The following is a 115,343-nucleotide window of genomic DNA, read 5'->3' as shown; positions in this document are numbered from 1 at the left end:
CTGAACACTTATCATTGGCGCGCGGTCGATGTGGATCACGTCGTTGTCTGGCGCGGCTGGTACACCATCGACGGTGTCGACAGTGAAGTGGTGCGCCGTCTTGCCGTGCAGGACCGCTCAACCACGGTCGAAGAAGACATCTACCTGGTGGAATCGGTACAGCGCGGACTGAGAAGCCGCGGATACAAGCCCGGTCCGCTGGTGCTGGACCCAGCCTGCGGAGTGCATTCTGAACATTCGGTACAGGCGCTGCAAAGCTGGATGCGCGAAGCATGACGAGCGAACCAGCGCCCAAGGCTTCCTGGCACATGCCGGACGTCTGGACGGCTGATCAGAAGCTGTTTCCGCATCAGGTCGGGTTTACCTGTCCACCTCGTGACTGGGATGCTGCCCCATCAGATTTCTTGCGCATCGCGCCCCCCTCAGTTGGAGTACACGGATGGATGCTCCATGCGCCCGACTACGGGCACCAACTCGACCAGCGAAAGCAGAACTTTGCGATGCTGGAGGAATTTGCCGCGCTGATGGCAAACAATGGTGCGGACGTGTGCGGTCAGGTGGGTTCCAACTGGGTGCACGCCTCCGGCCTGGGCGTTGAGGGTATCTCAGACTTCTGCAAAAAGATGAGCGATAGACATGGTCTCGCGTTTCACATGGCTGGCTATGCGATGGTTGAAGCCTTGCGTGCCATGAACGTTGAAAAGGTGGCCTTGAACGCAGTCTATCACTGGCCAAAGTGGTGGCAGGGCACGGTCGGGTTCTTGAAAGAAGCCGGGTTCGATGTGCTTTGGGCAGGCAATTTCGTGGACCAGGGCTGGTTTTCCACTCAGGACGACATCAACAAACAACGCTGGATCTTTGAAGGTGATCTTGCAGCAAAAAGCTTCGATTACGTTGCCAAAAAGGCCCCGCAGGCAGATGCCTACCTTGCCAACGGGATGGTCAATTTCCGCACAGGTCCCAACCAGCAACCGCAACGGATGCTGCACCTCACAAGTATGCTTGAAGACCGCCTCGGCAAACCGGTGATCGCGCATGACACGGCACTTTACTGGCGGATTTTCAAATCGCTGGGGCTGGCTCCGGCTGGCGAGAACGGGCAACTCTTGAGGTCTCTGAATGCATAAGATTATCGCGCTATGGGCTGTGCCACGCTCGACCTCCACTGCCTTTGAATGGATGATGCGCCAAAGAGGAGATCTGGAGTGTCTCCACGAACCCTTTGGCGAGGCCTGGTATCAGGGAGAAGACCCGTTTTGGCCGAGGTGGACACCTGGCAACAAGACAACGGCGGGGCTTACTCTGCAAAGTGTTTGGCAGGACATTCAACAGCGCGCTGCCAAAGGCCCGGTATTCATCAAGGACTTCCCCCATTATGTGAACCATATGTGGGATGCAGAGTTTCTTTCCAACTTCACCCATGCCTTCCTGATCCGCGATCCAGCCCTCACCATCACCTCGATGTATGACAAGTGGCCGGATTTCGATGCCGCCGAAGTCGGGTTTCCAGAACAACGGGCCCTCTACGATCTGCTCACGGCCTTGAACGGCACACCTCCGCCGGTGATTGACAGCAATGACTTGCTTGAAACGCCGGAGAAAACGATCGAAGCCTTTTGTGAAGCCGTCGGCATTCCGTTCATAAAGGAAGCGTTGTCTTGGGAGCCTGGTGCCGACACCGGACAATACAGCTGGTGGGATGGCGGGTCGTTTCATGAAAACCTGAAGCGGTCCACGGGCCTGACACCCCAAAAGCGGAAATACGTGGACATTGCAGACGCTCCTGCAAGGGTCCAGCACGTCCACAAACGTATGAAGCCGCATTACGATCGGCTCTATGCCAACAGGATTATACCCTCGTGACCCAAGTACCAGCTTACTGGCAAAATTTCATCGACGGCGCGTTTGTGGACGGTGGCGGAGGACGTCTCGACGTGCTCGATCCGGGCACCGGAGAGAAACTTGCCGAGCAGGCGCTGGCGGATGCCGCTGATGTAGACCGCGCGGTCAAGGCTGCCAAACGGGTCAGCGATAGCCGCACGTGGATGGATCTTCGCCCTGTAGAGCGGGGCCGGATTGTCCGCAAAATGGGTGATTACCTTCTGGATCGCATCGATGAAATCGCCCCAATCCTGACCCGGGAAGCAGGAAAGCCACTCTGGGAAGCGAAGCTCGAAATCGAGGGCGCAGCCCGGTATTTCGAATACTACGGCAACCAAGCCGAAACTATGGAAGGCCGGTCGATCCCTTTGGGCGGCGGGTATTTCGACTTTACCGTCCACGAGCCTTTTGCCGTTTCCGCCCAGATCATTCCGTGGAACTATCCGATGGAGATGACGGCTCGCTCGGTCTCGGCCGCGCTTGCGGTGGGATGTGCTGTCGTTGTCAAGACGCCGGAACTTGACCCGCTCACGAATAAATACTTCGCGGATGCGGCCCGCGCCTGCGGCCTGCCGGCAGGCGTATTGAACATCCTCTGCGGTCTTGGCAAGGAGGCAGGAGCAGCTTTGTCCGCCCATCCCGACGTCAATCAGATCGTCTTTACCGGGTCTGTTGCTACAGGCTCGGCAATCGCAACGTCAGCGGCCCGGAACGTCGTGCCCTGTGTACTTGAACTTGGAGGGAAATCGGCTGCGATCGTCTACGATGACGCCGATCTCGACGCGTTCCTTTCGGATGTACGCTGGGGCATCTACTTCAACGCAGGCCAAGTGTGTTCGGCCATGTCCCGCGTCATCGCCCATGAAGCCATCCATGACAAGCTGGTGGACGGCATTGTCGGTATGGCGGAAGGCCTCAAGGTCGGTGCGGGTCTCGAGTTTCCGGAATTTGGCAATAACATGGGCCCGATGATCTCTGAAGGCCAATGCCAGCGGGCGGCAGGCATGGTCTCTCAAGCTGAACGCGAAGGAGCCCGGGTTGCGACCGGCGGCCGCCGCATGAACCGCCCAGGTTACTTTCTCGAACCAACAGTTTTGACCGGCGTCGCCCCTGATATGACAATTGCGAGCGATGAAGTTTTCGGTCCGGTGCTGTCGGTTCTAAAGGCACGCGATGAACGTGAAGCGCTCGAGATCGCCAACGGCACACCCTACGGCCTGGTGGCTGGGGTCTTCACCGCCAATGTCGACCGAGCCATGCGCGCCTCCCGGCAACTCCGGGCAGGTCAGGTGTTCGTCAATGAATGGTACGCTGGCGGGGTCGAAACGCCGTTCGGCGGCTTTGGTAAATCCGGCTATGGCCGGGAAAAGGGCCGTGAGGCTCTGCTCAATTACGTTCAGACCAAAAACATTGCAATCAGGATAGGCTGATGGACCAGGATCTGTTTGAAAAAGGACTTGCTCAACGCAAGGCAACCCTCGGCGCGGAGTATGTGGAGAAGAACCTTGCCGCCGCCGATGACTTTACGCGGCCGTTTCAGGAAGCAATGACGGCATGGTGCTGGGGCTTTGGCTGGGGCGATGATGTGATCGACGCCAAGACCCGTTCCATGATGAACCTCGCCATGATCGGGGCGCTCGGCAAGATGACCGAATGGGAAACCCATTGCCGCGGTGCCGTTACAAATGGCGTTTCCAAGGAGGAGATCCGCGCCATCATCCACGTGATCGGCATCTATTGTGGCGTACCTCAGGCCCTGGAGTGCTTCCGGGTGGCCAAGAAGGTGTTGGAAGAAGCGGATCTCTGAGAACGCCGCATAAACGCGTTTGAAGACCTGCGTTTTCTCGCGATCTTTAATTCTTATGAGAGACCGGGACCTGATTGTCCCGGTCTCCACTCTTAAATCAGTCCGCTTTTGGGAGGGGTTTGTACGCCACCGCATCGATCTCGACCTTTGCATCGACCATTAGCTGGGAACGCACCGTTGAGCGGGCAGGACCACCATTCGGGAAATAGCTGGCGTACACCTTGTTGAAGGTCCAGAAGTCCCGTGTATCGTCCAGCCAGACGCCGACCTTCACAACGTCATCGAGCGTGCAGTCCGCAAGGGCGAGCGCTGCGATGACGTTTTCCATTGTGCGTTTGGTTTGGCTTTCCACGCCGCCCGGTTCGATCTCGCCATTTTCCTTCATGGCGACCTGGCCGGAAATGAAAACAAAGTCCCCAGCGCGTACGGCTGTTGCAAAGGGAAGAGGTTGTCCGCCGGCACCGGTTTTACCGCCGCCGAATCGTTCGATCGTGGCTTGGCTCATGTTCAAGCATCCTTTTTGGTTTTTAAGAGGAGAGGGTCATATGGGGCGCGGTAATCGCGCCGTAGGCAGTGGTCGAACGCGCGGCGGCACGATTGGCAGTGGCCGCAGCTTCGACTGCATTGCCAGAGCGCAGCCACGCGGCCATGAAGACACCGTTGAAACAGTCTCCGGCACCGGTCGCGTCTACCGTCTCCACGGCTTCACCCGGGATCGTCTTAACTCCGTCCCCGCAAGAGACGGCAACACCATCGGCACCGAGCGTCAAGGCAACAACGCGCGCTCCAAGAGTGTGGTAGAACCGGACGATCTCTTCCGGGCTTGTGTGCCCGGTCAGCGCACGGGCATCTTCAAGGCCCGGCAAGGCGATATCGCAGTGTTTCATGACCTCATGCGTCACCGCGCGGGCTTCGTCCAGCGACCAGAGCGTGGTCCTTAAATTCGGATCAAAGGCCACTGTCCGGCCGTTTGCGACAGCGACTTCAATCGCGTGGCGTGTGGCGTCCCGCAATTCACCTGATACAGCCAGGCTGATACCTGAGGCATAAACCAGCGATGCGTCCGCGATGGCTGATTGAGGGATATCCTTCCGGGTCATCCGGGACGCAGCCGAGCCCTTGCGGCGATAGAGAAACTTGTGCCCGCTCGCATCATGCTGGACAAAATAAATCCCGGTATCCTCACCCGGCTTTGACGTCACGTACTTTGTGGACACGCCTTCTCGTTGCCACGTTTCCTGAAGATTTTCGCCAAAGGTGTCTGCGCCGATATTGGCGATCAATCCGACATAAGCCTGCTGGCGTGCCGCTGCGATACAAACATTGGAGACGTCGCCACCGCAACCGGGCAAGAAAGAGCCGTCGGGCTGCTCGTTGAGCTCATAGAGCGGTTCCCCGATACACAGTATGTCGACCATGGATCAGACCACCTTGCCACGGGCAGATACGGGCGACGGCCCTAACGCTTGTTCACCCCGGATAAGCTGGACTTCATCAACCATATTGCTGACCACGCAGACGTGATTGGGCACGATCCGGATCCGGTCACCCACCTCAAGGCCAATGGTTTCGGCGCGCAGCACGCCGTGCTCTTCCGACAAGGCATCAACGGTTATGTCCGGGCGGCCGAGAACGAGGCCATGACCGTTCAGTCCGAGGAGATCCGAGGTCAGGACCTTGGTACCGGCATCAATGACGGCCCGGTCTGGAGCTGGCACAGAGACAACCGTTGTAAGTACCGTCAAAGCGCAGTCGCCCCAGTCACAAACACCCCGGCTCACCAAGGAGCGGTCATTGTAGACGTATGTGCCGATCCGGTATTCGGTCGCAACCGGTACTTCTTCCGCCTGCCACATTCCAGGTGATCCACCGTTCGAGATCACAGCGACCTCCAGACCATCAGCCACGATCATGTCCCGGGCTTTGGTGAGCCAGTCCTGCACCTCTGCTTCCCTACCAGCTGGCGGATAGGTCATCAGCCCGCCGAAGGTGAGGCCGGGGCTCTGGTTTATGATTTGCGCCAGGTCTCGCGCCGCTTCCGGACTGGTGACACCGCACCGCTCCGCGCCGGTGTCGCATTCAACCAGCACGGTGAGCCGGCTGGCGGTGTCAGAAAAAGCGTCCGACAAACCCTTCACGGTTGAGGTGTTATCCGCAACGACACTCAAGCGGACCTTCCCGGCCAGCGCCTTGAGCCGTTCCAGCTTCTCCGCCCCAAGGACATTGAAGGTGATCAGGACATCATCGATGCCACCGTCCGTGATCATCGCTTCAGCTTCGCTGATCTTTTGGCAGGTGATACCAATTGCTCCGGCGTCAAGCTGACGCTTTGCCAGAAACGGCAGTTTGTGGGTCTTGATATGCGGGCGCAAGGCAAGACCATGTTTCATACAATAGGCCTGATAAGCGTCGATGTTTGCCTCGGCGATGTCGAGATCAACGAGTACTGCCGGCGTTTGGATATCTTCAAAACTCATGCAAGGGCCATTTCGAACGGGTTGGAGACGATCGGCCACAGCGGGCGCGTCAAACGGGTATAGGGCGTCGTTTTCGGGTCATTGGGGTAAGGACCGTCAACAGAGGCATAAAGTACCTCCGCCGCAATCTTTGAAAATGCACCGTAGAAGTGGTTGGTCGACTTCACCACCAGAACTTTTTTGGCCGAGATGTCGATGCCGAGATTGGTAAAGAGGTCGGGCGAAAATGCCTGGCTGCGATTGGAGTTCAGCACCACATCGATGCCGCCAAGCCGGATAACAGAACAGTCGCCCAGCGGAACAATCGATGTGCCGAAGCTTTGCACCGCCTCCCGCTGATTTTTCAGAACGGTCACGGTCGCGTCGACCGGATAGCCAGCGGTCGAGGACGTCTTACCGCCGAAGCGCAGGTTGAGACGCGCCCCCTCCCCGGCCGCATGACAGAGCCGCACCGCCATGGGGTCCCAAATGGTTCCAAACGCTGCAGATTTGAGATCCTGGGTTATGGCTTCCCGCAGTATCAAGGTGGAATCCCCGGCTACACCGCCACCTGGATTGTCCCAGACATCCGCAACGACCACCGGGCCCTTGTCCGCTCTGGCAGCCTTGGCCAAGGCATCCGATGCTGTCAAAAACTGAGGTTTCGTCTGCCCCCGGAAGGAAAAGAGTTCCTCGCCCAAACGTGCCGCGATCTCATTTCCCTTGGGCCGGTCATTGTCGGTCACAACAACGATCTTGGCTCCGAGGTCCGGAGAATCTCCGGCCATGAACCCATGAATGGCCGACACGGAAAGGACGGTTCCATCTTCTTCCAACGCTTTCATGCGGTCGACAAAACCGCGCATTGGAGCCTGACTGGTCGGCAGGATATCGATCATGCGCACATCATAGGCGGATACGACCGGTTTGATTTCGCCCCTCAAGGCCCGCAAGACCAGCGTAACGCATGCTTCGCCCGTTTCAGCAAAATCCGTATGCGGAAACTCCTTGAAAACCGTGATGATGTCCGCATTGTCGACCCGCTTCTGACTGAGGTGACTGTGCGGATCAAAGGTAACGCCAATGACCGTCTCTGGTCCGACGATATCCCGAACCGCTTCCAGAAGGGCGCCTTCGCAATCGGTACAGCCGTCGGCGATCATCGCGCCATGTAAACCCAGAACGACGGCATCCAACGGCAAGGCCTCACGAACCTGTTCCAGGATCTCGTCACGCAAGTAGACCCAAGTCCCGGCGTTCAAAAGCCCCCCAGGCTCCGCCCAGGTAGCAGTCCCCTCGATAAGGTCGAAATCAAGGTCCTGAGATGCCCTGCGAAGCGCTGGAAAAACACCGCTGCACAGAGTTGGCGTTTCCGGATGAGCGCCGGGAGCTGCATAAAAACTCTGCTTGAAGTCAGAAAAATCCGTTCGCAGGGGCGAAAACGTATTTGTCTCTGTGGCGAGCGATGCACAGAAGATCCGCATGGATTGGGTCCTGTCCGGGTTATTGTTATATGCCGGAGACCATTTGGCGGCCTCCGGCAAGTTCTTCAGACGGCCATCCGGCCGTGCCGATCAGTTCAGATAGGAGGCTTCGTTTGCTTTGTTGACTGCATCGCGGAACTTCACCAGAAGTTCGTTGGCCTTCGGGTCGAGGTTTTCCGCAACATGCGTTTCGAAGGCAGGTTGAGTGGCTGCTGCCATCTCCGCCCGCTGGTCATCGCTGAGCGCGGTGACCTTGATGTCATCGGCGAGCCCTGCAAGACCGCGGTCGGAAGCTTCAATGATGCGAGAAAGACCCCGGCTGGCTGCAACACAGTTCTCGGCTGCAGTGTGCACGGTGGCTTTTTCGCTGTCGGACAGGCCCTCGTAGAAGGCACGGTTCATCAATAACGTGTACGGTGAGAACAGGTGATTGGTCAGCGTCAGATATTCCTGGACCTCTGCGAAATTGGCAAAGGAAATGATCGGAACCGGGTTCATCTGACCATCAATCACGCCGGTTTGCAGGCCAGAATAAACCTCGCCCCAAGAGAGCGGATAAGCTTCTGCTCCAAGGGCTTTCACGATCGTTTGGTGAGACGGAAGGGTCATCGTGCGAATGCGAATACCGTCAAAGTCGGCCAGGTTGGCAATCTCGCGCTGCGAGTTCGTGACGGCAAAGAACCCGCCCGTGTCCGGGAACCCGAGCACAACAACATCACCAAGTTCAGCCTCAATGTCTGCGGCAAGCGCCTTACCGAAATCTCCATCGAAGACTTCATAGGTGGCGGCATTTCCGTTGAAGGCGAACGGCAGGTTCAGAACATCAATGCGCGGATAATAGCTTGCAAGCGCGCCGGTAGACGTCAGCGTCGCCTGAAGCAGGCCATCACGCACCTGCTGAACATGTTCTGCCGCTGAACCAAGCTGGTTGGAGCCGAAGACTTCGACAGAAACACTGCCGTTGGTGCCGGAGGTGACGAGGTTGTCAAAGACGGCAGTGCAAGCATGAGCCGGATTTTCAAACGGGTCGGTCTTGTTGTCGTGACCGAAGCGAATGACGCCTCCGTCCGCATAGGCGGTGCTGGCGATCAAGGTGGCGGCAAGCGCCGCAGATAGTGCAGTCCGTTTCATGTGATTACCCTCTCTGGTGTTTGTTTTGGTTAGCTGGCAAAGCCAAGGAGTCTGGGCAGGAGCAGGGCGGCGTCCTCCCAGAAAGCGAAGATGAAGAGAATGGCGACCTCGGCGATCAGGAACGGCATCAACTTCACCGAGATGCGTTCCAGGCGTTCTCCGGTCACGGAGGAAAGAACAAACAGACAGGCCCCGACAGGCGGCGTCATCAGCGAAATGTTCAGCGCAAGGACGAAGATGATTCCGGCGTGGATCGGCTCAAGACCAACCTGCTCGGTCAAAGGCACAAGCACTGGCGCAAGGATGATCAGGATTGCGGTGATATCCATGACCATGCCGACAACCAGCAAAAGGCCGATGATGATGGCGATGACGGCATACCGGTTGTCGGAAAGGCTCAGGACCGTCTCCGCCATGAGCTGCGGAATACGTTCAAAGCTCATCCACCAGCCCAGCACGCTGGCAAAGGCAATGATGACGAAGATGACCCCGGTGATCCGTGCAGTGCGGACCAGCATGGAATAGAAGTTCTTGAAGGTCAGCGTGCGGTAGACGACAGCGCCAATGAAGAGCGCATAGGCAACGGCAATGGAAGCTGCCTCTGTCGGCGTAACGATACCGCCAAGAATTCCGCCAAGGATGATAACCGGCATGGCAAGTGCCGTCAGGGAGGAGACGAATGTCTGCCAGACTTCCTTGAGGCTGGCCCCGCGCAAGGCTTGCGGCAGGTTTTCCCGCTTGCCCCCGACTACGATGACGCCCATGCATACGGCGCAGATCACGAGGCCCGGAAGGATGCCAGCCGCAAACAGCCCCGCGATCGAGACCCCCATAAGGGAACCATAGACCACCATCAGACCGGATGGCGGAATGGTTGGGCCAATGATCGAGCCGGCGGCTGTGACAGCGCAGGCGTAGTCCCGCTTGTAGCCTTCCTTGACCATGGCCGGAACCAGTGTCCGCCCGAACGCTGCAGCATCAGCGGTTGCAGATCCGGTCAGACCGGCAAAGAAGACGGATGCCAGCATGTTCGTGTGGGCAAGACCACCGCGAAAGCGACCAACCAGGACCTGAGCGAGTTTCACCAAACGGGTTGTTATGCCCGTCCCGTTCATGATCTCACCGGCCAGAATGAAAAACGGCATGGCAAGGAACGGAAAGATGTTCAGTCCGTTGAAGATTTTGCTCGGTCCTATCGCTAGGAACGAGCCGCCGCCCATATCGATCAGACCGATGACACCGGCAAGACCGATGGCAAATCCGATCGGCATGCCAAAAAGGATCAGAACGACAAATGAGATGGCGACGATCATTGGCCGTCCTCCACTACAGGTTCGGAGAAGACGGGTTTGTCGAGGTAACCACCGAGGTCCCGCAACAGCACGAGAACAAGCTGAACCGAACACAGCGCCGCGGAGACGGGAATCGCCGCATAGAAGGGCGCCAGACTCATGCCGAAGATCATGGCGTGCCGAGGCGCACCGCTTTGGGCAAAAGCAATTCCATACCAGGCGACATAGAGGAAGAGCGCCAGCGACAGCAGATCAACCGCGATCAGCAATATTCGCCTGACGGAAACCGGAAAGATCATGACAAAGGCCGTGAGCCCAATATGATCGCGCCGGGCGATACCGGAGGACACAGCGAGCATGGCTGCCCATATCATCAGATAGCGTGCCAGCGTTTCCGGCCAGGGCAACTGCCAACGGAAGTAGTAGCGGTCGACGACGCCAAGCCAGACATCGAGCACAAGGGCGAGCATTAAGCCCGCAACAACGAACTCGACGACCTTGTTCACCCGCTCGCTTGTTATGGCTGCCCAATCCTGAACCAACATCTTCCTCCCAGAATGCGGCCTGTAACTCAGTTACGTTTATGACATCAAACGACCTTAAGATCAACGCCAGTATGAAATTTAGTTACAAATTTAGTTTCGTTTCGCTTGATTATTCGGAGTTTCTTGATTGTTTAGACAGAGATATGTAACTTAGTTTCATGGCAAATGACCCTGAAGTTACATTTGAAACTGAAACACCTGATGCGGCAGGCACTCCCATGCGGCCACCTCAAAAAGGCGGACCGGGTGTTTTTGACGTGCTGTCCGCACTGAACAATCTGGATGGGAACTTTGCTGCGCAGGAGCAAAGGGTCGCGACCTATGTCAAGAACCACCTTGATGCGATCAGCAACATGACAATCGGTGATTTGGCCGATCACTGTGAGGTCAGCAAACCGACGGTTATCCGGTTCTGCCGCAGTTTGGGATGTTCAGGTTTCCGGGACTTCAAGCTGCGCCTGGTGCAGAACCTGGCTGTGAGCGCACAATACATGAGCGCGAACACAATACCCGACGTTCCAGACACCAACACGGCCATCGATCAGGTGATCGGCGCGCTTTATGCCTCGGTCGACACTCTTCGGAAGCAAGTCGAGACGGACATGCTGGATGCAGCCAAGGACGTTATCCTGAATACACGGCAAATCCTCTTTGCCGGTATCGGCGGCGGCTCGTCCATGATCACTCAAGAAGCGGCAAACCGGTTTTTCCGGCTTGGTATACCGTCATTCCATGTAAGTGACAGCTATCTGCTCCAGATGCGGGCCGCAACGCTCGGGCCCGGAGATACGCTCTTTCTGGTCTCGGCCAGCGGTGAAGCAGATGCAATCGTAGGCGCTGCGGAAATTGCAAATGGTTATGGCGCGACCACGATTTGCATCACAAAACCGGGAACCAGGCTTGCAGCCGCAGCCAAAGTTCCGGTCCTGATCGACGTCCCCGAAGACCGGGCGATCTTTAAACCGACAGCCTCACGATATGTACATCTGGTGGTGATCGATGCATTGGCGACCGCAGTGGCGCAGGAATCTGCGGACACGACGAAAGAAAACCTCCGCCGCATCCGCGCCTCCCTCACCGCCTATCACGGCCGCACCGGACCACAGCCACTGGGTGACTAAGGCACGGTCTGGCGTTTCGCTTCTGGAGATCTGCAAGGTGTCTTCAGCAAGCCGCAACTGGAGCTGAAGTTTTCGTCCCCGCAGCTGACATTGGGAACGCGTACCTAAATGCGCTCCCAATCAGCCGCGGGCAACTAAGATATCAACCAATAACCAAACGTTCTAAATCCCGCGAATGCTGCCGCCGTCAATCCGGATCTTGCTGCCCGTCACATAGGACGCACGCTCTGAACAGAGGAAGGTGACGACATCCGCAAATTCATCCGGCCGGCCATAACGCCCTGCCGGTATGGCGGCTGCCGACTGTGTTGCAACGTCCTCGACGCTCTTGCCAAGGCGTTTGGCCGCCGCTGCATCCAATTCATCGACACGGGTCGTATGAATGCGCCCGGGCATTGCGATATTGACGGTGATCCCTTTCGACGCGACTTCGGTGGACAGTGTCTTGGACCAGCCGACAAGCGCCGACCGAAGGCCATTGGACAGGGCCAGGTTCGGGATGGGCTGCTCAACACCGGACGAGGAGATTGTCACGATCCGGCCCCAGCCGGCTTCTTCCATGCCCGGCAGACAACGGTTGGCAATATGGATCAGGTTGGCGACCATGGTCTCGAAATGTGCCATCCAGTCGGCACGCGCCGGATCCGTGCTGCGTCCCGGAGGTGGGCCACCCGCATTATTCACCAGAATATCTATGTTTCCAGCTTCCAGCAGGCTGTCCAGTACCGCATCGACTTCAGCGGCATTCGACACGTCCAGCTTTTGAGCCGTGACAGAGCCATCTGTCGTCTTTGCCCACTCTGTGATCGCATCCGCATTCCGGGCCGCGGCGATCACATCGGCGCCTTCTGCCGCCAGGCTCTTCGCAATGGCGGCCCCCAAACCACGGCTAGCACCAAGAACAAGCGCCCGTTTTCCTTTGATCCCAAGATCCATCAGTTTAGTTCCTTCAGTCTTTCTTCTTGACGCGCCAAGAGCGCATCGACTTCGGCCTGCGCCGCTTTGGTGAGCCCGGCACCTGGCCGCCGCAAGGCAGCACTGCCGATCACACCCCGTTTGGCAAGCACATATTTCCGGACAGCCAATCCGAGACCCGGCTGCTGCTCGTAGCGGGCCAGCGGCAAATAAGCGTTGAAAAGGTCGCGCGCCCGCGCAGCGTCACCAGCGTTCGAATAACGCACAACATCCCGCATCATTTCCGGGTAACAAAAACCAGTCATCGCACCGTCTGCTCCACGGTCCATTTCCTCCGGCAGGAACAAACCGCCATTGCCGCACAGGATCGAGATTCTTCGGGCAAGCGCCCCCTCTGCCCGCAGTGCAGAGATCTTTTCAAGGCCCGGCCAGTCCTCATGTTTGAGGCATACACAGGTCGGGACGTCTTCAACGATCCTGGCAATGGCGCTTACCGGAATATGCACCCCCGTTGCCAACGGGAAATCCTGCAAGACAAACGGCACATCGCCAATGAACTCAGCCGCCTGTGTGTAATAAGTGACGACCTGAGCATCGGTCTTCAGGTTGCCGGGCGGTGCAATCATCACCCCGCCTGCGCCAGCATCCATCGACGCTTTGCTGAGTTCCGCCATCTGAGCGAACCCCGGTGCTGAAACGCCCACGACCAAGGGAATACGCCCGTTCAATCGGGCAAGGATCCTTTTAACGACCTCAAGCGACTCCGCCGTTGTCAGCTTGGGAGCCTCTCCCATCATGCCCAGCGCCGTTAAACCGGTCGCACCGGCCTCCAGATAGAAATCCACCATCCGGTCGACACTCTCCATATCGAGAGCGCCATTATCGTTGAACGGCGTCACAGCGATCACGTAGACGCCCTGCGCCTCTTCCGTCAGTCGGGTCATACCCGATTCTCCCTTTGTTATCCGCAGGTTCTCAGCGCCAGTTGACCGATCGCGGCAGCTGTTGCTGCCTGACACGGATCGACAACCGGCAAACCTGTCTTTTCTTCAAGCAGTGTTCGATATTGCGCCATCCCCGCACATCCCGTGATGAGGACATCGGCGCCAAATTGATCTCTCAGCGTTTCGCCAACCTCTGCCAATCGGGCGACGGTCCTGTCCGCATCCGCGAGATCCAGAACACCGAGCCCGAGCGGCAGATCCGCGGCCAGCCGGTCCCGAATACCAAGAGCCCCGAGATACCGTATATGCCGCTGAATGGAAGCGCGGCCCAAAGACAAGATCCCAAAACGTTGACCCAGCATCATGGCCTGGAGGTAGGCGCTTTCCGCAATGCCGAGAACCGGTACGGTCTGCGCCTCCCGAAGCGCCGCCAGACCTGGGTCTGAGAAACAAGCAACCACAAAAGCAGAGGCATCTTCTTGCAAGCCGCTGGCAAGCTTCAGGAGGGGACCAACAACGCCATCGACATGTGCCTGCGTTTCAATCCCCGCAGGCCCCTCCTTGAGGGTGAGGCAGGAAATCGGAACCGGTGATATCTGACGCATTGGAGCAATGGCATCATCAATCCCGTCTGTGACATGTTCTGAACTGTTGGGATTGATCACATAGATGGTCATGCAGGCATCTCCAGGCAGCGGGGCGCGATAGCATTAAAACTGCACCCTTTTGTATTCTCCGCGACCCTGATCGCCCGCGCCTGTGCCGCATCAATCTCGGCCAATGCTCCGGCAGTATCGAGCCCTATGGGCTTACCATTGTCCAGCACATGCCGGCCGGCAACCCAGACATCCCGAACTGCACGTTCAGCCGCTGCATAAATCAGGCTGCGCAAGGGATCGTGCACCGGTCGCATGGATGGGGCCGTCAGGTCGACGGAAACAACATCAGCCGCAGCCCCGGGGAACAAACGGCCAAGATCACTGCGACCCAGCGCCTGTGCACCGCGAACGGTCGCTGCATGAAAAACCTCGGCCGTATTGATGTCTGCGAAATCGCCGGACCGGCACCGAGACTGAATTATGGCCTCGCGCATTTCCTCGAGCATGTTGAAAGGAATGGTGTCGGTTCCAATCCCCACATTGACTCCTGCTCTTAAGTACCGGCCGAGACTTTCCATACCTTGTCCGGAGCGTGCGAAAGTCACGGGGCAATGAGCAATATTTGTCCCTGTTGCGGCCAGCGTTTCAAGGTCCTTTGCTGTCCGCGCACGGGTTAAGGGGTGATGATCCAGACAGATGCCATGCCCCAAGATCACATCTGGGCCAAGAACACCGATTTCCTGCAGCAAGGAAACGGGCCCCTTGCCATGGCGGCGATAGAGTTCCGTGACCTCCGCCATCGTTTGGGCAGCGTGAACCGTCAGCCGCAATTTGCGGGATCTGGCTTCATCCAGAGCCCGGACCAGAAAATCCGGATGGCACGTATCGATCTGGGACGGTGCCACCACGCCGGTCAACCGGCCACTGCCATCAACCGCCAACCGATCGAGAACCGATAGGGCTTCATCGCGCGCAGTGTCTCCTGCGGCCTCATCCCACTCATAGTCCAGTGCCTTTCCTTCTGTTAGCCGCCAGCGGGCCTGGCGGAAACCTGGGGCAAGCCAAACCCTGAGGCCGCTTTCGGCGGCAATGCCGAGCCAACGCGGGTGATCACCCGCTATATCGAGGCAGGAGGTCACGCCCGAGGCGAGAAGTTCCGACAACATCAAGGTTTGGCAGGCGGCCTTCGCATCGGCATCAGAATCGATCAGCGTCGAAAACTCATATAGGGCATTGCCCCAAAGCTGCGGTGTTCCGGTGTCATCGAAGAGCCCCTTGGCAAGCGGCTCGTCTCCGGAATGGCAATGTATATTGACCAATCCCGGCATGATCAGCCGGTTGCGCCCGTCCACTTCAAGATCCGCAATGCCTTGCCACGCAGCCCCCACATGCAGGATCCCGCTGTTGTCAAAAGCAACGTCCAGGTCCCGCCCGTAGACATGCTTGCCACCTTCCCACCGAACCACCCAAGAAGCCTTGCGGATAACCGTCACGTTCATGCGCTTGCTCCGTAGCGTTGTGAGGACCAAAAGCCCTTCGGGACAGTCAGCGCGGATGTGCTGTTTGTCCGGTCGATCATACGCTCGGCCTCAAGGGCAGCATCCCGCAAGATCGCCTCCTCGCAAGCCTTGGTGGCCTTGCCACCTTCAACAACGACCTCGCCCTGCACAAGTACTGTGTCGACGTCGTTGCCGTTTGCAAAACAGACCAGCCGATGCGCCGGCATATTCGGCGGGTAAAGGTGCGGACGGCGGATATCCACCAGCACGATATCGGCATCCTTACCCGGTTCCAGCGATCCGATCCGGTCTTCCAGTCCAAGCGCCCGCGCGCCTTCTATCGTTGCCATTTCTAGTGCCCGGCCCGGTGGAAGCACACTTGGGTCGCGGAAATGGCGGCGATGATAGTGCATGGCCTGTTGCATGTGGCGGAACATGTCCGAGGACCGGTCCGGCGCGGTTGCGTCAGAGCCCAGCGCGACGGTCACACCTTGATCCATCAATTCGATCGCCGGACACCGGCCCATGATGGAGGCAACGGCCGATGGATTATGGGCGATTTTTGTTCCGGTGTCCGCACATAGAACAATCTCGTCGTCATGTAGGTTGACTGCGTGGGACAGCAGCGCATTCTCAGCCAAAAGCCCGAGTTTTTGAGCCCTTCGGATGGACCCGCCCTGATGCCCGTCCTGTGTAAAGACGACATCAACTTCCCGAGCAGCCTGTGCAACGCGCTGCGATTGTTTGCAGGCCGTCACATAAACATCAACCGGCATTGTGTGTTCGTGTTCGTCCCGCAGTACCGGATAAAGCAGCGCGACATTGAGCCGCCCGTTGTCTGCGTCGTGCCATCGCGACAGCAGGTCGAGGCTGGTTCCAAACTGCGTATCAAAATCCACCGGATGCGGATCTTTGCCGCCATCGGAATACACCAACGGGTGCGGCGCACGGGTTGGGCCGACAGCCATGACCGTGCGCCCGCCGAGTGCGCGCACGCCTTCCATATGGGCATCACCATACTCTTGCGTGTCGGTCCGCATGATCGTATCGCCGCCGCCGAGAAGTGACAAACCGCAGGTTACCCCAAAACGGATGCGTTCCAGTGCGGCAAGGCGCGCTTCGGCATTCCAGTAGTCCGGTGTTGATCCGGTCGTGTAAACTTCACCGCACAGTGCTTCCCAGGCATCGCCGTCATGCATGGACATGGTCTTGATAAGCGCATGTCCAGCGTGTGCATGGACGTCAATCAAGCCGGGAATGATCACCTTTCCTGTTGCGTCGATCCGGCGGGGAGCATCGTGTTCTGCGGTAACCTCATCATGTGTACCGACTTTGAGGATCTTGCCGTCCTCAATGGCAATGGCGCCGTTATCAATGATCCGGCGCTCTGAGTCGACTGGGATTACGGTACCGCCAAGGATTAAGAGGTCAGCCATGCGCGGCTCCTGTCAAATCGGGAAGTGCGCGCAAGTTAGGAACACCATCAACCGGCATGGAAAACCCCGTGATATCTCTGGAAAATGCAACGGCACGCAGTGGATTGTAGAGTGTCAGCCACGCCGGGTCTTGTTGAAGAAGACGGTACGCCTCCCGGTAAATCGCCTCACGTTCTGCAGAATTGTCGGTCTCGCGTCCCCGGTCGATCAAAGCTTCAACGGCGGTGTTGCAGTATCCCTGCCACCAGGCCCCGGCAATCCGACTGTCGATCTTCTCGTAGAGCACCCGGAAGGTGGACATCGGACTGGAATCGAACACGCACAGATCCCGGATCTCTTTGCGCCGAACCATGTGTGCATAAGCTTCACGATCTTCGTGGATTTGAACGGACAACCGGATCCCGATATTGGCGAGCTGTTTGGCCAACACATCCGTCAAGTGCTGCGCCTCATCCGGCAGGCGTGTCGGACAATCAACGGCAAGCTCCAATCCATCTTTGTATCCGGCGTCGCGGAGCAGCTGTCGGGCGGTATCGGGGTCGTGCGGCACACGCTGTGCAGCATCCGCTCCAAAGTGCGCGGGACTGACAAACCCATGGAGAATTTCGCCCGCGCCTCCAAGCACGCCCTGAACGACAGCGTCCCGGTCAACCGCAAGGCTCAGTGCCTTGCGCACTCTCGGATCGCGCAAGGGTCCCTTGTCAACATTCAAGAGATAGATGATCGCGACCGGCGCCCGGTAGGTGTGAAGCGCAACACCGTGCCTTTCTGCATGAGGGGGGATGGCTGCGGCCATCAGTGCCTCGCCCGCCGCAACAGCCGCCAAACGCTTGTCGGCGTCGGGCTCGCGGGCGATGCGAAGGGATGTGTTTTTCGGCTTGGGCCAGTGACGCACGCCAGATGCCTCCAGCACCAGCGTGTCTTCCGAGCGACCCGCAAGCCGGAAAGGCCCCGTGCCGCAATGGGCGCTTCGGTCGCCGGCATCCAATGCCTCAAATGCACTTGGGGCAACAACAAACGCTTGAACCAAGACATCACAAAAGTCGGCCATGGGTTCAGCAAGTGTGACGGTCAGTGCAAGACCAGACGCTGCATACACCGCCCCTTCAAGATACTGGCGCCAAACGGCTGGTGAGCCGAGCGTGTAGCCCTTGTCCTCCCGCGCCATCCGTTCAAGCGAGGCCTGAACAGCGGCGGCATCGCATTCCGTTCCATCGTGGAAGGTCACGCCGCTGCGAAGGAAAAACCGCCAGATGCGTCCGCCGCCGGACACTTGCCAGCACTCGGCAAGGCCGGGAACGAACTTTGTTCCCTCAAGCCGCACCAAGGTGTCGTAAATTGCGCCAAGCACGCTGAGTTCATCTGCCGCATCGGTACAGTCGTGCGGATCACCCAAGGGTGTGCGGGCCTGGAGAATTGTCACGCTCATGCCACGTCCCGCGCCGGCTCATCAATCAGATGACAGGCGATCTGCTGCCCGACACCATTTTCCTTCAACACCGGGCGTTCGACAGCACACCGCTCCCAGGTAAACGGACAGCGCGTACGAAAGCAGCATCCGGACGGCAGAGACAGGGCCGACGGCACTTCCCCTTTCAGATCCAGCTGGGTCGATTTTTTAGCCGGATCCAGAGATGGTGCCGCCGACAGGAGCGCGCGCGTATAGGGATGACGGGGAGCTGAAAAAATCCGGTCGCGGGGTGCTGTTTCGACAATGAATCCCAGATACATCACCGCGACCCTGTCGGCGATGTGATGGACGACACTCAGGTCGTGACTGATGAACAGATAGGCCAGGCCAAATTCATCCCGGAGGTCCATCATCAAGTTAAGGATCTGCGCCTGGATGGACACATCGAGTGCGGAAACGGGTTCATCCGCAATAATCAGCTTCGGGTTAACCGACAGAGCCCGGGCAATGCCAATCCGCTGGCGCTGACCGCCGGAGAATTGGTGAGGATAGCGTCCTGCATGCTCGGTGTTGAGCCCCACACGCGCCAACAGCTCTTGCGTTCGAGCATGCGCTTGGGCCCAGCTGCCGGTTTGCTCGGCCAGCGGCTCTGCCACGATGTCGCGCACCTTCTGCCGCGGGTTCAAGGACGCATAGGGATCCTGGAAGATCATCTGCATTTTCGAGCGGACCGGCAGCAGCTCCTTTGGCGACAAGTCCTGGATGTCTTCGCCTTCAATACTGACGGTTCCAGCTGTCGGGTTATGAATGCGGGCGATGGTCTTTGCGACCGTCGACTTGCCACACCCAGACTCCCCGACAAGAGCAAGCACCTCGCCTTCCTTCACTTCAAAAGACACGCCATTGACCGCATGAACCACCCGCTTGGGCGCACGCAACCGGCCCTTTTCAAATTTCAGCCGGTCCAGAAGTCCGCCGCCAATGTCGAACCGCTGTTCAAGGCATTTGACCTGTAACATCGCCGTCATGCCGGTTCCTCTTCGACTGGAAAATGACAGGCGGTTAACCGGCCTGTGTCCTGCTCTGCCAAAACCGGCTCGATCTCTGCGCAGCGCGCCTGTGCCCGAGGACATCGGTCCTGAAAATTGCAGCCTTTCGGCAGTTTGCGAATGTCGGGAACGGCTCCCGGGATCTGATCCAGCCGGTGCTTGCGATCCGATGGATCCGGGATCGACGCAATCAGGCCTGCTGTATACGGGTGCCGCGGCGTATCGATGACCACGCGTGTCGGGCCGCGTTCCACGACCTTGCCGCAATAAAGCACCGTGATGTGGTCCGCCATTTCGGCAACAACGGCCAGATCGTGGGTCACAAGGATCATCGATGCCCCATGCTCGCGCACCTGTCGCTTGATCAACTTCAGGATTTGGGCCTGTATGGTGACATCCAGCGCAGTCGTTGGCTCGTCGGCAACGATAAGACGCGGTTCGGCGAGCATGGCAATCGCGATCACCACGCGCTGGCGCATGCCACCTGAAAACTGATGCGGATAGGACGACAGGCGGTCGGCGGCCTGATTGATCCCCACATCCTCGAGCATCTGAATGCAGCGCTTGCGGCGCGCGGCCTTGTCCAGGTCCGTATGAAGGCGCAGCATTTCGTCCATTTGCCGCCCGATGGTGTGCAGCGGATTGAGCGACGTCATCGGATCCTGGAAGATCATTGCGATCTCCTTGCCCCGGATCTGACGCAGCCGGTCTTCAGAAGCCCCCGCCAGATTTTCGCCGTCAAACGCGATCTGCCCGCCTTCGATCCGGCCAGGCGGATCAATCAGACCGAGTATGGAAAACCCGACCACGGATTTGCCGCCACCAGATTCGCCGACGAGACCCATGATTTCGCCCTTGCCGATCTGGAAAGAAACGCCGTCAACGGCCTTCACCGTTCCGGCAAAGGTGTGGAAGTGCGTCCGCAGATCCGCGACCTTGAGAAGTGGTTCTTGCGTGTGTTCCATCACTTCAGCCTTGGATTGAGTTCGTCACGCAGAAAGTCGCCGAACAGGTTGATGCCGAACACCAGAGCCATGATAAACAGGCCGGGGAATACGGATACCCACCAGAGCCCGGAAAACAGCACATCAAAACCGTTCTTGATCAGGAGGCCGAGGGACGGCTGTGTAATGGGTACGCCGACCCCCAGAAACGACAGGCTCGCTTCAATCAGGATGAATGTGCCGACCTGAACGGTGGCAACAACAATTAAAGGCGTCGTCACGTTTGGGAGAATATGACGGCCAATGATCTTGCCGTCGCGCAGTCCGGACACACGGGCGGCTTGGACATATTCGCGGCCAACTTCCGAGAGGGTTTGCCCACGAACCGTCCGTGCATAGACAACCCAGCCAACCGCCGTCAGGGCGATCAGGACCTTGTCGATGCCGGTGCCGAATGCGGACATCAGGAACAAGGCGATCAGCATGGACGGAAAGGACAGCTGTATGTCGGCCACCCGCATCATGAAAGCATCCACGCGTCCGCCAAAATAGCCGGCCAACAGGCCAACCAACGTCCCGAGCATCAGCGAACACACCATCGCGGTGACACCAATCATCACGGAGATGCGTGTGCCGTAGAAGATCGCCGCTAGAACGTCCCTTCCCTGGCCATCCGTGCCGAGCAGGAAACGTGGATCTCCGCCCGACAACCAGGCCGGGGGTTTGTAACTGTCCATCAGATCCAGAGCTGCGATATCATAAGGATCCTGCGCCACCAGAAACGGTCCGAACAGGACAATGACAACGAAGCAGACAAGGATCAGGCTTCCAGCGATTGCCGATGCGTTGCGGCGGTAATTTGAGAAAAACTCGGAGGAGAAAAACGCGGTCATCATGTCATTTCACCGTGATGCGCGGGTCGATCAGCGTGTAAACGATGTCGACAATGAGATTGATCACCACGAAGATCACCGCCACCAGCATCAGGTAGACAACGATTACCGGACGATCCGCACGGTAGATGGAATCGATCAGGAGTTTGCCGAGACCCGGCCAGGCAAAAATGGTCTCCGTGATGGTGGCAAAGGCAATCAGATCGCCCAGCTGAATCCCGAATATCGTCACCACCGGGATCAGAGCATTGCGCAGACCGTGCCCATAGAGAACACCACGCCGGGAGACACCCTTGGCCCTTGCGAATTTCATGTAGTCCTGACGGGTCACTTCCATCATCCCGGCACGGGTGATGCGCAACAGCATTGCCATAGTCGCAAAAGACAGCGTCAAAGACGGCAAGATCACATGGCTCCACCCATCAGCAGTCAGAATGGACCATTGCACACCAAGGAACGCTTCAGTGTCACCGCGCCCGGAAGATGGGAAAATCCGCCATTTCACCGCAAACAGGAAGATCAGCATCATGCCGACCCAGAAGCTCGGCAAGGAAATCCCGAGCAGCGACCCAGACATAATTGACCGGCTGGAAAACCGGCCCGGATTCGCCCCGGCATAAACGCCAAGCGGGATGGCGACAAGCGCTGACATCGCCATGGCAACGAGCACCAATTCGAGGGTCGCGGGTAAGCGTTCCAGAATCAGGTCGAGAGCCGGTTCGCGAAAGACGTACGAGCGACCGAAGTCTCCCTGCAGCATGTTCTGCACAAAAATAAGATACTGTTCCGGCAGCGAGCGATCGAGCCCGAGAATGCGGCGGGCCTGTTCGATCTCGGCATCGGTCGCGTCAATCGGCACAACCATGAACACCGGATCACCGGTGAAACTCATCATCAAAAACACGATGATAGACACGGCCCAGAGCACTATCAGCATCTGAATGAGCCGCTTGATGATATAGCCCAGCACGTTGGCGGACCTCCCCAATTCCCCTCAAGAAGATGCGGGATGCAACAAGCACCCCGCAGCTGCGTTTTATTGGGCCACGTCCATGTCGTAGGCCCACAGGAATTTGTCCGTGCGCGGAGTGAACTCGATTCCGTCGCGCGCACCGTAAATGTCCTGTTCGTAGTGAACCGGGATCATCGGAATGTCGCGCATGAGGATCTTCGTGGCCTCTTGAAGATGCGCGTCCCGCTCTTCGACCTTGGCCGTGCTGTCTGCCTTGTCGATCAGAGCATCAACTTCCGCATTGGAGTAGCTGCCGCGATTGACCTGACCATAGCCCTCGCGCTTGTCCCGGCTGTAGAAAAGCGCGCCGTACATGGAACCCGCATCTCCGGAAGGCACGTCCCAGCCGGACATGATGAAGCTGGAATTTTCAGTTGGAACGCGGATGTAGCCCCAGAAGTTGGATTTCGGCATCACGTTGAGCTCTACATTGACACCGATTTTGGCGAGCATGCCCGCAAGTGCCTGGGCAATTTGGGCATCATTGACATAACGGTTGTTGGTTGCGTCCAGCGTCAGGGTGAAGCCATCAACACCGGCCTCCGCCATCAACTCCTTAGCCTTTTCAAGGTCATAGGGGTACATCTCGCGGAAGTTCAGGCCATCGACAAACCCCACATGACTGGATGGAACATACTGTTCGGAAGGCGTGGACAGGCCGCCCATGATCGCACGCTGAAGAGCGGTGACATCGATTGCACGAGCCATGGCCTCACGAACCCGCCGATCTGTCATCGGGTTTTTACCGTCAATGGTCGGGCTTTTTTCCCGCATGTCGAGCGCAAGGACGAGGTTCAAGAGTGAGGGACGCGTGACCACTTCGAAACCGCCTTCGCCTTTCACGCGCTCGACATCCCGAACTGCCAAATCCTGTACGATATCGACTTCACCGGTCAGCAGAGCTGCAGTCCGGGTCGCCGGATTAGTTATCGGGCGGAACGTCACGTTCTCGATCTCGGCCTCACCCATGTAGTAGTCGTCAAAGGCCTCGAGTTCGACCTTGTCCTCCCGGACCCAATCGACGAGTTTGTACGGCCCGGTTCCCATCGGGTTCTGTTCCAGACCATCGTTGCCGACCTTGTTCACATGGTCTTCGGACAGGATCAAAATCGCGGCAAGGTCATTGGGAAGCGCCGCATAAGGCGCAGGCGTCTTGATCTCGACGGTGCGATCGTCAATCGCTTTGAAGCTCTCGATATTGGCCGCAAGATTGACCATCAGGGATTCCTTGAGGCGGTTGAGCGTGTAGACGACATCAGAGGCCTTCAGCTCGTCGCCATCGTGGAACTTGACGCCGTCGCGCAACTTGAAATGCCAGGTCGTGTCGTCAATCAGCTCCCAGCTTTCGGCCAGGCCGGGCTCAAAGGTCAGATCCGGCGTGCGGCGGACGAGCGGGTCGTAAATATGATAAAACATGATGTTGGAGGAGAGCTCCTCCCCGGCCTGCGGATCCATGTGGGTCGCATCCGAGGTCAAGCCAATTGTCAGGCTCTTTTCGGCCGAGGCCGCCCCAACTGTAAGAGCCGCTAAACACACGGACGCCGCCAACGCCCGAAGCGCAGTATTAATTGTAGACATATCTTTGTCCCCTTTGGGTTCTGGTAGGGTGACAGGCGTTGACCGCCCTTCTGGTTATGCAGCCGTCCTCTTGAGGACGGACTGAATCTCAATCTGATAGCCTTCCGGATCATCGAAAACGAACGCTCGGATCCCGAGCTCTGCGCTGTCACGCGGATCAGTCAATGCCGCAACCTTTTGGGCCCGCGCCCAATCATGCCAGGCATCAACATCAGGAACCCGAAGGCAAAGCTGCACCGGCTTGTCGACGCTTGCCCGCTTGGCACCGCGCGATTGATCGACCAGACCAACATGCGCTGCGCCGGCCAGCTGATAAATCTTTGACCAGCCTTGATCGATGGCAAGCCTTGCGCCCAGCACACGCTCATAGAACTCTTGAGCGCGTGGCACATCATGGAAATACAAGAACGTGATTTGAAGCTCCGGCGCGGCCGGCATCTCAAGGGCAATCGACATAAGAAATCCTCTCGAACACCATTGGTATACCAACGGAACTCCAGGTGTCAATGCAGCAAAAACCCGCGCAAGAGACTTGCGCGGGTTAAAAATTGGGTTTGACTAATATTTAGTCAGGAGAGCCGATGAATGTGTGCCAGGATCGCTTCGCGGGCATTTTCGATATGCCGGCGCATGGCAGCTTCGGCTGCATCCGGGTCGCGGGCAAGAATTGCGTCTATGATTTCAAGGTGCTCACGGGCACCAGGCTCAAAACGCGACGGGATTTCCCCCTGATCGAAAATACGGGTTTTAAGCTTCAGGCCCTGGATCATCTCTGCCAGCAGTTTGGATCCGGCGGTTTTGGCAATATGCATGTGTAAATCAAAATCAAAATCGGCATGGGTAACAGCGTCCGGCCGATCATTTGCAAGGAATTTCTCAATCGTAGCCTTGAAGTTCAACCAATCCTCGGGGGCAGAGTTGACGCTGGCTGCCTGCCGCGCCGCCTCGCATTCCAACAAACGTCGCACATGCAATATCTCAACGATTTCGGACACCGAAATCCGGGAAACAGTCGGCGTCCCCCGCGCACTTCGAGTGACGAGACCTTCCGTGATCAATCGGGTTATTGCTTCCCGAAGAGGTGTCCGCGACACACCGAGACGCTCCGCAAAGGCGCGCTCTTGCAAAGGCGTACCAGCCGCGAGATCACCGCAAAGGATCATCTTGCGAAGCCGCTCCAAGGTATGCTCTGTTAAATTTGGCTCTGCTGCCTGTTGTACCGGCATGAGTTTCCTACACCTAAATAGCGCCTTTTACAGGTCGCGTTTGCATCTTTGGTATACCAAGCGTATTCTGATTTTGCAAAGAGGAGCGATGCATGACCCCACCCGTTTACGACACAGTGATCCGCAATGGCGTTCTTGGAGATTCACTAGGGCACGCCGAGGGTGATATTGCCATTGTGAATGGGCGCATTGCAGCAACCGGCCTCAACTTACCCAAAGGAAACACGGAAATCGACGCCCGGGGGCGCATTGTCTTGCCTGGTGGCGTGGATACCCACTGCCATATCGAACAGATGTCCGGAGCCGGCGTGATGAATGCCGACACCTTCGAAACAGCAACCCGGTCGGCTCTCCATGGCGGCACAACAACCACAGTGTCCTTTGCCGCACAGCACCCGGGCATGCGCATTCGCGATGTCTTGGCCGACTACAGCAAACTTGCCGCTGCTGGCGCAATGACGGATTACGCCTTTCACATGATTGTTGCGGACACGTCCGGCGAGAACGTTAGCGATCTGAAGACAGCCATCGCTCACGGGCATCGGTCTATCAAGATCTTCACCACCTATGACAAGGTCCGCCTTCAGGATAGCGAAATCCTGACCACATTGCGCACTGCAAAGGATGCGGGCGCGCTGGTGTGTGTGCATGCGGAAAACGACGCCATGATCCGGGATGCCACAGTCACCCTCCTGGCGGAAGGCAAGACCGCGCCGCGATACCACGCCCAGTCTCACCCGCGGCTTGCGGAAATCGAGGCAATCGAGCGCATGTGCCGGTTCTCGGAATTCACCGGCGCGCGGGTGATGATTTTCCACATCTCAACACAAGAAGGTGTCGAAATCGTCCGCAAGGCAAAAGCACGCGGTGCCAACATCCACGCAGAAACCTGCACGCATTACCTCTTTCAAACGGAAGAGATTCTTGATCGGCCGGACAGCGCAAAATTCCTCTGCAGCCCGCCGCAAAGACAGAAAGAAGATCAGGACGCCCTTTGGGCCGCACTCGGCCAAGAACTCGAGCTCGTGACCTCCGATCACGCCCCTTACCGGATGGATGAAAATGGAAAGTTCCGGCACGGGCCGGATGCTCCTTTCCCCAAAATCGCAAACGGCCAGCCGGGATTGGAACTTCGTTTGCCTCTCTTGTTCGACGCCATGGTCTCAAACGGCCGGGGTGGTTTGGCCAGGTTTGTCGAACTCACTGCGGCAGCGCCCGCGAGGGTTTTTGGTCTCAAAACTAAAGGCTCGCTTGGCATCGGCAAAGACGCTGATCTTGTTATTTGGGACGCGGAAAGGAAGCACAAACTCCCCGACGCGCTTCATGACAACGTTGGCTACAACCCCTTTGCCGGCGAGGTTCTCAAGGGATATCCAGAGACAGTCTTACGACGTGGCGAAATCGTGGTTCAAAATGGTGAAATCCTTACACAGCCTGGTACCGGCCGCCATCTCGATATGACTGCCGATGGATGACGATTATCCTGCGACAAGCCAACACTGGCCGCCTGTATCACGTTCAAGTGCGATCGTAAGGTCAACCGATCCGAAGACACCTTATGGCGTCCTCAAAGCACCGGCCAGTTCAGACCCGGATCAACTTCATCTGACGGCCTTCCATCCAGACCTTTTAAGTCATTATTTTATAAATATATTTTTACAATAACGGACTGAAGATACACCATTCGGTAAGGCCAGACCGGATACCACCTTATAGCATCAACATCTGCTTTAGCTCCGACAGGAAAATGGAAATGATATTTATTGAGAAGCCCCGCTTGCGTCGGTTTTTGGCGTCAACCTGCCTTGCTGCGACAATGCTGGCGGCACCCGGTTCAGCCCAGGCATGCACCAGCTTCGTGCTGCAATCCGGGGATGGATCGCCAATTTACGGCCGCACGATGGAATTCGGCGTCGAAACGAAATCAGGCGTTTCACTCATTCCTGCTGGTTACGCCTACACGGCCGCCACCGGCGCAACCTCTCCGATGAGCTGGACCGCAAAACACAATGTGATCGCCATGAGTGCCTTCGACGACCCGGAATTGGTTTCGGATGGTATGAATGATGCCGGTCTTGCCGGCGGCATTCTCTATTTCCCCGGGTATGCGGACTACGCTGAAAGCTCAGCGGAAACAGCAAAGACTGAAATTGCCCCCGGCGACTTTTTGTATTGGGCACTTTCCAACTTCCAGACCGTGGCGGAAGTAAAGCAGGCGATTGCAGCAGGTGAAGTAACCGTAATCGGCGTCAAGCTGGAGGCGCTGGGTGCAGTCCCGCCGTTCCATTATACGCTGCATGACAAAAACGGGAATTCCATTGTCGTTGAGCCAGTTGAAGGTGAGCTGAAGGTTTTCGACAATCCGACCGGCATCATGACCAACTCGCCGGGCTTCGAATGGCACATCACCAATCTGCGCAACTATGTGAACCTTTCCCCGGTCAATAAGGACAGCGCGGAAGCGTTGGAGGAAACAGTCAATTCCTTCGGTCAAGGCTCCGGCTGGCTCGGTCTACCAGGGGACCCCACACCACCTTCGCGGTTTATCCGCGCGGCCAGCTTCGTTGCCAGCGTCAAGACCGGAGAAACCGCTGACGACGCACTCCGGGCAACAAAACATGTTCTGAACAATTTCGACATTCCTGCCGGATGGATCCAGCCCGGCGCGGCCCAACAAGGCGGAGAAGACAGCGCGGACGACTACACCCAATGGTCCGTTATGGCAGACATCAAGAACGGCTCCTACTACGTCAGGTCCCATGATGCGATGGCTTTTAGTTCGGTGAGTTTTGAAGACTTTGACGCGGGCAACAAAGAGATTATTTCATACAAACTCCCGGAACGGCCTCCATTCGTGCCTTTGAAAGATCTCCAGAACTAGAGCCTGTCGCGTGTAATTGAGTTCAGAACGTTTCAGGTTTCGCGTTCTAGGCGCTACCGAGAGGCAGCGAAACCTGAATCCGTCTAAACGCGACTTGCTATAGTCACCTCGCGACCAAATGCGAAGGCCGGGCAAACGCCCGGCCTTCTTTTTTGAACATGCTCGACAGTTAAAAACGATAACTTAGCTTCGCCTGCCCGCCCCAAGCCTGACGGCTTTCCGATAGGGCTGTTGCTGCGAGCACCGAAAAGGTAAATCGCTCACCCATTTCTGCATTGAAACCGGCTTCAAACTCAAGCTGCGTTTGATCGCCCCCAGCAACCAGGTTCAGTCCGGACAACGCTGACCCTCCATCAACCAGCTCTGTGCTCATGGCAATACCGTTATCAGAAAACTGGTGTGTCAGCCCGGCACGAACAAACGCAATGGCCGGAGCTCCTGACAAGTCGAACGCCCGACCAACTTCCAACATAGGCCGGACATAGACAGCCGTATGTTCAATATCGCCTACTTTCCAGTTCAGCGGTCCTTCGCCGGACTCCGAGAAGCCATCCTGCCAGATCTGGGTGACACCGACCGAGGCACTCGGCTTGATATAGGTATTAAAAGCCTGAAACACTCCGGCGATCCGGGCTTCAACGGACGCAAACCGCCCATCAACATCGCTTGTTGCCTGGTGCGTTGTGGATGTCGTGGAATAGGTCCGCTGATGGTCATAGGTATAGATCCCTCCAGACGCAGTTCCGGACAACTCCAGATTTCCGACTTCTCGCTTCAGAGCGACACCGGCACTAACCTGATGACCTTCCTTAGCAAAGGTTGTTCCGTTGACCCAGGCCTGTTCATATTGTCCGACTGCTTCCAAAAAGACATGATCGGCAATTTCCCGCTGTGCACCGACAGCAAACCCGGCCACGGATTCGTTGTAGGCTGAGGACGTGTCAGAACGGTCCTGATTAATGAAACCACCAATCGCCTTACCCCAGAAACACTCCTGCTGACGATAGAAGCGGTTCGGGTCAGACGGATCGAGCTCCGGGCAGCTGCGCAGCAGATTTTGAACCGAATATGATGCTTGCAGCGCCCGTGTTGCGCCAACACCTGCTTCGTCGAGCATGTGTTCTTCGTAGATGGTCTGAAGCTCGTCCGAACTGGCAGCATTTAGGATCCGGCGGCCCAAGTTCGAGACAGCCTGGCCGGTATCGGTCGGCAAAGCCGATCCATGGTGTGCCTGCATTGCCCGATTGAAGAACGAGCCATAACGGGCAGCGTTATCGCTAATCGTGGCACCGGATTTGGCACCCGAGTAGTCGACTTCGTAGTCAATCGACAATTTGTTTTCATCGCTCCAGTTGAGCGTGTAGGCCATGGCCGTCCCGGAAGGAGCGGACAGCCCGCTTTTGTCGATACTTCCCTTGCCAGTATACTGGATGACATCGATGAAGGAGCCTTTCTCTCCACTGGCAAAGTCCGGATTGTTGATGAAATTCTGCCGAACTGTGCCGTCCAGAGATACGTTTTTAATATCCAGAACCAGCTTTCCGTTCGCCGCGTTGTCGCCGGTTTGCGCATCAAACAGGATCGTCCCACTTTTATATTGCTGAAAACTCCCCGAGGATTTGAGCGTGATTGTACTCAAGTCGTCCGTCCAGCCCGGCTTGATCGTTCCCGAGTTTGCAAAAAGGCTGTTGGAAGCCGTCCCGAGATCCGAGTTTCCGAGATAAAACTTGCCGCCCGCCTCGACAGTCACCTCGGTCTGTGCTGCCCCTCCCAGCCTCAGGCGGCCGTACATCGTACCATAGTTCTGAATGCGAAGACCGCTCTGACCGTCGCTCTCTACTACGAAAGCGGGACTATAGATCTCGCCGTGGTTGGTCAGAAGGTTAGAATGCGCAATTGCGCCGGAACTATCTGTCGTTGTCCGGCCGGAAAGGAAAGCAATCGCTGCATAGTCGTCTTCAGAACCAACTTTCTGGACCTTGCCGCCAGCATCCACCGTTACGGAAGAAACACCGCCGCTGGAAGATGAACTCGTGCCGGCTTCATCAGCCTGAACCAGGATTGCGCGGCCGTTTTTGCCCTTGGCCTCGACCAGTCCGGACACAGTGACAGAGACACCGTCCGAAAGGCTCTCACGGCCTGCAACGCTCTGCGCAAAGATACCGTGGGATCCCTCTCCGGTAACGCTTACCGTCCCTTTGACACTCACGTCGACACGGCCGCCCGAACCGGTTCCCCCCTCGCTGCCAATACGTCCTTGTCCAACGGAGACTGTCAACTCACCTGCACTACCTCCGCCGCCGCCGACAGAATGGGCAAAAATGCCATGAGCCGCTGCACCGGACGTCGTAATCGAACCGTCAGACGTAATCGTGATGGCACCTCCATTGCCGCCCTTACCGCCATCCGCATCACCAAATGCTTGGGCGCCAAGGGTTTGCGGCAGATTTCCTATTTCTTTTACGATGGAGCTTTCGATTTCGCCCGCGTCGCCACCACCGCCGCCGACGGATTGAGCAAAGATACCGAGCGCACCATCACCACTGGTGTTGATCTTCCCAGAATTTGCAATTGTGATGGTGCCGCCGTCTCCGCCGCCGCTTGCTTTCCCGGCCACCGTGATTGACGTAAGCAGTCCTTGGGAACCGTCGCCACCGCTTCCACCGCCGCCGCCAACAGACTGTGCGTAAATCGCGGTGGCGGACTTTCCGGTTGTCGTCAGCGTTCCGGCATTGGTTACGCTAACATCACCGCCGCTCCCGTTTGCGCCTTCGCTGCCGCCGACATCAACGGTGAAGCCTTCAAGGAAAAGCTCATGCCATTCCTTCTTGTAAATCTTCTCAAATTCCTCAGCGACTTCCTTGACGGTGCTGACTTTTTCAACTGTGTCATAGACGTCGGCCAGCCAACCCTCCAGACCCGGCTCACCGCTGCCACCATGTCCTCCACCGCCGCCGACAGATTGCGCGAAGATGCCATAGGACGTGTCGCCGGACGTTTTGATCGAATGGTTGTTGGTAACGGTGACATCGTCCCCATCGCCACCTGCGCCGCCGCTGCCGCCGAGGTTCACGTCGAGACTGAAACCCTTGTTTTCCGGAAGTTCTCCTCCGTCAGGCTTTTTGGTGTAGCCGAAGAAATATGATCCGGCACCGCCACCGTAGCCACCGCCGCCACCGACTGATTGTGCGAAGATGCCATAGGAAGTGTCATTTTGCGTGTTGATGGAGCCATCGTTGACGACAGTAACCTTGCCGGCGTCCATTGAGCTGCCGCCGCTGCCGCCAACACGGGTATTAAATTCAGCTTTGGTGTAATTTTCTCCACTCAAAACAAAGTTGCCGACAAAACCGATACCGGAGCCGCCGTCTCCGCCGTTTCCGCCGATGGAATGGGCAAAAATGCCGTGGGCATCACCTCCGGTGGTCGAGAGTGATCCTTTATTCGTCACGGAGATGTCGCCACCATTGGCACCATTTCCGCCACTGCCCCCGACCGATACGGTTGCTGTCATACCTTCCGGTGATCCAGCATTGACGGATGCCAGGTAACTGTTGGAGCCGCTGCCGCCATTGCCGCCGATCGCTTGAGCGTAGATTGCAGATGACTTGTGACCGGAGGTTGTGACAGAGCTCGAGTTGGTTACGTCACTTTCCCCCGAAGAGCCCCCTCCGCCCCCGCTGCCGCCAACATCCACGCTCATGTTGACCGTTCCCGAGAAGGAGACATCCAGGTTTCCGGAATACACAACCCCTCCGGTCCCTCCGCTGCCGCCAACGGAAAGAGCGGAAATGCCGTCCGATTTGAATCCAGCCGTGTCGATTTTTCCAGTGTTGTCTACGCTGGCCTTTCCAGCGTTGCCGCCTGCACCGCCATCACCACCGATTGTAAAGCCGATATTGATGTCCGGAACATCGGGTGGCGCAACTGACAAATCACCGCTGACGGCAAGACCACCCGTTCCGCCGTGCCCGCCGAGGCTCATCACAGCGATACCCGGCGCGGCATTTCCTTTTGTACTGATTTGTCCCTGGTTTTGAGCAGTAGCGGTTCCACCGGTGCCACCATCCCCGCCGGTACCGCCGACACTCGCACTTCCGTTTACCACGCTGAGGGATCCAGAATACACGGACCCTCCAGCGCCGCCGCTCCCGCCTACGCTGAGTGCCAGAATGCCTACAGCCTTGTCGCCGGTCGTGGTGATTTGCGAACCGGTCTTGGTTGTCACAGTAACTGTACCGCCGGTGCCGCCGGCCCCACCGTCCCCGGCAGTGTCCCCGCCAAGATTTAGCGCAGAGATCTTACCACTTGCAGAGGTTCCGGAAACTCCCCCCCCGCCGCCGACCGAGGTTGCAAGAATACCGTACCCGAGACCGCCTGCCGTATTGATAACCCCATTGTTGGTAACGGAAACCGTGCCGCCGGTCCCGCCTGCGCCACCCGGACCGGCGGTCATATTCGAGATTGAAACGGCATCTACGCCAGCAATCACCGAATTGCCTGATTTTCCGCCGCCTTTTGCTGAACTGACCGCCAAAATACCTGCTGCTTGATGACCTTTTGTTGTTAACGTACCGTTTGAGGTCAGGGTCACGTCACCGCCTTTTCCGGCGTCCCCGCCAGACGCTCCATGACTTGTGGTGAAGGCAAGATCTACACCCACAGATGTGTTGACCACATTGCTGCTGTGACCGCCGCCCCCACCAACGGACACGGCAACAATCGCATCTGCGTCCGCGCCGGAGGTGGTGATGTCATTGTTTAAGGTGACAGAGATTTCGCCACCGTCCCCGCCGCTACCTCCGCTTGCACCGAGCGTATGGGAAAAGCTCAAACCGATCGTCGTATCCGAATAGTTTCCCGCCGAACCGCCACCGCGCCCGGTGCTCACGAGCAGGACACCTGGAGCCGCATGTCCCGACGTTGTGACTTTACCCGCTAGGTTTCCGGAAATAGTTCCGCCGTTGTTGCCGGCACCTCCGCCGCCGCCTTTAGACATTCCAAGATCGAAGTTAATCCCGGGGTTACGCTGGTCGCTGGCCGCCGCGCCGACGAGGTTAAAAGTCGTCGAGCTGCCACTTCGGCCGCCGCCGCCACCGACGGTAACAACGGCATAGCCCGCTGCCGTGTTGCCAGTTGTTGAGATGGTGTCCTTACCGGAACCGGAAAGGGTTATGTCGCCACCGGCTCCACCGTCGCCTCCCTTACCCCCCATAGCATGGGTATCAAATAGCGTGACAGCATGAGTGCTACCGCCATGACCGCCGCCGCCTCCCACCGAAATCAGTGCAACACCATCGGCATTGGCCCCATTGGTCGTCACAGTGAGCCCGCCATTTTTGGATGCGTAGCTGATTTTCCCACCGGACCCACCATCGCCGCCAGAGCCACCGTGCGCAATGATACCTGAAGGACTGTGAGACACACCGCCGCCACCGCCAATACTGGCTGCGATTACGCCAAGCGCACTGTCTTTCTTCGTGGTAACGGTGGCGCCATCGAACGCAACAGTCACGCTTTCGCCGTTACCGCCCGCGCCTCCGTCACCGCCGTGCGTCGTAATCCCTTTCGCGCTGCCGCCGGCCCCACCGCCACCGCCAACGCTCAAAGCTGCCAAGCCAATAGATGCAACACCGTGCGTTTCGAGCCCGGAACCAGTCAGGGTAACAGACACATCGCCAGCCTGACCACCAGCGCCACCAGTTCCACCGAGGGCCGTAATGCCGGACGCGTCGCCCCCAGCTCCACCGCCGCCGCCAACGCTATGTGCGTTCACTGCGATGGCATAGTCACCCTTTGTTGTCACTTGGCTCCCGTTAATAAGCGTCAGCTCAATGGCACCTCCCGCGCCTCCGCTGCCGCCACTGGCGCCGTAGCTGGAAAGACCGCTGCTAGCTGGAGCGTTGGGTGCAAAACCACCCACACTATGAGCAAGGATCCCAACGGCCCCCTCATCGTCGGTCGTCGCTGAGAACCCAGAAAAGGTTCCAGAAACGTCTCCGCCTTCACCTGGGTCCCCAGGGTTGCCAGGGTGACTTACGCCGCGGCCCTCAGACCCCGCGTCCCCGCTGGCGCCACCAGCCGATTGCAAGACAACGGCATGAAACTCTTTCCCAGTTGTGGTCACTGTTCCGGAAAGTCTGGCGGTTACCTTGCCGCCGTCGCCACCTCCGGCACCGTCACCGGGGTGGGAACCGCCGCCTGTCCCCCTTCCACCATCGCCTCCACTGCCCGCACGGGATGTCAGCACAATGCCATGGGCATTGGACGCATTTATCTTGTTGTTGGTGGAATTCGCAGTAAGGGTGATAGCGCCGCCATCCCCTCCACTACCGCCATATCCGCCATATCCGCCGGTCGCGCCGCGTCCGTCGCCTTCACCGCCTTTGCCACCATTGCCGCCGGCGGAGACGATATAAATTCCAGCTGGCGCAGTCGCCCCGTCGCTGATCGCGGAAGTGAAATACGTGTCATCCTCGAGGGTGACAGTTATCGCGCCACCGTCCCCACCTTCACCTCCGTAGCCACCATATCCGTCATTGAAGCCACCTTCACTGTGGCCTTCACCACCATTGCCGCCCGCGCCACCAAACGATTGAAGATAAAGAACCGCGTCGCTACCAGCGGAAATGGCAGCGCCCTTTCCATTCTGAAGAGAACCGGATGCCGTGACGTCTATGGTTCCGGCTTTTCCGCCATCGCCGCCATAGCCACCGCGATGAGTGTGAGCACCAGCACCGGAATGATCTTCGCCATTTTGTCCGTTGGCCCCGGTCGACTGATGTTGAATTCCACCGTCGCTGCTCAGAAGATTGAAGCCGTCGCCTAAGGACAGAGTCGTGGACTGATTCAAAGCGTCGTAGCCGCTGCCGCCCTTTCCATAGGTGTGGCTGCCACTCCCACGGTCAGGCGCTTTAAAATCATCGTCGTAACCGTGAACCCCGGATTTGGATTCAACGTCGATGTACATCTTACCAGATGTTTCACCGGACATATCCGACGTCAGTTTTTCGACAACAACATGGACCGTGTTTCCGCCAATCGAAATAGGCTGGACGTCACCAGAACAAGTCAGTGTGGAGCCGTCTGAACTGCAACTCGCGTATGCTGGAGCCATCGATGTCGACGATAAAAGCAAGACAAGAAACGGGAGAGAAGTGTTTGTCGACGAGTGCTTAAAACAGTTCATGAAACGTCTTCCAATATCTAAAACAAATCCGGGAAACAAAAAACAACCGGAGCAAGCGCCAGGGAACAAATGACGCCTTTCCAAATTGCGCAACCTACGAATACAAACGCCGCAGACGGCCACCAAAGTGGCCCATCAATCGTTAACTTTGTGTATCAAAGTGGCCTGCTTCGGGCCTTCGCTTCCGCTTAAAAAAGCCTCAAGCACTCATGACGTTAGGGAAATTTGGGGGACTAAAACAAAGACCCTGAGATCTCCGGCCGTCATTCATCTTTCGTTCGCCAAGCCGAGTATTGTCTGGTTTCGATAGACATACCGCCGATTGCCCGATTTTCTTCTTGAAGATAGTAATCCATCTTGATCAGCGTTTTCGTCAAACGTGGATCTCATGATCTATAAGGCGGCGTGTGGCAGCCATGAAATCGAGTACTGTGATCGGCCGGGTTCTAAGCCTTTGTTAAATAAATTTGGTCGATAGTCCGGACAAGACTTTCCCTTGGCCGAAACGGGCAACCTCATGATTTCTATCGTCAAGCGTCTGGCACTTGGGCTGCCTGCGGGTTCTATCGCTTTGATTGCGGCAGCTTTCGTTACGATGACGACGCCTCTTGCAGTTGCTCAAGACACTCGGTCCCCGCTCGCGGTTTCGGCGCCATCGCCGCTCAGCCCCGCCGACAATGCAAGTCCGCGCGCCTCCTTTTACAATTTTCTGCAGAACACCGACGCTTTGATTGCGCTGTGGCGGGCACAAGCACCTGTTCGAGAGCAAAAACTCTACCTCCGGGCAGCCGTTGAAAGTTTTGACTTCGAAACCACACCTTACGCTCCCTCGACCTCAGAACAGATCGAGCGGATATTGCTTGCGCGCGAAATCATAGCCAGAACCCCTCTCCCAGACCCTGACAGCATCCCGGACTTTGCGGAGGTGCAAGCGACAGGCCTCACCAGCTGGACCGTACCCGGAACCGACCTGCGCATGGCGCGGACAGCGAACGGGCGAGATATTGGCGATTTCAAGTTTGACCCGATCACGATTGAAGAGTTGGAACTCGACTACCGGCGCGCCCGGGATCTTCCCCGGCTTGATGGAGCAGAAGATGCCTATCAGCTTTACATGGCTCGGGAAGAGAAATTCGGTATCACGGAAGACATCATTGCAACACGGTTGCGCGGTGTCCGCACAACCAGTCCTCGCGATACGCTTGAAGCATTCATGTTCAACATGAACGCGGCCTATGAAACCGCTGTCAGGGCGGAGGCCGCACTTGATGCCATTCCGCCTGAAATCAGCATCAAGGATGCCCTTGCTCAACAGATGATCGCCGATGATCATCTCTTTCAGGCCGTTGATGTTTTTGACTTATCACAGATCCCAAGCGTCATTCGCCGGGACAGCGGTGTAGAATCGGCGTTTTTGCTGAAAGAAATATTGGACCGAATGCCGCTGCCCCGTCTTGACGCCGTGCCGGACGCGGCTGATCTCGCGGGACTAGAGCCTGGCGAAGCCTACCGCTGGCGCTTGCCCGGAACGCGGATTGAAATTGAGCGCATGCAGTCTGGACCAAATGCCGGCAATTTCCTGTTCGACAGCAACTCCGTTTCCATTCTTCTAGCGAGCTATCAAGCCCTTAAGGACCTCCCTTACCGGAGTGAAACCGCCCTGAACCTCTCGGACTTCCGGTCGGCGAAAGTGACACCCGGGTTCTATGAGTTCTACATATCGACGCCGGGTTACTTGGTGCCCAGCACCCATACGCTTGGTCAGCTTGTTGAACTGCTTCCAGCCTGGAGCTTGGTGCTCATTTCCGGCCAGACCCTATGGCAATGGTTGGGTTTGTTCCTGACATTGGCCGTCCTTGCCGGGACATGCTGGGTGACCTTCAAAGCTGTCGACAGGGTGACGTTCGGTCATGAGAACCCATTTTTTGCCTGGTTCTCGATCTCTGCTCCACTCCTTGCCGCGTTTTATGTTCGCGTGGCGACGGATTTCGTGGACAACGATATCAACTTCACTGGAGCGGAACTTGGCTACCTTCTTTTCGGTTCCGGCTTTCTTGAGCTTGCTCTTTATGTTTGGGCGGTTTGGCGGCTCTTTAACGCGATCGGCAGCACCATTCTAGCCTCGTCGTTCATGTCTGGCCGTGGCTTTGACGCCAGCCTGGTCCGCCTCCTCTCCGGCATCCTGGCTGTCATCGCGAGTGTTGCCGTCGCAGCCTATGGGCTGGAGCGGCTTGGCGTTGACATCGTACCGCTGCTTGCGGGCCTTGGTGTTGGTGGTCTGGCGGTGGCACTGGCGATCCGTCCCACCCTGGAAAACCTGATCGGCGGCCTCATTCTGTTCAGCGACAAACCGGTGCGCGTCGGCGATTTTTGTACCTTTGGTGATATGAGCGGCACCGTGGAGGATGTGGGCATTCGCTCAACGCAAATCCGCGCCAGCGACAGGACACTGATATCCGTACCAAATGCAAAGTTTGTCGATATGGAAATCATCAATTGGGCACGCTGCGACAAGATGCTGATCAGCGGCGTCATCGGTCTGCGCTACGAAACAAGTGAAGATCAGCTGCGCTTCGTCCTTGTGAAGGTCCGGGAAATGCTTCACGCGCACCCGAAAATTGATGGCGAAACGATCCGGGTCCGTTTCACGGACTATGGCCCGTCGTCTCTCGACATTGCGATGCGGGTGTATGCCTACACCCGCGACTGGAACGAGTTTTATGCCATCAAAGAAGACGTATTTCTCCGGATCAAAGAAATTGTCGAAGGTTCTGGCACTGGTTTCGCTTTCCCATCGCAAACACTTTACATGGCGAAGGACGATGGCCTGAACGAGGAACTGACCTCCAAGGTGGATGCAGAGGTTGCCGGCTGGCGAGATGAGGGCAGACTGCCGTTCCCTCGGCTGTCTCCTGAGCGTGTAAGCGCGTTGCGGGACACACTCGATTACCCACCTGCCGGGTCTTCAGAGTGGGCCCAAGCCCGAGCCAAAGCCGGTCAGGCTGCGGAACCTCTTTCAACCCCCGTCAACAACATGGAAAAAGCAAAAACCACTTGACCTGAGTTAAGCGCGTCTCAGGCCGCGCGCATCTGAGTGTTGGTTCCGAACCGCCTGGGTACGATCGTATTCAAACCGGATCTTGGCAATAAACGGGATAATTTCCGCTTCAGGTGTCTCAGCCTGACGATGATACTTCTCAGTTTCGGCAACGATGATATTGATGATGTTCGGGAAACAGCTGCAGCATTGTCCGCGCTTCTTCATGGCGTGATAGACGCTGCCTGGCGTGATCAATTGCCACTGATCCTCATCAAGCAAGCTTTGGATGACACTTTCAACGGCCGACTTTGAGATAACATTGCAACTGCAAACAAGCATGTCTGAGGACTCTATAATCTGAGTTTTGCCTTCAGGTTATAGGATCACTTTATTATCCGGAGCCTGCGAGTCAAGTTTTCTGAAATAATAGATGAATAATCGGCATTAACCGTGGGGCACAAATGGTTCAGAGTGACTGGCAAACTGCTTGGATGTCAGATGCTGGTGTCATTTGGCTGGAGAGCAAACGAGACCAGCACTCTAGAACGGGCTTCACCCAAGTGATTGCAGAATTGCTTGTCAATATCATGCAATCACTTGAGTTCTGGCGAACACGAGACCGGCCTCAATTCGGATCTTGCACCAAGGCCTACTCGCCAGCTTCAGCTTCAAGACGATGGGACAACAACGTCAGCAGTTCGATGTCCGCCCGTTCGGTCAGCGAGACATACGTGAATGTCATGGTTTCACGCTGCTCGACCATGGTACCGGGAAACGGCATGTAGACCAGTTCGCGCGACGCGAAGGCAGGCGAAGCCGTGCCGATCTGCCAATTGCTGACGATCTGAGCATCGACAAGATGCTGTACTAAGCCGTCAGCACCTTCTTTTTGAAACGGGATGCCGGCAATCCTGAGATAACTGGTCTTGTCCTCGGCTTGACGGAACCCGTCGATGAAACTCGCTGACAGCGTTTGCAATTCCTCAGCGCGTTCAGACGCAGACGTCCCGTGGACATGGGAATGCAGATGATCCGGGCCCCCATGATTATGATCGTGCGGATGCGTATGATCGTGATCATGGTGGTGGTGATGGCCGTGGTGTGAATGGCTGTGACCCATGTCGTTACTCCACGTCCGGTCCGGCCGGGATCGAAACCGGCTTGTCGATGATGGATTTATGCGACCCCATCTTGCCATGGGAGACGAGTGTGCCGAGGACATCGACGATTACGCGCGTTGCCAAAAGAGCGGTGATGTCGGAGCAATCGTAAGGCGGCGAGACTTCAACCACCTCAAGCCCGCAAATGCCTTCCTTGGCAACGAGCGAAACCAGTTCAAGCGCCTCCCGCGGCAGGAAACCGCCCGGTTCCGGCCAGCCGGTACCGGGAACGAACCCGCAGTCGACACTGTCGATATCAAAGGAAATGTAGACGGCATCCGCATCTTTCCAGGCGAGCTCCAAAGCCCTTGCTGCGGTTTCCGCCAAACCAAGTTCCTCGACATCGCGCATCGTGAAGATGTTGGTGTTGCGGTCGCGGGCAACTTCGACACCTTCACGCGGGACTTGCCAGCCGCCGATACCGATCTGGACAAGATTGACCGCAGGCACATTGACGAGATCCGTTGCATGGAACCAAGGCGTGGTGTGCATGCGTTCATCCAGATCCTTTTCCTGGATATCAATATGCCGGTCAAAGTGGACAATGCCGATACGCTTGGAGGTGCACTGGGCAATGCCTCGAACACACGGGAAGCCGATGGAATGATCGCCGCCAATCATGATCGGCAACGCCCCCGAGGAGGCAACGTGCGACACGGCCCGGGTGATCTGGTCGAAGGTTTTCTCGATATTGGCGGGGATCGTGAAGATATCGCCGACGTCGCACAGCGTCATTTGCTCGCGGAGATCGACACCCATCTCGTAATTGTAAGGCGTGTAGAGCGCAGAGATTTTACGGACGCCTTGCGGGCCAAACCGGGTTCCCGGCCGGTAGGTGGTCCCGCCATCAAACGGAATTCCGATGACCGCGGCATCATAGGCACCAACCTGCGTGACGTCTTCGATGTAAGGTGCCTTCAGGAATGTGTTGATGCCTGCATAGTGAGGCAGCTCCCCCCGTGCAAACGTTGGAATGGACTTGTCTGTGAGACTGTCTGAGCCGGTCAGACCCATGCGCAATGCCCATGCCTTTTCCTTTTCCCAGGCAGCTGAGGGCAGCATTCCCTCTTTTTCCGCCGCCTTCCAGCCGCGCAGCTGGAGCTTGTCGAAATCAGGATGGTGGTGGCGTTCGGTTTTGGCTCGTTCCAATACTCCGGCTGCGCGTTGCCGGGTAGACGGCCCATCTGGACGAAAGATGCTCATGGCGTTCCTCAATGCGTCTTTTGTGAAATCTGTATGTCGGGTTTCGGGGCCGATCGGATGGTGCTCGCGATATCAGCCGGTGCGTTTTTCTCGCCGCCGGATTGGTCGGAGAGTGGAAGGTCGTAGGTGATGGTTGCCCCGTAGGCCTCTGGCGCTTGCGGGTCATGCCGGATTTTGTCGAAAACGAGCAGCCGTGTGCCGAGTTTGAAGGCTTCATGGATGTCGTGGGTCACCATGAAGATCGTCATGCCTGTCTCTTTCCAAAGACCAATCAGAAGTTCGTGCATGTCGAGGCGGATGCCGGGGTCGAGCGCGCCGAACGGCTCATCCAACAGCAAAATCGAAGGCTTCTTGATCAAGGCCTGCGCAATGGCGAGGCGTTGCTGCATTCCCCCGGACAGCTGCGCCGGATACTTGTCTCTCGCTGCGGCCAGACCAATCCGCTCAAGGACATCTTCAATCTGCTCAATGGCCAACTTCCGGCGGGCACCAAACAGTTTGCCAAGGCGCGGTGCCTGCTCGAACTCCTGAGCCAGGATCAGGTTTTCAACGACAGTCAGGTGGGTAAAGACCGAGTATTTTTGGAAAACGATCCCGCGATCCGGGGTTGGCTCCTTGGGCAGCAGCGTCCCGTCGAGCAGGATTTCTCCATGGGTCGGATGCTCCTGAGAAAGCAACATCCTCAAGAACGTGGATTTGCCGCACCCGGACGCGCCCACGATTGTGCAAAACGATCCGGCATCCACCTCAAGCGCGATCCGCTCCAGAACGGGATTGCCGTCATAGTATTTCGACAACCCTTGAACGGAGAGTTTTGCAGGGGCGGTCATAGCGCGGCACCTCCCATGTGGTTCCAGCGGAAGGCCCGCTTTGACAGAAGGAGCAGCAGCCGGTCCAGTATGAATGCCAGCAGCGTGATCCAGACGACATATGGAAGGATGACATCCATCGCGAGATAGCGCCGGACCAGGAAAATGCGGTAGCCAAGGCCCGTGGTGGACGCGATCGCCTCTGCAGAAATGAGGAAGATCCAGGCCGGCACGAGCCCGAGGCGCAAGGCGGTGATCAGTTTTGGAAGGACTTGCGGCAACACCAGCCGGGTAATCATCTGCCAAACCGAAGCGCCAAGGGTCTCGGCCTTGATGATCATTTCACGGGGGATGTCGAGCACCGCTTGCGCCGTCGCACGGATCATCACCGGCGCAGTCCCGATCACGATCAGAGCAATCTTCGACACCTCTCCAAGTCCAAACGTGATGAAAAGGATAGGCAGGATGGTGATCGGCGGAATGAGTGAAAACGTGGCGAGGTAAGGGGCAAGGGCACTTCGTATGTGCGGAATGAACCCGATCCCTATCCCGAAGAGGATTGCCAGGAGCGTGGAGACCGCCATTCCGGTTCCAAGGCGCATCAGACTGTCGAAGGTGTCGATCCACAACAGCAGGTCGCCAGAGCGCCGATCTGGAACAGCAGCCATCCGCCAGAACGCCTGCCCCATGCTTTCAAGAGAGGGCAAAAGCTTATCGGCTGGATTATCGAGCCGCCTGTAGTGACTGGCAATCGCGTAAGTCACAATCGTCGCCACAAAGGGAAGAAGTCCCAAGGCAACAGCGGTAAACCGCGACGGAGTTCGGTTTATGAGGCGCATGAAGGGTCTCGAAGCCGGACGGAGGAATTTGAGAACCTGTCCCGGCAAAAACCGGGACAGGTTTAGACGGCCTTAGAGCGAGCCGCTTGCAGCCATTTCCATGAAGCTCGGATCGAAGCGGAGTTTCACGTTGTTGCTGTCGCCATAAACCGAACCGTCGGCAAAGGAGACACCGACAAACTCCGGGCTTGGAGCCCCCTCGCCCAGGATGCCCTTGTCAAACAGGAATTCGGCGACGAATTTCATTGTCTTTGGCAGCTCAGCTGACTTCGAGAACTCCACAGCTTCGGCAGGCGTGTAGAACATCTTCGTTGTAGCCAGTTGCGCCTTGTAGCCCGCAAGGTCGGTCCCGGAAGCTTCGGCCATCGCGGTCAAGGCTGCTTCATCGCCCTCTGCCATGAGATCCATCACTTCGTACCAAGCACCGGTGAGTGCTTTGCCAAAGGCGGGATTGTCGGCCAATGTTTCCGTGTTGACCATCATGATGTCTATGATTTCGCCCGGGATCCCGGCACTGTCGAACACCTTGGTTGCGTTGGGCTGCGCTTCGATCTCAGACAAAAGCGGGTTCCAGGTGACAACAGACGTCACATCCGGCGTTGCATAAGCTGCGATCATGTCAGCGTCGGAGGTGTTAACGACGGTCAGATCCCGCTCGGTTAGCCCGACGGTGTCAAGCGCCCGTGCGAGCAGATAGTGGGAAACTGAAAGCTCGACAAGGTTGACCGTCTGACCCTTGATCTCGGCAAGCTCGGTCTTGTCCTTCAGGATGATCCCATCATTGCCGTTGGAGTAGTCACCGACAATCAGCGCCGTTGTGTCAACGCCACCGCCTGCCGGGATAGACAGCGCGTCCATGTTCGTCATGGAACAGCCATCATATTCACCCGCAGTATATTGGTTGATGGATTCCACATAGTCGTTGATCTGCACGATCTCGACATCAATTCCGTATTTATCGGCCCACTTCTTCATGATGCCGCTGTCCTGCAGATAGCCCCAGGGCATCCAGCCAACATAGATCGACCAACAGACTTTGAAGTCAGTCTTGACTTCCGCTTGCGCGGAAAATGAGAGGGGCATTGAAAGCGCTGCAGCGAGCAGGGAAGCCTTGGCGATTGATTTCAGCATCTGTGCGCGTCTCCTGTCTTGGGCCCTTGGAGATCCCGAGGGCTTCCGTCATGAGGCTTTTTGCGCACGTCCGGGAGGAAGGTTCGCGCGCGCGAAACCTCGTGCAGTTGTCTCCCGGGTTTTTGTCCCGCCGTGTCACCGGGCTATATAAGATCATCGCGATCTGCTTGCCCGGCTTGCGCCTCTCGGTCCTGCGTCATCTGACCGGATCCCTAGGCGCGCTGCACAGCATGATTAAAGCAAGGGCGGTGCCAAGTGCGGTAAAATTTAAGATCTGCAAACAAATACAACGCATTAGACGGACAACAGATCACATCGCCTCAATGGATTAAATGCTAAAATCATATGCACGGTTAAAAATCAGGCACCAATGAGCGAGAAACAGGCAGAAGAGACCGGCACGCAAACGCATCACTTCAGAAAAGCGGCCACCTTTTCTTTGACCGTCTCAATATATTTTTTGCGGCTTTCCAGTGTAGAGCTGTCCATTTTGTAGTGTGCCATGTACCGGGTCTTGCATCCCGGCTTGGCAAGCAACTTGATGCCGCGCATGATCGTCTTGCGCCCAGGCTCGCCGACCAGCTTGGACACCCACCTACTTGCCCCACAAGTTGTTACGATCGCGATGTGGGAAATGTTCTGCATGTTGGGCTGCAACCCCTTTGTGTCCGTTGGCATGATGAAGGTTTCATGCGGCACCCAGACCCGCTCCAGCCACCCTTTCAACATGGCGGGCAAACCGAACCACCAAGTCGGATAGACAAAGACAATTGCTTCACACCACTTGATGTCTGCCAGATCATCGGCGACGGGGATTGTGTTGGCCTGAGGTGTGTGATAGCCGCGCCGTTCCTGCGCGCTCATGACAGGATCAAAGCCTTTGGCATAAAGATCCGTCAACCGGATGTCATGACCGCCCGCCCGGAGCGTCTCGACAACAGCTTTGCACAGCGCCGCATTGAAACTTTCTTCGCAAGGGTGACAGAAAACCACGAGAACGCGCATGCGTTAGGCCTTTTACATCGCTTGTCGCCGGAGCAGGGCCGGCACTTGAACTGAAACTTGGTATCAGGCCCGTTGCAGACCCGGAAACAGGAACACCTGACCGCTTTCAAAATCATAATCCGGATTTTCCCAGGCAATCATTTTGCCCGGATTGAGCAGACCCTTCGGATCGGCTTGCTTTTTGAAAGCGAGTTGGACTGCATCCGTCTGCTTCATCCCCCCCTCTTCAAGCGTATACCGGTGTGGATTAAAAATCGGACAGCCATTGTCTTCGTGAAGACGGATGATTTCTTCAAGCCGGGCCTCGGTGGAGTAGCGGACAATCGGCAGGCCAAAGCATGTGACGTTGCCATCAAACCGCACGTATTCAAGATGACCCGGAACCTCATCTCCAAACATCTCATGCATCTTGCCAACCAGCTCGACCTGATTGGGAAATGGATAAAGAACCTGGAGATAGGTGATTGAGGGATCCACCCTGAGCCCCCGCAAGGTCGTGTGGTTCCACGAAAGCTCGTAAGCAGGCGGGAGCCGTTTCAGATCTTCATCGGACGCTTTGTCCGACCGATAGAGCAACTCCCCCTTGGGCTGCCGCTCCATGAACGCATCGAATGCAGCCATCGCGAAAGGGGCGACCATCAAGACAGCAACGGACTGGTCCTTGCGGATGAATTTCTGGTGCCGGAGGAAATAGTCATGAGGAACTGGCGCAGCGATCGGCGCAATGTTCTTCGTCAGCAAACCATCCAGATTGGCCAGTTCATCTGAAAACCGCACAGCATCAATAAAGTCGTCAAAGCCGACCAAAACATCCACCCAGTCGTAACTGGCGGTCAAAGGCATCTCGACTTCGGTGATAATGCCGTTCGTGCCATAGGCGTGCATCACTTTCTGCAGTTCATCGCCCGTCATTTCAAGAACCTGCGGCTCAGCCTCCATCGTGACTACGCGCAAACGAATGACGTTTCCGAGATCCCTCAAGCCACCCCAGTTGATCGACCCAACGCCGCCGGACCCGCCCGCGATAAACCCACCGATCGTCGCGGTCCGGTAGGTTGATGGATGCATCCGCAACTCCTGACCAGTCCTGGCTCGGGTGACCGCATCAATATCTGCAATTATGGCACCAGCCTCGGCAACGACAGATCCGGTGCGCACTTCCTTTACCGCGGTCATTTCCGCAAGGTTGAGAACGACCCCACCCGACAACGGCATCGCTTGACCATAGTTTCCAGTCCCGGCACCGCGTGTCGTAACAGGCACATCAGCCGCAAAACACGCCTTGAGAATCCGGATAACCTCGTCCTCGGATTTCGGAGTCACGATCAGGTCGCCCGTCACGTTTTCAAGCTGAGCTTTCAAAACCGGCGAATACCAGAAAAAGTCCCGGCTCTTCTGCTTTACAATTTGCGGGTTGTCCTCGATCTTGATCCCATCGAGATCAGCTATCAAAGCGGCAATGGCGCTCATGGTCAGGAGGTCCCTTTCTGAAGAAGTCGATCGAGTTCACGATAGTCGGGCAAGGTCTGATCAATGCTGCACCCTGCTCTCAGCACGCGGCGCGGGCCGGCAGGGCGGGACAGAAGCTCATTCCAGTTCCGCGCATTGAAAAGCAGAAGATCGGCGGCCCCACCGACCGCTATCTGGCCCATGGGCAATCCCATGATATGCGCGGGCGTTGCCGTAACCGCACGGATCCAATCGCCAACAGGATGATCAAGATGCAGGATCCGGGTTGCCTGGGTGTACACCTCGACAAGATCCATATCGCCATAGGCATAAAAGGGATCGCGCGTGTTGTCCGAGGCGACACACACTTGAATGCCGCGCGCGCGCATTTCATGCAAAAGTGTCACGCCGCGCTTGCGTGGTGTCCGTCCTTGCATGCGGTCCTGCAAATACATGTTGCACATCGGCAGCGAGACGACTGAAATCCCAGCATCTGCGACCAAGTCCAGAGTTCTGGAAATGTCGTCATCGCAATGCACCGACAAAGAGCAGCAGTGACCACACAGGATCCTGCCATCAAACCCCAAGCGCAGCGCGACTTCGGCGATCCGGCGTAAAGTGTCCGCCACTGGATCAAGCGTTTCATCGACATGAAAATCAAGATCCAGCCCGCGATCCATTGCCGCTTTAAAAACGGATTCCAGATGCTGATCCACATCCGGCACCATATATGTAACAGCCCCCAAGACCCCGCCGGCAGCTGAAACACGATCGGCAATGCTGTGAAGGTACCCATTGTCCTCGGCCAGCCGGTCAATGCCGAACAGGCACACACCTTGAAGCTCAATTCGTCCGGCCCACTCAGAGCGTATTTCCTCAAAGACCGGCCACGTGATGTCATCTTGTGGAGGAAGACTGTCTAGGTGGGTGCGGATCGCGCCCGTCCCATGGGCGTAGGCACACTTTAGTGAGAAATCCATCCGGGCCCTGACATCCTCGGCGCACCAATACGCGGTCCGGTCTCGTCCCACCGCTTGAAGTGCACCTTGAAAGGTCCCGTCGGGATTGGGCTCGCGCGGCCAGATATGCCCCTTGTCCAGATGTGTATGCACATCCACGAGTGTCGGCAGGATAAGCCCGCCATCGAGATCAAGGCCGCCCGCGCCTTCCGGCAGCGTCCCAGCTGAAGCAATCTTTGTGAGCTTCCCATTCTCGAACACGATATCACGAACCGTCAGCTCCGAGACCGAGGTTTGCTGCACACCCTCTAGAAGACAAACGGGCACAGTCGCATTTCTGATGATGCCGGTCCCTTTAAACCCGGCGCCCCACCCCGGCTTCATCTACATCTCCCGCTTCAACGCGCTTTCGTGCCACTTGCGCAGAAGCAGATGCGACAAAAGGTTCATGGAAAGGAATATCAATATACCGGTCACGGAAATCAGGATCAGCGCAGCAAACATACGCGGCATGTTGAGCCGATAGCTCGCCTCAAGGATTTGGTTGGCAAGACCGGATCCTGACCCCGCTGACCCGGCGACAAATTCGGCAACAATGGCTCCGATCAAGGACAAGCCACCGGCAATTTTCAAACCGCCCAAAAAGTAAGGCATGGATGCAGGCAATCTCAAAAAGCGCAGTGTTTGCCACCGGCTCGCGCCATAAAGGCGGAACAGGTTTTGAAGATTATGATCGGCTGAGTTCAAGCCCAAAGTCGTGTTGGAAAGGATCGGAAAAAACGCAACAATCCACGCGCAGATCAAAAGCCCCGCGGTAATTGAATCCACGTAGATGAGAATCAAAGGCGCAATCGCGATGATCGGTGTGACCTGCAAAATGACCGCAAACGGAAAAAACGAAATCTCGATCCACTTGGACTGAGTGAAGAGGACTGCCAAACCAAGCCCACCGAGCGTGGCGATCAAAAGCGCACCAAACGTGATCTTGAGCGTGTTGATCAAAGCAATGCTCAAGATGCCCCAATCAGCAAGAAGCGTTTCAAAAACAAGCCCCGGGCGCGGCAGGATATAGTGGGGTATCTCATTCCAGACACACAGCCTGTCCCAAAAATATACCGAAAAAACGAGGATAACGATCGGCAGGACCCAACGGCCAACAGCCTCCCGCCGTGCCGCGCGCGCCCGTTTGAGCTCCTCCGCATCAAGTGGAACAGACTGCGGGGCAGGTGCAATGGCGTGCTTGTCGGCGATCTCGAGTGTCATGATCTGCTACCGCCTTTGTTCAGTATGTATCGGGACAGACACATCAAAGATGGTCTCCCACAATCATTGCCTTATGCAGCGCATCCGAAACATCCCGGCAAAAGCCTGCATAAACGGAAGATGTCCGGAAGGCTTCATCCCTCGGATACGGCGCGTCGATTGCCATGTCGTCGACCACACGGCCGGGCCGCGCCGCCATCACCACGATCCGGTTGGACAGATAGACGGACTCAAATACCGAGTGCGTAACGAAGATGACGGTCCATCCAAAGGTTTCCCAAAGGCGCAAAAGATCGTTGTTCAGCTTAAAGCGTGTAATCTCGTCGAGCGCAGCAAAGGGCTCATCCATCAAGAGCAACTTGGGCTTCGTGACAAGCGCACGGGCGATGGAGACCCGCATTTTCATGCCGCCGGACAGCTCGCGCGGGTAGCTGTCGGCGAATTGCTCTAACCCGACCCCCTGCAAAGCCTCCATAACCCGGTCATGCGCCGCTTTTTTGGAAACACCCTTCAAGCGGAGGGGCAGCCAGACGTTGCCGAAAACCGTTGCCCATGGCATCAGCGTCGGTTCCTGGAACACGAAACTTAGCTCATGTTCCTTTTGCTTGCTTTCTTCGAGCGGCCATTCGACCCGGCCGGTTGTTGGACTGGTCAAGCTGGTAATGATCCGCAAGGCCGTCGACTTTCCGCATCCGGAGGGCCCGAGCAGCGAAACGAATTCCCCTTGGCGTATGTCGAGCGACATGTTGTTGAGCGCGACCGTTCCGTTGGAGAAGGTTTTTGAAATGCCCTTCAACGAAACGATCGGCGAACTCGAAACGATATCTGATTGCATATTTGTATTTACCATGGCCGTCATTGCATCAATCTCCGGCCATGGTTGCAACATTCCTATGAAACACGAAACAGGTCCGCCTCAGTTTCCAGCAAGTTCTTTCTTGAGGTCCACTCCGACCCCTTGGTTGACGAACTGAAGCGTGTACGACTTGGTGTAATCGACATCTCCATTCACCACACCGGCAGCGACCATCTTCTCAAAGAAGGATTTGTTGCGCTCGTCTGTCATCGCACCAATCCCCATGGTGAGCGCATCCCCGCTGTCCACGATGCCGTAAGACTTCAGCTTGTCGATGGAGAACGCCAGCTGTCCGTCAGTCATACCCGGATTGTCTTTCTTGATCAGCTCCAAGGCTTTGGAGTTATCTCCATAAAGGAAATTGACCCAACCGATGGCAGAACCATCGACGAAACACTTCACAACCTCTGGCTTGGTCTCGATGAGGTCGAGCCGGGTCTCAACGGTGGTGGAATAGGTGTCGTACCCATAGTCCGCGATCAGGAAAATGTTGGGTTCAAACCCGCCTTCGGTCTCGATCGCATAGGGCTCAGAGGTGATGTAGCCCTGTTGGCCGAGCTTCTTGTCTGCAAGGAACGGCGCAGAGTTATAGGTATAGGGCCGAACCTGCTCATCCTTGAAGCCGAACTCAGCTTTCATCCATTGAAAATAGGAATTGAGGCCACCCTTACCGATGAGGAGATTGATATCTTTTAGGCTTTCCCAGGTGTCGAGGCCCTGATCCGGGTGGGTCATCAGAATTTGCGGCTCTTTTTGGAAGTGCGCAGCCACCACAGTCGTCGGAATGCCCTGCTCAACAGCTGAGAACGCTTGCAGCATATTGCCGCCCATCAGGAAATCGATCTTGCCGACAGGCAACAAAATCCGATTGTTTGCCTGAGGTCCGCCGGGCTTGATTTCCACTTCGATCCCGCAGGCTTCGTAAGTGCCATCGGCAACAGCCTGATAGTATCCGCCGTGCTCGGCCTGAGCGACCCAGTTGGTACCGAATGTCACCTTCTCAAGCGCATGCGCACTTGTCGACGCCATGACGGCGAGTGTTGCAAGTCCAATTTTCCGAGACAAATCCATTTCCGCGTTCCCCGTTTTCATCACACACCACGCAGGTCAATCCGCCCACCACAGGCCGAATGCTCTGCCGCTGTGCTCGAAAGCCCTGAGAGCGGAACAGGCAAGAAGTGAGCCTTTATATTAAGATCATGGCCCGCTTAAATTGCTACCAGGAAATTTGCTCCCGGCTGCAAAAACACACTTGCATATATCCCACAGCCTGTCAGCTCAAAAAATAGACATGCTTTCAATTTATGCAGAAGCTTGCAAATTACGCAGAGCGGGAAATTGCCTCTGCCCGAGCCGCGGGATAGGCTCCTGCGCAATTCTTCAAGGAGCATTATATTGAAAAAGACACACACACCGCCGGACATTCGGCCGCCGTTTGCACGCTACAGCCATGCGGTGGAAGTGCCACCTGGGCAACGCCTTCTGTTTGCCTCTGGCCAACTCGGCATTGATGCCGAGGACCACATACCGAGCGACGTTGAGGGCCAAACAGCGCTCTGTTTTGAAAACATTCGGGCAATTCTGGTATCAGCTGGCATGGCCTTGGCAGATATTGTGCGCATCAACGCCTATGTAACCGGCCGGGAGCATTTGCCGGGCTATATGAAAACCAGAGACCAATTCATCACTGCCCCGCCACCGGCTTCCACGCTCATGATTGTGTCCGGATTCGCACGCGAAGAGTTCGTGGTTGAGATTGAAGTCGTTGCCGCAGCCGACTAGGCATAGATTGCAAACATAAGTTATTGGGAAGATGAACAATGTTGCCGAAACCCTATTGGCAAGATATGACGACAACGGATTTCGATCGTCCTGACGTCAAGGATTGGATCGCCGTTCTGCCAGTCGCAGCAATCGAGCAGCACGGGCCTCACCTCCCAGCCTATACCGACACCGCGATTGCGGAAGGGCAGATTAGCCGAGTCATAGAACTGCTTCCAACTGATATTCCGGCCAGCTTCTTGCCGGTCCAGGCGGTCGGCAAATCCAATGAACACATTTCGTCCGCCGGCACACTGACAATGACCTGGGAAACGGCCTTGCAGGCGTGGCTTGAGCTCGGCGACAGCATCCTCAGAGCCGGCGTGCGCAAGGTTGTTGTGGTCAACTCCCACGGCGGCAACGTTCCCCTGATTGGCATTCTAACGCGCGAATTGCGTGTCCGGCACAATATGCTGGCCGTCGGAACAGCCTGGGCAGCTTTTGGCCAACCCGACGGCGTGTTTTCAGATCACGAACTGACCTTCGGTATCCATGGCGGAGACGTCGAGACTTCAATCATGCTGCACCTCCGGCCTGACCTCGTAAACATGGAAAAGGCTCAGAACTTTAGATCTGCACAGGAGGACTTTGCCTCCAAGTTCAAGCACCTTCGAGCGCACGGTCCTCATGCTTTTGGCTGGAAGGCTCAGGACCTCAATCCGGCTGGAACAGTTGGGGACGCCTCAATCGCGACCGCAGAAAAGGGCAAGGCCTCGCTGGATCACGCTGCAAGAGGGTTTGTTGAACTGTTGCAGGACGTGCATGCCTTTGACTTGGCGCATTTTGATTAAGGTCAGACCTTCAACATCTCAGCTACACAGCTTGCTGATTGCCAGATGCAGCTTCTGGTGATCCCGCTTTGCAGGTTTCCGCTCTTCAAAGAACACCCGCATCCCGACACCTTCAATCAGATCCAAGACAAACTCAGCTGCATCACGATCCGAAAGATTACTCTCAGCCCTCTCGCTGTTTCTAAGCTGGCCGATCAGGCCCTCCAAACCTGCCAGAAGCTTCACACGGTTTTCCATGAAACCGACCGTTATCTCCGGCTGCCGGATGGCTTCTGCTAGAATTTCAAGCGTCAACGCGGCATGGCTGGGGGCACTGCAGGTCTTCAAGTATGCTTTCAAGAATTGATCAAGCGCCTTGTGCGGATCCTTGCCGTTTTTCTCAAACATCGATCCAAAGGCATCGATTTGCGCCGCTTCGAGGCTAGCAATTTCAGCAATGATCTCAGTCTTTCCAGGGAAGTGATTGTAGATATTTCCTAAGGAAACCCCCGCGCTGCGGGCAATGTCCCGAATGCTGGTTTGGTGAAACCCTTTCGCAATAAAACACGCAGCTGCGACCTCCACGATGTGTTTCCGCCGCGCATTTGTCGTCTCTTCCCGGGTCGGTTTTTCACTCATTCCTGTATGGGCTCCATTGCATTTCTTCAAAATCCGATTATGTAACTCAACGAACGAACGTTCACTCGATTTTAATTCGAAACAGACTTGTTTGTTAGCGACCTCTCAAATCTGAATTCGAGCACCGTTTGGGAAATGACCGTAAAATGCGGATGGCGATTGATCTAGCTTATATCTTCCAGATGTTCAGGGCGAAAATCGCAATCACTTGGACAATTGTATTTGCCGAAAACTGCCTGATTGCCCTGATCCCGTTGTTGATCGGTCTATCGATTGACGGCTTGCTTGCGGGCCGGGTTTCCGAACTCGGCTGGATGATGGCCGTATTGTGTGGCCTTTGTTTCCTGGCTGTCGGACGCCGGATTTACGACACCCGTACCTACGGCACAATACGACTGCATCTTGGAGACGAACTCCATCAGCGATGCTCCTCGCTGCACGTTTCGAGACGAAATGCCCGGATCGACATGTCCCGCGAACTGGTCGACTTTTTGGAGCATGAAGCACCGCAACTGATCGCAGCGCTCATACAACTGGGCGTGAGCCTGACCATTTTGACTTATTTCGATATGTCGCTCGGTCTCTCATCGCTGTTGGTGCTGGCCGGGATGCTTCTGGTTTACGCCTGCTTTCACAGGCGCTTCTACAACGTCAACCGGCAACTCAACGAGCAGCGCGAACAGCAAGTGGATGTCCTCACACGGGGCGAGCGGCTCGGCATCTTCCGTCACCTGCGCGCCCTGCGCCGCCATGAAGTCGCAATTTCGGATACCGAGGCTTTTGTTTATGGCGGCATTTTCCTGCTTCAGGTCGGTTTCATCGTTTTCAATCTCTACCAGGCAGCAGGGCTGGCCGGCATCACCGCAGGACGCATCTTTTCAATCGCAAGCTACTCCTGGGAATTTGTGGAAGCGGCCCTCACCCTTCCAATCGCTCTGCAAAGCTGGTCCCGATTGAGCGAAATCACGCGCAGGATCAACTCAAACGGAGACCTTTCCCTTGGCTGAGTTCCCGTTTCAATCCCCACCAGGCATTGGCACCTGCGAGGAGGCCGGGCGCTGCCAAGCTATCAAAATGCCAACGCAGCCGGTCGCGAAAATTGCGTTAAAAAAGGCCAGCAAATCATGAGAAAAGGCATCTGGATTGCACTCGCCTTCATGGCACTGCTTGCCGTAGCCGGGGTGTTAAGCGAGCTGGAAGACACAGCTGATGTCAAATTAACATCAGCCCCGCAACCGCTCCCTCCAGTGACCGTGGTGGATGCTGAAATTGGCACTCATACCGGGGCGGTTACGGTGTTCGCAGAGGTTGCTCCGCGCTGGCAAGTCGATCTGCGATCCCGCATATCAGGTGTTGTCAGCAATCAAACGCCCCCCGCTCTCGCCGGATCCCGGGTATCAAAGGGGGACGTCCTCCTGCAATTGGAAGATGCCCCTTACGTGGCCAACGTAGCGGATGCACGATCGGCTTACGAAAGCTCGAAACTTGATCTTCGAAAGGCACAAAACAAGCACCGCATCGCCATTAAGGACTGGACGGCTGCCAAACCCGGAGAAACACCCCCGGAAATGGCCGTTCACCTTCCGCAAGTTCATGTTGCAGAACGCGCCTTGAAAGCAACGGAAGCGCGCGTCGCAGCATCCGAATATGACCTGCGCTCCACCACACTGCGAGCCCCCTTTGACGGTATCGTGACCCGGCGCAACGTCAGCCCCGGTGCAACGGTCAATGAAGGGGATGTTCTCTTTCAGATCCTGGACGACGACCTGCTGGACACTCAAGCATCGGTGGGCGCACATGAGTGGGCACTGTTGTCCAAGGACTGGTCTGACTTGACCGTGGGCGTCTTTGATGAGCGTGGCGTAAAAATCGGCACTGCAGGAGTTCGAGAAAGCGGCAGCTTCCTGGATCCGCAATCGCGGAAACACCAGCTTTTTCTGGAAGTAAAGCCTTTGGAAGAAGGGCGCATTCTACCTGGATCTTTTGTGGAGCTGCACCTGCCCGTCCGCCCTATCGGGAACACTCTGCGGATTCCCGAAAGCGCTCTCACCCAGAATGGTTTCGTTTGGCATGTTGATCGCGGCAATCGGCTGCAACGCTTCGCGGCACAGCCTCTTTTCCGCGATTCAGGAGACATCGTGATTGCAGTGCCCGAAGCGCTCGCGCAAGAAACCGGCCTCCGGATCGTTGCGTTTCCGATGAGCGTGTTTTTGCCCGGGCGAAAGGTTGCACCGATGGACCTGGAGCAAAGCAAATGACTTGGCTTACAAACTGGTTCATTCGTAACCCCGTCGCCGCCAATCTCTTGATGGTGTTCATCCTTTTTGCCGGCATCACATCTGTCTTCACCGTTCGGATTGAGGGTTTCCCGAAGATCCCGGCTGACGCGGTTACGGTGGCAACATCCTTACCAAATGCCCATACCGAGCAGGTGGATGAGCAGATCACGCGCAAGGTTGAGAAGGCTGTCGAGGGCCTGGAGGGGGTGAAATCGATCAGGTCTCAATCTCAACCCGGCCTCTCAGTGATATCGATCCAGAAAACCGACGGCACAAAGCTTACCAAACTTCTCGACGACGTTCGGTTGAAAGTCGATGGCATCTACGATTTGCCAAAGGACGCCCGGCGCCCCGTGATCGAAACGAACGACTTCGACCTTCCCGCGCTCTACATCCAGATCTACGGAGACATTGACCTTAAATCCCTCCAAAAGATTGCCCGCGACCTGCGCGCCGATCTCTTGGCAAGCCCTGAAATTACCAGGGTCAATGATTGGGGGCTGCGGACGCAGGAAATCTCGATCGAATTCACGCCGGGCACGTTGCAACGTCATGATTTGACGATTTCGGACGTCATGGAACGCATTCAACACTCGTCTCTTTTCTTCCAAGGCGGAACGCTGAGAACAGAGGGCGGTGACATTACCCTGCGCGCAGACAGTCAGGCTTATTCTGTTCGCGACTTCGAGAAGATCCCCGTTGCAACTTGGCCGGATGGCACGACCACCCGCCTCGGTGAACTGGCAACCATCACAGACGGTTTTGACGAGGCTCCAATCGAGACACGCTTCAATCAAAAACCCTCTGTCGGGATGGAGGTTCTGATTGGGCGCAAGGACAATCTTTTGCGAGTTTCGGATGCTGCAGAGGCCATTGTCGCCGCAACGCAGAAAAGCTTGCCAGACAATGTCCAGATTGCGATCTGGGGCAACTCACGCGACTACATATCTGACCGGCTTCAACTGTTATCCAGCAGCGCTGTCCAGGGATTGATTTTAGTAGGATTGATGCTCGCGCTGTTCCTGAACGTTCAGCTTGCCTTCTGGGTCGCAATGGGCATTCCGATTTCCTTGGCTGGTGCCTTTGCGGTCTCTACAGGCGGGTGGGTCGACTATTCCCTCAATGACATCACGACTTTCGGCTTTATCATAGTTCTCGGTATCTTGGTCGACGACGCTGTGGTTGTTGGCGAAAGTGTGCACGAGCAGCGGAGAAAATTCGCCGATCCGATCAAGGGCACAGCTGCCGGTGTGGAAAAAGTGTCCGTTGCAACTGTCTTCGGTGTGCTGACTACAGTTGCCGCGTTTTTTCCGCTCCTTCTCATTACCAGTCCTTTGGGTAAGGTTCTTGCGGGATTTGCAGGCGTTGTCATTCTGGCGCTGCTGTTTTCCCTTGTTGAAAGCAAGCTCATCCTGCCGGCGCACCTGGCTCACATAAATCCAGTACCCAATGATAAAAGCGGATGGATTACACGCAGTTGGGGCTGGCTTCAAAAAGGTGCCAGGTCCGGATTGCTGGGCTTCCGGGATCGTATCTACGCGCCGATCCTGAAATGGGCACTTGTAAATCGTTACGCTGTTTTCATCACATTTGTTGCCGCCGCGGCCTTGGTTTTCGGGCTCATGGCGAAAGGTCAGATCAAGTCTGTTTTCTTCCCGAACGTGCCGGGCCAAGTGATCTCGGTTTCGCTTCAAATGGATCAGAGAGCGCCAACCCAACTCACCCGTAAAAACGTCGCGATCCTGGAAGAAGCTGCTGTGGCGCTCAACCAGGATCCGGAGCTGATTACGGCCAATGACAGTGGAGCCGTCGCGCATGTGTTTGCGTTTGTCACCGGCGCGACAACGGCTGAGCTCTACATGGAAGTGATACCGTCTGCCGACCGCCCTGACCTGACCACCAGCGACATCCTGGAAGCATGGAAATCGAGGGTAGGCCCTTTGGAAGGGGTCTCGGAAATCACCTTTTCGGCATCTGAAGACTTTGGTGGCGGTTTCCAGATCCGCCTTATGGCAAAGGATAAGCAGGTGCTGGAGGCCGCAAGTCAGGAGGTCCGTGACCGGCTTGATCGAATCAGCGGAGTTTCCAACACCCGGGACAGTCTGCTCACCGGCCAGCCGGAGCTGCGGTTACGCCTAAGGCCAGAGGCAAAGTCGCTGGGTTTTACGTCCGAGAGCCTCGCGCGTCAGATCGGATATGCTTTCGGCGGCGGAGAAGCTCAACGGATCCAAAGGGGTGATGCCGAAGTCCGTGTGGTCGTCCGCAACGCATTGACCGCGCGGGATCGCATTGAAGACCTGATGGAGATGCAGCTCAAAAGCACCAAAGGCCAGTGGATCTCTCTCTCGACCGTCGCTGAGATCAGGCCCAGCTATGTTCCGGACCAAATCATAAGGCGCAACGGCTCCTTGATCACGACCGTCATGGCGGACATTAACCGGAACATCGCGGCGCCTGAAGAGGTCGCGGAAATCATCTTTGGTGAGTTCTCCCAAAAACTTGAATCCAAATACCCAGGCCTGAAGATCGATGCGGGCGGAGAGTTGGAAGAAATCGGCGAGATGCGCGGCGGCCTTTTGCGCGCTTTTCTGATCGCGGGTTTGCTGATCTACATTTTGATGGCAGTGCCGCTGAAATCCTACTGGAAGCCGGTCATCATCATGTCCGTTATTCCGTTTGGTTTCGTTGGTGCCGTAATCGGGCACGCAGTGATGGATCTGCCCTTTTCATTGCTGTCGTTTTTTGGCGTGCTCGCCTTGATTGGGGTCGTGGTCAACGATTCTCTAGTTATGATGACCCACTACGTGCAGGCGCGCGAGGAAGGAGCCGAGCATGAAGATGCTGTCTTCATTTGTGGCGTGGCCCGATTTCAAGCCATTTTCCTCACCACCGCAACAACGGTTGTGGGCCTCATCCCACTGATGAGCGAAACGTCCGAACAGGCACGCTATTTGATCCCCGCTGCAGTTTCCCTGGCCTACGGAGAGATTTTCGCAACGCTGATAACCCTGATACTCATTCCGGTATTGCTGGCTATTGGTAACGATGTCCGCAAGTTTTTCGGGGCAGCCAAAGTCTCCAAACAACTGGAAGCCAACCTCACCAAGAACGCTGCCAACGCGATGACGAAACGCTAAGGCAGCTCAAGAAGTAACCGAAGAGTGCGGAATGACTTGCATGCACTCAACCGCATTCGCGGTTCACGCGCAAGTAGCCCTCTCACACTCTCCGCCAAAGCAGCAATGGAAACACTAAAGACGCTGCGTCATGTCGGAAAATGCATAATTTGAACCACTTCGTAGATCTACTTAACTCTTGACTCCCATAAGCCATGAGGGTCTGTTACCGCCAGGATGCCGCAGGGTGGATGGCGTGTATGCCATCCGAAAAACAGCCTTGCGAATATATCCTTACAGGCAAACTGGGGATCACCATAAGATCGCGCCGGGAAACGGCCCCAGTAACAACCGAAGGGGAAAATAATGACGAAGACTTTCCTGAAACTGACCGCTGCAAGCGTGGCCATTTGTGCCGGGCTGAGTGCAGCAAACGCTGAAACACTTCGCTGGGCACGCGCCGGTGATTCACTGACCTTGGACCCGCACGCTCAAAACGAAGGCCCAACCCACGCTCTCGCACACCAGATGTACGAGCCGCTTCTTCAGCGTGACATGGAAGCAAAGATCATTCCGGCGCTCGCAACCAGCTGGGAGCCGACTGAAGATCCGACAGTTTGGGAATTCAAACTCCGTGAAGGCGTAAAATTCCATGGCGGCGAAGACTTCACAGCTGATGACGTTGTCTTCTCATTCAAGCGCGCCATGATGCCGACATCGGCAATGAAGGAATTGCTGAACTCCATCAAGGACGTTCGCAAGGTCGACGACTACACGGTCCATTTCGAAACAAACGGCCCGAACCCGCTGCTGCCGAACAACATGACGAACCTTTTCATCATGGATTCCGGATGGGCGACCGACAACGGCTGTGAAGCACCGCAAGACATCGCCAATGGCGGCGACAACCCGTGCGTTCGCGCAGTGAACGGAACCGGCGCATTTACCCTGGAAAGCCGCAAGCAGGATTCCGAAACAATCCTGAAACAGAATCCGAACTACTGGGGCAAAGGCGAGTTTCCGCTGGAAGTCACAGAAATCATTTACACCCCGATTCAGGAAGGCGCGACCCGCGTGTCGGCTCTTCTGTCCGGTGAAGTGGACTTGATTCAGGACGTTCCGGTTCAGGATTTGCCGATTGTCGAGCGGACCGATGGCCTGAAGCTCAACACCGCGGCTCAGAACCGGACGATTTTCTTCGGTATGAACCAGGGCGCAGATGATCTCACAAGCGACACAGTCGACGGCAAAAACCCGCTTGCTGACAACCGCGTTCGTGAAGCGATGAACATTGCGCTGAACCGCGATGCGATCAAGAAGATCGTCATGCGCGATCAGTCCGCACCGACCGGTGTGATCATGCCTCCGTTCGTCAACGGCTGGACCGAAGCGCTTGACGCATATCCGGAATACGACGTTGCGAAAGCAAAGGCATTGATGGAAGAGGCCGGTTACGGTGACGGGTTCGGCATCACGCTGAACTGCCCGAACGACCGTTATGTCAACGACGAAGGAATTTGTCAGGCTGCCGTCGGTATGCTCGGCCAGATCGGTGTCAAGGTTAACCTCGACGCAAAGCCGAAGGCGCAGCACTTCCCGCTGATCCAGAACAAGACCACCGACTTCTACATGCTCGGCTGGGGCGTTCCGACCTTCGACTCTGAGTACATCTTCAACTTCCTGGCACACACCACGACCGATAAGCTCGGCTCTTGGAACGCAACCGGCTATTCCAACCCGGAACTGGATGCGAAAATTGCAAGCCTCGCATCTGAAACGGATCAGGAAGTCCGTAACGCCACGATTGCTGAAATCTGGGATACGGTGAAGTCTGAAAACCTGTACCTGCCGATCCACAACCAGGTTCTGAACTGGGGCATGGCTGACAAGGTCAACTTCGCAGTACAGCCGGAAGATCAGCCGCACTTTAAGTTCCTGACTTTTAACTAAGTCTCACGCTTTCGCCACCGTACCGAGTGAAGTTCATCCGGTACGGTGGCGATGTTTTAAGCTTGTCAGCCAAATGAGCTTTACGGTTTTCTCCGCCAGCACCACTGTTGAAACATTGGAAAAACGGTAGACTCTGCGCATAGCGCAAGTATAAGCACGTCCTTATCGGAAGACTTAGCAGACTGTCGCGGACGCCACAGTCTCTCGATTGGCTTGAAAAATGCTCGCATTCATCATTCGCCGCCTCGGCCAGGCACTTCTAGTCCTGATGGCCGTCGGTTTTGTTTCATTTGCCATGTTCAAATTCATGGGCGACCCCGTGGAGAACATGCTCGGTCAGGAAGCAACAGCTGCCGACCGCGCGGAACTTGAGGAGCGGCTCGGACTGAATGATCCCATCATCGTCCAATATGTCCGCTACTTCCAAAGAGCCTTGTCCGGCGATTTCGGTGTTTCCTACCGCGTGGGCCTGCCAGTCGGAGAGGTGATCCTGGAGCGTCTGCCCGCGACGCTCGAGTTGGCCTTTCTCTCAGGTGTCATAGCGATTTCACTCGGCTTCATGTTAGGGGTCTATACGGCCATCCGACGAGATGGCTATGTCGCTAACTTCATCATGACGGCTTCGCTCATCGGGGTTTCGCTTCCAACCTTTTTGATCGGCGTTTTTCTGATCTGGTTGTTTGCCGTTAATCTCGGCTGGCTGCCGTCCTTCGGGCGCGGTGATACCCGCAGCCTGTTCGGTGTGGAACTCGCAATTCTGACTGTCGACGGGCTTAAGTCGATGATCCTGCCGGCGATCACGCTTGGTCTTTATCAGATGACCTTGATCATGCGTCTGGTGCGCTCCGAAATGCTCGAAGTTTTGAGAACCGATTACATTCGCTTCGCACGGGCCCGCGGCCTGAGCCAGAAGACGGTCAATTTCGGTCATGCCATGAAGAACACCATGGTTCCGGTTATTACCGTGACCGGTCTTCAATTCGGCTCAATTGTCGCGTTTGCGATCATCACGGAAAGCGTCTTCCAGTGGCCAGGCGTTGGCCTTCTCTTCATCAATGCGGTGAACTTTGTCGATATCCCGATCATGTCAGCATATCTGCTGCTCGTTGCGGTCATTTTCGTGACCATCAACCTGATCGTCGACCTGCTCTATTTCACCATCGACCCGCGTCTCAGTGTGGGCAGCAACTGAGGACAAGAGGTACCATGGAAACCCAAACTCCCAAGGGCGCCAGTGCCCGCCCGGAATTCAAGGAAACGGTCGCCACATCGACTTGGCAACGTTGGCTGGATTCCGATATCTGGCATTCCTACAAGTCCAAACCGGTGATCGTCGTTTCGTCACTCGTGTTTATTACGCTTGTACTTGGAGCAATCTTCTCTCCGCTTTTGTCACCCTATACCCCGTTTGACCCATCCAGTCTTAACCTGATGAATGGCTTTACCAAGCCCTTCTCAGCGAACGATTTCACCGGTGACTACTTCTTTCTTGGAACCGATGACCAAGGGCGCGACGTCTTCTCGACCATTCTCTTTGGTCTGCGCATTTCCCTGTTCGTGGGCCTGGTCGCGGTCCTGTTCGCGATGACCCTCGGTGTCATTCTCGGCCTTTTGTCCGGATATGTCGGCTGATGGGTAGACGGCATCATCATGCGTGTTGCCGACATTCAGATGACTTTCCCGTCCATCATGGTTGCCATGCTACTTTATGGCATCGGCAAGGGCCTGATCCCGCCAGACCTGCGGGATGAAATGGCCATTTGGGTCTTGATCATCTCCATTGGTCTTTCTGAATGGGTACAGTTTGCCCGGACCGTCCGCGGTGCCACCATGGTGGAGCGGCAGAAGGAATATGTTCAGGCAGGTCACCTCATTGGCCTCAAGCGCTGGAGCATCATGGTCCGCCACATTCTGCCGAATGTCACCGGACCGATCCTCGTGATCGCAACGATTAGCCTGGCATTGGCAATCATTGCCGAAGCGACTCTAAGCTTCCTTGGAGTGGGCGCGCCGAAAACTCAGCCATCTCTTGGCACGCTGATCAATGTCGGCCGGCAGTACATTCTCTCTGGTGAATGGTGGATCCTGCTGTTCCCGTCTCTCACCCTTCTGGCCCTTGCGCTTTCCGTGAACCTTTTCGGCGACTGGCTGCGCGATGTGTTGAACCCGAAATTGCGATAATCCAGTGTCAGATACTCCACTTCTTAAAGTCTCAGACCTCATCGTCGAGTTTCCGACCCGCAATGGTGTGTTGCGACCCGTTGACCGGGTTGGGTTCGAAGTCCGGGCCGGTGAGATCCTCGGTCTCGTTGGTGAGAGCGGTGCCGGCAAATCCATGTGCGGCTCTGCGATCATCGGCCTGATAGATCGTCCTGGCCGGATCAGCGGCGGTGAAATTCACCTTGATGGTGAGCGCATCGACAATCTTCCCGAAGAGCGCATGCGCCGCATCAGGGGCAAGAAAATTGCGATGGTCTTCCAGGACCCGCTGACCAGCCTCAATCCGTTGATGACTGTGGGCCAACAGCTGATCCAAACCATCCGGACCCACCTTCCCCTCTCTCAAAACGATGCGCGCGCAAAGGCCATTGCGCTGCTTGAAGAAGTGGGTATACCGGCAGCAGCCACCCGGATTGACGCTTACCCGCACCAATTCTCCGGTGGTATGCGCCAGCGGGTGGTGATCTCACTGGCTCTGGCAGCGGAACCGGAACTCATTATCGCTGACGAACCAACGACAGCGCTAGATGTGTCCGTTCAAGCCCAGATCATGGCCCTATTGAAACGCCTTTGCCGCGAACGCGGGACTGCGGTTATTCTGATCACCCACGACATGGGTGTGATCGCGGAAACAACCGATCGCGTTGCTGTGCTTTATGCGGTCCGGATTGCGGAAATCGGGCCGACCCGGAATGTTTTGAGCACGCCGTCGCATCCCTACACTGTCGGTTTGATGGCCTCGACACCATCAACGACCGGATCGTTGCAGACGCTCAGCCAAATCCCCGGTTCCATGCCGAACCTTCGGGCCATTCCGAAAGGTTGTGCATTCAATCAGCGGTGCACCAAAGCCATTTCGGCCTGTTTCAATGACATTCCGGTTCTCGAACCTGTGAATGGCAGTGAAGTCGCCTGCTGGCTCTACGACCCGGCCTACAAACAAATCGAAAAAGAAATCTCCGGAGCGTCCGAATGACCGGCGAGACCCCTTTGATCAGTGCGCGGAGCCTGGGCGCAGTTTTTGACGTGTCCAAGCCATGGCTGAACCGCATGCTGGCTATGGAATCCAAGCGATTTCTGACAGCAGTCGACACCGTGGATTTCGACATTCCGAAGGGCAAAACGTTTGCTCTGGTGGGTGAAAGTGGATCAGGCAAATCAACCATCGGCCGGATGATCGTTGGTCTTCAAAAGCCGACCAGCGGTCAGGTCCTGATCGACGGAGAAGATTTCTTCGCCATCAAGGACCAAAAGCGCAAGTTGTCCATGCGCCGCCGCATCCAGATGATCTTCCAGAGCCCGTACGCCTCGCTCAACCCGCGCTGGCGTGTCCGTCATATCATCGGCGAACCGATCCGGGCCTTTGAGCTGATGCCTGCAGGTGAAGTCGACAAGCGGGTCGCAGAGCTGCTTGATCAGGTGGGTCTCGCGAAATCGGATGGCGAGAAGTTCCCGCACGAGTTTTCCGGCGGCCAGCGTCAGCGGATCGCAATTGCCCGTGCACTTGCATCCAACCCCGAATTTATCGTCTGCGACGAGCCCACATCTGCGCTCGACGTATCGGTGCAAAGTCAGGTCTTGAACCTGATGAAGACACTGCAGCGGGAACTCGGCCTGACTTACCTCTTCATCAGTCACGATCTTTCCGTGATCCGCTATATGGCCGATGAAATCGGTGTCTTGTATCTCGGCCGGCTGGTCGAAGTCGCGGATCGAGACTCGCTGTTCGAAAACCCGCGTCATCCCTACACGCGCATGCTTATGGATGCCGCACCGCACATCGACGCATTTGGGCGGACTGCGGAAATCGTGTCCGGTGAAATCCCGGATCCGATCAACAAACCTTCAGGCTGCAGCTTCCATCCCCGGTGCACATTGACCGAAGACCGCTGCCGCCAGGAACGTCCGGCGGTCCGCGCCTTCGACAATGGCAAGGCCAAAGTCGCCTGCCACCTCTGCACCGCTTAATCCTCACGTTCACGCCGGTTTGCCGGCTGCAAACGCGGTGCGGCGTGAGCGTATTCCCGGGCAGCGTACGATATGCGCCCCGGGGGAGACGGCATTGAAACGCTGGTGCTTGGGCAGGATTGTCAATCACCAGCTTACTTCCTCAAACACGCCGGCATCCCACCCAGGAAAGCTATCCAACTTCTCTTCTCGAGCGGCAAGAGCAATGCGAAGTATTGCAAAGTACTTTTACGCGCGAAAATTTCGTGATTAAAATCGCTTAAGCAAACGAAAACACTACCAATGCCGGGAAACGGGAATGGGCGAGAAAAAAATACGGAACATGGAGGAATTCGCGGCGGTTAGCGGCATCTCGCGACCGACGCTGTCCAAGTTCTTCCACGATCCGGATAGCGTACGCGCTTCAACACGCAACCGGATCGAAGAAGCGCTTGAGGTCTATGATTATCGGCCAAACATTTTCGCGATGAACCAGAACCGCAAGCTAACCAAAAATGTCGGTATTGTGGTCCCTTTCCTTGCCGACCCGTTCTTCACGGAAATAGCAAGGAAGTTGGAGCAACGCTGTCTAGAGGCCGGGTTTCACCCAACCCTTTATAGTGCCCACGGCCAACAGCAGCTTGAGAATGAAATCCTTGATAGCCTTCGATCTTTGAAACCGGCCGGGGTCCTACTCGCACCGCTCGGCCGGGCGTCAGACAAGCTGTCCGTTGAAAAATTCTGCCAGGATGTTCCGACAGTTCTGTTCGACAGCAACATCGAAGGCATCGGAGAAGCCTTTGTGGGATCTGACAATTTCAGCTTTGTCTCCCAGACTGTCGACTATCTTACCCGAACGGGTGAGCCACCAAGTTTCTTTGAAATGCGCACACCGGCCAACCCGAACGCCAACAAACGGCGGGCGGCATATGAACAGCTGATGGCCGAGCGCAATCTCGAACCGCGCATTCTGAAGATCGAGGGTGAGGGCTGGGCGTTTGAACAAATCGGGCGCGATGGTGCGCTTCGCATTTTGGAAACCGGCGGGTTTCCGACAAACACCGTGTTGTGCAGCAATGACCGGTTGGCGATCGGCTTGCTGTCCGCCTGTTATGAGAAAGGCTTGCGGGTCGGGCGCGGCGCTGGCTGCGCCATGAGGGTCGCCTCTCATGACGACCACCCATTTTCAAAGTTCACCTGCCCGTCCTTAACGACGGCCGCCCATGATTACGACAGCGTTTCGGACCATGCCTTTAAAACCCTCAACAATCTCATAGAAGCTGGCGGGCGGTTTGCCAGCCGTGAAGAAACCGTCTTTTCAGCGCGCTTGGTCTTACGCAGTTCTGCATAGCAGGAATTTTACGCGCGTAAATTTTTTATTGACTCGCCGTTACGGTAGCGCTTAGGGTTGGGCCAACATCCAGCCAAGGGAGGAGATCGGATGTACATAAAGAACGCACTTTGTGCGACGACTGCGCTTGTCGTTTTGACCGCAGCTGCAGCGCAAGCAGAAACACTCACCATCGCTACTGTGAACAACGGTGACATGATCCGCATGCAGGGTTACACTGACGATTTCACTGCAAAGACTGGCCATACCGTCGAGTGGGTCACTTTGGAGGAAAACGTACTGCGTCAGCGCGTGACCACGGACATTTCAACAAAGGGCGGCGCTTTCGACATCATGACCATTGGCATGTACGAAACGCCAATCTGGGGTGCCAACGGCTGGCTCGTTCCACTCGACGATCTCTCCGAAGAATATGATGCCGCTGACATCCTGCCCGCCATGGCTGGTGGTCTGAGCCACGACGGAACGCTTTATGCCGCTCCGTTTTATGGCGAAAGCTCCATGATCATGTACCGTACAGACCTGATGGCCAAAGCCGGTCTGGAAATGCCAGACGCGCCGACTTGGGATTTCGTTAGAGAAGCGGCTGCGGCTATGACCGACCGTGACAACGAAATCAACGGCATCTGCCTTCGCGGCAAGGCTGGTTGGGGTGAAGGCGGCGCTTTCATCACTGCGATGTCGAACTCGTTCGGTGCACGTTGGTTTGACATGGACTGGAACGCTCAGTTCGATACCGAACAATGGGCCAATACGCTGAACTTTTACAAAGACATGATGGATGCCTCCGGTCCTCCAGGCTATGCGACCAACGGCTTTAATGAAAACCTGTCGCTCTTCCAGCAGGGCAAATGCGGCATGTGGATTGATGCCACGGTGGCAGCATCCTTTGTAACAAATCCGAACGACTCGACCGTGGCTGACTCTGTCGGCTTCGCTTTGGCCCCTGATACAGGGCTTGGCAAACGTTCGAACTGGCTGTGGGCCTGGGCGCTGGCAATTCCTGCCGGGACTCAAAAGGAAGCAGCTGCAAAAGAGTTCATCGAATGGGCTACGTCCAAATCCTACATTGAACTCGTAGCTGCCAAAGAAGGTTGGGCCAACGTTCCTCCAGGTGCACGGACGTCTCTGTACGAGACCCCAGAGTATCAGGCCGTACCGTTCGCCAAGATGACCCTGGACTCAATCCTGTCAGCTGATCCGAACAACTCGACCGTCGAACCGAGCCCATACGTTGGCATCCAGTTCGCCGCAATCCCGGAGTTTGCCGGTATCGCGACTGAAGTGAGCCAGGAGTTCTCGGCTGCCTATGCAGGTCAACAGACCGTCGAAGAGGCATTGGCCAAAGCTCAAGCTCTGACCAACGATGCAATGGAAGCCGCCGGCTACCGATAAGCTCGCACTAACTTCCAGTTCCGGAGGGCGGGTTCGCCCGTCCTTCGGCCTCCTTCTGCCATTTCATTTTGAAGATATATTTCGAGACGGACCCGCGTCCGTCAACAGAGGAGATGTGTCATGGCCACTCAGCAATCACGTTCTGCCGCCCGGATGATGATGGCACCAGCAGTCGTTCTGCTCTTGGGCTGGATGCTGATCCCGTTGTGCATGACGCTGTTCTTTTCCTTCAAGAAATACCTGCCACTGCGCGGTGACTCCATGGCCAACGGGTTGGAGTGGGTCGGATTTACCAACTATGTAAGGTTCGTGAGTTCAAGCTCGTTTTGGCCCAGCATTCAGACCACGTTGATCATTGTCGGAGGCGTTCTAGTCATAACAATTGCCTTGGGAATTGCATTGGCGATCTTGCTGGATCAGCCAATGTGGGGTCAGGGCGTTGTCCGAATTCTGGTTATTGCGCCCTTCTTCGTGATGCCGACCGTATCCGCGCTGGTCTGGAAAAACATGTTCATGGATCCGGTCAACGGCATCCTTGCACATCTCTGGAAGTTTTTTGGCGCCGAACCGATACAATGGTTGAGCCAGGCGTCCCTGCCATCGCTGATCATGATCGTCTCCTGGCAGTGGCTGCCATTCGCGACGCTGATCTTGCTGACTGCTATTCAGTCTCTCGATAGCGAGCAGCTAGAGGCCGCTGAAATGGACGGCGCCCCAGTCCACAAACGCTTCTTTTTCATCGTTCTTCCGCATCTGGCGCGGGCGATCACCATCGTGACCTTGATCCAGACCATCTTTTTGCTGGCGATTTTCGCGGAAATCTTCGTCACCACGGGCGGTGCCTTTGGCACCAAGACTTTGTCTTACCTGATCTTCCAGCGGGTACTGGAAAGCCAGAACGTTGGTCTCGGCTCTGCAGGTGGTGTCTACGCCATTATCCTCGCCAATATCGTTGCGATCTTCCTGATGCGCATCGTCGGCAAAAACCTTGACGCGTGAGGAGTAATCAAATGGCCCGCGCAGTTACAACAAACCGGAAAATGATCAACACAGCCGTCGCCTGGTTGATAGGTTTGCTGATTTTCTTTCCGATCCTCTGGACGATCCTCACCAGCTTCAAGACTGAAGCGCAAGCAATCGCCGATCCGCCGATATTTTTGTTCTTTGATTGGACCTTGGAGAACTATTCGGTGGTACAGGAGCGCTCGAACTATATGCGTTTCCTCTGGAACTCCATATTCCTGGCGGGCGGCTCCACGATTTTGGGGCTTATCATTGCAGTTCCGGCGGCTTGGTCGATGGCCTTCGTGCCGTCGAAACGCACCAAGGACATCTTGTTGTGGATGCTGTCCACCAAGATGTTGCCGGCAGTTGGCGTGCTTTACCCGATCTACCTGCTCTTCATCCAGTTGGGTCTTCTTGACAGCCGCATCGGACTGACGATCGTCCTGATGCTGATCAACCTGCCGATCATAGTCTGGATGCTTTACACGTATTTCAAGGAAATCCCGGGCGAGATCCTGGAAGCCGCCCGGATGGATGGCGCGGGACTGAAGGAAGAACTCCTCTACATTCTCACCCCGATGGCCATACCAGGCATCGCTTCGACCATGTTGTTGAACTTCATCCTGGCCTGGAACGAAGCCTTCTGGACGCTGAACCTGACGGCCGTCAATGCGGCACCTTTGACGGCGTTTATCGCCAGCTATTCGAGCCCCGAGGGCCTGTTTTTCGCCAAACTCAGCGCGGCCTCGACCATGGCGATCGCCCCCATCCTGATCCTTGGCTGGTTCAGCCAAAAACAACTCGTTCGCGGCCTGACTTTCGGCGCGGTTAAGTAGGGAACACTGTCATGGGACAAATCACACTCAAGCAGGTGACCAAGAGGTTCGGCAACGTCGAAGTCATTCCCTCGCTCGATCTCGAAATCGGGGATGGAGAATTCACGGTCTTTGTCGGCCCATCCGGATGCGGCAAGTCCACATTGCTCCGGCTGATTGCCGGTCTGGAAGACATCACCTCCGGACAGATCCTGATCGACGGGCAGGATGCGACCAGCGTCCCACCGGCGAAGCGGGGTCTGGCGATGGTCTTCCAATCCTATGCGCTTTATCCGCATATGTCGGTCCGCAAGAACATTGCGTTTCCCCTGCGCATGGCAAAGCTCGACAAGGCCGAACAAGACCGCAGGGTCGAACAGGCCGCCGCAGTCCTGAACCTTACCGATTATCTTGACCGGCGTCCCGGACAACTCTCCGGCGGGCAGCGCCAGCGCGTTGCAATCGGCCGGGCAATTGTCCGCGAACCATCCGCTTTCCTCTTTGACGAACCCTTGTCGAACCTTGATGCGGCCCTGCGGGTTGGCATGCGGCTGGAAATCTCCGAACTGCACGAACGTCTCAAGACGACGATGATTTACGTCACCCACGATCAGGTCGAAGCCATGACCATGGCGGACAAGATAGTTGTTTTGCGCGCCGGGAACATCGAGCAGGTCGGATCTCCGCTTGAGCTTTACAAAAATCCGCGCAACCAGTTTGTAGCCGGGTTCATCGGCTCACCGAAAATGAACTTCATTGAAGGCGAAGAGGCCGCCAAACACGGTGCCCACACCATTGGCATTCGGCCGGAACATATTTCGGTTTCCGAGACTGAAGGCATGTGGTCCGGCGTTGTGAGTGTCTCGGAACATCTCGGCTCCGATACCTTCTTTCATGTTCACAATACCGGACTGGCGGACAGCATAACGGTGCGGGCCGATGGAGAAGTCGGATTCCGTCATGGAGACCGGATCCATATGACCCCACGCGACGATGTCATTCACAGGTTTGATGCTAGCGGTTTGAGGCTCCCATGAAGCGGCTCGTTGGAAAAACCGCACTGATCACCGGCGCCGCCCGCGGCATCGGGCTCGCCTTTGCAAAGGCCTATGTCGCTGAAGGCGCGAAGGTGGCCATTGCGGACATTGACAGCGCCCGAGCCCATCAGGCGGCAGCCGACCTGGGACCGGCAGCCATCGCCGTAGAAATGGATGTTACCCGGCAGGAAAGTATCGATACGGCTGTCAGCGAGACTGTGTCGCAACTCGGCCAAATCGATATCTTGATCAACAACGCTGCGATTTTCTCAGCGGCGCCCGTCGTCGACATTGATCGCGCTGACTTCGCTAGCGTTTTTGACATCAATGTCGCCGGAACCCTGTTCACGCTGCAGGCGGTGGCCAGGCATATGATTGAGCGCGGCGGCGGTGGCAAGATTATCAATATGGCGAGCCAGGCAGGCCGCCGGGGCGAGCCGCTGGTCGCGGTTTACTGTGCGAGCAAAGCCGCCATCATCAGCCTAACCCAGTCCGCGGCCCTCAATCTGATCGAGCATGGCATCAATGTGAACGCGATCGCGCCGGGTGTTGTCGACGGCGAGCACTGGGATGGCGTCGATGCGTTTTTCGCCAAATATGAGAACAAGGCGCCCGGCCAAAAGAAAAAGGAAGTTGGCGAAGCTGTCCCCTATGGCCGGATGGGAACGGCAGACGACCTGACCGGCATGGCCGTGTTTCTTGCCAGTGATGACGCCAACTACATCCTCGCGCAGACCTACAATGTGGATGGCGGTCAATGGATGAGCTGATCCCTCTTTCAGATGCGACGTTGACTGCGATACCGTCCAAGGTCACCAAGCCAGGATACGATCGCTCTGCCCTGACACCTGGAATTGTCCACGTCGGCGTTGGCAATTTCCATAGAGCTCATCAGGCTGTCTATCTGGATCGGCTATTTGACAAGGGAGTGGATCACGACTGGGCGATCATCGGGGCCGGCATCAAGCCGTATGACGCTGCGATGCGGAAAAAGCTCGCCGATCAGGACTGGTATTCAACGATCATTGAACTCGACCCTGAAGGTTTTGAGGCCCGTGTTACAGGTGCCATGATCGATTTTGCTAAGATCGAACCCGAAGCTCTTTTAGCAGTGCTGATCCGGCCGGAGATAAGGATCGTGTCACTGACCATCACCGAAGGCGGTTATTATGTTGATGCGCAGACCGGTGGGTTCGACGTCAAGCACCCGGACATCAAGAATGACATAAATAACTTGGGCACACCTGAGACGATTTTTGGGCTCCTTATCAGCGCTCTCAGGTTGCGCAAAGATGGCGGCCTGGCGCCGTTCACTATTATGTCCTGCGACAACCTTCCGGAAAACGGAAAGGTCGCAAAACAGGCTGTGGTTGGACTGGCGCAAGAACTTGCCCCTGAGCTCGTTGATTGGATCAAGGCAAATGTCGCCTTTCCGAGCAGCATGGTGGATTGCATTACACCTGCGACTACGGACCAGATGAAAGCACTTGTCAAAGACGAATTTTGCATTGTGGATCAAGCTCCTGTGGCCTGCGAGCCCTTCCGGCAATGGGTGATGGAGGATGACTTTTCTGCAGGCCGGCCCAGGCTGGAAGAGGTTGGCGTCGAATTTGTGGAAGATGTCGCGCCCTTCGAATTGATGAAGCTGCGGATCCTCAACGGCGGCCATGCGGCTATCGCCTATCCTTCAGCTCTTTTAGGGCATGAGGCCGTCCACCAAGCCATGGCCGACCCGGATATTTCCGGTTGGCTCACCACACTTATGCGGACCAATGTAATCCCGATTGTCCCGCCACCGCCTGGGGTCGACCTGGACGTTTATCTCCAGACTTGTGTTGGCCGCTTTTCCAATCACGCTGTAGACGACCGCATCAACCGCCTCTGCCTTGATGGATCGAACCGGCAACCGAAGTTCGTTTTGCCATCTATTACGGACGCACTGCGCGTCGGACGCCCCATAAACGGTCTTGCTCTGGAAGTTGCGTTCTGGTGCCGTTACTGCGCGGCGACGGCCGACGGCACGCTTTCAATCCCACTTGAAGATGAACGCTGTGCCCAACTTCAAGAGGCCGCCCTCAAAACACGATCAGACCCGATGGCCTTCCTTCAATTGACAGAAGTTTTTGGCCCATTAAGCCAACACACTCACTTTCAAAATGCTTTCAAGGAAGCCGTGAGCATGGTTTGGGAAGTCGGGGTTCGGCACACGCTTCAGCGTTATTTGCAAAAAGAAGGCACATGCCAGCCTTGAGGCTTTGCTGAGATTTCAATAGCGTCCCGTCGAGTGAGTTGATGGGGGCCGATATCGCGACCAAACAAAACAACGCAAACAAAACAGCGCAACAGACGAAAAGTAACCGGACGCGCGGCATTATCCTGTCGTCTGCCGTAGAGATTCTTGTCGAAAAGGGTTTGCCGAAAACTACAACCCTGGAAGTCCAGAAACGCGCTGGTGTCAGTCGTGGCGCGCTTCTGCACCATTTCCCCACACACGCCGATCTGTTGTCCATGACGATCAGCCGGTTGATTGAATTCAATGAGAACGCGGTCTGGAGCGAAGCTGAAAAGCTCAAAGATATAGCCGACCCACTCACAAGATCTGTACGCACCCTGGCCAACGCCTACGCACACCCTTCCTTTGTTGCAGAACTTGAACTCTGGATTGCCGCCCGCGCGGACCCAGCGCTCCGCACCGCTCTCAGATCTGCAGAACAAGATGCCATCGCAGACCGCGATCGCGTCCTCACACAGCTTTTTGAGGGTCTGCTTGATCAGCCTGGAGCCGAGAAGGCAATCGGTTTGACGATCGAATTTATCCGGGGCCTCACCATTTCCTCTCTGCTGAGGAATGACCAAACCCTCCGAAATCAATTGATCGAAGACTGGATTGAGACCCTCAGAAACCTGCTGGCAACAGATCGCACATAGCCGGTTAGATCCAAAACTGAAATAAACGGTCAACGTTGACTGTTTTTATCTCAGTTGCAAATATGAAACCTGCTCTACGGTCTTGGGAGGAGGATCACATGCCCGCGTTTTCAACACTGAGTATTGACCTGTGTCCGGGAAATGAACGTGTTGCCAGGCTGCTGTTGAACCGGCCGGAGCGGTTCAATGCAATCAACGATAACACCCCCCGGGAAATCCGCGCAGCTGTCGAGTGGGCTGAAAACAACAGCGACGTCCATGTCATCATTGTCGAGGGCGCGGGCAAAGGCTTTTGCGGTGGTTACGACCTGACACACTATGCCGAAAGTGACGCGGACCATCCGTGCCAACAGGAAAGCGATCCCTGGGATCCGATGGTCGATTATGCGGTGATGAAGCGGAACACCGAAGACTTCATGTCCCTCTGGCGTTGCAGAAAACCCACGATTGCCAAAGTCCACGGCGCCGCCGTTGCCGGTGGCAGTGACATTGCGTTGTGCTGCGATTTGCTTGTCATGGCAGAGGATGCGCGCATCGGCTATATGCCGACCCGCGTCTGGGGATGCCCGACCACTGCAATGTGGACATACCGCCTTGGCCCTGCACGGGCCAAGCAACTGATGTTCACCGGTGACCTGATCACAGGTACGACGGCTGCAGAATGGGGACTGGCAAACATTTCTTGTCCGGCGGATGAGGTGGATGAAAAAACAAACGTGCTCGCGGCGCGGATCGCAGGTGTTCCAGCCGGCCACCTCGCCATGCACAAAATGGTCGTCAATCAGATCATGCTGACCATGGGACTTGAACAAGCTCAGATGTCGGCAACGATCTTTGACGGCATCACCCGGCACAATCCGGAAGGCCTGTGGTTCCGCCGCTACGCACAAACAGAAGGTTTCAAGGCGGCCATAGACTGGCGTGATAGCGGCCGTCCGATCCCGGAAGGCGATGAGGCGCGAGCGCTCATCCGTGAAATGGATCAAAAACTGCAGGCCCGATAGCTGACGTGGCTCAACGCGCTCCAATTGGCAAGGTGAACGTCCAAGAGGCTTTTTTGGCGGCCGCCGGGATCGCGGGATAAGGCGCAGCACGTTGCACGGACTTGAGGGCTGCCTGGTCGAAGGTTTTGTTTCCAGAAGATCTGACAAGACGCACGCCAGTTACACCGCCATTGGCTTTAACCGTGAAACGGACGTGTGCGTCCTTGGCCAACCGCCCAAGGCTGCGCGGCGTGCGTACGGAGCGCAGCACCTTGCGATGGACCTTGGCCGGATAGTTGGTGACCTCGGAATTCCCGGCGGCCTTTGCTTTCCCTTTGCGCGCTGATCCCCCCTCTTGCGCCGTTCGATTGGATTGCCCCCCCGCACCTGCACGGCGTGCCGTATGCGCCTTTTCCTTTTTCTTTTTCGTAGATCTTTCTGCTGTTTGCTTTGCAGGAATTTTCTGTCCCTTGGCAACCTGCGTCTTTGGCGGCGAAGGTTTCCGGCGGGGCGATGCAACAACGGTTTCAGAGGGCTCAACCGGCTTTGCCAGTTCCGCCGGAGTTACCACCTCGAGTACCGGATCAACTTCTTTTATGGTCTGCGTGTCGTTTGCCGGGACTGCTTTGACAGAGTCCTTTGGACCCGTTGCAACATGGTTCTGTGGCGGCGCTACCTCCGGGGCCACAGCATCGGCCGGCGAATTTTCGAGAACGGTCGCCTCGGTGATTTCAGCAACTGGTTTCTGTTCGGTCACCGCTTGAAAGTTGCCATTTACCTCTGCGATCGGAACTGCCTGTACCGCCGGCACACTGTCAGCCGGTGGTGCTGAAGCCACCGTCGTCGCGGAAAAAGGTTCAGGCGGTGGTACGACCTCAGCTACGGGGACAGACTGAACCGGAGCTGCCTTTTCGACTGCTGGTTCGGCCGTTGGAGAGGCTTCGACCTGCGGCTTTGAACCTGCTGAGATTGTGCTAAAGAGGGCGTTCCCAAGCGTGATCGTGATCGTCTCGCCTGCCCCGGCAACCTCTAATTCGGGTTTGGCCTTGAGAGTCAGGGCGACCGCGCCGACATGAATTGCCAGGGACGCACAGATCGCAATCCCGAGCGCGTTTCGAATGGAGCTCATGGGTCTGCCTTGCGGGTGACAATCAGCACCTTGACCGCCCCCGCCGCGTAGAGCGCCGTGACACGGTTTAGCAGTTTATCGGCTGGCAATGCTGCATCTGCGCCCAAAAGCACAATCCCATCTCTGGTCGGGGCCTGGAGCTCCAGAAATGCTTCTGCACTAATCTCGTCGTCTCGATAGACCAGGGTTCCATCGGCCCGAGCGTAAAGCGCATCAGGCGGCGGCAAAGGCGGTGCCTCCTCAGACTTTGACAGGTCGACCTGTCCGTCCAAAGGCGGAGCCAATTGTCCGGCGACCAGGAAGAAGATCAGCATCAAGAACACGATGTTGATCAATGAGATCGTGGTCTCAAGCGGCCGCTTCTCGGATTTCCGGGGCAAAGTGATCATTTGGGCCCTGCAACAGTGATGTTCAGCCCGGACACAGATTTTAGATCCGACATGACTGTCACAAGCCGCTGCGTACTGCTCGATCCTTGAATGTAAACAAAAAGGCTGTCGTTACCGGTCTCAGTGAGAGCAGAGACTTCAGCTGCAAGGTCGTCTTGCGCGACAATTGTCCCATTGAGACGCAAACGATCTGGCTCGACCATCAAAATCGCCTTTGGCAAGGCCTTCGATCCGCCTGCAGCTGCAGGCGCACCAACTTCCACTTGCCCAAACTGCGTGAACGTCGATGACAGCATGAAGAACAACAGCAAGAGGAAAATCACGTCCACCAAGGGAGTGAGTGAGATTGCACGATGTTTTTTGGGAAGTTGTTCAACGCGCATGGGAGAGCGCAGCTCCTGCCGGCAGACCTTCCGATTGCTCAATACCGCGATCTATGGAGGGCAGAAGCAAGGCGGATGTCAGTGTCTCAATCGCGACCCGTTCTGCTTCAAGCCGCCCCTCCAGCCAGGTCACCACCAGCGACACAGGCATTGCAACGGCGAGCCCGGCTGCCGTGGTCATGAGGGCAACCCAAATTCCACCGGCAAGCGCGGATGGGTCAACGTTGCTACCCGCAGATTGCAATGCTTGAAAGGCCTCGATCATGCCAAGCACCGTCCCGAATAGACCAATGAGTGGTGCGACTTGTGCAATGGCCTCAAGGGCACGAACACCCTTTGCAAAGTGGTGCAAGTCACCGGCCGCCTGGACCCCGACCCGCTCCTCTATTTCCGATTTGGTGTTCCGGCTTTCTAGGAGCTTGCAGGCAGTCAGGACGGCCTTGTCAGCCGCACTTTTCGGCACACCGATCGCCGCGAGTGCGTCCCCTGGCCTGTGTGCCAACCAAAGCTTTACCCCTGCCTTGGCACGGCGGCTCGACCCGACACCCAAAACCAAAAACTCAAACGCTTTGACCAGGATTAAAGCCAAAGCGATCACTGACAATCCAGCAATGACGGTAACCACGGGCCCGCCAAGCTGAAGAAACGATGCGATTTGATGAGTTAGCTCTGAGATCATGCCTTCAACCTTTCTAGAGTGAGCCCAGCTCAACATCTTCAGCAACAATTCGTCGACCGGAAATGCTGAGCTGGCCAACAGTTACCTCACCAGCTGATTTCCTTGTTCAGGGTGAGTTTGAAGGTCCGGCCGCGGCCTCTGTCGCCGGCCAGATTGTTTTGGTATGACTTGTCAAAGATGTTCTCGACCGCCGCCCGCAGCTCCATGCCGGCAAAGTGACCTTCCTGGGGCTTCCAGCTGGCGAAGACATCGTGAACGGCATAGCCGGCAAAGGGCCCTGCGGTCGCGCCAGTGTCGATGCTGGCTGCAAAGAGGCCGCGCCATCCAAAATCAAGATCATACTGGGGCACACGTCCGCCCAGCGTCACGGCAAGCGTGTCTGCCGGAATGGACGTCAGCGTTTCGCCGGTAGCCTTGTCTTCGCCCCGGACAATGCTGAAGGCGACGGTGCTGTAAACGTACTCGGAGTTATAAGCTGCCTCCATCTCGACACCATAGATCTCCGCCTCATCGATATTGACGTAGTAGCGGACCGGCGTGGTCTGGCCCCGGTCGGGATTGGTCGAAATCAGGTCTTTCAGGTCGTTGTAGAAGGCCGTGGTCTTCAGCTGCAGACCGTCGCCGTCCTGAACAAGATCATAGGCTGATACGGAAAACCCGGCTTCAACGGCGTTCGACTGTTCCTTGTCAAGATTCAGACTCGCAAGCCGGCCGCCCGGATACGTGCTTGTGGCACCGGATGTGGAGAACATCTCATCCAAAGTCGGGGCACGTTCGGTATGGGCAACCGATCCGAAAATGGAGAACGTGTCGTTGAACTTGTAGAGCGCAGCAAGTTTTGGCGAGAAAGCAACCTCGGACTGATCCGACGCGCCTACAATCATACTGTCTGGCGATAGATTGATCGAATCCACACGCACACCAGGAATGAGGGTCAACCGGTCCTGCCAAATGAATTCGTCCTGTACGTAAACCCCAATCTTGGTATCTGTGCCTTCCGGATGAAATCCGATGGCACCGCTTCTCGTCTGTGCCGTGCGCTCTTGATAAGAGAGCTGGGTCCCGACAGTCAGGAAGTTCTCAAAAGCTGATCCGGAATGCTCAAATGTGTTCTCGACCTTTCCCTGCCAAGTACGATAACCGTACTTTCCATCTTCAAAGAGCTGAGATGGTGAAAACGCCCCGAGCGACGAGTTTTTCTGCTCAACTTGTGTATCCGAAAAGGACAGGTTTACGGCCAGGTCGAGATAGGGATTGTCGCTCGCCGGATTTTCATAATTCAGGACCACAGTCTGGTCGGTGATATCCCGATCGATAGTACCGAAACCTGCAGTGTTGGTTTGTGAGTATTGGGTATCGTCGGCGTCGCTTTGCCAGCGTTGGTAAGACAGGCGAACAGCCTGTTCCTTGTCCTCGCCGAAATGGTGCACAACCTTGGCTAGACCAGAGAACGAAGAAAATGCTGATCCGGGGATTTCAATCCCGTGTCCATCCTCAATGTCATTCGACTTGCGGAAGAGGCCATTCACCAGAAACTCAGTGTTTTCTGAAAGGCGCACCGCGCCAACAGCCGAGGTCATGAAGCCCCACTTGTTGGAGTCGTACATGCCCTTCAGCCGCAAGACAGCTGTATCTTCCGCTTTCAGAAAGTCGCTCGGATCCTTGGTGGTGAAGTTGATCACGCCACCCAGAGCACCCGCACCGTAAAGCGTCGATGAAGCCGGACCTCGCAACACCTCAACCTGCTTGTAGAGCTCTGGGTCGGAGAAGAAGGACCCGAGCCGATATTGCTCGTAAAACTTGGTCGCACCATCCACGGTCACAATGATTTTGGACTCATCGGACGACGCGAGATCGCCGATCCCGCGAATGTTGAAAGACTGCCCGCCGATGCGATCACTGCCGATGACCGTCACGCCCGGAATGTCCCGGAACAACTCGCCGATCGTCGCTGCCTGTTCGTTGTCAATCGCGTCCTGATCCAGAACCGTCACCGCTTGCGGTGTATCAATTGCAACTTTCTCAACACCTGTTCCAAGAACGATACGCTGGAGTGGCGTTGCCACTTCATCTTGTGCAAACGCCGCCCCACCAAAAGCAAACATCCACAGTGCAACACCGCCCAATAGATCGGCGCGAAGGGTATTTCTGAGCCCCATAAATTTCTCCAAGAGTGCGCGTTTTCGCGTCCTTTTATGCTGTCTGCCAAACAGCATTTTTAACTTGAGTCAGTGACTCAGGTATTGCGTTCACTATAAAACATGAGTAGTGGAGTCAAGTATGAGTCTGAGCCTGAATCGAAAAAGAACTTCTTTGGAAAGGTTCTAATTTTTGAAACAGAGACAAACACTTAGTGATGCCACCACAATCAAGACGGGCCCGATGGATCGAACGTCTATGGCAAAGGAAGAGGAAATTCAGATGACGGCAGATGGCTTAGAAAGCGCCTCTCGACCCACTGCAGCCGAGATCAGAAAAGCCCGTGCGCACGCACCCAAAATGCGGGAAAGGGATCTGGCGCGGACAATTGGCATTTCCGAAGCTGAACTGGTTGCGAGCTTCGTTGGTCATGGCACCAGTCGGATTGATCCAAAGTTCGACGATCTTTTTGCCGGGCTTCAAAATGTTGGGCCCGTTATGGCTCTCACGCGGAACAAAAGCGCCGTGCATGAGAAGATCGGCGAGTTTGAAAAATTCATAAATGGGAAGCGCGCCGCACTCATACTGGGAGAGCAAATCGACACGCGTATGTTTCCTGCAAATTGGGTCCACGGATTTGCCGTTGAAAAAAGAGAGGGCGAGGATGTCCGTCGCTCCCTGCAATTCTTTGATGCCCATGGCGATGCGGTCCAAAAAATCCATGCTCGGCCAGAGACAAACAAAGACGCTTGGGATCAACTCGTCGCGCTTCTAACGCTTCCAGATCAACAGCCAGAGATCTTGCCGGATGTAACACCGGCTCCGGTCTTTTCACGAAAATTGCCGACTGTTCACGCCGAGATGCAACTCCGCGACCGCTGGCAATCCATGACAGATCCCCACCAGTTCCATGGTATTTTGAAAGACCTCGAACTGGACCGGTTAAGTGCCTTTGAACTTGCCGGTGAAAGCTGGGCATGGCCACTCGATAAAGGTTCAGTTCCAGCTCTTCTGCGCCTGGCAGCCTCAGAGCAAATCCCGATCATGTGCTTCGTTGGCAACCGCGGATGCATCCAGATCCACTCGGGCCAAATCGCAAATGTCCTGGAAAAGGGACCATGGATCAACATCATGGACCAGACGTTCCATCTGCATCTTCGAACCGACCACATTCATGATGTCTGGGCCGTTCGAAAACCCGCAGATGTCGGGCATGTAACGTCAATTGAAGCTTATGACAGCGACGGCCAGCAAATCATTCAGTTCTTCGGAGTGCGCGGCGAAGGAAATGCCGAACGATCCGACTGGCGCGGGCTTGCCGAAAACCTCCCAAAACTCGATCACGCTATCACGCTAGGAGCCGCCGAATGATCACCAGACTTCGTTCCCTTTACCTTGAGTGCCTGGCCGCGACGCTCCTTACTGCGACCGCACTTGTCCTAACACTGCATCCACTCTCAGCAGGAGAGGCTTCGAATCGTATCGTGGCCGTTGGTGGATCTGTAACCGAAGTGGTGTTTGCACTCGAAGAGCAGCACCGCCTCGTCGCAAGAGACTCAACCAGTGTTCATCCGCAAGAAGCCCATGACTTGCCAGACATTGGCTATATCCGCGCCCTGTCTCCAGAAGGAGTTCTTTCGGTTAATCCCGATCTTCTATTGATGCTGGATGGCAGCGGCCCGCAGGAGGCGGTCGACGTTTTGGAGAAATCAGGGATCGTAATTGCCAAAATTCCGAACGAATTCACGCCAGAAGGTATCGTAGCCAAAATACGGACTGTTGGTGCGGTCCTTGGCGTTCCGGATAAAGCAAACGTCCTCGCTCAGAAGACTGAAGCCGACCTCCAAACTGCGCAAGAACATGCCGCCGGCCGGAATGAAAACGTCCGCGTCCTGTTTGTTTTGTCGACGCGCGGTGGGCGGATCATGGCAGGTGGAGCTGATACAGCGGCCAACGGGATTATCACCCTGGCCGGCGCAATGAACGCAGTCAACGAATTCTCCGGCTACAAACAGCTCAGCGACGAGGCGATCCTGAGCGCGATGCCGGACGTCGTCTTGATGATGGATCGGGAAGGTGATCACAGCGCATCGGCAGTTGACCTCTTCTCTCACCCAGCTCTTGCGCAAACACCTGCGGGCAAGGCCAACCGTCTCTTAAAGATGCCTGGAGACTACCTTCTCGGCTTCGGACCACGCACCGCAAATGCCATTCAGGATCTTGCTCAGAACCTTTCTGAAATACGGAGTTAGGCGGGATGACCGATGCGTCTTTGCCGCGGCAAGAGGGTGGACTGGCCACCATTTTTGGGCTCACGGCCTTGAAACACGGAGACCGGGCAAGCGTTGCCCGTTGGGTGATTGCAGCACTCGCTGCTCTGTTGATCGCAACGATGATCGGCAGCTTGGCGACAGGGCCCATCTTGGTTCCGGTATTCGACCTTTTACCTCATATCCCGAGCCATCTGGCGGATCCGTCCGCGCCGCTGCCGGAGACGGTTTCCCTACGGGATTGGATCGTTGTGATGGACATCCGTTTGCCAAGGATCACGCTCGGCGCGCTGATCGGTGCGGCGCTCGCGGTCTCCGGCGCAGTGATGCAGGGATTGTTTCGCAATCCGTTAGCAGATCCGGGAATTGTCGGCGTGTCTGCAGGGGCTGGTTTAGGCGCTGCTCTGTTCATCGTTTTGGGCAATGCCGTGCTGGCACCAGCCATGGTGGTCCTCGGCATCTATGCAATCCCGTTTGCCGCGTTTGCAGGCGGCCTGATCAACACTTTGCTGCTCTACCGGATTGGCACAAGGGGCGGCTTTACGTCCGTTGCCACACTCCTGCTCGCCGGCATCGCTCTTGGCGCATTGACCGGTGCGATCACCGGCCTTCTCGTCTATGTGGCCGACGACAATCAGCTGCGCGACTTGCAATTTTGGGGGCTTGGCTCGCTTGCCGGAGCAAACTGGGAAAAAGTGGCATCAGCTGCGCCGATTATCCTGACCATGCTCTTGGCGACCCCCTTCCTTGCCAAAGGCCTCAATGCGCTGACACTGGGCGAAGCAGCCGCCGCTCACATTGGTATCCGGGTTCAGCGGCTGAAAAACATCAGCATTATTCTGGTCGCAGCGGCGACCGGTGCATCGGTCGCTGTGAGCGGCGGGATCGGATTTATCGGGATCGTCGTGCCACATCTGTTGCGGCTATCGATTGGTCCGGATCACAAATTCCTCCTGCCCGCAGCCGCGCTGCTTGGAGCTATCCTGCTAATTGGCGCAGACACTCTGGCGCGGACAATCGTTGCCCCAGCTGAACTGCCGATCGGAATCATCACCGCCTTTGTAGGCGCACCATTCTTCCTTTGGATCTTGCTGCGGAACAGAGGATTGACGGGCTTATGACCAACACTTCAATCCTCGCTGAAGAATTACTCACCTCTGCCCAAGCCTTGGACATCAGGGACGTGCAGATCACCTTGGGTAGCAGCTGCATTGTAAACGATATGTCCTTCAGTGCGCACGCTGGAGAGCTGTTGGCCATCATCGGACCCAGCGGGTCGGGCAAGACCACACTGTTAAAGGCCATCACAGGAGAACGGCCTTACTCCGGCAGCATTCAGCTGGGCGGATATGAGATTGCGAGCCTTTCACCGGAAGCTCAAGCGTTGGCACGGGGCGTCTTGCCCCAAGCGAGCCACTTGTCGTTTCCGCTCACCGTTTCGGAAGTTATTGGCCTTGGCATTCTTGACCGAAGGCAAGGCCGCCTTGCGCGAGCGCACCGTATTGCAGAAGCCTTGGCCCTTGTGGGCCTATCAGGTTTCGAAGGCCGCACATATCAGGACTTGTCTGGCGGTGAACAGCAACGGTCGCAATTAGCCCGTGTACTCTGCCAGGTTTGGGAACCGGTCGCGGCAAATGGAACACCGCGCTGGCTGTTTCTGGACGAGCCGGTGTCGAGCCTCGACATCAAGCATCAGTATCAGATCATGAAACTTGCTAAAGACTATGCCCGGCGCGGAGGCGGTGTGGTCGCGGTGATGCATGACCTGAACCTGACGGCCGCCTTTGCAGATAAGATCCTTGTCATGAAAAACGGGTTGAAGGTGCAGCACGGCCCGTTGGAGAGTGTCTTTTTGGAAAAGACCCTCACCCCAGCCTTCGAGATACCGCTCGCCGTCACTAGGGATGACGAAAACGGCCTCCGAGTCCTGCCGAGATTTTCTGCCGATCATTCCAAGAGCTGAGCGAACCGCTCAACCTAGATAGCACTCAAACTGGTCACCAACTCTCTTACCCTTAATTCGGATGTCTGGCGAAGGCCACCGCAGGGCGAGAAGTCGGCAACTGCGTCATTTTCAGAAACCTGCACAGAGCATGACGCATGAATCTCGTGAACGGCTGCCCTCTGGATGATCTTAGTTACGTTCTCGGGCGTAACGCCTGCACCCGGCATGACACTGATCCGGCCTATGGCCGCTGTGGCCATCTCACGAATTACAGCTTGCCCAGCCTCAGCCGTGGCTTGACCTCCCGATGTGAGAACACGCTCGAACCCGAGATCAATCGCCGTTTCCAGCGCGGCAAACGGGTCCGGTACAACATCGATCACACGGTGGAGCGTCCGGCCCATGCCGGATGCCCGGTCTGACAAACGGGCCAGCAGCTCCCGGTCCAGTGTACGATCTCCGCGCTGCGCACCCAGAACAACACCAGCAAGACCCAAATCCTTTGCCAGCTTAATATCACTTGCCATGATCTCTTTTTCCGTTTCAGAAAAATGAAAGAGACCGGCGCGCGGACGGATCATGGCATAGACCGGAACAGGTAATTGGGCGGCGGCTCGCATCAGTCCTGCGGATGGCGTCAGTCCGCCTTCAGACAAAGCAGAGCAGAGTTCGATACGCCCGGCACCACCACGAACAGCAGCCCAGGCGCCTTCCATCGTATCAACACAGACTTCGAGCAACATGCGATCTGCTTATCCGGTTTCGGCCAATGGACTGAGAGAGTGAAGATCCTTGGAGATGCGTATAAAGTTGTCTTTAGACCTGCCCAAAAGGTTGAATGGCTTTCCATCAAACAGCTCCGCCGGCGTTTTTGTAGCGGCACGCAGGGCATCGGCCAGCGGAATGTCAACCTGGTCAACCAAAACCCTGACAGCGGTCAATAGATCCAGATCCGCACCTGCCAACGTGCCGTCCTCTAGGGTCAGCCTCCCGTCTGATCGGAGAATTTTTCGTCCATCCAGCTCGAACGAGGTCATAGATGTTCCGGCAACCGCCATGGCATCGCTGACCAGAAACACCTCTCCAGGACCGCTTTTTGCGGATAATGCAATCCGCATCATTTCCGGATGAACATGGATCCCGTCAGCAATAAGACCGGCGGACAAGGCGCCCGTCCCAAGGGCGGCTCCGACGACACCGGGCTCCCGGTTGCTCATTTGGCTCATCGCATTGAAGAGATGTGTGACGCTTTTGGCGCCAGCCGCCGCATAGTCTTGAACAGTCGCGTAATCAGCATCCGAATGACCAATTGAAACGAGCGCTCCCGCCTGGCTCAGCTGCCGAACCTGCTCGAGAGTTGTGTTTTCCGGTGCAACGGTCAAAAGCAGAGCTGGGAGCGAACGGGCTGCCACCAAGAGGAAGTCAATGTCCTCATCGTCCATCGGCCGGATATAGGCGGCGTCATGCGCCCCTTTTCGAGCAACAGACAAATGCGGCCCTTCCAAATGCAATCCAGCCACCCCAGGAACGCATTTCTCGGTAGCCTGAGTTACCGCTGCAATTGCCGCCTTGGTTTTTTCCCGCGTGTCCGTGATCAAGGTCGGTAGAAAAGCCCGGGTTCCCAAAGACCAATGGGCTTCGGCAATCCGGCGAACGGTCTCAACACTTGGATCATCGTTGAGCATGACGCCGCCACCGCCATTCACCTGAAGATCAACGAATCCCGGAGAGATGATCTCACCGCCAAGATCAATGACTTCAGCGCCGCTGAAAATCTCAACGCCGGCGCCAAATGTTTCAACTCCACTCGCGCCGAACCGGACAGCGGCGCCCTCATGAAGTTTGACCCCGTCAAAAACCGCGGCCGCCTTGAAAACGATGGCCTGTGTCATACGGTTTCCGTGACCTTGTTCAAATGCCGTGGGGCATCCGGGTTGATGCCCTGGAGCCCCGCAACATGTTCTACCAAACCATAGAACGACACAATCGAGGCGATCGGATCGGTCAGCCAATGATCCGTGCGGACGATCGGCAACACATTTGCCCGCTGCGCTTTTTCACTGTTGACGAAGACAGCCGCTCCCATTTGCGACAGTTGATCAGCAACATCAACAACCGCTTGCTCGGCGGCATCGGCGGCGGCAAACACAATGACCGGAAAACCATGGGATACAATGGAAACAGGGCCATGCAAGACTTCTGCAGAGGAATAGCTCTCAGCATGGATCTGGCAAGTTTCCTTGAACTTCAGAGCCGCCTCATTGGAAACAGCCCATGAGGGGCCGCGCCCCAACGTGAACAATGATCCGATGTCATTTTCCGGTGCAGCTTCACGCCAATCGCAAGCAACAGCGTCCTTCAAATGCGCTGGCAAGTTCCGGATTGCAGCCAAGAGACCCGTGTCCGCCTTCAGCTCAGCGAGCAACCACAGGCCGGCAACCAACGATGTGACAAACGTCTTGGTCGCAGCGACTGACAGTTCCGGCCCGGCGTGGATCGGAACAGTCGCGCTTGCTGCTTCACTCAAGGGTGACCCCGGATGGTTGGTGATGGCCAGCGTGGTTGCGCCGGACTTGGCCAAAGACCGGGTCATTCGGGTGATGTCCGGGCTTTTGCCGGACTGAGACACCGAAAAACACAGCATGCCGTCTGCCTTAAGACTGGATCCGTAGACAGAAGCAAGTGATGGCCCGACAGATGCCATTGGCAGACCCAAAAGCAACTCGGCAGCATACTTCAGATATGTGCAAGCATGATCGGAAGACCCCCGCGCAACAGATAAAAGGCAACGCAGGTCGCTGTCCCGCAACTCTGAAGAAATTCGCTTTATATCCACATCCCCAGATGTCAGTAAGCGATCGACCGCGGCAGGAATTTCCGCAATCTCCTGTTTCATTTTTGTAGGAGGAGATATCACTGAAGGGCCCTCATCGATCAGACAGCCGGAGCTCTGCAACAAAGTCATAGGCGTCTCCGCGATAGATGGATTGTGTGAATTCCGCGACCCGTCCGCTTTCCAGGTAAGAAATGCGCTGGATCCGAAGACCTGCAGTACCTTCAGGAACACTCAAGAGGTGGGCGTCGGCAGGTTCAAGGTTGACGGCGGCGATTTTCTGGACGGCACGAACAGGACGATGGCCATGTTTTGCAAGCACTTCGTAAAGCGACGTCACAACTTCGAGCGGATTGGGCAGTATGTCCAAAGGAAGAGCTGCGCGCTCCAGTGCCATCGGCTGACCACCCGCCTCCCGAAGGCGGTAAATGCGCGCCACTTGATCGTCCGGCGTTAAGGCCAAAGTCTCAATCTCTTCCGCATTTGGCATGAAAACACCGCGCTCCAGCCATCTGGAAGTCGTTTGCATGCCGCGGTTGGCCATGTCCTCAGTGAAGGAGGTTAGATGGGACAGCGACTGCTCCACCCGTTGCGTTGTTTCCCGAACAAAAGAGCCAGAGCCCTGACGCTGCTCGATCGCCCCATCCTTAACCATTTCCTGAATGGCCTTGCGCACCGTCACCCGTGAAAAACCTGTTAGTTCTGCGATTTCCCGCTCTGGAGGCAACGAACTGTTGGCCGGAAGCAGCCCGGTTTCGATAGCTTCTTCAAGTCGATGCCGAAGCTGCACGTATCTCGGCCCGGCATTTTGAGAAAACCACTGATCAGGCATCAGGAAATCATTCAGCATGCGACCTGCACCTCTTTTGCAAACTCCCGCGCGATGGCAATTGCACCATCGATCGGCGACCCGGCTGCTGAGCGTAGATTCTTGCGAACAGGTTCGGTGAGAAATGGCGCCAGGTGAGGTGCAAGACCACCCGTCAAACAAACTGGCATCCCCGCCGACCATCCGAGATGCCGAAGGTTTTCGTCAAAATGCGATACAGCTTGCCCTATTAGCTGCTGCGAAATGGGATCATCGGATTGAGACAGAATTTCTGGCGCCAGAGCGCCAAAATCTGCTGGCGCCGCGGTGATTGCAAACGCCAGTATTCCCGCAACTCCGCCAAAGCGGTCATTTAACGCTTCGGCCAAGACAGTTCGAGGAAACAGACCATCTTCGGCATCAAGGACAAGAGCCAAAGCGGATTTGCCAAACCAGGCTGCTGAGCCGAAGTCACCAAGAACCGCCCCCCAGCCACCGGAAAACCTCGTCGTCGCATCAACCTGAACACCAAAGAACGACCCTGTACCGCTATGGATCAAGGCTCCATCTTTGCACCCAAGAGCCCCGAGCAATGCCGCCGGCCGGTCATCTTCAACCTTTATGCGCCTAAGCGGAACACCGTCTAGCAACTGTTCGCGGTCTCGGTCTGCCTGATAGCCAGCCAGGGCAAAATAGGCGGGAACGCGTGCGAGTTCGCCCTGAGCAAGATCTGCTTTGCCTGCGAGAGCCTTCAATCCAACGTTGATCTCCGAGAGAGCTGCATAAATGTCCGTTGTCACATTGGCAGAGCCGACTTCGACACGGATATCCGCAGCTGGCGAACTCAACGCCAAACGGCAGCGCGTACCGCCGCCATCAACCGCCAAAACCCACTGATCCGAGAAATCAATCATATAATACCTATATAATACCTTTTGATAAAATCAACAGAAAAGAGATACCAAACTCCTAATTGGATATAGATTCGTTTGCCTATCCACAAATTTCGATTAACATCTGGACAAATGGTATTACAAAGGTATTATAGCGAAAATTTACGGAGGATCGCGTGCCTGAGGCAGCCACGGAAAAACTGCACAATCTTGCTTCTGGATTGGATTCACGTCCTTTAGAGGACGTCGCAGCGATCCTTATTGATGGTCAGGTCTCGGCCGCTCAGGCAACTTCTACAGCAACGGAACTCATCGCCGCAGCTGCCGACGACATGGCCACTTCAATAAGCACCGGCGGGGCCCTCTACTATATCGCCGCAGGCTCGTCAGGCTTGATGGCAGCGGCTGATGCAATGGAGCTTGGCGGCACATTCGGCATTCCGGAGCATCAGGTCCAAATCCTTATGGCAGGCGGTATTCCCACATCCGCGCATATGCCGGGCGACACGGAAGATGCGACGACCAGCTTGGCAGCAGATCTCGCAACACTTTCGAAAAACGACACGATTATTGTGGTCTCAGCCAGTGGCTCCACACCATACACCCTTGAGGCAGCACGTCTTGGAAAAGAAGCCGGCGCGACGGTCATCGCAATCGCAAACAACCCGAATGCGCCGCTTTTTGCAATGAGCAAGCACGCCATTTATCTGCCAACCGCGCCCGAAGTCGTCTCCGGTTCGACCCGCATGGGAGCAGGTACGGCCCAAAAAATCGCTTTGAATGCGCTTTCGACACTGATGGCCCTGAACCTGGGGCACATCTACGACGGCATGATGGTGAATTTGCGCGCTGACAACATCAAACTCCGGGATCGTGCCGAGCGGATGGTGGCAACGATCACCGGAGTTTCTGATGGAGATGCCACCGGTGCACTCAAGTCAGCGGATGGCAATGTCAAGACAGCCTGCCTTTTGGCCGCTGGCGCGAGTTCGATCGAGCAGGCAATCAGTCTTTTGGAAAACACTCGCGGGCATCTGCGCCCAGCGCTGGAACAAATCCGGGCGGAGACCCGGAAGAAAAAACCATTTCTTCAAACAGAGGGGAAAGCATCATGAAATTGAGAACCCTGGGCATTGCTCTTGCAAGCACCGCACTTTTGACGACTGCCGCAATGGCTGACGATGTCACGCTGACAATTGAAAGCTGGCGGACGGACGATCTGACGCTGTGGCAGGACAAGATCATCCCGGCCTTTGAAAAAGACAATCCTGGCATCAAAGTCGTCTTCTCTCCGACGGCTCCGACCGAATACAACGCGGCGCTGAATTCAAAACTGGAAGCCGGCAGCGCGGGTGACCTTATCACCTGCCGCCCATTTGATGCCTCCCTCGCACTTTACGAAGCCGGTCACCTCTCTGCGCTTGATGACATGGAGGCCATGTCCAACTTCTCCGATGTTGCAAAGTCCGCCTGGCAGACTGACGACGCCTCTGCGTCGTTCTGCGTTCCGATGGCCTCCGTCATTCACGGGTTCATCTACAACAAGGATGCTTTTGAAGAGCTTGGCCTTGAGGTTCCAACCACGGAAGCCGAGTTTTTCGGGGTTCTGGATAAGATCAAGGACGACGGCAGCTATATCCCGATGGCCATGGGTACGAATGACCAGTGGGAAGCAGCCACCATGGGCTACAACAACATTGGCCCAAACTATTGGAAGGGCGAAGAAGGCCGTCTCGCACTGATCAAGGGCGAGCAGAAACTGACCGATGAGCAATGGGTTGCCCCATACGCAACGCTTGCCAAATGGCAACCTTATCTTGGGTTCGGCTACGAGGCACAAACCTACCCCGACAGCCAAAACCTGTTCACTCTGGGCCGCGCAGCGATTTACCCTGCCGGCAGCTGGGAAATTGCAGGCTTCAACACACAGGCTGATTTTGAAATGGGCGCGTTCAAGGCACCTGTGAAAGCTGACGGCGATACCTGCTACATCTCGGATCACACGGACATCGGAATTGGTCTCAATGCAGCAAGTCCGAATGCCGATGCCGCAAAGACGTTCCTGGCTTGGGTTGCCAGCCCCGAATTCGCATCGATCTTCGGCAACGCTCTACCGGGTTTCTTCCCCTTGTCGAAAACACCTGTCGAACTGGAAGACCCGCTTGCGCAAGAGTTTGCCAGCTGGCGCGGGGAATGTGAGTCCACCATCCGGTCGACTTACCAGATCCTATCGCGCGGGACGCCAAACCTGGAAAACGAAACCTGGGGCGCAAGCGTGGCTGCTATCAAGGGGACCGAGACACCAGAGGCGCTAGGAGCGAAGCTTCAGGAAGGCCTATCTAGCTGGTACGCACCGCACCAATAAGCCTGTCCCTTCTAAACAAACAATCCGGGTAGCCATCTAGCTACCCGGATCGGAACCGGAGGCCGCATGAACCGCCCCCGCATACGCTGGCATATTGCCGTTTTCCTGGCACCCGCCGTGCTGGTCTATACGACAATCATGATCTTGCCGCTGTTCAACACCCTGCGTCTGGCGCTCTACAGCCGGATAGATCAGGAGCGGATTTTCGTCGGCCTGCAAAATTTCATGACGTTGTTCGGCGACCCGGTCTGGGCGGACCAGTTCTGGAACGCCCTCGGCAACAATGTCTGGTTCTTCGTGATCCACATGCTGGTGCAAAACCCGATCGGGATTGCACTTGCAGCATTGCTGTCTCATCCCAAACTCCGATTTGCAGCGCTTTACCGATCCGCGATTTTTATCCCGACCATCCTGTCATTCGTGATTGTCGGTTTCGCATGGAAACTCATTCTGTCTCCGATTTGGGGCATCGCCCCGACAATGCTGAGTTCTGTCGGTCTCGGTTTCTTGTACCAACCTTGGCTCGGCAAGGAAGAGTATGCGCTGACAACCCTGTCGCTGATCTCGGTCTGGCAGTTTGTCGGCATCCCCATGATGCTGATCTACGCAGCGCTTCTAACCATCCCGGAAGAGATTCTGGAAGCTGGTGAGATTGACGGCATCACGGGAATGAACGCCTTTTGGAAAATCAAGCTGCCATTGATCTTGCCATCGATCGGGATCATCTCAATCCTCACATTTGTCGGCAATTTCAACGCGTTCGACTTGATCTACGCCTCGCAAGGTGCCCTCGCCGGCCCGGATTTCTCGACCGATATCCTCGGCACATTCTTCTACCGGACTTTCTTCGGCTTCCAGCTTCAGCTCGGCGATCCGCATATGGGTGCAGCCGTTGCGAGTGCCATGTTCGCCATCATTCTCGTCGGAGTCTGTATCTACCTGTTCGGCATTCAGACCCGGCTCCGCCGGTATCAGCTGTGAGGTCAAGACCATGAGCCAGGCCCGCACAAATCCCTTCAATTCTGTAGCCATGCACGGCGCGTTGATCCTCTACACGCTGATCGCGCTCTTCCCAGTATTCATTATCCTGATCAACAGCTTCAAAAGCCGGAAATTCATCTTCCGGGAGCCTCTGGCCTTGCCAAACGCCGAGAGCTTTTCAATGATCGGCTACCAGACGGTCATGAAACAGGGAGATTTCTTTCTCTACTTTCAGAACTCGATGATCGTCACCGTGGCATCGCTGTTCTTCATTTTGCTCTTCGGTGCGATGGCCGCGTTTGCCCTCAGCGAGTATCGGTTTCGCGGCAACATGATCCTTGGCCTCTATCTGGCGCTCGGCATCATGGTGCCGATCCGGATCGGCACTGTCGCAATCCTTGAAATGATGGTCTCCACCGGGCTGGTCAACACGCTCTGGGCGCTGATCCTCGTTTATACGGCCCAAGGTCTGCCACTCGCGGTCTTCATTCTGACCGAGTTCATGCGTCAGGTCTCGGACGATCTGAAAAATGCTGCCCGCGTCGACGGCCTCAGCGAATACACGATCTTCTTCCGGCTGGTGCTGCCACTCGTCCGGCCGGCCTTGGCAACGGTCGCCGTCTTCAACATGATCCCGATCTGGAATGATCTCTGGTTCCCATTGATCTTGGCACCTGCGGAAGAGACCAAGACGCTAACACTCGGCAGCCAGGTATTCATCGGGCAGTTCGTAACCGACTGGAACGCGGTTCTCTCCGCTCTTTCCATGGCAATCCTTCCGGTACTGATCCTCTATGTGATCTTCTCGCGACAGTTGATCCGCGGCCTAACCTCAGGAGCAGTCAAATGATCCGAGCTGTCATTGCGGGCCTCGGCAACATGGGATTGTCCCATGCGCTCGCTCTTCACAAACTTCCTGGCGTGGAAATCGTTGGCCTCGTAAACCGCTCTGAGGTCGAGCTTCCTGAGGAGCTGCAGCCCTACCCGCGCCTCAAAAGCTTCTCAGAAGGACTGGAACTAAAACCGGATCTCGTCGTGATCGCCACCTACTCCGACAGTCACGCAGACTATGCCTGTGCGGCCATGGAAGCCGGGGCGCATGTGTTCGTAGAAAAACCTTTGGCCACAACGGTATCCGATGCCGAGCGGGTTGTTGCCAAGGCGAAAGAGACAGGCCGCAAACTGGTGGTTGGTTATATCCTGCGTCACCATCCGTCCTGGATCCGGCTAATCGAGGAAGCCCGTAATCTCGGTGGTCCGTTCGTCTTCCGGCTCAATCTCAATCAGCAGTCGTCTGGCGCGGAATGGGAAACGCACAAGGCCTTGATGCGGACCACAAGTCCGATCGTGGATTGCGGTGTGCATTATGTCGATGTCATGTGCCAGATCACCGACGGCAAACCGCTTCGTGTCCATGGCATGGGCGTAAGGCTCTCCAATGAAATCGCCGAGGACATGTACAATTACGGGCAGTTTCAGGTGGTTTTCGACGACGGATCTGTTGGCTGGTATGAAGCTGGTTGGGGACCAATGATGTCGGAAACCGCCTTCTTTGTGAAAGACATCGTCTCGCCTAACGGCTCGGTCTCCATTACCGATGGCAACAAGGGCGCTTCCGCAGATATCGACGGCCACACCAAGGTCGGCAGTATTCTCGTCCACCGGCCAGACGGGGATGTGTCCATTGACATGCCGGATGAGCCCGGCCACCAGGAGCTTTGCGATGCAGAGCAAACCTATATGGTGCGCGCCATTACCGAAAATATTGATCTGACGCGCCATATGCAGGACGCCGTTCAATCCCTCGCCATTTGCCTAGCGGCGGACGAAAGCATCCGCACGGGCCAACCGATCACCTTAGGAACAGCGCAATGACCGCTCTTTCTCTCAAAAATGTCTACAAATCCTTTGGCGCTGTTGAGGTTCTCAAGGACATCAACATTGAGGTTGAAGAAGGCGAGTTTGTTGTTTTTGTCGGTCCATCCGGCTGCGGCAAATCCACGTTGCTGCGGATTATCGCCGGATTGGAAGACGCCAGCTCAGGCGAGGTGAACATCGGCGGGAATGTCGTCAACACCACCCCGCCCTCGAAGCGCGGCATCGCCATGGTGTTCCAGAGTTATGCGCTTTATCCGCACCTCAACGTGCGCGGGAACATGTCTCTTGCGTTGAAGCAGGAAGGCCATAGCAAGGCAGAGATCGCGAGCCGCATCACGGAAGCCAGCCGGATGCTCAATCTGGAAGACTATCTCGACCGGTATCCGTCGGAGCTTTCCGGCGGCCAGCGTCAACGGGTGGCGATCGGCCGGGCGATTGTCCGCCAGCCGAAGCTGTTCTTGTTTGATGAACCACTCTCGAACCTTGATGCGGCACTGCGTATGAACACGCGGCTGGAGATTGCCAATCTGCACCAACAGCTCGGAACCTCCATCGTCTATGTGACGCACGACCAGACCGAAGCAATGACGCTGGCCGACAAGATTGTCGTTCTCCGGGCCGGGCGCGTGGAACAGATCGGCAGCCCAATGGAGCTCTACAACAATCCGGTCAACCAGTTCGTGGCAGGTTTCCTTGGGTCTCCGTCAATGAACTTCCTGCCAGCAGAAACCGTGACACCCGGTGACACCCGGACGCTCGGGATACGGCCGGAAGATCTGGTTCTGTCCGCAGAAGGCCCGATCAAGGCGACGGTTCAGCATGTCGAGCATCTCGGCGGAGACACCAATGTCATCGCCATGACTGGCGACAAACAGATCACCGCACGGTTCTTTGGACAGCATGACATACCCGCAGGCCAGCAGGTCGCACTCGGGTTTGCGCAAGAGAAGGCCCGCTACTTCGATGCGAACGGTGTTCGCAAGGCCTGAGATCGGGACAACGCATCAGCTGGCGAGATCGCCATTCTGGCGTGCCCATACCAAAAGCTCGTCAGATGGCATTGGCTTGGCGATGAAATAGCCCTGCACCACATCAACTCCCAACTCGGCGATGAGATCCCATTCCGCCTGTGTTTCGACACCTTCAGCGACTGTGGAAAGGCCCAGTTTTTTGGCCAACGATACGCTGGACTCCAGCATTGCGCGGGCTTCATCGTCTTGGGGTGCGCCATCGACGAACGCCCGATCGATCTTCAGCTCGGTGAACGGGATGCGTTTCAGCTGCTGCATCGACGAAGCGCCGGTGCCGTAGTCGTCAATGGCAAGTCCGACGCCCTTCATCCGTAAACGCGTAAGGATCTCGAGCGGCGCTGCAACATCCTCCATGATCCGGCTTTCGGTTACCTCGATGATCACGGAATGCGGATCGATGGCTTCCTTTGCGATCGCCGCAATAACCAGATCGAACACCTCGTAACGCGTTAAGGAATCTACGGAGAAATTCACCGCCACCTTGATGTCGAGACCTTCGCTCTGCCATCCAGCTGATGTGGCCATCGATTTCTCAAACACCTGACGCGTCATTTCGTCGATCAGACCGTTTTCTTCAATCACTGGCACAAAGGCGATTGGTGGGATCAACTTGCCATCTTCGCCGCGCCAGCGGACCAATGCTTCAACCCCGATCAATTTCCGGTCCGGTACTGCGACCTTCGGCTGGAAAAAGACATCTATCGCTCCGCTCTCCAACCCAGCTTTGATTGTCTCAAGCGGAAGACTTTCAATCGGTCCGCGTCTCGCAGCTGTTTGTTGGGCAACGTGCTTGTCGAGCAAGACCTTAAGCGGATCGGGTTTGATCGGCTTTTGAATAGCCCCAAGGACTTTTAGCCGATGCGCCTCGGCAAGCTGCGTTGCTGTTTGCAGGATCCGCTTGTCCTCGCCGCTCACCAGGATAATCGCGCAGGGCGCATCCCGCTCGGCAAGGTGGCGCAGAAACTCTAGACCGTCCATGCCCGGCATGTTTAGGTCGCAGAGAATGACATCGGGCGCATGGGCCTCCACAGCGTCCAGGCCCTTGGCACCGTCCTCCGCCGACAGGACCGTGTCATATCCAATTCTGGTCAGTATCTTGGTCGTTAAGGTCGTGATGAACGGGTCATCATCCACGATCAACACCTTGGCCATGCCCATATCAAGGGTCCAGTTCTCGTCAAAGGTCAGCAATGTGGGACGCAATCTGTTGCATTATTGGCCGAAGCTTTGGAAACTCCACGTTAATGGCAGCCCAATCGTCTGCTTTTCCAGCCTTCTCCAGACTCAAACTGAGATCAGCGAGTTCATTCGCGCCGACAGCCCGCGCCGAGGACTTGAGTTTATGACCCGCCGCGCCAACTGCGGCCGCATCTTGTGCTTCAACGGCGTCTGCAATTTCTCCAACAACATGCCATGCAGGATCAACAAAATCAGTCAGAACCTCATGGATGGTCTCTCGATCATCTCCAAAGATCTCTTCCAAGGGCGACAGATCAATCGGCGCATGTTCAGCGGTGTTCATTGGTGAACCGACGGCGGTTGCGCTTCCATCTTGACGGCTAGTTTCGGTAGGCAAATCAACACAATTGACCGCTGCATGCGGCAGCCAGCGCTTCAGCATTTCCTTGAGCTTTTTCATCTCAAGGGGTTTCGGCAGAAAATCATCCATGCCCGCTTCAAGACACCGGTCGGCTTCGCCTTGAAGCGCATTTGCGGTTATCGCGATGATCGGAAGCCGGGGTGAACCGTTGGTCTCGTACAAACGGAATTGGCGCGCCATTTCCAACCCGTCCAACTTCGGCATGTGCACGTCCGACAGAACAACGCCAAAGCGGCCGGATCGCATCGCTGCCAGCCCGGCTTCACCATCTTCCGCGATCTCGCATTGATACCCTAGAAGACGCAACTGCCGCTGAATGACATCCTGGTTTGTTTTGTTGTCCTCTATCACCAGAACCAATTCACCATTGGCCACGGCCGCTTCTGCGTTCGGTGCAACGTACCCGTCCGCCTCGACCGAGGGAGCCTGTCTAATAGCGCGGGGTGAAGCCCGTCCCATCGCAACACAGAGAGCATTCAGCAAGTTTCGGCGCGTGAGCGGTGTGGCTGGCACAACTGTCGTATCCGGCAACTCCAGCGGCGTTCCAAGATCGGCCATCCGGCGTTCGATGACAAATCGTGTTTTCTGAAGATCCCCATCGGCGCGGAAACGCTCCCGTAGATCCGATCTTGCCGTTTCCTCATACCCGAGACCTAACAGGACAGTGTCGTATGGAGCCGACTTTTCATGCGCCTCAGTTGCTGTTTGAAAAAGAAGCTCCGGCTCGCTCACAAGGTCAACGGAAATGCCCGAGCAACCAAGGTAGGTCTCAACAAGAGTCCTCCGTATCGGGTCATCGGGCACAAGTGCCAGAACCTTCACACCCGCCAGCTCATGGCCGGTTTCGACACCTGCCTCTTCAACGATCTCGTGTGTCAATGTGACTATAAAGGTGCTGCCGACACCTGGACTACTTTCCACGTCGATTGTTCCACCCATCATGTCAACCAAGCGCCGCACAATGGTGAGCCCCAGACCCGTGCCGCCAAACCGGCGGGTGGTGGACACATCGGCCTGCTGAAATGGTTGGAAGAGCATTGCCGTCTGTTCCGGGGTCATACCGATCCCGTGATCTTGCACCTGATACCGGACGGTAGCTTGGCCTTCTGAAATCTCATGCAGATCCACCCGAAGCGTGACCTGGCCGGTCTCAGTGAATTTCACTGCGTTGCCAAGAAGGTTGAACAAGATCTGGCGCAGCCGAACTTGGTCTCCTGCAACTTCTGCCGGAATCCTTGGATCGCTATAGGCGATGAAATCGAGGCCTTTGGCACAGGCGTTCGGCCCCATGGTTTCACCGACGCCCTCCGCGACATCAAGAATGGACATCGGGATCATCTCCAGGTCCAACTTGCCAGCCTCAATCTTGGAAAAATCAAGGATGTCGTTGATGATGGTCAGAAGGGCAAAGGCAGAGTCCCGGATGGTCGAGGCCATTTGCCTCTGATCGTCGTCCAGATCGGTATGAGTCAACAGATCAATCATGCCGACTACACCATTCATCGGCGTACGGATTTCATGGCTCATGGCAGCCAGAAACATATCCTTGGCCTTTGTGGCACTTTCGGCCTTTTCCCGAAGCTCCTCAGCTCGCTTGCGGTTCGCCTCGGCCTTTTCCATCATGTCCAGTGTGGCCTGACGCGCCTCCTTCAGTTCTTCCATTTGCCGAAGCAGCTGATGGCGCGCCGTAACCCGTTCCGTGATGTCGGAATAGGTGCTGACAAACCCGCCGCCCGGCAACGGCCCGCCTTTGACCTCCATGTAGGTGCCGTCCGGGCGCGCGCGTTCAAAGGCGTGTTCTTCGAAACACCGAACTTTCTGCATCAAGCCCTGGACGATCTCGTCCACATCTCCAGGCCCGAACTCACCGTGCTCGGCGTCAAAACGAATGAGGGCTTCGACGCTTTGGCCTTCGAAGACCAGCTCGTCGGGGTAATGGCGCATGTCGCGGAACTTCTGGTTCCAGGCGAGAAGCTTCAGGTCCTCACCGAACACAGCAACGCCCTGGATCATGCTTGAAAGCACGCTTTCGAGCAGTCCGTCCCTGTTCATCTGCATGCTCCCTAATGCCCGACCAGATCAATCCGTCAGGTTCAACCCCGCATGGACCCGTTCAATCAACGCCAAGGCTTGGCGTTGGCATTTGTGTTCCATCAACCACGTAAACACGGCACCGGGCCCGGCTTGCGGCAATTCGTCAGGCGCAACGATCAAAGCCAAGTCCCGGAGTTGACCGTTAATGGAAACCATCATTCGGCCATCCGCCGCGAATTCGTTCGGCAGCGCCATCACGTGTTCGTCCGCCGGCCAAGCGACATCCGTCAGCCGACCCGCGCTGCTGCGGATAGAGATACCTGTGCCCTGTCCGGCATCCCGGCGCCATAAGGCCACAGTATCCGGCAAGGTGCACCGTGGACCGGAACTGTCGACGCTGACATGCCAGATGCTCGGCGGCACCATGAACGCACCATCAGTGACCCTAGATGCGCCCATGACATCGGATCGCGCGTCCGGATCACCGACAAGTGCAAGGACCGCCGACCAACCCGCAGCGTCAGTTTTTTGAGTTGAGGCCTCATTATTAGCCGCCGGTTCACCAAAGTACGGCCCCTCGAGGACTTGCATTTCACCGCTTTGGGATAGGAGAGTGAGTTTGGCGCCCTCCGGCAAGTTGATCGACTGCCCGGTTACCAATCTCGTTCCCGGCGCGATTTCGTCTGTACCGCTGACCGCGACAACGACGATCTCCGCATGCGCTGGCAGCAACATCACCGCCAATGCTGACAGGCAAATCCAAAGTCTTTTCGCCATCTTCACTCCTCAGGCGCTGGTGAAGCGTCACTTCTCCGACAAGACAACCTTCGTGCCAGACAGCCCTTTTTCCAGCCGGGCCAAATGAAACCGGGATGGCCCGTCATCTGACTTGATAGTCAAAACCCGTTCAAAAAGGGTTTTTGCAACCTCTGAATCTTCGTTCAGCTGATCGTAAGCAGCGATGTAATCCTGAAACCAGGTTTCCTCGGAGACGCTTTTGGGACTTGGTTCGAAACAGCCAAGGGTCTGCTGCCGCCCCTTCAGAACAACTTCGCCGAGGGGCCGGAAGACAAAATCAGTATTCCCTTCAAGCCGGTCCAGAACAGTCTGACTAACGCAGATGCGAGAGCCAATATATTTGTTGGCACCTTCCAATCGTGCCGCTGTGTTCACCGTATCTCCAATACCGGTGTAATCGAAGAAACGGTGACCACCGAAATTCCCGATCACCGCATCGCCGCAATGCGCCCCGATGCGGGTCACGCCCAGCGACACACCCTGGTCCAACAAGGATTTCCGATACCGCTCCGCGGTCTGATCCAGCTCTACAGCGAGGGCGACCGCCTTCGTTGCTTGCCCCGGATCATCTTCGGGTGCCCCCAGGAAACAGACCACCGCGTCGCCGATCAGCTTGTCGAGCGTTGCCCCATGACGGAAAACCACGTCACAGACTTCATCCAGATATCCATTCAGGATTTCTGCGACGCGATCCGGCGGCAACCCCTCAGAAAGGGTCGTGAACCCAGCCAGGTCGGTAAAAACATACGTGACCAAGCGCTTCTCTCCGCCCAGCGCAAGTTCAACTTCACCCGTTGCCAACCTTCTGACGACTTCCGGACTAACGTATTTTTCAAAAGCCGACACCACGAACGCACGCTCCAGCCGGTCCTGCCGCCATCGCACAAGAGCCAGCAGAAAAACACTTGCCGATGCTGCGGTCACAGGGCCGAGAACCGGGAGCAAAGCGGTCCCCGCCTGCATTAATCCCCAAGCCATCCCCCCATAAAGACCGAGGCAAATCACGAAACCGGTGAAAAACACCTTTGGCTGCCGGAAGATCGTAAAGACAACGGCCGAAACGGCGGCGAAGAGGATAAGCAACCCAATTGACTGGGCAAAGGTTGGAACTGCAAGCGAGCGTCCGGACAACAACTGCGCCAGCACATGAGCATGGATCTCTATGCCTGGCAGGTCCCCAGCCTCGACACCCTGAACGGAGGCTAAAGGCGTCGCATGGCGGTCCGTGCCCGGAAGATCCGTTCCAATCAGAATATATTTGCCGGTAAACCAGTCTTGAGGAAGAAAGGCGACGGTATGGGCGGGGTAGCGCGGGAACGGCCCCGCCTCATCAGCCGAAAGCCCGGGGTACAGGATCCGGCTGTCAAAAGGCGTCTTTTCAAAACGCTGATTTGCAAGCGCTTCGGTGAATAGCGGTGTCTCGCCATCATTGACGGGCAGATGCCGCAGAATGCCATCTGCATCGTCTCTTTGCAAAATCACAGACCCCGGTTGCCGGCGTTCCACCACGGACCCCAAATAAGCAGTTTGTTTTTCCGTCAGAAGACTGGCGGGAACGGTCGCCAGTACAACAGGGGTCGCCAAATCATCGAGAACCTGAAACATCCGGGCGTCTTTTTCAGGTTCACTCGGACTGTCCAGCAATACATCAACACCGATCCCTGCCGGTTTGGCCGCGTCGAGTGTGACCAAAAGTTCAGCCAAAAACCCGCGGTCAATCGGCGAGCGGTAAGGGAAAGAAGCCAACGTATCTTCTGTGATCGTAACGATCACAATATCCGCGTCGGAGACTTGCTCGCTGGGCATGAACTCCAAGACGCCAAGGTCGCCAACGATCGGGTCAAGTCGGCTGGCAACCGGTATCGCAATCAGCACTGCAAACAGCGCTGCGCAAACCGCACTGCCCCAGCGCCCCAGAAAACTGGTTTCAGGTCTGCCGGGCGGCGACGAGGTTGTCATCGCGGGCTGCCAAATGTGTTTTGCCAGTCGACAGCTGAGAACACCTTAGTTCGGTGCATCAAATCGTTGGACTTCTGATTGCGTGCCATCGGCATAAGTCAACTGCACAGATATGAACTGCGTCGGCTTCGGAATGGTCGCATGAACGGTCGACCCAGGCCCGCTGGAAGGGATTGCATGCGGATTGTCGGGATCGCAGGCACCGATCTCAAACGTCTGATCCGGCGCATCCGTATCCAATCCATAACGCACTTCATCAATGGCGCACCGGTAACTGATCAAATGGGTGAAATAGACCAGCCGCTTGCCGTCATAGTCCCGGTAGCTGAGCCAGCCATTCGGCATCCTTTCCAAGATATCTTTTTGCCCTGCGATGAGGGCCAGGCCCGGACTGAACTTGATCTGGAACGGTCCCTGTTCTTCGCCGCGAATGTCGGTGTATTTGACCGCAATATCCATTTCGCCAGCGTTCCCGGGGAGCTCGATCATCGGATAAGCGATCGGCCGGCCAGTCGTTGGATCCATGGAATTCGCCATGAAACCGGTCGACTTGAAATCCTGATCCGGCAGTTTGACGAAGATCTCTTGCGTGCGGTCGGCGATCGCCAGATTGATCATCCAACCCTGATTGCTACGCATGGCATTGATTTTGACCGGATTGCTGAGGGCAGCGGTGTTCATGACCGATAAGGCCGCCAACCGTGTCTTGGCATCTTCCTGCCATTGGGCGGCCATCTGCTGGTCGATGAAGTATCTCAGGAACCGTCCTTCATCGACGCGCTGCTGGAATTTCTGCAACAGCTCCAGTTCCTGGGTCTTGTCGGCAAGGGATTGCTGCCCAACCCGCGCCGCAGAAAAATCCTGGCTCAGAGCGTAATAAGCCGGTGTGAAATCCGGATATGCATCAATGAACGCAGCCATGCGGCGAACGCGTTCCTCGCGCTCTTCCAGCAAGATCTCGGCGAAGAGTGTTGTTGGATCGCGCCGGCCTTGCGAAAAGGCATTATAGACTTCGCGCGCGCCTGCCCGCCCCTCCTGGATTTTCAGCACCGATTGGAACCGGACATGCGGATCGACTTGCGGTTCTCCGAAGGCGAAGTATTTCAGATAATCCTGACGTGCTTTGGGATAATCGCCTTTGATCTCACGCAGACGCGCATTGGCGTAAAACTCATGCGGTCGCTGCGGATTTTCGACCAGCAACGACCGGCTCTGGATCTTGGCGAAAAGCTGTTCGATGTCTCCAGAAGCCCCTGAGCCGATTTGGGCAAGCCTTGCCTTGGCAAGTTCAGAGAACGCCCCTTGGGGGAACCGGTCCAGATAGGCCTGGATCTGCTGGCGATCATCGGAGTCCTTCACATCGTTCCAGAACTGCAGTTCGACCTGAATGGCATCAGCACTGAGCGGCGCTGCCGATTGTGCTCCGGTGTCCTGCGTTGTTCCGCCAGGCAGCAGCACGATATCCTGTGTCAAAGAGGAGTGGTCCCACGGCACCTGTTCGCCGCCCGTTGCCTCGACCACTTGCTGGCGAACGCGCTTGAAGACCGTTTCAATCGACGCGCCAGGAACAAGCATTTCACGGGCAATTGCAGCGGTGTAAGGGCTGTTCAATCCAGCTCCGTCTGTCGCGGTGCTGCCAGGGGCTGTCGCAAAGGAAATGAAGCTTCCGCGCGGTGTGCTGGTCAGAAGGGAAAAACCACCGGCGGTCCCGCCCGCAGAGCGTGTCAGAGCTGTGTTGCGGCACGCATCCAGGATGACGATGTTTGCGCCTTCATGTGAGCTCTCAACTGCGGTGAGCACCCAGTCGACCGAAAGAGCCTCGAACTCAGCATCAACTTCATCCCGCAAATCCGCTTCAAGCGGCGCTAGATAGTTCTTTCCACCCGCTTCAAACCCGTGCCCAGAATAGTAGAACGCCGACAAGGAGCCCTTCGGCGCTGCTTTCAGTTTGTCGGAGAAGTCCCGGACCGAGCGTTTCATGGTGCGCAAGTTGGCGTTCAACACGAGCTCTACCGTAAACCCGGCGGATCTGAGACTGTCTGCAACCAGCGCGGCATCGTTTGCCGGGTTTTTCAACGCAGTCAGTGTCTTACTGTCATAATCGGCATTACCAATGACTAAGGCGTGCCGCTCACTTCCAACTGCAGAACCGCATATGGTCAGAATAAGCACAAACGCCAGAAACATGGTGTTTTTGAAAAGACTTCCCGGCAATGTCAGGGCCATCTCACGCCTCCGTTGACGGATATGTTCCGATAATTTGATATGAGAAAGAACGTAACGTCAATTGTAGGCGTCTACAGTGCCCGACCTTTTTAAAATTCGACGTCAACCGACCCGCCAACTGTGTTGAGCCGACAGCTCATGCTTTTATCTCAGGGCTCTATCTATTGAAAAAGGCTTTTGTTTTCGCAGCGAGTTCTGATTTTGGATGGTAAGTGCACCCGTCAATAACCTCCAGATCACCCACCTTGTTCAGAGTATGCAATTTGCGTCCAGGCCACAACGGCCCTGGTGTCAGCGTTTCATGAACCGACTGCTGAAACGTTGTCGGACTTAATTCGTCGACGCGGGCAAAGGCGAGTGCCGCTCCATAGCCGTTTCGGCAATCCTGGACCGGACGCCACAAATCTCCGCCCTGCGAAAAGAACCGTCCTGCCGGCCGAGCGGCACGGTCATCAACGAGGACAGGATTTTTCTGGTGGGCTTGCCAAGGGCCGAACATGTCATCTGCATAATAGAGGCTCAAACAGTCGGAATACCCGCCGACACCGTTTCGGGTGACGGCAAACATCCAGAACCGCCCCTCATACTCAATGATGGTCGCATCTGCCGCCTCCACACCAGACAGCAGGACAGTGTGCCGCTCCCATTGGCCGGGAAATCTTGCTGCCCGGTAAAGCACGACTTCCTTATTTGTGGAGCTTTCCGGGATCATCCAGAACTCTCCATCCCGTTCAAAAACAAAGGGATAAGAAAGATGCCACGGTTCTTCCAGAACCGTCGATGCTTCGCCAACCGGACCATCTTTTGTCATCTCCACCATTGAGATGACACCCTTTTGGGTGTCGTGTGGCAAGGCTTCGAAAAACAAAAAAAAGCGACCATCCTTCTCAATTGGAAAAGGATCGGCGAAGAACGTGTTGTGCGGGCTTTTGAGAACGTGCCAAGGCTCTCCGCTCAGGTCACGGGTGCCCGCAACGCCCTCACCGTCAACAAATCTCCAGCCCACCCGCCAATGGGACGTGAAGAAAAACGCTCTGTAGACAGATCGTATCAGGGTGACAGCAGCCTCCCGCAACATCCGGCTCAGAACCTGTTTCTGCGTGACCGCTTGAGATACCTCTGTTTTCATTGGCGTGCCGTGCGCGTGAGATCCTTCCACGACCTTTTTGATCAGAACCGCAACCCGTGAAAAGACGGCGTCCATTGCGCCACGAAGTCCTTTTGCGGCTTCGAACGAGGCGGTTCCGGAAGCCGCAACAGTGCCGGTTTGCAGATCAACTATTTCTATGAATGGTGTACCTTTGGTCATCAAGGCAGCGAACAGGGCTTCCTCTCCGCGGACACCGTTGTATCGGACCTCAAAAGTCTTGGAGCCGGTACTGCCACTTCCACTAGCGGTGAGGTCGAACACAAGTTCGGTTTCCTTTCCGCCGATCTGAGGCAGGTTCGAACGGTCCAGATCGCTCATTCCTGAGGTCGGATCAGTGCCGAGAATGCGACCCTCAAGTTGAAGGGCCGTTTTGAGTTCCCTGGATACAGACGCTGACGGTTCTTTCAGCTGATAGACCACCTCAGCTGACTGTGACGTTTTGATAAGCTCTGCTAGATGCAACAACCAGCGTCGGCACCGGTCTGTTTCAACAACGATCCCGATCTTCATGAGACCGCCATAACCTGATGCTTGTCCGTGGAGAGGTCTTTGCCAGTCGCAAGGGCTTCATACGCATCCACCATGGCATTCAGCGAATACCGCTCTTTCAAATCACCGCTTCGGTCACGAAATGTCTGCGCCACTTTCGAATCTTTCAAGACCGTGGCAATGGCACTCGCGAACGCTTCGGGGTCCATAACGTCAACGAACAGAGCACATGGTTTGCCATTGGCTTGAAGCACTTCCCGCAAAACCGGCAAATCATTGGCCACCACGGGAACACCCGCCTGTGCTGCTTCGATGGCCGCAAGCCCGAAACTTTCTGCAGCAGATGGAAATGTGAACACGTCCAGACTGGCGAGAAATTCACCGATCTGGCTGGGGGCAAATTCACCCAGGAAGTGAACACGGGATGCTATTTCGAGTTTGCCGGCTTCATTTTGCAGACGCTCAAAATCCGGGCCCTGACCCGCAATCGCAAAGTGCCATTCCGGCTGATCTGCGAGAAGTGTGAAAACCTTGTCAATTTGCTTGGCCGGGTTCAGTCGCGCGGAAACACCAAGAAGCGGCACACCTTGCGGCAGCCCAAGTTTCTTTCGGGCCGAGGCTTTGTCCATCGCATAGTCTTTGGTCTCAAACCCTTGCGGTATCAAACCCAGTCTCGACACATAACGTTTTGGGTATCGGCCATAGGTATCGAGCAGAAAGTTGGAATTCACAGTGACCCGGTCGTAGATCCCGGCGATCCCGAGCCCCTTGTCGAGAAGGGCGACCAAAGGATTGATCAAGCTGGGGGCTGTCACCTGATTGGCAATGACGACAGGACAGCCTGCAAGCCTGGCGACCGGCGCACCGATTACATTCCCAAAATGCTGAAAGCAAAAAACACAGTCCGGCTTGAAGTCCCGAATGGCCTTGTAGAATTCTCCGATGAAAGAAAAGAAACGCCACTTGGACGGCCGTGTTTGACACACGATAACTGTGTCCGAAGGCGCCGAAAAATCTTCCGACTTCTTGTAAAAGAAAAGATGCCGGACTGTGTGACCACGGTTTGTTAAGTGTTCACCGAGGAGACGGGAGACTTCCTGAGCACCGGCATTTTCCGCCTGCGTTTGGATAAAGAGAATGCGTTGCCCACTCATGCTCACGATTCCTTCGTGTCCATGCGATCCGGTGCCAGTCCGCCCAGGATACGGGTTGCCGTCACATTGTACCCTGTGGCAGCGCGTGACCGGATGCTCACCAGAACAGCCATTGCGACAAGCGATACCGTCGTGGCAGCAGCTGCGCCGGTTATTCCGAACATTGGAACAATCAGAAAGAAACCAGCCACGCGTAAGAAAACGCTGAGAGCGACGATCCGTAAATAAGCCCCCTCATGCCCGGTCAACATCAACACGGGCGCCGCCGGGCCTGTTGCTGCCATTGCGGCACTGCCGACACATAGGATCACCAGAACATGATAGTAAGCCATATACTCTGAGCCAAAGATCATGAGCAGCCAGTGACCGGCGACGCCAACAACAAATAGACCGCCAAGAACTGCAAGCGCCGTCAGAATTGCAAGGGTCTGCAACAACCGAAGCAGCCCGCCCTCATCCGCTTTGTAGTAAAGCTCTGGAAATTGCCGCATGGCAAACATGTTGAACGCGTCCGCAACAGACGCAAATCCGTTGGCAAGCCGGGTTGTGACAAAATAGGCCCCCGCGGCCATCGGATCGAGCAAATAGCCAACCAGAACGACATCGAGATATTGGTTGGAGGCTTCCAAAATACTGGCAAACCAGAGCCGCGTGGATGATGGCAACCAACGCCGAATGGCGAACTCCGGTTTGGCCACAAATATCTTCGGATGTGTTCGGCGCAGGACCCGGGTTAGGAAAAAAACCTGAACGGCAATCGCAACGACTTTTCCGAGGACAATCAAATTGACAACAGATGTGACGGATGAGCTCCGGTCAAAGACGAGACAGATGATGAGCACAACGTTTGCAAACAGCAACGCTGTCAACTCTCTCTGACCATCACCGACCAATATGCTGACAATCGACCGGGCCAAGCTTGAGAAGAACAGCAGAAAGACAGCAGCAGTAACAAATAATCCGGCGCTCAAGGCTGCCGCTCCATTGCCGTAGAAATAGACAATCCCCGCCATCACTACAGCGCCTAGAGTTGCGCCTAGGGCTGAAATCAACAGCCCAAACACGATCCCGCCTTTGGCAACCGAAATTCGCCCGGCGGCAACATTTTCGTTCCAGATCCGGATGATCAGCATTTCCTGGCCGAAAGCTGCGGCAACAGCTGCCATGGAAGCCGCACTGAAAAACAGCGCAAACTGGCCGAACTGCTCCTCGCCCAACACGCGTGCACTCAAGGTGAAGAGAGTGAAGGCCGACAGGATAGAGGCAGCTTTGACCATCATCGAGATGATCACACCCCGCGTTTCAGCCCTAAGTGCGAACGATGCCAGAGAGGCGAACAGGTTTTTCATGCCTATGGAACGAAGCCCTTTCGGATGGCCTGGCCGAGCACCATGCCATTAATAGTAATCAAAAGCCCGAGGGCGAGCGGGGAGAATAAAGCCTCTTCCTGAAAAATTCCGTTCACAAGAACGGTTAACAAAGCAAAACTCGCGGCAATGTGAAGAGATGCACCTGTAAAGGAAGCCACCCTAAGTGTTTGGCACCCAAGCCAGATGTATACCCCAAGTAGAAAAAACGCAGCTGGTCCCATTTGATAGAGCAAAACTCCAACCGCGCTCTCGATTGCGACCGGCGTGCGCCCTGCGGCCTGGTAGGCTGGCCAGTCCAACTGGGTAAAGTCGGTGCCGAGGTTGCCTCCCACACCGATGCCATGTCCGAACGGGAAACCAAAAAAACTATATAGCCCCCCCATGAAGCCAAGCACGTGAAAGTCGCCGATCTGAAGCCCGACCACAATTCCCGCGACGGCATAGAGTGCCAGTACAAATCCTGTGACCCAAAGGCTCAGCCGCGCGCCGAAGAGTTTGAATGCAAACCATGCTCCGAGCACCAAAATGAAGAGAATTAAAGCGCCTTTTGCATTGGCAAAGACCAGCAAGGGGAAGAGCAGCACCGCCATGATAAAGGAGCCGCGAAACAGTGCGAATACCAGCAGGAACACCACTGCATAGGAATAGCTGATCGCGTGCATATTTGGGCCCATGAGGCGAATTACCCGCAGATCCAATCCGTCCAGCAAGGGTGTATTGAACAAATCAACCTTGAAAGCATCAAGAAAGCCCAGCATGACATAACCGGTCTCCCGCGCATCTTGGTCCCAAGCAAGAGACAAGCGTGCAGAACGCGTGTCCAGTTCCCAGTAACTCTTACCGCCGGTGAAGTAGAGCCAATCCTCCCGAAAAATCAGTTCGATGTATCCCATCAGAAGGAATATCGCACTAATGATGAAAAGCGGTGTGTTCAGACTGAATTCGAACCGCCAAGACGTTATCAAGGCGATCTGCAAGATGAGTATCGGCGTCAGAATGTTCCGAAGGTAGATGACAGCCGGGGTCGGGTTTTGAACGAAGCCTGTCAAAAAATAAAAAATGACTAGCGCAACAACGCCAAACGTCAGGTTCATGATCAGATCAATTGATGCGTTTTGCCCACGAAACCGTGTCCAGTAACTGACGAAAAAGGTGGACCAAATCGAGACCAATATTACAAAGTTGTATCCGCGAATGATCTTGAATTCATCAGGCCCACTGAGATTAGACGAAACCAATGAAACAAAGAAATTCTGGAACAGCAGCGCAATCATGACGCTGACAAGCGCTAAGCGGGGCGCATAGTTTGCCAGAAAAACGCTCAAAACCATGACCATCGGCACGGCAATTACCGGAGAAAAAATATGCACCGCGACCGGTAGTCCGATCAGGAAAAAGCCGGAAATCACTGCAGCTATAGAGCCCAAGGGCTCGCGGCTCCAGTCAGACCCCTCAGAAACCAGGCCATAGGGTTGATTTTTATCGACAGTTCTCACGCAAATACCAAGCTCTTCGGGGCTGTCGTCCTGAGCATTCCGTCACGCCGAAGACGTTTATGTTTAACGGATAGTTATTGATTGATTGCTAAGTTTTTCCGAACCGACGAACCCGCATTAGAACCGCTTCGCCAAGCCTTGTTTTGATTAGAGTGCTTTTCGATACGACTGGAGCGCCTTGACATGACCGCCATTCCAGGTGGAGCTTGGAACCAAGAGACTCCGGAAGGTCCGTTTTCACAAGACGGAAAACAGCAATACGGCGCATTCAACCAGGGTTTGATTGAATTCTCGCAAATTATCGGCTTCTTCCGCCGGAACCTGGTGCGCATTACAATCATCACGGCTGTTTTAACAGCGATCGCGCTTGTCCTGTTCTCGCTATATCCGTTCCCATACAAAGCGACTGCACTTGTTCTAGTTGATCCTCGCGAACGCAGAGTAACACTCACAGAAAACGTTTTGCCAGGCATCGGATCAGATGCCGCGTTTCTGGAAAGTATCGTGCAAATCGTTCATTCCGATGGGTTTCTTCGTCCCGTATTGGAAGACCTGGACGCAAAGACCGATCCGTTTTTTGCGCGTTCTGTAGGTCCTGACGACCGTGAACTGCTCGCAGCCTTCAAGCGGCGTTTACAAGTCAATCGGGTGGGCGCGACCTTCATTGTTGAAATATCGTTCTCATCCAACGACCCCGACAAATCCGCGCTTTATGCAAATGCTGTCGCGCAAGCCTTCGTAGACAGCCAAACAGATGCTTTGGTGACAGCAAATGCTTCAGCAGCCTCGTCTCTGGAAGAACGACTAAACGACCTACGATCAAACCTTGAGGCGTCAGAAAAAGCCGTCGCCAGTTACAAAGCAGAAAACGGCATCATTGGCGTCACTCAGGACAGCACTTTGTTGCAGCGGGAGCTGATCACACTGAACGAGCAGATAGTCGCCGCTAAGGCACAGACAGAGGCCATCCGTTCAAGCGTTGAAAAGATCAGCACCGGAGCTGGCCTTCCATCTACGACCGAACAATCTGACGCTGCACAGCTCGCAGAGTTACGCCGTGAACGAGGTCAGATCCTCCAAAACCTGTCCGAGTTCGGCAGGGTATATGGCGACCGCCATCCACGCGTCACGTCCGAGCGCAGCAAATTGGCCGGAATTGACCGGCAGATCTCTCTTGAACAAAGCAGGCTTCTTGCGATCCAAAAAGAGCGGCTTGAGAGCGCAAATTCCACCCTTCAAGCTTTGACAAACGAACTTAACCAGCGGAAACAAACTGCGCTTCGGACAGAGAGAGCCATGGTACAGTTGGCAAGTCTGGAGCGCGAAGCCACCGCAAACCGGCAGTTGTATGAAGAATTTCTCGCCCGGTTCAAGGCAACGGAAAAACAAAGTGGTCTGGAACTTGGTCAGGCTCGGATCGCATCCCCTGCCTTACCTCCGCTGAAACCAAACCGGCCAGGCCGGGTTCTTGCTGCGCTTGTCTTTCTGGTGCTTTTTGGTGGCTGTACAACTTTGTATGTGTTTGTCCGCGAGATGGCAGGCGTTCCTGTTGAGAAGAAGCCTGCATCACAGAAGGCGCCCAAATCGCTGTTTGACTTCAGACGCCGCAAGCAAATCGGTAAAAAATTTAGAGAAGGCCGTGACCGCCTATCAGAACCGGTTGGCAGATTGAATGAGACCATTCAGAAGATGGGTTTCCAGGAAGTCCCCGACCGCCCTATCCGCGCGCAAAGGCATGCCCGTATGCGCCATCACCGGCTTCAGACCCAATCTCCTGCACTGTTCGATCCAAAGGAAACTGCGCAGTATCTGAAACGCGGTCCGCTGCGGCGTGACGTGAAAACCCTCCAAAGCAGAGGGGCAGTCGTGGTCGTAAGCTCACTTGAGCCGAACCTAGATCCGAGTGACGCCGTTCTCGGGATTGCAGCGCTTGCAGGACAACGAGGGCTTCCTGTGTTGCTGCTGACTGAGAACCAGAACCTGATAGACGCTCATCGGAAAACACCGGGCGCGTTACGCCTTCCAGAAACGCACTCACTTTCAATCGTTGATCCGGGAGAGATCGCGGCAACCCACTTCCGAAACCGGCATTCAATCCTGGAGATTGTCGAGGGATTTTCAGTCAGCAGCGCAGCGCGGGACACTTGCATGATCGTTGATGCTCCGCCCGTCCAGAACGGCAAGCAGGTCCAACGCCTCTCGGAATTCGCAGATTTGTTTGTCGTTGTAGAGGACGAGCTCGAGCCCGATCCAATGAACGACGACATTCTCTCTGGAATATCGTCAGAGGTGGTCCAAAAGCTGCGGTGGGTGTCGCTGTAGTTCAATTCAGCCGCACCGTATTTCTGTTTGCTGAACGTTAATTCACTCACGTTATCTTGTACACTGCGAAAATTCCTGAGCCTGGCGAATAAATAATGAGTCCGCAGCGTCCACGACATACTCAGAGTGACCAAATAAAACATGGTCAGTGGGACGCCCGGCAGCTCGCACAGCTTGCCCAATCCTATCATGTCGTTGAGGTTCTTGGAGGGCTTCCAATCACATGGACGGATCGAAAAACCGCGGCCGAGACGCTGATCGCGCAAGCGCTCGCCAAGCGGGGTTCAGCCGAAGAGCCCTATTATTCCACGTCTGCAAATGGACAAGTCATCGTCATGTGCAACGAGGACGATGCCGTGCGCCAGGAATTCCTCCAAGCAGATCAGATCCTTGCCGATGGGATGCCGATGGTTTGGATCGCGCGGATAAAACATGGATTTCAGAACATCGAACGTGTTGCAACGACCGACCTTTATCACGACGTTGCACTCGTGGCTCAAGATGTCGGCGCTTCGTTTTATTTGCTCGGCGCCGATGAAAAATCCAACGCGGCGGCAGTCAGCAACACCCAGAAATTCTATCCCGATCTACATGTCGTTGGCCGGCGAAACGGCTATTTTGGCGCGAACGAAGAAGATGCAATTGTCTCAGAGATCAACGACCTCGCACCAGATATTTTATGGATCGGAATGGGAGTTCCCCGAGAGCAGCAGTTCGTATCTCGGAACCTAAAGAAATTAACGAATGTCGGTGTCATAAAGACCTCGGGCGGACTCTTCGATTTTCTGTCACTCAAGAACCCCCGCGCGCCGGAATGGTTGCAAAACCTTGGTCTGGAGTGGCTCTACAGAACGCTGCAGGAGCCAAGCCGCCTCGGGCCCCGCTATCTTCAAACCAATCACAAGGCATTCTTTATCATGCTGAGAGATTAACCATATGTGGGTACGTATTCTCGCACGGTTCGTGCTGCCCGCATGCCTGGCAATGGCTGCCGTCGGAGGTGCACACGCCAGTCCGCAAAATGCCGATAATTGTTTTTCCGCTCAGGCCTTTCCGGCATTTGAAAATCCTGCGCTTCTCGAAACGATGGCGCGCGGTGTGAACCTGCCCAATTGGGATGCTGAAGCCATTGTTTATCGTCCTGATTTGAATACCCTCCAGCGACTTTATGAAAAAGGCTTCACGCATATCCGCCTCCCTGTTTTTCATGAAGCGTTCAATACGGGCGGCTGGGCATCCGAGGATCTTTCCAAGTACTCCGACGAACTCCAAGCTATGGTGCAAAACCTGCTCGCCATCGGGTTTACGGTGACGATCGATTTACACCCGGACGGGACGTTCAACCACCTCTATCGAACGGCACCTGACGAAGGATACCGACGTCTCGAAGACAGTTGGCGTTATCTTTCATCAGTTCTGGAAAGCACCAATCCCGCAAAGGTCGCCGTTGAGTTTCTAAATGAACCGGATACATCGCAAGAAATTTGGGAGGACCACACCCGGCGGCTCTCCAGACAACTACGGGACTGGCTTCCAAATCATACGTTCGTTGTTGGCCCACACGGCCCCATGCGCCACGAAAGTCTGGTCAACTTTCCGCCACTGACCGACGCGAACACCATTTACGCAATTCACTTCTACGATCCATTCATTTTTACCCATCAGGGCGCCGAATGGCACCCGCCGGACGATACGGCACGCCTTGCCATTGGCGTGCCTTTTCCAACCAAAGAAAACGATGCTCGGATCAGATCGCTGGTCTCCCAGCTCCAGGCGGAAGGGCATGACCACGCCGCTGAGGAAATTCACCGGGTTTTCGAAGAACCATGGACGGAAAAAGACGTCCAGAACGCCTTTTCGACAATTGAAAACTGGTCGCAGAAGTATGGGCTTCCTGTTGTCATAAATGAGTTTGGGGTACTTTCTTACGATGCCCCGCGAAACGATCGCCTCTATTGGCTGCAGGCGGTTACAACGGAAGCCGAAGCCCGTTGTATCGGCTGGACGCACTGGGATTATTCGGATGGGTTCGGCATTGTCGACCCGCGTACGCAAACATTGGACGAGGACGCGATAAATGCCCTGCTCCACCGTCCGGCTTCTCGAAGAGCCGACTAGGAAACGCTGTCATGGATCATCAGAACATCAGTGTTCATTCCGGCTACCGGATCGAAGTCTGTAAGGAATACGATTTTTTATCCAATGAGTATTCAGCTCTATTCGATAGCGCGGCGGCAACGGCCTTTCAAAGTCCGCTTTGGCTTCATGAATTCTACAAAACCCTTGTCCCTGGTTCCGGCGCAGAACCGATAATCATCAAGATCTATCGCGAGGGCCAAGAGCAACCAGAGGTAATTCTGCCACTAGTGCGAGAAACGTATTTTGGAATTCAGATCATTCAACCGGCTGATCTTGGAGTGGCCGATTACAATGCGGTCATCGGATCGCCAAAAAGCCTGGAAGACGTCTGTGCTGTTTCTGGGCTCGCGAGCAAAATCCTCACGGCAATGAAGCCGTATCATATTCTGCTCTTCCGCAAGCAGCCACCGTCCACCTTTGACGCGTCGAAGTTGTTTTCCAAAGCAAGAAAAACCCCGAACATCAGCAGCTCCTATGAAGTCGAAATCGAACAGACGCACGAACATTGGCTGAAGACGCATGTCTCCAAAAACATGCGCAAAGGATTGAGGCGAAAACTGAGTGGGTTCCAGAAAGACCACGGCCCGCTTGAATACAGCGAACTCTCCAATCAGGTTGACATCGAGAACGCATTCGAGATCATGCGGGATCTTCGCGCTGGCCGCTACGAAACAGACTTGTTTTCAAGACCGGAGTATTTCGCTTTCTACCGGAACCTTGCGGTCAAGGGCGCTCAAACCGGCATGACTTCAACCTTTGTCGGCAAACTCGAAAATCGGATCATGTCGATCGATTTCGGCGTCCGTCACAAGGGCCGTTTCCTGTTTTTGCTGGCAGCTTTTGTCGATGATGAGGACATGAAGCGTTACTCGCTTGGGCTGCTCGGCCTTAATGAAAAGATCCGGCATGAAGCCGATTTGGGGACCACGATTTTCGATTTCACAATCGGTGACGAGCCCTACAAGCTCTCCTTTGGGGCAGAGAAAATCCCCCTTACAAATGTCACAGTCACAGCAGGCCCGATTGGCCAATTGGCACTCACCGCCTATCAGTCCCGCGGACCGTTCCGCAAGTCTTTGAAGAAACTGATGCCAAAATTCAGCTGATGTCCTGGTTTGACCGCAGCATCAGCTGCGGCCTTTCCACGGAACGAGCCAGTTTTCAGCGCGGCGCATCAAGACATCAATGGCAAACCCAATCACACCGATCAATATGATCCCCATGATCACAATATCGGTCAGCTGAAACTTGCTGGCTGCGACGATCATCTTGCCGGCGCCCTTTTCAGCAGCCACCAGTTCAGCAGCAACCACCGTCCCCCAACAAACGCCCATCGCAACCCGTGCTCCGGTGAAAATCTCGGGCAATGAATTCGGCACGATCACGTGCCACAGGATCTGCGATTTGGACGCTCCGAGGGAGTAAGCAGCATGAACCTTGGATATGTTGACACCTGAAACCCCGGCACGCGCGGCAATGGTCATGATCCAAAGAGCAGCAAGGAACAGGAGGATGATCTTGCCGGACTCGCCGATCCCGAACCAGATAATCACCAGCGGGATCAGGGCCAGGGGCGGCACGGGCCGCATGAATTCAACGATCGGATCGAACCATCCCCGGAACCAGCCCGACAGTCCCATGGCATACCCAAGCGGGATCCCGATCAGGCTTCCGAGAAGGAAACCAGCACACACGCGCAACAGGGACCAGCCCAAGTGGTCAAGCAAGGTAATGCCCTGATAGCCATCCCCGAAGATCTCAACATACCGGTGCCAGACAGCCTCTGGTGATGGAAGCCATATGGGCTCCATCTGCATGCCCTTGTCCGGTGTGAAGTTCAGCGATCCCTTTGCTGTCAGCGCGACCGAACCATTTGCCACAGAAACCGGTGACCCAACAGCAATTGGCTGACCATCGATGGCGGTGATCTTGAAGCCTTCGCCCTCACGACCCTCATCGTTGCGGTTGACCCTGATCAGACCACTCCGCCACGCGGCAACACTATCGACATCGTTCTGCGCGAACCCACTGCTCGGGGCTGGTTCAGGCAGCTCCACATCTTCCCCGAGCTTGTGCACCACCACGGTCACAGTCGCGCTGTCGGTCTCTCCGGCCGCATTTTCAGCGGTGTAGGTAAACTCCGTGGTGCCCATATATGGTCCAGGCACATGGATTGGGGTCAATTTGGAGCCTGTGAAGGCACCCCAGATAAAGAAGACCGCAAGGACTGAGATAACGGAGGCGATCCGGTTTGCCTTAACGGCACTCTCGTCCCCAAAAGTCACGGTCTTCAAGCTTGTAAAATCGTTCCGGTGAACAATCCTGAGCGTGAAAAAATGAACGATGAAAAAGGCGGCCGCAAAAATCGCGATATAAGCAATGAGAATGGTCATTGGGCAGCCTCCGCACGGCCCATGATTTCCTCTTCCATTTCCCAAATCATGTTGAGGATTTCATCGCGTGTTTCAGAAAAGCCCTTTTCCCGCTTCACCTCACGAAGATCCGCATTCACGGCACTGTCTGCGAAGGGAAGCTGATACTCCTTGTGTATCCGTCCGGGCCTTGGCGCCATCACCAGCAGGCGTTCACCCAGCAAAAGGGCCTCCTCAACAGAGTGAGTAATCAGGATCACGGTTTTGCCGGTTTCCTTCCAAAGCTTCAGAACGAGCCCCTGCATCTTCTCGCGTGTCAACGCGTCCAGTGCTCCAAGTGGCTCATCCATCAAAATGACATCGGGTTCGTTGGCCAGACACCTTGCGAGCGCAACCCGCTGCTGCATCCCGCCAGAGAGTTCATAAACCGCTTTTTCCTTGAAATCCTGCAGACCGACGATTTCCAGGAGATGATCTGTAATCTCATCTCTTTCCTTCTTCGCCATTCCCTTCATTCGGGGGCCGAAATCGACATTATGGCGCACGTTCATCCATTCAAACAAAGCGCCTTTTTGAAAGACCATGCCGCGTTCAGGCGCCGGCCCTGTTACCGTCTCGCCATTCAGAACAACCTGACCGTCTGTTGGTGCCAGAAAACCAGCGATGATATTCAAAAGCGTTGTCTTACCGCACCCGGAAGGACCAAGCACGGAGAGCAATTCACCGTCGTTCAGAGTGAGGGAAACATCTTTAAGCGCCTGGATCGAACTGCCATTTGGCAGGTCAAAGCGCATGGAAATATTGTCTAATAAAAGCGGCACTTCACTCTCCCGGTTGCCCAGCCTGGATGGGCAGCGGGCTTCCCGCCCGCTGCACCGTTTTCGCGAAACCGCAGTTTACATGTTGGCGGCTGCACCGAGCGCAGACGTGTCGACCGCGCCGTCATAGGAATCCCGAGCAGACGGGATGCTGCCGGCATTCACGAACACTTCCGCAACGCCCTTCATGAATTCCTGCGATCCGCCGCCGAGCCACTTGGCGCTAAGCTGATCTTCAACGCTCGGAAACACAAAGGTTGCCATGGTGCTCGAGGTGTCATCTTCGGACATACCTGCGTCTTTTGCGATCACAGGAAGCATTTCAGCGGTGTTGTCGCCAGAGTTCCACATTGCATTGGCATCGGCCGTCACTTTGAGGAACTTGGCGAGGGTGTCACTTTCCTCTGCGATAAAGTCTGCAGGCGCAGAT

At 55.9% G+C, this 115,343-nt stretch carries 97 protein-coding genes, 1 pseudogene and 1 riboswitch (2 of these 99 only partly in view); of the genes and pseudogenes, 43 read left to right on the top strand and 55 right to left on the bottom strand.

Features of this window, described 5'->3' with window-relative positions; genetic code table 11:
• The 5 genes in view from ACQY4Z_RS17160 to ACQY4Z_RS17140 are tightly spaced (each overlapping or abutting the next) and all read left to right on the top strand, a layout consistent with a single transcriptional unit that may run on beyond the window.
• Positions 1 to 276: the final stretch of an aromatic ring-hydroxylating oxygenase subunit alpha gene (locus ACQY4Z_RS17160; RefSeq protein ID WP_428523253.1), read on the top strand. Its footprint begins 807 nt before the window's first position; 276 of the gene's 1,083 nt are visible here — the last part of the coding sequence; its start codon lies beyond the left edge, outside the window; it ends in the stop codon at positions 274 to 276.
• Entirely contained in the window at positions 273 to 1,127 is an 855-nt protein-coding gene (locus ACQY4Z_RS17155) for a hypothetical protein (protein ID WP_428523251.1), read from the top strand. The genes ACQY4Z_RS17160 and ACQY4Z_RS17155 overlap by 4 nt, the downstream gene beginning before the upstream one ends.
• Positions 1,120 to 1,863, top strand: a complete 744-nt coding sequence (locus tag ACQY4Z_RS17150) for a hypothetical protein (protein WP_428523249.1) — start codon at positions 1,120 to 1,122, stop codon at positions 1,861 to 1,863. Before ACQY4Z_RS17155 ends, ACQY4Z_RS17150 begins: the two co-directional genes overlap by 8 nt.
• Entirely contained in the window at positions 1,860 to 3,311 is a 1,452-nt protein-coding gene (locus tag ACQY4Z_RS17145) for an aldehyde dehydrogenase family protein (protein WP_428523247.1), read from the top strand. Before ACQY4Z_RS17150 ends, ACQY4Z_RS17145 begins: the two co-directional genes overlap by 4 nt.
• The gene (locus ACQY4Z_RS17140) at positions 3,311 to 3,688 is read left to right on the top strand and encodes a carboxymuconolactone decarboxylase family protein (RefSeq protein ID WP_055670597.1); all 378 of its coding nucleotides are present in this window, start codon (positions 3,311 to 3,313) and stop codon (positions 3,686 to 3,688) included. Before ACQY4Z_RS17145 ends, ACQY4Z_RS17140 begins: the two co-directional genes overlap by 1 nt.
• A gap of 97 nt (positions 3,689 to 3,785) precedes the next feature.
• On the opposite strand, the gene ACQY4Z_RS17135 is transcribed toward ACQY4Z_RS17140, so the two are convergent.
• The 7 genes from ACQY4Z_RS17135 to ACQY4Z_RS17105 all read right to left on the bottom strand — a co-directional run bounded on the left by ACQY4Z_RS17135 (position 3,786) and on the right by ACQY4Z_RS17105 (position 10,596).
• Positions 3,786 to 4,193: a RidA family protein gene (locus ACQY4Z_RS17135; protein WP_409693685.1), complete on the bottom strand. Its 408-nt coding sequence runs from the start codon at positions 4,191 to 4,193 to the stop codon at positions 3,786 to 3,788.
• A 22-nt stretch (positions 4,194 to 4,215) separates the two neighbouring features.
• On the bottom strand, positions 4,216 to 5,106 hold the full coding sequence (locus ACQY4Z_RS17130) for a sugar kinase (protein WP_428523244.1): 891 nt from the start codon (positions 5,104 to 5,106) through the stop codon (positions 4,216 to 4,218).
• Positions 5,107 to 5,109: 3 nt separating this feature from the next.
• On the bottom strand, positions 5,110 to 6,165 hold the full coding sequence (locus ACQY4Z_RS17125; protein WP_428523242.1) for a D-TA family PLP-dependent enzyme: 1,056 nt from the start codon (positions 6,163 to 6,165) through the stop codon (positions 5,110 to 5,112).
• Positions 6,162 to 7,628 (bottom strand): M81 family metallopeptidase, encoded by a 1,467-nt coding sequence (locus tag ACQY4Z_RS17120; protein ID WP_428523240.1) that lies wholly within the window; start codon positions 7,626 to 7,628, stop codon positions 6,162 to 6,164. Before ACQY4Z_RS17120 ends, ACQY4Z_RS17125 begins: the two co-directional genes overlap by 4 nt.
• A gap of 90 nt (positions 7,629 to 7,718) precedes the next feature.
• On the bottom strand, positions 7,719 to 8,759 hold the full coding sequence (locus tag ACQY4Z_RS17115) for a DctP family TRAP transporter solute-binding subunit (RefSeq protein ID WP_428523238.1): 1,041 nt from the start codon (positions 8,757 to 8,759) through the stop codon (positions 7,719 to 7,721).
• A gap of 29 nt (positions 8,760 to 8,788) precedes the next feature.
• Positions 8,789 to 10,072, bottom strand: coding sequence for a TRAP transporter large permease (locus ACQY4Z_RS17110; protein WP_422021630.1), 1,284 nt, complete (start codon positions 10,070 to 10,072; stop codon positions 8,789 to 8,791).
• On the bottom strand, positions 10,069 to 10,596 hold the full coding sequence (locus ACQY4Z_RS17105) for a TRAP transporter small permease (RefSeq protein ID WP_428523235.1): 528 nt from the start codon (positions 10,594 to 10,596) through the stop codon (positions 10,069 to 10,071). The genes ACQY4Z_RS17110 and ACQY4Z_RS17105 overlap by 4 nt, the downstream gene beginning before the upstream one ends.
• A gap of 158 nt (positions 10,597 to 10,754) precedes the next feature.
• Here ACQY4Z_RS17105 and ACQY4Z_RS17100 point away from each other — a divergent pair, with 158 nt between their 5' ends.
• Positions 10,755 to 11,717 (top strand): MurR/RpiR family transcriptional regulator, encoded by a 963-nt coding sequence (locus ACQY4Z_RS17100; RefSeq protein ID WP_428523233.1) that lies wholly within the window; start codon positions 10,755 to 10,757, stop codon positions 11,715 to 11,717.
• Positions 11,718 to 11,879: 162 nt separating this feature from the next.
• Here ACQY4Z_RS17100 and ACQY4Z_RS17095 read toward each other — a convergent pair whose 3' ends face one another.
• From ACQY4Z_RS17095 to ACQY4Z_RS17035, 13 genes are all read right to left on the bottom strand, one after another.
• Complete coding sequence (locus tag ACQY4Z_RS17095) at positions 11,880 to 12,653, bottom strand: SDR family oxidoreductase (RefSeq protein WP_428523231.1); 774 nt, start codon at positions 12,651 to 12,653, stop codon at positions 11,880 to 11,882.
• Positions 12,653 to 13,576, bottom strand: coding sequence for a dihydrodipicolinate synthase family protein (locus ACQY4Z_RS17090; RefSeq protein WP_428523229.1), 924 nt, complete (start codon positions 13,574 to 13,576; stop codon positions 12,653 to 12,655). The genes ACQY4Z_RS17095 and ACQY4Z_RS17090 overlap by 1 nt, the downstream gene beginning before the upstream one ends.
• Positions 13,577 to 13,593: 17 nt before the next feature.
• A complete protein-coding gene (locus ACQY4Z_RS17085) occupies positions 13,594 to 14,253 on the bottom strand; it encodes an aspartate/glutamate racemase family protein (protein ID WP_428523227.1) in 660 nt (219 codons plus the stop codon).
• The gene (locus tag ACQY4Z_RS17080; RefSeq protein WP_428523225.1) at positions 14,250 to 15,674 is read right to left on the bottom strand and encodes an amidohydrolase family protein; all 1,425 of its coding nucleotides are present in this window, start codon (positions 15,672 to 15,674) and stop codon (positions 14,250 to 14,252) included. Before ACQY4Z_RS17080 ends, ACQY4Z_RS17085 begins: the two co-directional genes overlap by 4 nt.
• Positions 15,671 to 17,110, bottom strand: a complete 1,440-nt coding sequence (locus ACQY4Z_RS17075) for an amidohydrolase family protein (RefSeq protein ID WP_428523223.1) — start codon at positions 17,108 to 17,110, stop codon at positions 15,671 to 15,673. Before ACQY4Z_RS17075 ends, ACQY4Z_RS17080 begins: the two co-directional genes overlap by 4 nt.
• Positions 17,103 to 18,539: an ABC transporter substrate-binding protein gene (locus ACQY4Z_RS17070; protein ID WP_428523221.1), complete on the bottom strand. Its 1,437-nt coding sequence runs from the start codon at positions 18,537 to 18,539 to the stop codon at positions 17,103 to 17,105. Before ACQY4Z_RS17070 ends, ACQY4Z_RS17075 begins: the two co-directional genes overlap by 8 nt.
• Complete coding sequence (locus tag ACQY4Z_RS17065; RefSeq protein ID WP_428523219.1) at positions 18,536 to 19,549, bottom strand: ABC transporter ATP-binding protein; 1,014 nt, start codon at positions 19,547 to 19,549, stop codon at positions 18,536 to 18,538. The genes ACQY4Z_RS17070 and ACQY4Z_RS17065 overlap by 4 nt, the downstream gene beginning before the upstream one ends.
• On the bottom strand, positions 19,546 to 20,535 hold the full coding sequence (locus ACQY4Z_RS17060; protein WP_428523217.1) for an ABC transporter ATP-binding protein: 990 nt from the start codon (positions 20,533 to 20,535) through the stop codon (positions 19,546 to 19,548). Before ACQY4Z_RS17060 ends, ACQY4Z_RS17065 begins: the two co-directional genes overlap by 4 nt.
• Positions 20,535 to 21,410, bottom strand: a complete 876-nt coding sequence (locus ACQY4Z_RS17055; protein ID WP_428523215.1) for an ABC transporter permease — start codon at positions 21,408 to 21,410, stop codon at positions 20,535 to 20,537. Before ACQY4Z_RS17055 ends, ACQY4Z_RS17060 begins: the two co-directional genes overlap by 1 nt.
• Position 21,411: 1 nt before the next feature.
• A complete protein-coding gene (locus ACQY4Z_RS17050; protein WP_428523213.1) occupies positions 21,412 to 22,377 on the bottom strand; it encodes an ABC transporter permease in 966 nt (321 codons plus the stop codon).
• A gap of 66 nt (positions 22,378 to 22,443) precedes the next feature.
• On the bottom strand, positions 22,444 to 23,997 hold the full coding sequence (locus ACQY4Z_RS17045) for an ABC transporter substrate-binding protein (protein ID WP_428523211.1): 1,554 nt from the start codon (positions 23,995 to 23,997) through the stop codon (positions 22,444 to 22,446).
• Positions 23,998 to 24,051: 54 nt separating this feature from the next.
• Positions 24,052 to 24,453 carry a VOC family protein gene (locus tag ACQY4Z_RS17040; RefSeq protein WP_428523209.1) on the bottom strand — a complete coding sequence of 134 codons (402 nt, stop codon included), beginning with the start codon at positions 24,451 to 24,453 and terminating at the stop codon, positions 24,052 to 24,054.
• 113 nt (positions 24,454 to 24,566) lie between these two features.
• Positions 24,567 to 25,223, bottom strand: coding sequence for a GntR family transcriptional regulator (locus tag ACQY4Z_RS17035; RefSeq protein ID WP_420340671.1), 657 nt, complete (start codon positions 25,221 to 25,223; stop codon positions 24,567 to 24,569).
• 92 nt (positions 25,224 to 25,315) lie between these two features.
• Between ACQY4Z_RS17035 and hydA the strand changes: the two genes are divergently transcribed.
• Both hydA and ACQY4Z_RS17025 read left to right on the top strand, forming a co-directional pair.
• Positions 25,316 to 26,698 (top strand): dihydropyrimidinase, encoded by a 1,383-nt coding sequence (hydA, locus tag ACQY4Z_RS17030; RefSeq protein ID WP_428523206.1) that lies wholly within the window; start codon positions 25,316 to 25,318, stop codon positions 26,696 to 26,698.
• A gap of 278 nt (positions 26,699 to 26,976) precedes the next feature.
• Positions 26,977 to 28,104 (top strand): linear amide C-N hydrolase, encoded by a 1,128-nt coding sequence (locus ACQY4Z_RS17025; protein ID WP_428523204.1) that lies wholly within the window; start codon positions 26,977 to 26,979, stop codon positions 28,102 to 28,104.
• Positions 28,105 to 28,273: 169 nt separating this feature from the next.
• Here ACQY4Z_RS17025 and ACQY4Z_RS17020 read toward each other — a convergent pair whose 3' ends face one another.
• Positions 28,274 to 35,221 carry a hypothetical protein gene (locus tag ACQY4Z_RS17020; RefSeq protein ID WP_428523202.1) on the bottom strand — a complete coding sequence of 2,316 codons (6,948 nt, stop codon included), beginning with the start codon at positions 35,219 to 35,221 and terminating at the stop codon, positions 28,274 to 28,276.
• A 589-nt stretch (positions 35,222 to 35,810) separates the two neighbouring features.
• Between ACQY4Z_RS17020 and ACQY4Z_RS17015 the strand changes: the two genes are divergently transcribed.
• Together ACQY4Z_RS17015 and ACQY4Z_RS17010 are read left to right on the top strand one after the other, a co-directional pair.
• A complete protein-coding gene (locus ACQY4Z_RS17015) occupies positions 35,811 to 38,351 on the top strand; it encodes a mechanosensitive ion channel family protein (RefSeq protein WP_428523200.1) in 2,541 nt (846 codons plus the stop codon).
• A 129-nt stretch (positions 38,352 to 38,480) separates the two neighbouring features.
• Entirely contained in the window at positions 38,481 to 38,645 is a 165-nt protein-coding gene (locus ACQY4Z_RS17010) for a hypothetical protein (RefSeq protein WP_428523198.1), read from the top strand.
• 337 nt (positions 38,646 to 38,982) lie between these two features.
• On the opposite strand, the gene ACQY4Z_RS17005 is transcribed toward ACQY4Z_RS17010, so the two are convergent.
• The 11 genes from ACQY4Z_RS17005 to ACQY4Z_RS16955 form a co-directional block, all read right to left on the bottom strand.
• Positions 38,983 to 39,453, bottom strand: a complete 471-nt coding sequence (locus ACQY4Z_RS17005; protein WP_428523196.1) for a hypothetical protein — start codon at positions 39,451 to 39,453, stop codon at positions 38,983 to 38,985.
• 4 nt (positions 39,454 to 39,457) lie between these two features.
• Positions 39,458 to 40,696, bottom strand: coding sequence for an agmatinase family protein (locus ACQY4Z_RS17000; RefSeq protein ID WP_428523194.1), 1,239 nt, complete (start codon positions 40,694 to 40,696; stop codon positions 39,458 to 39,460).
• An 8-nt stretch (positions 40,697 to 40,704) separates the two neighbouring features.
• On the bottom strand, positions 40,705 to 41,526 hold the full coding sequence (locus ACQY4Z_RS16995; RefSeq protein WP_428523192.1) for an ATP-binding cassette domain-containing protein: 822 nt from the start codon (positions 41,524 to 41,526) through the stop codon (positions 40,705 to 40,707).
• The gene (locus ACQY4Z_RS16990; protein ID WP_133952013.1) at positions 41,523 to 42,344 is read right to left on the bottom strand and encodes an ABC transporter permease; all 822 of its coding nucleotides are present in this window, start codon (positions 42,342 to 42,344) and stop codon (positions 41,523 to 41,525) included. Before ACQY4Z_RS16990 ends, ACQY4Z_RS16995 begins: the two co-directional genes overlap by 4 nt.
• Positions 42,345 to 42,416: 72 nt before the next feature.
• The gene (locus tag ACQY4Z_RS16985; protein WP_409693744.1) at positions 42,417 to 43,475 is read right to left on the bottom strand and encodes a putative urea ABC transporter substrate-binding protein; all 1,059 of its coding nucleotides are present in this window, start codon (positions 43,473 to 43,475) and stop codon (positions 42,417 to 42,419) included.
• Positions 43,476 to 43,584: 109 nt separating this feature from the next.
• Positions 43,585 to 43,702: riboswitch (guanidine-I (ykkC/yxkD leader) on the bottom strand.
• Between the two features lie 184 nt (positions 43,703 to 43,886).
• Positions 43,887 to 44,480, bottom strand: a complete 594-nt coding sequence (locus ACQY4Z_RS16980; RefSeq protein ID WP_428523186.1) for an NAD(P)H-dependent oxidoreductase — start codon at positions 44,478 to 44,480, stop codon at positions 43,887 to 43,889.
• A 63-nt stretch (positions 44,481 to 44,543) separates the two neighbouring features.
• Positions 44,544 to 45,950 (bottom strand): FAD-binding oxidoreductase, encoded by a 1,407-nt coding sequence (locus tag ACQY4Z_RS16975; RefSeq protein WP_428523184.1) that lies wholly within the window; start codon positions 45,948 to 45,950, stop codon positions 44,544 to 44,546.
• Between the two features lie 2 nt (positions 45,951 to 45,952).
• Complete coding sequence (locus ACQY4Z_RS16970; RefSeq protein WP_428523182.1) at positions 45,953 to 47,272, bottom strand: cytosine deaminase; 1,320 nt, start codon at positions 47,270 to 47,272, stop codon at positions 45,953 to 45,955.
• The gene (locus ACQY4Z_RS16965; RefSeq protein ID WP_428523180.1) at positions 47,273 to 48,151 is read right to left on the bottom strand and encodes an ABC transporter permease; all 879 of its coding nucleotides are present in this window, start codon (positions 48,149 to 48,151) and stop codon (positions 47,273 to 47,275) included.
• Between the two features lie 43 nt (positions 48,152 to 48,194).
• Positions 48,195 to 49,001: an ABC transporter ATP-binding protein gene (locus ACQY4Z_RS16960; protein WP_428529595.1), complete on the bottom strand. Its 807-nt coding sequence runs from the start codon at positions 48,999 to 49,001 to the stop codon at positions 48,195 to 48,197.
• Positions 49,002 to 49,067: 66 nt separating this feature from the next.
• The gene (locus tag ACQY4Z_RS16955; RefSeq protein WP_209174537.1) at positions 49,068 to 50,078 is read right to left on the bottom strand and encodes an ABC transporter substrate-binding protein; all 1,011 of its coding nucleotides are present in this window, start codon (positions 50,076 to 50,078) and stop codon (positions 49,068 to 49,070) included.
• Positions 50,079 to 50,399: 321 nt separating this feature from the next.
• Here ACQY4Z_RS16955 and ACQY4Z_RS16950 point away from each other — a divergent pair, with 321 nt between their 5' ends.
• Both ACQY4Z_RS16950 and ACQY4Z_RS16945 read left to right on the top strand, forming a co-directional pair.
• Positions 50,400 to 50,789 (top strand): RidA family protein, encoded by a 390-nt coding sequence (locus ACQY4Z_RS16950; RefSeq protein ID WP_428529593.1) that lies wholly within the window; start codon positions 50,400 to 50,402, stop codon positions 50,787 to 50,789.
• Between the two features lie 38 nt (positions 50,790 to 50,827).
• Positions 50,828 to 51,619 (top strand): creatininase family protein, encoded by a 792-nt coding sequence (locus tag ACQY4Z_RS16945; RefSeq protein WP_428523178.1) that lies wholly within the window; start codon positions 50,828 to 50,830, stop codon positions 51,617 to 51,619.
• A gap of 18 nt (positions 51,620 to 51,637) precedes the next feature.
• On the opposite strand, the gene ACQY4Z_RS16940 is transcribed toward ACQY4Z_RS16945, so the two are convergent.
• Positions 51,638 to 52,237 (bottom strand): TetR/AcrR family transcriptional regulator, encoded by a 600-nt coding sequence (locus tag ACQY4Z_RS16940; protein ID WP_428523176.1) that lies wholly within the window; start codon positions 52,235 to 52,237, stop codon positions 51,638 to 51,640.
• Between the two features lie 146 nt (positions 52,238 to 52,383).
• Between ACQY4Z_RS16940 and ACQY4Z_RS16935 the strand changes: the two genes are divergently transcribed.
• The 17 genes and pseudogenes from ACQY4Z_RS16935 (at position 52,384) to ACQY4Z_RS16855 (ending at position 73,284) form a co-directional block, all read left to right on the top strand.
• A complete protein-coding gene (locus ACQY4Z_RS16935; RefSeq protein ID WP_428523174.1) occupies positions 52,384 to 53,244 on the top strand; it encodes an ABC transporter six-transmembrane domain-containing protein in 861 nt (286 codons plus the stop codon).
• Between the two features lie 117 nt (positions 53,245 to 53,361).
• The gene (locus ACQY4Z_RS16930; RefSeq protein WP_428523172.1) at positions 53,362 to 54,495 is read left to right on the top strand and encodes an efflux RND transporter periplasmic adaptor subunit; all 1,134 of its coding nucleotides are present in this window, start codon (positions 53,362 to 53,364) and stop codon (positions 54,493 to 54,495) included.
• Positions 54,492 to 57,653 (top strand): efflux RND transporter permease subunit, encoded by a 3,162-nt coding sequence (locus ACQY4Z_RS16925; RefSeq protein WP_428523170.1) that lies wholly within the window; start codon positions 54,492 to 54,494, stop codon positions 57,651 to 57,653. Before ACQY4Z_RS16930 ends, ACQY4Z_RS16925 begins: the two co-directional genes overlap by 4 nt.
• 345 nt (positions 57,654 to 57,998) lie before the next feature.
• Positions 57,999 to 59,582, top strand: coding sequence for an ABC transporter substrate-binding protein (locus tag ACQY4Z_RS16920; RefSeq protein WP_428523168.1), 1,584 nt, complete (start codon positions 57,999 to 58,001; stop codon positions 59,580 to 59,582).
• 220 nt (positions 59,583 to 59,802) lie between these two features.
• Positions 59,803 to 60,774 carry an ABC transporter permease gene (locus tag ACQY4Z_RS16915; RefSeq protein ID WP_428523166.1) on the top strand — a complete coding sequence of 324 codons (972 nt, stop codon included), beginning with the start codon at positions 59,803 to 59,805 and terminating at the stop codon, positions 60,772 to 60,774.
• 14 nt (positions 60,775 to 60,788) lie between these two features.
• Positions 60,789 to 61,763: pseudogene (locus tag ACQY4Z_RS16910) on the top strand (ABC transporter permease).
• Positions 61,764 to 61,767: 4 nt separating this feature from the next.
• Positions 61,768 to 62,778: an ABC transporter ATP-binding protein gene (locus ACQY4Z_RS16905; RefSeq protein WP_428523164.1), complete on the top strand. Its 1,011-nt coding sequence runs from the start codon at positions 61,768 to 61,770 to the stop codon at positions 62,776 to 62,778.
• The gene (locus ACQY4Z_RS16900) at positions 62,775 to 63,770 is read left to right on the top strand and encodes an ABC transporter ATP-binding protein (RefSeq protein ID WP_428523162.1); all 996 of its coding nucleotides are present in this window, start codon (positions 62,775 to 62,777) and stop codon (positions 63,768 to 63,770) included. The genes ACQY4Z_RS16905 and ACQY4Z_RS16900 overlap by 4 nt, the downstream gene beginning before the upstream one ends.
• Positions 63,771 to 64,068: 298 nt before the next feature.
• Positions 64,069 to 65,100 (top strand): LacI family DNA-binding transcriptional regulator, encoded by a 1,032-nt coding sequence (locus ACQY4Z_RS16895; protein ID WP_428523160.1) that lies wholly within the window; start codon positions 64,069 to 64,071, stop codon positions 65,098 to 65,100.
• Between the two features lie 90 nt (positions 65,101 to 65,190).
• Positions 65,191 to 66,495, top strand: a complete 1,305-nt coding sequence (locus tag ACQY4Z_RS16890; protein ID WP_133953215.1) for an ABC transporter substrate-binding protein — start codon at positions 65,191 to 65,193, stop codon at positions 66,493 to 66,495.
• A 120-nt stretch (positions 66,496 to 66,615) separates the two neighbouring features.
• Positions 66,616 to 67,494: a carbohydrate ABC transporter permease gene (locus ACQY4Z_RS16885; protein WP_133953213.1), complete on the top strand. Its 879-nt coding sequence runs from the start codon at positions 66,616 to 66,618 to the stop codon at positions 67,492 to 67,494.
• Positions 67,495 to 67,505: 11 nt separating this feature from the next.
• Positions 67,506 to 68,336 carry a carbohydrate ABC transporter permease gene (locus ACQY4Z_RS16880; RefSeq protein WP_133953211.1) on the top strand — a complete coding sequence of 277 codons (831 nt, stop codon included), beginning with the start codon at positions 67,506 to 67,508 and terminating at the stop codon, positions 68,334 to 68,336.
• Positions 68,337 to 68,347: 11 nt separating this feature from the next.
• Positions 68,348 to 69,352 (top strand): ABC transporter ATP-binding protein, encoded by a 1,005-nt coding sequence (locus ACQY4Z_RS16875; protein ID WP_428523156.1) that lies wholly within the window; start codon positions 68,348 to 68,350, stop codon positions 69,350 to 69,352.
• Entirely contained in the window at positions 69,349 to 70,122 is a 774-nt protein-coding gene (locus tag ACQY4Z_RS16870; RefSeq protein ID WP_428523154.1) for an L-iditol 2-dehydrogenase, read from the top strand. The genes ACQY4Z_RS16875 and ACQY4Z_RS16870 overlap by 4 nt, the downstream gene beginning before the upstream one ends.
• Positions 70,110 to 71,603, top strand: a complete 1,494-nt coding sequence (locus ACQY4Z_RS16865; RefSeq protein ID WP_428523152.1) for a mannitol dehydrogenase family protein — start codon at positions 70,110 to 70,112, stop codon at positions 71,601 to 71,603. Before ACQY4Z_RS16870 ends, ACQY4Z_RS16865 begins: the two co-directional genes overlap by 13 nt.
• Before the next feature lie 41 nt (positions 71,604 to 71,644).
• On the top strand, positions 71,645 to 72,280 hold the full coding sequence (locus ACQY4Z_RS16860) for a TetR/AcrR family transcriptional regulator (RefSeq protein WP_428523150.1): 636 nt from the start codon (positions 71,645 to 71,647) through the stop codon (positions 72,278 to 72,280).
• Between the two features lie 98 nt (positions 72,281 to 72,378).
• The gene (locus tag ACQY4Z_RS16855; protein ID WP_428523148.1) at positions 72,379 to 73,284 is read left to right on the top strand and encodes a crotonase/enoyl-CoA hydratase family protein; all 906 of its coding nucleotides are present in this window, start codon (positions 72,379 to 72,381) and stop codon (positions 73,282 to 73,284) included.
• A 10-nt stretch (positions 73,285 to 73,294) separates the two neighbouring features.
• Here ACQY4Z_RS16855 and ACQY4Z_RS16850 read toward each other — a convergent pair whose 3' ends face one another.
• Genes ACQY4Z_RS16850 through ACQY4Z_RS16830 form a run of 5 tightly spaced genes read right to left on the bottom strand, consistent with a single transcriptional unit; the run spans position 73,295 to position 78,002 of the window.
• A complete protein-coding gene (locus ACQY4Z_RS16850; protein ID WP_428523146.1) occupies positions 73,295 to 74,392 on the bottom strand; it encodes a TonB family protein in 1,098 nt (365 codons plus the stop codon).
• On the bottom strand, positions 74,389 to 74,781 hold the full coding sequence (locus ACQY4Z_RS16845; RefSeq protein ID WP_428523144.1) for an ExbD/TolR family protein: 393 nt from the start codon (positions 74,779 to 74,781) through the stop codon (positions 74,389 to 74,391). The genes ACQY4Z_RS16850 and ACQY4Z_RS16845 overlap by 4 nt, the downstream gene beginning before the upstream one ends.
• A complete protein-coding gene (locus ACQY4Z_RS16840) occupies positions 74,778 to 75,164 on the bottom strand; it encodes an ExbD/TolR family protein (RefSeq protein ID WP_428523142.1) in 387 nt (128 codons plus the stop codon). Before ACQY4Z_RS16840 ends, ACQY4Z_RS16845 begins: the two co-directional genes overlap by 4 nt.
• Positions 75,154 to 75,921, bottom strand: a complete 768-nt coding sequence (locus ACQY4Z_RS16835) for a MotA/TolQ/ExbB proton channel family protein (RefSeq protein WP_428523140.1) — start codon at positions 75,919 to 75,921, stop codon at positions 75,154 to 75,156. The genes ACQY4Z_RS16840 and ACQY4Z_RS16835 overlap by 11 nt, the downstream gene beginning before the upstream one ends.
• A gap of 8 nt (positions 75,922 to 75,929) precedes the next feature.
• Positions 75,930 to 78,002, bottom strand: a complete 2,073-nt coding sequence (locus tag ACQY4Z_RS16830) for a TonB-dependent receptor domain-containing protein (RefSeq protein ID WP_428523138.1) — start codon at positions 78,000 to 78,002, stop codon at positions 75,930 to 75,932.
• 223 nt (positions 78,003 to 78,225) lie between these two features.
• Between ACQY4Z_RS16830 and ACQY4Z_RS16825 the strand changes: the two genes are divergently transcribed.
• The 4 genes from ACQY4Z_RS16825 to ACQY4Z_RS16810 are packed head-to-tail and all read left to right on the top strand — an operon-like array spanning position 78,226 to position 82,215.
• Positions 78,226 to 79,353 (top strand): hemin-degrading factor, encoded by a 1,128-nt coding sequence (locus ACQY4Z_RS16825; RefSeq protein WP_428523136.1) that lies wholly within the window; start codon positions 78,226 to 78,228, stop codon positions 79,351 to 79,353.
• The gene (locus tag ACQY4Z_RS16820; RefSeq protein ID WP_428523134.1) at positions 79,350 to 80,234 is read left to right on the top strand and encodes a heme/hemin ABC transporter substrate-binding protein; all 885 of its coding nucleotides are present in this window, start codon (positions 79,350 to 79,352) and stop codon (positions 80,232 to 80,234) included. The genes ACQY4Z_RS16825 and ACQY4Z_RS16820 overlap by 4 nt, the downstream gene beginning before the upstream one ends.
• Before the next feature lie 5 nt (positions 80,235 to 80,239).
• Positions 80,240 to 81,373 carry a FecCD family ABC transporter permease gene (locus ACQY4Z_RS16815; RefSeq protein ID WP_428523132.1) on the top strand — a complete coding sequence of 378 codons (1,134 nt, stop codon included), beginning with the start codon at positions 80,240 to 80,242 and terminating at the stop codon, positions 81,371 to 81,373.
• Entirely contained in the window at positions 81,370 to 82,215 is an 846-nt protein-coding gene (locus tag ACQY4Z_RS16810; protein ID WP_428523130.1) for a heme ABC transporter ATP-binding protein, read from the top strand. The genes ACQY4Z_RS16815 and ACQY4Z_RS16810 overlap by 4 nt, the downstream gene beginning before the upstream one ends.
• A 14-nt stretch (positions 82,216 to 82,229) precedes the next feature.
• Here the strand turns inward: ACQY4Z_RS16810 and ACQY4Z_RS16805 are convergent, their stop codons facing one another.
• Genes ACQY4Z_RS16805 through ACQY4Z_RS16785 form a run of 5 tightly spaced genes read right to left on the bottom strand, consistent with a single transcriptional unit; the run spans position 82,230 to position 86,752 of the window.
• The gene (locus tag ACQY4Z_RS16805; protein WP_428523128.1) at positions 82,230 to 82,940 is read right to left on the bottom strand and encodes a copper homeostasis protein CutC; all 711 of its coding nucleotides are present in this window, start codon (positions 82,938 to 82,940) and stop codon (positions 82,230 to 82,232) included.
• Positions 82,941 to 82,949: 9 nt separating this feature from the next.
• Positions 82,950 to 84,089 carry an N-acetylglucosamine-6-phosphate deacetylase gene (gene nagA, locus ACQY4Z_RS16800; protein WP_428523126.1) on the bottom strand — a complete coding sequence of 380 codons (1,140 nt, stop codon included), beginning with the start codon at positions 84,087 to 84,089 and terminating at the stop codon, positions 82,950 to 82,952.
• The gene (locus tag ACQY4Z_RS16795; RefSeq protein WP_428529591.1) at positions 84,086 to 85,093 is read right to left on the bottom strand and encodes an SIS domain-containing protein; all 1,008 of its coding nucleotides are present in this window, start codon (positions 85,091 to 85,093) and stop codon (positions 84,086 to 84,088) included. Before ACQY4Z_RS16795 ends, nagA begins: the two co-directional genes overlap by 4 nt.
• Positions 85,094 to 85,124: 31 nt before the next feature.
• The gene (locus ACQY4Z_RS16790) at positions 85,125 to 85,880 is read right to left on the bottom strand and encodes a GntR family transcriptional regulator (protein ID WP_428523124.1); all 756 of its coding nucleotides are present in this window, start codon (positions 85,878 to 85,880) and stop codon (positions 85,125 to 85,127) included.
• The gene (locus ACQY4Z_RS16785; protein WP_428523122.1) at positions 85,874 to 86,752 is read right to left on the bottom strand and encodes a BadF/BadG/BcrA/BcrD ATPase family protein; all 879 of its coding nucleotides are present in this window, start codon (positions 86,750 to 86,752) and stop codon (positions 85,874 to 85,876) included. Before ACQY4Z_RS16785 ends, ACQY4Z_RS16790 begins: the two co-directional genes overlap by 7 nt.
• A gap of 155 nt (positions 86,753 to 86,907) precedes the next feature.
• On the opposite strand from ACQY4Z_RS16785, the gene ACQY4Z_RS16780 reads away from it, so the two are divergent.
• The 6 genes from ACQY4Z_RS16780 (at position 86,908) to ACQY4Z_RS16755 (ending at position 92,944) form a co-directional block, all read left to right on the top strand.
• Positions 86,908 to 87,846, top strand: a complete 939-nt coding sequence (locus ACQY4Z_RS16780; RefSeq protein WP_428523120.1) for an N-acetylmuramic acid 6-phosphate etherase — start codon at positions 86,908 to 86,910, stop codon at positions 87,844 to 87,846.
• On the top strand, positions 87,843 to 89,096 hold the full coding sequence (locus ACQY4Z_RS16775; protein ID WP_428523118.1) for an ABC transporter substrate-binding protein: 1,254 nt from the start codon (positions 87,843 to 87,845) through the stop codon (positions 89,094 to 89,096). Before ACQY4Z_RS16780 ends, ACQY4Z_RS16775 begins: the two co-directional genes overlap by 4 nt.
• A 66-nt stretch (positions 89,097 to 89,162) precedes the next feature.
• Positions 89,163 to 90,077, top strand: coding sequence for a carbohydrate ABC transporter permease (locus ACQY4Z_RS16770; RefSeq protein ID WP_428523116.1), 915 nt, complete (start codon positions 89,163 to 89,165; stop codon positions 90,075 to 90,077).
• A 10-nt stretch (positions 90,078 to 90,087) separates the two neighbouring features.
• A complete protein-coding gene (locus ACQY4Z_RS16765; protein WP_420339958.1) occupies positions 90,088 to 90,927 on the top strand; it encodes a carbohydrate ABC transporter permease in 840 nt (279 codons plus the stop codon).
• Positions 90,924 to 91,952, top strand: a complete 1,029-nt coding sequence (locus ACQY4Z_RS16760) for a Gfo/Idh/MocA family protein (RefSeq protein ID WP_428523113.1) — start codon at positions 90,924 to 90,926, stop codon at positions 91,950 to 91,952. Before ACQY4Z_RS16765 ends, ACQY4Z_RS16760 begins: the two co-directional genes overlap by 4 nt.
• Positions 91,949 to 92,944 carry an ABC transporter ATP-binding protein gene (locus tag ACQY4Z_RS16755; protein ID WP_428523111.1) on the top strand — a complete coding sequence of 332 codons (996 nt, stop codon included), beginning with the start codon at positions 91,949 to 91,951 and terminating at the stop codon, positions 92,942 to 92,944. The genes ACQY4Z_RS16760 and ACQY4Z_RS16755 overlap by 4 nt, the downstream gene beginning before the upstream one ends.
• 15 nt (positions 92,945 to 92,959) lie before the next feature.
• On the opposite strand, the gene ACQY4Z_RS16750 is transcribed toward ACQY4Z_RS16755, so the two are convergent.
• The 9 genes from ACQY4Z_RS16750 to ACQY4Z_RS16710 all read right to left on the bottom strand — a co-directional run bounded on the left by ACQY4Z_RS16750 (position 92,960) and on the right by ACQY4Z_RS16710 (position 107,262).
• A complete protein-coding gene (locus ACQY4Z_RS16750) occupies positions 92,960 to 94,189 on the bottom strand; it encodes an EAL domain-containing response regulator (protein WP_428523109.1) in 1,230 nt (409 codons plus the stop codon).
• Complete coding sequence (locus ACQY4Z_RS16745) at positions 94,164 to 96,638, bottom strand: PAS-domain containing protein (protein WP_428523107.1); 2,475 nt, start codon at positions 96,636 to 96,638, stop codon at positions 94,164 to 94,166. The genes ACQY4Z_RS16750 and ACQY4Z_RS16745 overlap by 26 nt, the downstream gene beginning before the upstream one ends.
• A 27-nt stretch (positions 96,639 to 96,665) precedes the next feature.
• Positions 96,666 to 97,397, bottom strand: coding sequence for a hypothetical protein (locus ACQY4Z_RS16740; protein ID WP_428523105.1), 732 nt, complete (start codon positions 97,395 to 97,397; stop codon positions 96,666 to 96,668).
• A gap of 27 nt (positions 97,398 to 97,424) precedes the next feature.
• Positions 97,425 to 99,377 carry a CHASE2 domain-containing protein gene (locus ACQY4Z_RS16735; protein ID WP_428523103.1) on the bottom strand — a complete coding sequence of 651 codons (1,953 nt, stop codon included), beginning with the start codon at positions 99,375 to 99,377 and terminating at the stop codon, positions 97,425 to 97,427.
• Between the two features lie 45 nt (positions 99,378 to 99,422).
• On the bottom strand, positions 99,423 to 101,603 hold the full coding sequence (locus ACQY4Z_RS16730) for a caspase family protein (RefSeq protein ID WP_428523101.1): 2,181 nt from the start codon (positions 101,601 to 101,603) through the stop codon (positions 99,423 to 99,425).
• A 157-nt stretch (positions 101,604 to 101,760) separates the two neighbouring features.
• Positions 101,761 to 103,263 (bottom strand): glucosamine inositolphosphorylceramide transferase family protein, encoded by a 1,503-nt coding sequence (locus ACQY4Z_RS16725; protein WP_428523099.1) that lies wholly within the window; start codon positions 103,261 to 103,263, stop codon positions 101,761 to 101,763.
• Positions 103,260 to 104,396: a glycosyltransferase family 4 protein gene (locus ACQY4Z_RS16720; protein WP_428523097.1), complete on the bottom strand. Its 1,137-nt coding sequence runs from the start codon at positions 104,394 to 104,396 to the stop codon at positions 103,260 to 103,262. The genes ACQY4Z_RS16725 and ACQY4Z_RS16720 overlap by 4 nt, the downstream gene beginning before the upstream one ends.
• Positions 104,397 to 104,398: 2 nt before the next feature.
• Positions 104,399 to 105,745, bottom strand: coding sequence for a polysaccharide biosynthesis C-terminal domain-containing protein (locus tag ACQY4Z_RS16715; protein ID WP_428523095.1), 1,347 nt, complete (start codon positions 105,743 to 105,745; stop codon positions 104,399 to 104,401).
• Between the two features lie 2 nt (positions 105,746 to 105,747).
• Positions 105,748 to 107,262, bottom strand: a complete 1,515-nt coding sequence (locus tag ACQY4Z_RS16710) for a hypothetical protein (RefSeq protein WP_428523093.1) — start codon at positions 107,260 to 107,262, stop codon at positions 105,748 to 105,750.
• Positions 107,263 to 107,445: 183 nt separating this feature from the next.
• Between ACQY4Z_RS16710 and ACQY4Z_RS16705 the strand changes: the two genes are divergently transcribed.
• From ACQY4Z_RS16705 to ACQY4Z_RS16690, 4 genes are all read left to right on the top strand, one after another.
• Positions 107,446 to 109,584: a GumC family protein gene (locus ACQY4Z_RS16705; protein ID WP_428523091.1), complete on the top strand. Its 2,139-nt coding sequence runs from the start codon at positions 107,446 to 107,448 to the stop codon at positions 109,582 to 109,584.
• 356 nt (positions 109,585 to 109,940) lie between these two features.
• Positions 109,941 to 110,516, top strand: a complete 576-nt coding sequence (locus ACQY4Z_RS16700; RefSeq protein WP_428523089.1) for a WecB/TagA/CpsF family glycosyltransferase — start codon at positions 109,941 to 109,943, stop codon at positions 110,514 to 110,516.
• Positions 110,517 to 110,520: 4 nt separating this feature from the next.
• Entirely contained in the window at positions 110,521 to 111,702 is a 1,182-nt protein-coding gene (locus tag ACQY4Z_RS16695; protein WP_428523087.1) for a glycoside hydrolase family 5 protein, read from the top strand.
• Between the two features lie 11 nt (positions 111,703 to 111,713).
• A complete protein-coding gene (locus ACQY4Z_RS16690) occupies positions 111,714 to 112,829 on the top strand; it encodes a GNAT family N-acetyltransferase (RefSeq protein ID WP_428523085.1) in 1,116 nt (371 codons plus the stop codon).
• Between the two features lie 21 nt (positions 112,830 to 112,850).
• On the opposite strand, the gene ACQY4Z_RS16685 is transcribed toward ACQY4Z_RS16690, so the two are convergent.
• From ACQY4Z_RS16685 to ACQY4Z_RS16675, 3 genes are all read right to left on the bottom strand, one after another.
• On the bottom strand, positions 112,851 to 114,116 hold the full coding sequence (locus ACQY4Z_RS16685) for an ABC transporter permease (protein ID WP_428523083.1): 1,266 nt from the start codon (positions 114,114 to 114,116) through the stop codon (positions 112,851 to 112,853).
• Positions 114,113 to 114,889, bottom strand: coding sequence for an ATP-binding cassette domain-containing protein (locus ACQY4Z_RS16680; RefSeq protein ID WP_209174917.1), 777 nt, complete (start codon positions 114,887 to 114,889; stop codon positions 114,113 to 114,115). The genes ACQY4Z_RS16685 and ACQY4Z_RS16680 overlap by 4 nt, the downstream gene beginning before the upstream one ends.
• Positions 114,890 to 114,991: 102 nt before the next feature.
• Positions 114,992 to 115,343, bottom strand: partial view of an ABC transporter substrate-binding protein gene (locus ACQY4Z_RS16675; protein ID WP_209174582.1) — the 3' end only. It continues 647 nt past the right edge of the window; 352 of the gene's 999 nt are visible here — the last part of the coding sequence; its start codon lies beyond the right edge, outside the window; it ends in the stop codon at positions 114,992 to 114,994.

Source organism: Roseibium sp., from assembly GCF_965276855.1.
GTDB lineage: Bacteria > Pseudomonadota > Alphaproteobacteria > Rhizobiales > Stappiaceae > Roseibium.
Note: the sequence above shows the minus strand (reverse complement) of the source record. Positions and strands in the feature narration are given on the sequence as shown.

What these genes read in the sequence shown, in the direction of transcription:
- ACQY4Z_RS16855 (WP_428523148.1), top strand. Translation starts at nt 72,379, where the DNA reads ATGCCCGCGTTTTCAACACTGAGTATTGACCTGTGTCCGGGAAATGAA.
- ACQY4Z_RS16990 (WP_133952013.1), bottom strand. Translation starts at nt 42,344, where the DNA reads ATGCGCCTCATAAACCGAACTCCGTCGCGGTTTACCGCTGTTGCCTTG.
- ACQY4Z_RS16885 (WP_133953213.1), top strand. Translation starts at nt 66,616, where the DNA reads ATGGCCACTCAGCAATCACGTTCTGCCGCCCGGATGATGATGGCACCA.
- ACQY4Z_RS16725 (WP_428523099.1), bottom strand. Translation starts at nt 103,263, where the DNA reads ATGAAGATCGGGATCGTTGTTGAAACAGACCGGTGCCGACGCTGGTTG.
- ACQY4Z_RS16840 (WP_428523142.1), bottom strand. Translation starts at nt 75,164, where the DNA reads ATGCGCGTTGAACAACTTCCCAAAAAACATCGTGCAATCTCACTCACT.
- ACQY4Z_RS16985 (WP_409693744.1), bottom strand. Translation starts at nt 43,475, where the DNA reads ATGCTGAAATCAATCGCCAAGGCTTCCCTGCTCGCTGCAGCGCTTTCA.
- ACQY4Z_RS16790 (WP_428523124.1), bottom strand. Translation starts at nt 85,880, where the DNA reads ATGCTGAATGATTTCCTGATGCCTGATCAGTGGTTTTCTCAAAATGCC.
- ACQY4Z_RS16880 (WP_133953211.1), top strand. Translation starts at nt 67,506, where the DNA reads ATGGCCCGCGCAGTTACAACAAACCGGAAAATGATCAACACAGCCGTC.
- hydA (WP_428523206.1), top strand. Translation starts at nt 25,316, where the DNA reads ATGACCCCACCCGTTTACGACACAGTGATCCGCAATGGCGTTCTTGGA.
- ACQY4Z_RS16830 (WP_428523138.1), bottom strand. Translation starts at nt 78,002, where the DNA reads ATGGGGCTCAGAAATACCCTTCGCGCCGATCTATTGGGCGGTGTTGCA.
- ACQY4Z_RS17080 (WP_428523225.1), bottom strand. Translation starts at nt 15,674, where the DNA reads ATGAACGTGACGGTTATCCGCAAGGCTTCTTGGGTGGTTCGGTGGGAA.
- ACQY4Z_RS16715 (WP_428523095.1), bottom strand. Translation starts at nt 105,745, where the DNA reads ATGAAAAACCTGTTCGCCTCTCTGGCATCGTTCGCACTTAGGGCTGAA.
- ACQY4Z_RS16705 (WP_428523091.1), top strand. Translation starts at nt 107,446, where the DNA reads ATGACCGCCATTCCAGGTGGAGCTTGGAACCAAGAGACTCCGGAAGGT.
- ACQY4Z_RS16850 (WP_428523146.1), bottom strand. Translation starts at nt 74,392, where the DNA reads ATGAGCTCCATTCGAAACGCGCTCGGGATTGCGATCTGTGCGTCCCTG.
- ACQY4Z_RS16940 (WP_428523176.1), bottom strand. Translation starts at nt 52,237, where the DNA reads ATGAGTGAAAAACCGACCCGGGAAGAGACGACAAATGCGCGGCGGAAA.
- ACQY4Z_RS16765 (WP_420339958.1), top strand. Translation starts at nt 90,088, where the DNA reads ATGAGCCAGGCCCGCACAAATCCCTTCAATTCTGTAGCCATGCACGGC.
- ACQY4Z_RS16690 (WP_428523085.1), top strand. Translation starts at nt 111,714, where the DNA reads ATGGATCATCAGAACATCAGTGTTCATTCCGGCTACCGGATCGAAGTC.
- ACQY4Z_RS16785 (WP_428523122.1), bottom strand. Translation starts at nt 86,752, where the DNA reads ATGATTGATTTCTCGGATCAGTGGGTTTTGGCGGTTGATGGCGGCGGT.
- ACQY4Z_RS16820 (WP_428523134.1), top strand. Translation starts at nt 79,350, where the DNA reads ATGATCACCAGACTTCGTTCCCTTTACCTTGAGTGCCTGGCCGCGACG.
- ACQY4Z_RS17070 (WP_428523221.1), bottom strand. Translation starts at nt 18,539, where the DNA reads ATGAGCGTGACAATTCTCCAGGCCCGCACACCCTTGGGTGATCCGCAC.
- ACQY4Z_RS16735 (WP_428523103.1), bottom strand. Translation starts at nt 99,377, where the DNA reads ATGACAACCTCGTCGCCGCCCGGCAGACCTGAAACCAGTTTTCTGGGG.
- ACQY4Z_RS16860 (WP_428523150.1), top strand. Translation starts at nt 71,645, where the DNA reads ATGGGGGCCGATATCGCGACCAAACAAAACAACGCAAACAAAACAGCG.
- ACQY4Z_RS16890 (WP_133953215.1), top strand. Translation starts at nt 65,191, where the DNA reads ATGTACATAAAGAACGCACTTTGTGCGACGACTGCGCTTGTCGTTTTG.
- ACQY4Z_RS16980 (WP_428523186.1), bottom strand. Translation starts at nt 44,480, where the DNA reads ATGCGCGTTCTCGTGGTTTTCTGTCACCCTTGCGAAGAAAGTTTCAAT.
- ACQY4Z_RS17015 (WP_428523200.1), top strand. Translation starts at nt 35,811, where the DNA reads ATGATTTCTATCGTCAAGCGTCTGGCACTTGGGCTGCCTGCGGGTTCT.
- ACQY4Z_RS17065 (WP_428523219.1), bottom strand. Translation starts at nt 19,549, where the DNA reads ATGACGGCGATGTTACAGGTCAAATGCCTTGAACAGCGGTTCGACATT.
- ACQY4Z_RS16945 (WP_428523178.1), top strand. Translation starts at nt 50,828, where the DNA reads ATGTTGCCGAAACCCTATTGGCAAGATATGACGACAACGGATTTCGAT.
- ACQY4Z_RS16825 (WP_428523136.1), top strand. Translation starts at nt 78,226, where the DNA reads ATGGATCGAACGTCTATGGCAAAGGAAGAGGAAATTCAGATGACGGCA.
- ACQY4Z_RS16925 (WP_428523170.1), top strand. Translation starts at nt 54,492, where the DNA reads ATGACTTGGCTTACAAACTGGTTCATTCGTAACCCCGTCGCCGCCAAT.
- ACQY4Z_RS16740 (WP_428523105.1), bottom strand. Translation starts at nt 97,397, where the DNA reads ATGGCGAAAAGACTTTGGATTTGCCTGTCAGCATTGGCGGTGATGTTG.
- ACQY4Z_RS17095 (WP_428523231.1), bottom strand. Translation starts at nt 12,653, where the DNA reads ATGGATCTTGGGATCAAAGGAAAACGGGCGCTTGTTCTTGGTGCTAGC.
- ACQY4Z_RS16930 (WP_428523172.1), top strand. Translation starts at nt 53,362, where the DNA reads ATGAGAAAAGGCATCTGGATTGCACTCGCCTTCATGGCACTGCTTGCC.
- ACQY4Z_RS16965 (WP_428523180.1), bottom strand. Translation starts at nt 48,151, where the DNA reads ATGACACTCGAGATCGCCGACAAGCACGCCATTGCACCTGCCCCGCAG.
- ACQY4Z_RS16895 (WP_428523160.1), top strand. Translation starts at nt 64,069, where the DNA reads ATGGGCGAGAAAAAAATACGGAACATGGAGGAATTCGCGGCGGTTAGC.
- ACQY4Z_RS16960 (WP_428529595.1), bottom strand. Translation starts at nt 49,001, where the DNA reads ATGGTAAATACAAATATGCAATCAGATATCGTTTCGAGTTCGCCGATC.
- ACQY4Z_RS16720 (WP_428523097.1), bottom strand. Translation starts at nt 104,396, where the DNA reads ATGAGTGGGCAACGCATTCTCTTTATCCAAACGCAGGCGGAAAATGCC.
- ACQY4Z_RS16685 (WP_428523083.1), bottom strand. Translation starts at nt 114,116, where the DNA reads ATGACCATTCTCATTGCTTATATCGCGATTTTTGCGGCCGCCTTTTTC.
- ACQY4Z_RS17100 (WP_428523233.1), top strand. Translation starts at nt 10,755, where the DNA reads ATGGCAAATGACCCTGAAGTTACATTTGAAACTGAAACACCTGATGCG.
- ACQY4Z_RS17055 (WP_428523215.1), bottom strand. Translation starts at nt 21,410, where the DNA reads ATGATGACCGCGTTTTTCTCCTCCGAGTTTTTCTCAAATTACCGCCGC.
- ACQY4Z_RS17040 (WP_428523209.1), bottom strand. Translation starts at nt 24,453, where the DNA reads ATGTCGATTGCCCTTGAGATGCCGGCCGCGCCGGAGCTTCAAATCACG.
- ACQY4Z_RS16795 (WP_428529591.1), bottom strand. Translation starts at nt 85,093, where the DNA reads ATGAAACAGGAGATTGCGGAAATTCCTGCCGCGGTCGATCGCTTACTG.
- ACQY4Z_RS17115 (WP_428523238.1), bottom strand. Translation starts at nt 8,759, where the DNA reads ATGAAACGGACTGCACTATCTGCGGCGCTTGCCGCCACCTTGATCGCC.
- ACQY4Z_RS17025 (WP_428523204.1), top strand. Translation starts at nt 26,977, where the DNA reads ATGATATTTATTGAGAAGCCCCGCTTGCGTCGGTTTTTGGCGTCAACC.
- ACQY4Z_RS16900 (WP_428523162.1), top strand. Translation starts at nt 62,775, where the DNA reads ATGACCGGCGAGACCCCTTTGATCAGTGCGCGGAGCCTGGGCGCAGTT.
- ACQY4Z_RS17085 (WP_428523227.1), bottom strand. Translation starts at nt 14,253, where the DNA reads ATGACCATCTATGTGATCAATCCCAACAGTTCAGAACATGTCACAGAC.
- ACQY4Z_RS17005 (WP_428523196.1), bottom strand. Translation starts at nt 39,453, where the DNA reads ATGGGTCACAGCCATTCACACCACGGCCATCACCACCACCATGATCAC.
- ACQY4Z_RS17130 (WP_428523244.1), bottom strand. Translation starts at nt 5,106, where the DNA reads ATGGTCGACATACTGTGTATCGGGGAACCGCTCTATGAGCTCAACGAG.
- ACQY4Z_RS16760 (WP_428523113.1), top strand. Translation starts at nt 90,924, where the DNA reads ATGATCCGAGCTGTCATTGCGGGCCTCGGCAACATGGGATTGTCCCAT.
- ACQY4Z_RS16730 (WP_428523101.1), bottom strand. Translation starts at nt 101,603, where the DNA reads ATGGCCCTGACATTGCCGGGAAGTCTTTTCAAAAACACCATGTTTCTG.
- ACQY4Z_RS17120 (WP_428523240.1), bottom strand. Translation starts at nt 7,628, where the DNA reads ATGCGGATCTTCTGTGCATCGCTCGCCACAGAGACAAATACGTTTTCG.
- ACQY4Z_RS17090 (WP_428523229.1), bottom strand. Translation starts at nt 13,576, where the DNA reads ATGACCCGACTGACGGAAGAGGCGCAGGGCGTCTACGTGATCGCTGTG.
- ACQY4Z_RS17150 (WP_428523249.1), top strand. Translation starts at nt 1,120, where the DNA reads ATGCATAAGATTATCGCGCTATGGGCTGTGCCACGCTCGACCTCCACT.
- ACQY4Z_RS17140 (WP_055670597.1), top strand. Translation starts at nt 3,311, where the DNA reads ATGGACCAGGATCTGTTTGAAAAAGGACTTGCTCAACGCAAGGCAACC.
- ACQY4Z_RS16955 (WP_209174537.1), bottom strand. Translation starts at nt 50,078, where the DNA reads ATGGATTTGTCTCGGAAAATTGGACTTGCAACACTCGCCGTCATGGCG.
- ACQY4Z_RS17155 (WP_428523251.1), top strand. Translation starts at nt 273, where the DNA reads ATGACGAGCGAACCAGCGCCCAAGGCTTCCTGGCACATGCCGGACGTC.
- ACQY4Z_RS17010 (WP_428523198.1), top strand. Translation starts at nt 38,481, where the DNA reads ATGATACTTCTCAGTTTCGGCAACGATGATATTGATGATGTTCGGGAA.
- ACQY4Z_RS16970 (WP_428523182.1), bottom strand. Translation starts at nt 47,272, where the DNA reads ATGAAGCCGGGGTGGGGCGCCGGGTTTAAAGGGACCGGCATCATCAGA.
- ACQY4Z_RS16845 (WP_428523144.1), bottom strand. Translation starts at nt 74,781, where the DNA reads ATGATCACTTTGCCCCGGAAATCCGAGAAGCGGCCGCTTGAGACCACG.
- ACQY4Z_RS16775 (WP_428523118.1), top strand. Translation starts at nt 87,843, where the DNA reads ATGAAATTGAGAACCCTGGGCATTGCTCTTGCAAGCACCGCACTTTTG.
- ACQY4Z_RS16935 (WP_428523174.1), top strand. Translation starts at nt 52,384, where the DNA reads ATGCGGATGGCGATTGATCTAGCTTATATCTTCCAGATGTTCAGGGCG.
- ACQY4Z_RS16915 (WP_428523166.1), top strand. Translation starts at nt 59,803, where the DNA reads ATGCTCGCATTCATCATTCGCCGCCTCGGCCAGGCACTTCTAGTCCTG.
- ACQY4Z_RS17020 (WP_428523202.1), bottom strand. Translation starts at nt 35,221, where the DNA reads ATGGCTCCAGCATACGCGAGTTGCAGTTCAGACGGCTCCACACTGACT.
- ACQY4Z_RS16875 (WP_428523156.1), top strand. Translation starts at nt 68,348, where the DNA reads ATGGGACAAATCACACTCAAGCAGGTGACCAAGAGGTTCGGCAACGTC.
- ACQY4Z_RS17075 (WP_428523223.1), bottom strand. Translation starts at nt 17,110, where the DNA reads ATGGCTGACCTCTTAATCCTTGGCGGTACCGTAATCCCAGTCGACTCA.
- ACQY4Z_RS16755 (WP_428523111.1), top strand. Translation starts at nt 91,949, where the DNA reads ATGACCGCTCTTTCTCTCAAAAATGTCTACAAATCCTTTGGCGCTGTT.
- ACQY4Z_RS16770 (WP_428523116.1), top strand. Translation starts at nt 89,163, where the DNA reads ATGAACCGCCCCCGCATACGCTGGCATATTGCCGTTTTCCTGGCACCC.
- ACQY4Z_RS17135 (WP_409693685.1), bottom strand. Translation starts at nt 4,193, where the DNA reads ATGAGCCAAGCCACGATCGAACGATTCGGCGGCGGTAAAACCGGTGCC.
- ACQY4Z_RS16805 (WP_428523128.1), bottom strand. Translation starts at nt 82,940, where the DNA reads ATGTTGCTCGAAGTCTGTGTTGATACGATGGAAGGCGCCTGGGCTGCT.
- ACQY4Z_RS17105 (WP_428523235.1), bottom strand. Translation starts at nt 10,596, where the DNA reads ATGTTGGTTCAGGATTGGGCAGCCATAACAAGCGAGCGGGTGAACAAG.
- ACQY4Z_RS17045 (WP_428523211.1), bottom strand. Translation starts at nt 23,997, where the DNA reads ATGTCTACAATTAATACTGCGCTTCGGGCGTTGGCGGCGTCCGTGTGT.
- ACQY4Z_RS16870 (WP_428523154.1), top strand. Translation starts at nt 69,349, where the DNA reads ATGAAGCGGCTCGTTGGAAAAACCGCACTGATCACCGGCGCCGCCCGC.
- ACQY4Z_RS17060 (WP_428523217.1), bottom strand. Translation starts at nt 20,535, where the DNA reads ATGGAACACACGCAAGAACCACTTCTCAAGGTCGCGGATCTGCGGACG.
- nagA (WP_428523126.1), bottom strand. Translation starts at nt 84,089, where the DNA reads ATGACACAGGCCATCGTTTTCAAGGCGGCCGCGGTTTTTGACGGGGTC.
- ACQY4Z_RS16695 (WP_428523087.1), top strand. Translation starts at nt 110,521, where the DNA reads ATGTGGGTACGTATTCTCGCACGGTTCGTGCTGCCCGCATGCCTGGCA.
- ACQY4Z_RS17035 (WP_420340671.1), bottom strand. Translation starts at nt 25,223, where the DNA reads ATGCCGGTACAACAGGCAGCAGAGCCAAATTTAACAGAGCATACCTTG.
- ACQY4Z_RS17125 (WP_428523242.1), bottom strand. Translation starts at nt 6,165, where the DNA reads ATGAGTTTTGAAGATATCCAAACGCCGGCAGTACTCGTTGATCTCGAC.
- ACQY4Z_RS16810 (WP_428523130.1), top strand. Translation starts at nt 81,370, where the DNA reads ATGACCAACACTTCAATCCTCGCTGAAGAATTACTCACCTCTGCCCAA.
- ACQY4Z_RS16975 (WP_428523184.1), bottom strand. Translation starts at nt 45,950, where the DNA reads ATGAGCGCCATTGCCGCTTTGATAGCTGATCTCGATGGGATCAAGATC.
- ACQY4Z_RS16995 (WP_428523192.1), bottom strand. Translation starts at nt 41,526, where the DNA reads ATGACCGCCCCTGCAAAACTCTCCGTTCAAGGGTTGTCGAAATACTAT.
- ACQY4Z_RS16680 (WP_209174917.1), bottom strand. Translation starts at nt 114,889, where the DNA reads ATGCGCTTTGACCTGCCAAATGGCAGTTCGATCCAGGCGCTTAAAGAT.
- ACQY4Z_RS17000 (WP_428523194.1), bottom strand. Translation starts at nt 40,696, where the DNA reads ATGAGCATCTTTCGTCCAGATGGGCCGTCTACCCGGCAACGCGCAGCC.
- ACQY4Z_RS16815 (WP_428523132.1), top strand. Translation starts at nt 80,240, where the DNA reads ATGACCGATGCGTCTTTGCCGCGGCAAGAGGGTGGACTGGCCACCATT.
- ACQY4Z_RS17110 (WP_422021630.1), bottom strand. Translation starts at nt 10,072, where the DNA reads ATGATCGTCGCCATCTCATTTGTCGTTCTGATCCTTTTTGGCATGCCG.
- ACQY4Z_RS16865 (WP_428523152.1), top strand. Translation starts at nt 70,110, where the DNA reads ATGGATGAGCTGATCCCTCTTTCAGATGCGACGTTGACTGCGATACCG.
- ACQY4Z_RS16745 (WP_428523107.1), bottom strand. Translation starts at nt 96,638, where the DNA reads ATGAACAGGGACGGACTGCTCGAAAGCGTGCTTTCAAGCATGATCCAG.
- ACQY4Z_RS16920 (WP_428523168.1), top strand. Translation starts at nt 57,999, where the DNA reads ATGACGAAGACTTTCCTGAAACTGACCGCTGCAAGCGTGGCCATTTGT.